The sequence below is a fragment of the Halopseudomonas yangmingensis genome, assembly GCF_900114825.1.
In the GTDB taxonomy this organism is placed as follows: domain Bacteria; phylum Pseudomonadota; class Gammaproteobacteria; order Pseudomonadales; family Pseudomonadaceae; genus Halopseudomonas; species Halopseudomonas yangmingensis.
Genome location: NZ_FOUI01000001.1, coordinates 1 through 112,862, shown reverse-complemented (window position 1 = coordinate 112,862; position 112,862 = coordinate 1). Strand labels below are relative to the sequence as shown.

General features: G+C 62.3%; 111 protein-coding genes, 1 tRNA gene and 1 riboswitch (1 of these 113 running past the window's edge). Of the genes, 29 read left to right on the top strand and 83 right to left on the bottom strand.

From position 1 onward, the window contains the following. From ispH to pmbA, 6 genes are all read right to left on the bottom strand, one after another. Positions 1-945, bottom strand: partial view of a 4-hydroxy-3-methylbut-2-enyl diphosphate reductase gene (gene ispH, locus BMZ23_RS00560; RefSeq protein WP_093471285.1) — the 5' portion only. Its footprint begins 3 nt before the window's first position; 945 of the gene's 948 nt are visible here — the first part of the coding sequence; it begins with the start codon at positions 943-945; its stop codon lies beyond the left edge, outside the window. A gap of 49 nt (positions 946-994) precedes the next feature. Further along, positions 995-1,426, bottom strand: coding sequence for an FKBP-type peptidyl-prolyl cis-trans isomerase (fkpB, locus tag BMZ23_RS00555; RefSeq protein WP_093471282.1), 432 nt, complete (start codon positions 1,424-1,426; stop codon positions 995-997). Further along, positions 1,419-1,916 (bottom strand): signal peptidase II, encoded by a 498-nt coding sequence (gene lspA, locus BMZ23_RS00550; protein WP_093471279.1) that lies wholly within the window; start codon positions 1,914-1,916, stop codon positions 1,419-1,421. The genes fkpB and lspA overlap by 8 nt, the downstream gene beginning before the upstream one ends. Continuing rightward, positions 1,909-4,734 carry an isoleucine--tRNA ligase gene (ileS, locus tag BMZ23_RS00545; RefSeq protein ID WP_093471276.1) on the bottom strand — a complete coding sequence of 942 codons (2,826 nt, stop codon included), beginning with the start codon at positions 4,732-4,734 and terminating at the stop codon, positions 1,909-1,911. The genes lspA and ileS overlap by 8 nt, the downstream gene beginning before the upstream one ends. Next, entirely contained in the window at positions 4,731-5,684 is a 954-nt protein-coding gene (ribF, locus tag BMZ23_RS00540) for a bifunctional riboflavin kinase/FAD synthetase (protein ID WP_093471273.1), read from the bottom strand. The genes ileS and ribF overlap by 4 nt, the downstream gene beginning before the upstream one ends. 87 nt (positions 5,685-5,771) lie before the next feature. Then, positions 5,772-7,127 (bottom strand): metalloprotease PmbA, encoded by a 1,356-nt coding sequence (gene pmbA / locus BMZ23_RS00535; RefSeq protein ID WP_093471270.1) that lies wholly within the window; start codon positions 7,125-7,127, stop codon positions 5,772-5,774. 96 nt (positions 7,128-7,223) lie between these two features. On the opposite strand from pmbA, the gene yjgA reads away from it, so the two are divergent. Next, positions 7,224-7,781, top strand: a complete 558-nt coding sequence (gene yjgA / locus BMZ23_RS00530) for a ribosome biogenesis factor YjgA (RefSeq protein ID WP_093471267.1) — start codon at positions 7,224-7,226, stop codon at positions 7,779-7,781. Between the two features lie 18 nt (positions 7,782-7,799). Here yjgA and BMZ23_RS00525 read toward each other — a convergent pair whose 3' ends face one another. Together BMZ23_RS00525 and tcdA are read right to left on the bottom strand one after the other, a co-directional pair. Further along, positions 7,800-8,921 (bottom strand): glutathione S-transferase family protein, encoded by a 1,122-nt coding sequence (locus tag BMZ23_RS00525; protein WP_093471264.1) that lies wholly within the window; start codon positions 8,919-8,921, stop codon positions 7,800-7,802. A 78-nt stretch (positions 8,922-8,999) separates the two neighbouring features. Beyond that, positions 9,000-9,776, bottom strand: a complete 777-nt coding sequence (tcdA, locus tag BMZ23_RS00520) for a tRNA cyclic N6-threonylcarbamoyladenosine(37) synthase TcdA (protein ID WP_093471261.1) — start codon at positions 9,774-9,776, stop codon at positions 9,000-9,002. A 108-nt stretch (positions 9,777-9,884) separates the two neighbouring features. Between tcdA and dapE the strand changes: the two genes are divergently transcribed. From dapE to trxC, 4 genes are all read left to right on the top strand, one after another. Then, positions 9,885-11,021: a succinyl-diaminopimelate desuccinylase gene (gene dapE / locus BMZ23_RS00515; protein WP_093471258.1), complete on the top strand. Its 1,137-nt coding sequence runs from the start codon at positions 9,885-9,887 to the stop codon at positions 11,019-11,021. Beyond that, positions 11,015-11,818: a putative RNA methyltransferase gene (locus BMZ23_RS00510; protein WP_245748075.1), complete on the top strand. Its 804-nt coding sequence runs from the start codon at positions 11,015-11,017 to the stop codon at positions 11,816-11,818. The genes dapE and BMZ23_RS00510 overlap by 7 nt, the downstream gene beginning before the upstream one ends. Before the next feature lie 12 nt (positions 11,819-11,830). After that, positions 11,831-12,208, top strand: a complete 378-nt coding sequence (locus BMZ23_RS00505; protein ID WP_093471252.1) for a hypothetical protein — start codon at positions 11,831-11,833, stop codon at positions 12,206-12,208. A gap of 82 nt (positions 12,209-12,290) precedes the next feature. Then, a complete protein-coding gene (gene trxC / locus BMZ23_RS00500; RefSeq protein ID WP_093471249.1) occupies positions 12,291-12,728 on the top strand; it encodes a thioredoxin TrxC in 438 nt (145 codons plus the stop codon). Between the two features lie 71 nt (positions 12,729-12,799). On the opposite strand, the gene BMZ23_RS00495 is transcribed toward trxC, so the two are convergent. Genes BMZ23_RS00495 through BMZ23_RS00480 form a run of 4 tightly spaced genes read right to left on the bottom strand, consistent with a single transcriptional unit; the run spans position 12,800 to position 17,322 of the window. Further along, complete coding sequence (locus tag BMZ23_RS00495) at positions 12,800-13,789, bottom strand: DUF4340 domain-containing protein (protein ID WP_093471246.1); 990 nt, start codon at positions 13,787-13,789, stop codon at positions 12,800-12,802. Between the two features lie 13 nt (positions 13,790-13,802). Beyond that, on the bottom strand, positions 13,803-15,644 hold the full coding sequence (locus tag BMZ23_RS00490) for a GldG family protein (protein WP_093471243.1): 1,842 nt from the start codon (positions 15,642-15,644) through the stop codon (positions 13,803-13,805). 17 nt (positions 15,645-15,661) lie between these two features. Continuing rightward, a complete protein-coding gene (locus tag BMZ23_RS00485) occupies positions 15,662-16,396 on the bottom strand; it encodes an ABC transporter permease (RefSeq protein WP_093471240.1) in 735 nt (244 codons plus the stop codon). Beyond that, a complete protein-coding gene (locus tag BMZ23_RS00480; RefSeq protein ID WP_093471237.1) occupies positions 16,393-17,322 on the bottom strand; it encodes an ABC transporter ATP-binding protein in 930 nt (309 codons plus the stop codon). The genes BMZ23_RS00485 and BMZ23_RS00480 overlap by 4 nt, the downstream gene beginning before the upstream one ends. Before the next feature lie 349 nt (positions 17,323-17,671). Here BMZ23_RS00480 and plsB point away from each other — a divergent pair, with 349 nt between their 5' ends. Both plsB and BMZ23_RS00470 read left to right on the top strand, forming a co-directional pair. After that, positions 17,672-20,155: a glycerol-3-phosphate 1-O-acyltransferase PlsB gene (gene plsB / locus BMZ23_RS00475; protein WP_093471234.1), complete on the top strand. Its 2,484-nt coding sequence runs from the start codon at positions 17,672-17,674 to the stop codon at positions 20,153-20,155. Between the two features lie 162 nt (positions 20,156-20,317). Continuing rightward, a complete protein-coding gene (locus BMZ23_RS00470; RefSeq protein ID WP_093471231.1) occupies positions 20,318-23,014 on the top strand; it encodes a cation-translocating P-type ATPase in 2,697 nt (898 codons plus the stop codon). A 2-nt stretch (positions 23,015-23,016) separates the two neighbouring features. On the opposite strand, the gene BMZ23_RS00465 is transcribed toward BMZ23_RS00470, so the two are convergent. The 7 genes from BMZ23_RS00465 to BMZ23_RS00435 all read right to left on the bottom strand — a co-directional run bounded on the left by BMZ23_RS00465 (position 23,017) and on the right by BMZ23_RS00435 (position 28,891). Further along, positions 23,017-23,334, bottom strand: a complete 318-nt coding sequence (locus BMZ23_RS00465; RefSeq protein ID WP_093471228.1) for a DUF2288 family protein — start codon at positions 23,332-23,334, stop codon at positions 23,017-23,019. Next, complete coding sequence (locus BMZ23_RS00460) at positions 23,334-23,891, bottom strand: OmpA family protein (protein ID WP_177197180.1); 558 nt, start codon at positions 23,889-23,891, stop codon at positions 23,334-23,336. The genes BMZ23_RS00465 and BMZ23_RS00460 overlap by 1 nt, the downstream gene beginning before the upstream one ends. A 118-nt stretch (positions 23,892-24,009) precedes the next feature. Next, entirely contained in the window at positions 24,010-24,711 is a 702-nt protein-coding gene (locus tag BMZ23_RS00455) for an ABC transporter ATP-binding protein (protein WP_093471221.1), read from the bottom strand. Positions 24,712-24,721: 10 nt separating this feature from the next. Further along, entirely contained in the window at positions 24,722-25,489 is a 768-nt protein-coding gene (livG, locus tag BMZ23_RS00450; protein ID WP_093471218.1) for a high-affinity branched-chain amino acid ABC transporter ATP-binding protein LivG, read from the bottom strand. Continuing rightward, positions 25,486-26,748, bottom strand: coding sequence for a high-affinity branched-chain amino acid ABC transporter permease LivM (locus BMZ23_RS00445; protein WP_177197179.1), 1,263 nt, complete (start codon positions 26,746-26,748; stop codon positions 25,486-25,488). The genes livG and BMZ23_RS00445 overlap by 4 nt, the downstream gene beginning before the upstream one ends. After that, positions 26,745-27,671, bottom strand: a complete 927-nt coding sequence (gene livH, locus BMZ23_RS00440) for a high-affinity branched-chain amino acid ABC transporter permease LivH (protein ID WP_093471216.1) — start codon at positions 27,669-27,671, stop codon at positions 26,745-26,747. Before livH ends, BMZ23_RS00445 begins: the two co-directional genes overlap by 4 nt. Positions 27,672-27,766: 95 nt before the next feature. Next, on the bottom strand, positions 27,767-28,891 hold the full coding sequence (locus BMZ23_RS00435) for a branched-chain amino acid ABC transporter substrate-binding protein (protein WP_093471213.1): 1,125 nt from the start codon (positions 28,889-28,891) through the stop codon (positions 27,767-27,769). A 243-nt stretch (positions 28,892-29,134) separates the two neighbouring features. On the opposite strand from BMZ23_RS00435, the gene BMZ23_RS00430 reads away from it, so the two are divergent. Next, positions 29,135-30,238 (top strand): S1C family serine protease, encoded by a 1,104-nt coding sequence (locus tag BMZ23_RS00430; RefSeq protein WP_425431646.1) that lies wholly within the window; start codon positions 29,135-29,137, stop codon positions 30,236-30,238. Here BMZ23_RS00430 and BMZ23_RS00425 read toward each other — a convergent pair whose 3' ends face one another. Next, positions 30,239-31,006: a class I SAM-dependent methyltransferase gene (locus tag BMZ23_RS00425; protein ID WP_093471212.1), complete on the bottom strand. Its 768-nt coding sequence runs from the start codon at positions 31,004-31,006 to the stop codon at positions 30,239-30,241. It lies immediately after the preceding gene. Between the two features lie 526 nt (positions 31,007-31,532). Here BMZ23_RS00425 and BMZ23_RS00420 point away from each other — a divergent pair. Next, positions 31,533-32,300, top strand: a complete 768-nt coding sequence (locus BMZ23_RS00420; RefSeq protein WP_093471211.1) for a hypothetical protein — start codon at positions 31,533-31,535, stop codon at positions 32,298-32,300. A gap of 11 nt (positions 32,301-32,311) precedes the next feature. Here the strand turns inward: BMZ23_RS00420 and BMZ23_RS00415 are convergent, their stop codons facing one another. From BMZ23_RS00415 to cysM, 8 genes are all read right to left on the bottom strand, one after another. Beyond that, positions 32,312-32,626, bottom strand: a complete 315-nt coding sequence (locus tag BMZ23_RS00415) for a hypothetical protein (protein ID WP_093471210.1) — start codon at positions 32,624-32,626, stop codon at positions 32,312-32,314. Positions 32,627-32,688: 62 nt separating this feature from the next. Beyond that, positions 32,689-33,363 carry a tRNA (adenosine(37)-N6)-threonylcarbamoyltransferase complex dimerization subunit type 1 TsaB gene (gene tsaB / locus BMZ23_RS00410; RefSeq protein ID WP_093471209.1) on the bottom strand — a complete coding sequence of 225 codons (675 nt, stop codon included), beginning with the start codon at positions 33,361-33,363 and terminating at the stop codon, positions 32,689-32,691. A 95-nt stretch (positions 33,364-33,458) separates the two neighbouring features. Further along, complete coding sequence (gene adk, locus BMZ23_RS00405; protein ID WP_093471208.1) at positions 33,459-34,106, bottom strand: adenylate kinase; 648 nt, start codon at positions 34,104-34,106, stop codon at positions 33,459-33,461. Positions 34,107-34,294: 188 nt separating this feature from the next. Continuing rightward, positions 34,295-36,934 carry a phosphoenolpyruvate carboxylase gene (ppc, locus tag BMZ23_RS00400; RefSeq protein WP_093471207.1) on the bottom strand — a complete coding sequence of 880 codons (2,640 nt, stop codon included), beginning with the start codon at positions 36,932-36,934 and terminating at the stop codon, positions 34,295-34,297. Positions 36,935-37,007: 73 nt separating this feature from the next. After that, the gene (mazG, locus tag BMZ23_RS00395; RefSeq protein ID WP_093471206.1) at positions 37,008-37,823 is read right to left on the bottom strand and encodes a nucleoside triphosphate pyrophosphohydrolase; all 816 of its coding nucleotides are present in this window, start codon (positions 37,821-37,823) and stop codon (positions 37,008-37,010) included. Next, complete coding sequence (gene relA / locus BMZ23_RS00390; RefSeq protein ID WP_093471205.1) at positions 37,823-40,075, bottom strand: GTP diphosphokinase; 2,253 nt, start codon at positions 40,073-40,075, stop codon at positions 37,823-37,825. Before relA ends, mazG begins: the two co-directional genes overlap by 1 nt. After that, on the bottom strand, positions 40,075-41,433 hold the full coding sequence (gene rlmD / locus BMZ23_RS00385; protein ID WP_093471204.1) for a 23S rRNA (uracil(1939)-C(5))-methyltransferase RlmD: 1,359 nt from the start codon (positions 41,431-41,433) through the stop codon (positions 40,075-40,077). The genes relA and rlmD overlap by 1 nt, the downstream gene beginning before the upstream one ends. Next, positions 41,430-42,329, bottom strand: coding sequence for a cysteine synthase CysM (gene cysM, locus BMZ23_RS00380; protein WP_093471203.1), 900 nt, complete (start codon positions 42,327-42,329; stop codon positions 41,430-41,432). Before cysM ends, rlmD begins: the two co-directional genes overlap by 4 nt. A gap of 160 nt (positions 42,330-42,489) precedes the next feature. Between cysM and BMZ23_RS00375 the strand changes: the two genes are divergently transcribed. Then, positions 42,490-45,201, top strand: a complete 2,712-nt coding sequence (locus BMZ23_RS00375; protein WP_245748074.1) for a response regulator — start codon at positions 42,490-42,492, stop codon at positions 45,199-45,201. A 21-nt stretch (positions 45,202-45,222) separates the two neighbouring features. Here BMZ23_RS00375 and acpS read toward each other — a convergent pair whose 3' ends face one another. The 13 genes from acpS to rpoE all read right to left on the bottom strand — a co-directional run bounded on the left by acpS (position 45,223) and on the right by rpoE (position 56,046). After that, on the bottom strand, positions 45,223-45,603 hold the full coding sequence (gene acpS / locus BMZ23_RS00370) for a holo-ACP synthase (RefSeq protein ID WP_093471201.1): 381 nt from the start codon (positions 45,601-45,603) through the stop codon (positions 45,223-45,225). Next, a complete protein-coding gene (gene pdxJ, locus BMZ23_RS00365) occupies positions 45,600-46,337 on the bottom strand; it encodes a pyridoxine 5'-phosphate synthase (protein WP_093471200.1) in 738 nt (245 codons plus the stop codon). The genes acpS and pdxJ overlap by 4 nt, the downstream gene beginning before the upstream one ends. Next, positions 46,330-47,034, bottom strand: a complete 705-nt coding sequence (gene recO / locus BMZ23_RS00360; protein ID WP_093471199.1) for a DNA repair protein RecO — start codon at positions 47,032-47,034, stop codon at positions 46,330-46,332. Before recO ends, pdxJ begins: the two co-directional genes overlap by 8 nt. An 8-nt stretch (positions 47,035-47,042) precedes the next feature. Next, entirely contained in the window at positions 47,043-47,942 is a 900-nt protein-coding gene (gene era, locus BMZ23_RS00355; RefSeq protein WP_093471198.1) for a GTPase Era, read from the bottom strand. Next, positions 47,935-48,624, bottom strand: coding sequence for a ribonuclease III (gene rnc / locus BMZ23_RS00350; RefSeq protein WP_093471197.1), 690 nt, complete (start codon positions 48,622-48,624; stop codon positions 47,935-47,937). Before rnc ends, era begins: the two co-directional genes overlap by 8 nt. Beyond that, positions 48,621-48,998, bottom strand: coding sequence for a DUF4845 domain-containing protein (locus tag BMZ23_RS00345; RefSeq protein WP_093471196.1), 378 nt, complete (start codon positions 48,996-48,998; stop codon positions 48,621-48,623). Before BMZ23_RS00345 ends, rnc begins: the two co-directional genes overlap by 4 nt. An 82-nt stretch (positions 48,999-49,080) precedes the next feature. Beyond that, positions 49,081-49,959, bottom strand: a complete 879-nt coding sequence (gene lepB, locus BMZ23_RS00340; RefSeq protein ID WP_093471195.1) for a signal peptidase I — start codon at positions 49,957-49,959, stop codon at positions 49,081-49,083. A gap of 16 nt (positions 49,960-49,975) precedes the next feature. Then, positions 49,976-51,775 (bottom strand): translation elongation factor 4, encoded by a 1,800-nt coding sequence (lepA, locus tag BMZ23_RS00335; protein WP_093471194.1) that lies wholly within the window; start codon positions 51,773-51,775, stop codon positions 49,976-49,978. Positions 51,776-51,915: 140 nt separating this feature from the next. Beyond that, complete coding sequence (locus BMZ23_RS00330) at positions 51,916-53,340, bottom strand: DegQ family serine endoprotease (protein WP_093471193.1); 1,425 nt, start codon at positions 53,338-53,340, stop codon at positions 51,916-51,918. Between the two features lie 50 nt (positions 53,341-53,390). Continuing rightward, on the bottom strand, positions 53,391-53,879 hold the full coding sequence (locus BMZ23_RS00325) for a SoxR reducing system RseC family protein (protein WP_093471192.1): 489 nt from the start codon (positions 53,877-53,879) through the stop codon (positions 53,391-53,393). After that, positions 53,876-54,820 carry a MucB/RseB C-terminal domain-containing protein gene (locus BMZ23_RS00320; protein WP_093471191.1) on the bottom strand — a complete coding sequence of 315 codons (945 nt, stop codon included), beginning with the start codon at positions 54,818-54,820 and terminating at the stop codon, positions 53,876-53,878. The genes BMZ23_RS00325 and BMZ23_RS00320 overlap by 4 nt, the downstream gene beginning before the upstream one ends. Beyond that, complete coding sequence (locus BMZ23_RS00315; RefSeq protein WP_093471190.1) at positions 54,820-55,416, bottom strand: sigma-E factor negative regulatory protein; 597 nt, start codon at positions 55,414-55,416, stop codon at positions 54,820-54,822. Before BMZ23_RS00315 ends, BMZ23_RS00320 begins: the two co-directional genes overlap by 1 nt. Before the next feature lie 54 nt (positions 55,417-55,470). Then, entirely contained in the window at positions 55,471-56,046 is a 576-nt protein-coding gene (gene rpoE / locus BMZ23_RS00310) for an RNA polymerase sigma factor RpoE (RefSeq protein WP_425431645.1), read from the bottom strand. Between the two features lie 325 nt (positions 56,047-56,371). Between rpoE and nadB the strand changes: the two genes are divergently transcribed. Beyond that, positions 56,372-57,994 (top strand): L-aspartate oxidase, encoded by a 1,623-nt coding sequence (nadB, locus tag BMZ23_RS00305; protein WP_093471188.1) that lies wholly within the window; start codon positions 56,372-56,374, stop codon positions 57,992-57,994. Here nadB and BMZ23_RS00300 read toward each other — a convergent pair. The 3 genes from BMZ23_RS00300 to dinG all read right to left on the bottom strand — a co-directional run bounded on the left by BMZ23_RS00300 (position 57,963) and on the right by dinG (position 60,893). Beyond that, complete coding sequence (locus BMZ23_RS00300) at positions 57,963-58,415, bottom strand: hypothetical protein (RefSeq protein ID WP_093471187.1); 453 nt, start codon at positions 58,413-58,415, stop codon at positions 57,963-57,965. The two genes, nadB and BMZ23_RS00300, sit on opposite strands and share 32 nt — an antisense overlap. Further along, positions 58,399-58,659 carry an FAD assembly factor SdhE gene (locus BMZ23_RS00295; RefSeq protein WP_093471186.1) on the bottom strand — a complete coding sequence of 87 codons (261 nt, stop codon included), beginning with the start codon at positions 58,657-58,659 and terminating at the stop codon, positions 58,399-58,401. The genes BMZ23_RS00300 and BMZ23_RS00295 overlap by 17 nt, the downstream gene beginning before the upstream one ends. A gap of 107 nt (positions 58,660-58,766) precedes the next feature. Next, the gene (gene dinG, locus BMZ23_RS00290) at positions 58,767-60,893 is read right to left on the bottom strand and encodes an ATP-dependent DNA helicase DinG (RefSeq protein ID WP_093471185.1); all 2,127 of its coding nucleotides are present in this window, start codon (positions 60,891-60,893) and stop codon (positions 58,767-58,769) included. A gap of 84 nt (positions 60,894-60,977) precedes the next feature. Here dinG and BMZ23_RS00285 point away from each other — a divergent pair, with 84 nt between their 5' ends. Then, positions 60,978-61,442, top strand: coding sequence for a YchJ family protein (locus BMZ23_RS00285; protein WP_093471184.1), 465 nt, complete (start codon positions 60,978-60,980; stop codon positions 61,440-61,442). Here the strand turns inward: BMZ23_RS00285 and BMZ23_RS00280 are convergent, their stop codons facing one another. The 5 genes from BMZ23_RS00280 to BMZ23_RS00260 all read right to left on the bottom strand — a co-directional run bounded on the left by BMZ23_RS00280 (position 61,443) and on the right by BMZ23_RS00260 (position 65,711). Then, positions 61,443-62,024, bottom strand: a complete 582-nt coding sequence (locus BMZ23_RS00280; RefSeq protein ID WP_093471183.1) for a TMEM165/GDT1 family protein — start codon at positions 62,022-62,024, stop codon at positions 61,443-61,445. A gap of 14 nt (positions 62,025-62,038) precedes the next feature. After that, positions 62,039-62,219, bottom strand: a riboswitch (yybP-ykoY riboswitch). A gap of 26 nt (positions 62,220-62,245) precedes the next feature. Beyond that, a complete protein-coding gene (locus BMZ23_RS00275) occupies positions 62,246-63,259 on the bottom strand; it encodes a methyltransferase (RefSeq protein WP_093471182.1) in 1,014 nt (337 codons plus the stop codon). A 3-nt stretch (positions 63,260-63,262) separates the two neighbouring features. Continuing rightward, positions 63,263-63,904 (bottom strand): pyridoxamine 5'-phosphate oxidase, encoded by a 642-nt coding sequence (gene pdxH, locus BMZ23_RS00270; RefSeq protein ID WP_093471181.1) that lies wholly within the window; start codon positions 63,902-63,904, stop codon positions 63,263-63,265. 29 nt (positions 63,905-63,933) lie between these two features. After that, on the bottom strand, positions 63,934-65,106 hold the full coding sequence (locus tag BMZ23_RS00265) for a serine hydrolase domain-containing protein (RefSeq protein WP_093471180.1): 1,173 nt from the start codon (positions 65,104-65,106) through the stop codon (positions 63,934-63,936). Between the two features lie 53 nt (positions 65,107-65,159). Continuing rightward, on the bottom strand, positions 65,160-65,711 hold the full coding sequence (locus BMZ23_RS00260) for a hypothetical protein (protein ID WP_093471179.1): 552 nt from the start codon (positions 65,709-65,711) through the stop codon (positions 65,160-65,162). A gap of 90 nt (positions 65,712-65,801) precedes the next feature. Between BMZ23_RS00260 and BMZ23_RS00255 the strand changes: the two genes are divergently transcribed. Beyond that, entirely contained in the window at positions 65,802-66,275 is a 474-nt protein-coding gene (locus BMZ23_RS00255) for an LEA/WHy family protein (RefSeq protein WP_093471178.1), read from the top strand. A 3-nt stretch (positions 66,276-66,278) separates the two neighbouring features. Next, positions 66,279-66,719 carry a DUF2489 domain-containing protein gene (locus BMZ23_RS00250; RefSeq protein WP_093471177.1) on the top strand — a complete coding sequence of 147 codons (441 nt, stop codon included), beginning with the start codon at positions 66,279-66,281 and terminating at the stop codon, positions 66,717-66,719. Between the two features lie 26 nt (positions 66,720-66,745). On the opposite strand, the gene BMZ23_RS00245 is transcribed toward BMZ23_RS00250, so the two are convergent. Continuing rightward, on the bottom strand, positions 66,746-67,528 hold the full coding sequence (locus BMZ23_RS00245) for an SDR family oxidoreductase (RefSeq protein ID WP_093471176.1): 783 nt from the start codon (positions 67,526-67,528) through the stop codon (positions 66,746-66,748). Positions 67,529-67,881: 353 nt separating this feature from the next. Here BMZ23_RS00245 and BMZ23_RS00240 point away from each other — a divergent pair, with 353 nt between their 5' ends. After that, positions 67,882-68,319: a hypothetical protein gene (locus BMZ23_RS00240; protein WP_093471175.1), complete on the top strand. Its 438-nt coding sequence runs from the start codon at positions 67,882-67,884 to the stop codon at positions 68,317-68,319. Here the strand turns inward: BMZ23_RS00240 and dinB are convergent. From dinB to BMZ23_RS00225, 3 genes are all read right to left on the bottom strand, one after another. Further along, a complete protein-coding gene (gene dinB / locus BMZ23_RS00235; RefSeq protein ID WP_093471174.1) occupies positions 68,305-69,360 on the bottom strand; it encodes a DNA polymerase IV in 1,056 nt (351 codons plus the stop codon). The genes BMZ23_RS00240 and dinB overlap by 15 nt on opposite strands. Positions 69,361-69,381: 21 nt before the next feature. Next, positions 69,382-70,593 (bottom strand): GGDEF domain-containing protein, encoded by a 1,212-nt coding sequence (locus tag BMZ23_RS00230; RefSeq protein WP_177197177.1) that lies wholly within the window; start codon positions 70,591-70,593, stop codon positions 69,382-69,384. A 105-nt stretch (positions 70,594-70,698) separates the two neighbouring features. Then, entirely contained in the window at positions 70,699-71,919 is a 1,221-nt protein-coding gene (locus tag BMZ23_RS00225) for a GGDEF domain-containing protein (RefSeq protein WP_093471172.1), read from the bottom strand. A 151-nt stretch (positions 71,920-72,070) separates the two neighbouring features. Between BMZ23_RS00225 and BMZ23_RS00220 the strand changes: the two genes are divergently transcribed. Then, positions 72,071-72,147, top strand: a tRNA-Met gene (locus tag BMZ23_RS00220). A gap of 113 nt (positions 72,148-72,260) precedes the next feature. Here BMZ23_RS00220 and hisC read toward each other — a convergent pair. Genes hisC through BMZ23_RS00170 form a run of 10 tightly spaced genes read right to left on the bottom strand, consistent with a single transcriptional unit; the run spans position 72,261 to position 79,937 of the window. Continuing rightward, positions 72,261-73,322, bottom strand: a complete 1,062-nt coding sequence (gene hisC / locus BMZ23_RS00215) for a histidinol-phosphate transaminase (protein ID WP_093471171.1) — start codon at positions 73,320-73,322, stop codon at positions 72,261-72,263. 5 nt (positions 73,323-73,327) lie between these two features. Next, positions 73,328-74,641, bottom strand: a complete 1,314-nt coding sequence (hisD, locus tag BMZ23_RS00210) for a histidinol dehydrogenase (protein WP_425431644.1) — start codon at positions 74,639-74,641, stop codon at positions 73,328-73,330. Between the two features lie 38 nt (positions 74,642-74,679). Further along, on the bottom strand, positions 74,680-75,312 hold the full coding sequence (hisG, locus tag BMZ23_RS00205; RefSeq protein ID WP_093472069.1) for an ATP phosphoribosyltransferase: 633 nt from the start codon (positions 75,310-75,312) through the stop codon (positions 74,680-74,682). Positions 75,313-75,331: 19 nt separating this feature from the next. Then, positions 75,332-76,597, bottom strand: coding sequence for a UDP-N-acetylglucosamine 1-carboxyvinyltransferase (gene murA, locus BMZ23_RS00200; protein ID WP_093471169.1), 1,266 nt, complete (start codon positions 76,595-76,597; stop codon positions 75,332-75,334). A gap of 18 nt (positions 76,598-76,615) precedes the next feature. Continuing rightward, the gene (locus tag BMZ23_RS00195) at positions 76,616-76,855 is read right to left on the bottom strand and encodes a BolA family protein (protein WP_093471168.1); all 240 of its coding nucleotides are present in this window, start codon (positions 76,853-76,855) and stop codon (positions 76,616-76,618) included. Positions 76,856-76,877: 22 nt separating this feature from the next. Beyond that, positions 76,878-77,198 (bottom strand): STAS domain-containing protein, encoded by a 321-nt coding sequence (locus BMZ23_RS00190; protein WP_093471167.1) that lies wholly within the window; start codon positions 77,196-77,198, stop codon positions 76,878-76,880. After that, positions 77,198-77,839: an MlaC/ttg2D family ABC transporter substrate-binding protein gene (locus tag BMZ23_RS00185; RefSeq protein ID WP_425431643.1), complete on the bottom strand. Its 642-nt coding sequence runs from the start codon at positions 77,837-77,839 to the stop codon at positions 77,198-77,200. Before BMZ23_RS00185 ends, BMZ23_RS00190 begins: the two co-directional genes overlap by 1 nt. A 16-nt stretch (positions 77,840-77,855) precedes the next feature. Continuing rightward, positions 77,856-78,320, bottom strand: coding sequence for an outer membrane lipid asymmetry maintenance protein MlaD (gene mlaD / locus BMZ23_RS00180; RefSeq protein ID WP_093471165.1), 465 nt, complete (start codon positions 78,318-78,320; stop codon positions 77,856-77,858). A 19-nt stretch (positions 78,321-78,339) separates the two neighbouring features. Then, positions 78,340-79,122, bottom strand: coding sequence for a lipid asymmetry maintenance ABC transporter permease subunit MlaE (gene mlaE / locus BMZ23_RS00175; RefSeq protein WP_093471164.1), 783 nt, complete (start codon positions 79,120-79,122; stop codon positions 78,340-78,342). Then, the gene (locus BMZ23_RS00170) at positions 79,119-79,937 is read right to left on the bottom strand and encodes an ATP-binding cassette domain-containing protein (RefSeq protein ID WP_093471163.1); all 819 of its coding nucleotides are present in this window, start codon (positions 79,935-79,937) and stop codon (positions 79,119-79,121) included. Before BMZ23_RS00170 ends, mlaE begins: the two co-directional genes overlap by 4 nt. A 276-nt stretch (positions 79,938-80,213) precedes the next feature. Between BMZ23_RS00170 and BMZ23_RS00165 the strand changes: the two genes are divergently transcribed. The 10 genes from BMZ23_RS00165 (at position 80,214) to BMZ23_RS00120 (ending at position 87,190) form a co-directional block, all read left to right on the top strand. Further along, positions 80,214-81,188, top strand: a complete 975-nt coding sequence (locus BMZ23_RS00165) for a KpsF/GutQ family sugar-phosphate isomerase (RefSeq protein ID WP_245748073.1) — start codon at positions 80,214-80,216, stop codon at positions 81,186-81,188. Continuing rightward, positions 81,188-81,721: a KdsC family phosphatase gene (locus BMZ23_RS00160; RefSeq protein ID WP_093471161.1), complete on the top strand. Its 534-nt coding sequence runs from the start codon at positions 81,188-81,190 to the stop codon at positions 81,719-81,721. Before BMZ23_RS00165 ends, BMZ23_RS00160 begins: the two co-directional genes overlap by 1 nt. Next, the gene (gene lptC, locus BMZ23_RS00155) at positions 81,718-82,284 is read left to right on the top strand and encodes an LPS export ABC transporter periplasmic protein LptC (RefSeq protein WP_093471160.1); all 567 of its coding nucleotides are present in this window, start codon (positions 81,718-81,720) and stop codon (positions 82,282-82,284) included. The genes BMZ23_RS00160 and lptC overlap by 4 nt, the downstream gene beginning before the upstream one ends. After that, positions 82,271-82,807: a lipopolysaccharide transport periplasmic protein LptA gene (gene lptA, locus BMZ23_RS00150; RefSeq protein ID WP_093471159.1), complete on the top strand. Its 537-nt coding sequence runs from the start codon at positions 82,271-82,273 to the stop codon at positions 82,805-82,807. The genes lptC and lptA overlap by 14 nt, the downstream gene beginning before the upstream one ends. After that, positions 82,804-83,529: an LPS export ABC transporter ATP-binding protein gene (gene lptB, locus BMZ23_RS00145; protein WP_093471158.1), complete on the top strand. Its 726-nt coding sequence runs from the start codon at positions 82,804-82,806 to the stop codon at positions 83,527-83,529. Before lptA ends, lptB begins: the two co-directional genes overlap by 4 nt. Before the next feature lie 121 nt (positions 83,530-83,650). Next, the gene (locus BMZ23_RS00140; protein WP_093471157.1) at positions 83,651-85,147 is read left to right on the top strand and encodes an RNA polymerase factor sigma-54; all 1,497 of its coding nucleotides are present in this window, start codon (positions 83,651-83,653) and stop codon (positions 85,145-85,147) included. Positions 85,148-85,264: 117 nt separating this feature from the next. Next, complete coding sequence (gene hpf, locus BMZ23_RS00135) at positions 85,265-85,573, top strand: ribosome hibernation promoting factor (protein WP_093471156.1); 309 nt, start codon at positions 85,265-85,267, stop codon at positions 85,571-85,573. A gap of 18 nt (positions 85,574-85,591) precedes the next feature. After that, positions 85,592-86,050 carry a PTS IIA-like nitrogen regulatory protein PtsN gene (gene ptsN, locus BMZ23_RS00130; protein WP_093471155.1) on the top strand — a complete coding sequence of 153 codons (459 nt, stop codon included), beginning with the start codon at positions 85,592-85,594 and terminating at the stop codon, positions 86,048-86,050. Between the two features lie 3 nt (positions 86,051-86,053). Beyond that, positions 86,054-86,914: an RNase adapter RapZ gene (gene rapZ, locus BMZ23_RS00125; protein ID WP_093471154.1), complete on the top strand. Its 861-nt coding sequence runs from the start codon at positions 86,054-86,056 to the stop codon at positions 86,912-86,914. A gap of 3 nt (positions 86,915-86,917) precedes the next feature. Beyond that, the gene (locus BMZ23_RS00120; protein ID WP_093471153.1) at positions 86,918-87,190 is read left to right on the top strand and encodes an HPr family phosphocarrier protein; all 273 of its coding nucleotides are present in this window, start codon (positions 86,918-86,920) and stop codon (positions 87,188-87,190) included. A 3-nt stretch (positions 87,191-87,193) separates the two neighbouring features. On the opposite strand, the gene BMZ23_RS00115 is transcribed toward BMZ23_RS00120, so the two are convergent. From BMZ23_RS00115 to BMZ23_RS00095, 5 genes are all read right to left on the bottom strand, one after another. Further along, entirely contained in the window at positions 87,194-88,738 is a 1,545-nt protein-coding gene (locus tag BMZ23_RS00115; protein WP_093471152.1) for a cryptochrome/photolyase family protein, read from the bottom strand. 493 nt (positions 88,739-89,231) lie between these two features. Continuing rightward, positions 89,232-91,673, bottom strand: coding sequence for a Lon protease family protein (locus BMZ23_RS00110; protein ID WP_093471151.1), 2,442 nt, complete (start codon positions 91,671-91,673; stop codon positions 89,232-89,234). Positions 91,674-91,756: 83 nt separating this feature from the next. Next, positions 91,757-92,593, bottom strand: coding sequence for a uroporphyrinogen-III synthase (locus BMZ23_RS00105; RefSeq protein ID WP_093471150.1), 837 nt, complete (start codon positions 92,591-92,593; stop codon positions 91,757-91,759). Between the two features lie 46 nt (positions 92,594-92,639). Beyond that, positions 92,640-94,094: a DUF3336 domain-containing protein gene (locus BMZ23_RS00100; RefSeq protein ID WP_093471149.1), complete on the bottom strand. Its 1,455-nt coding sequence runs from the start codon at positions 94,092-94,094 to the stop codon at positions 92,640-92,642. 38 nt (positions 94,095-94,132) lie between these two features. Next, positions 94,133-95,752, bottom strand: coding sequence for a wax ester/triacylglycerol synthase family O-acyltransferase (locus tag BMZ23_RS00095; RefSeq protein WP_093471148.1), 1,620 nt, complete (start codon positions 95,750-95,752; stop codon positions 94,133-94,135). 310 nt (positions 95,753-96,062) lie between these two features. On the opposite strand from BMZ23_RS00095, the gene BMZ23_RS00090 reads away from it, so the two are divergent. Next, positions 96,063-97,256 (top strand): CaiB/BaiF CoA transferase family protein, encoded by a 1,194-nt coding sequence (locus tag BMZ23_RS00090; RefSeq protein ID WP_093471147.1) that lies wholly within the window; start codon positions 96,063-96,065, stop codon positions 97,254-97,256. A 7-nt stretch (positions 97,257-97,263) separates the two neighbouring features. On the opposite strand, the gene BMZ23_RS00085 is transcribed toward BMZ23_RS00090, so the two are convergent. The 10 genes from BMZ23_RS00085 to ffh form a co-directional block, all read right to left on the bottom strand. Beyond that, positions 97,264-98,652 (bottom strand): diguanylate cyclase, encoded by a 1,389-nt coding sequence (locus BMZ23_RS00085; protein WP_177197176.1) that lies wholly within the window; start codon positions 98,650-98,652, stop codon positions 97,264-97,266. A gap of 200 nt (positions 98,653-98,852) precedes the next feature. After that, positions 98,853-100,262, bottom strand: coding sequence for a threonine synthase (gene thrC, locus BMZ23_RS00080; RefSeq protein ID WP_093471145.1), 1,410 nt, complete (start codon positions 100,260-100,262; stop codon positions 98,853-98,855). Positions 100,263-100,357: 95 nt separating this feature from the next. Continuing rightward, the gene (locus BMZ23_RS00075; protein ID WP_093471144.1) at positions 100,358-101,662 is read right to left on the bottom strand and encodes a homoserine dehydrogenase; all 1,305 of its coding nucleotides are present in this window, start codon (positions 101,660-101,662) and stop codon (positions 100,358-100,360) included. A gap of 89 nt (positions 101,663-101,751) precedes the next feature. Further along, on the bottom strand, positions 101,752-102,471 hold the full coding sequence (locus BMZ23_RS00070) for a thioredoxin fold domain-containing protein (protein ID WP_093471143.1): 720 nt from the start codon (positions 102,469-102,471) through the stop codon (positions 101,752-101,754). A gap of 47 nt (positions 102,472-102,518) precedes the next feature. Continuing rightward, positions 102,519-103,433: a site-specific tyrosine recombinase XerD gene (gene xerD / locus BMZ23_RS00065; protein ID WP_093472066.1), complete on the bottom strand. Its 915-nt coding sequence runs from the start codon at positions 103,431-103,433 to the stop codon at positions 102,519-102,521. Between the two features lie 102 nt (positions 103,434-103,535). After that, a complete protein-coding gene (gene rplS / locus BMZ23_RS00060; protein ID WP_093471142.1) occupies positions 103,536-103,883 on the bottom strand; it encodes a 50S ribosomal protein L19 in 348 nt (115 codons plus the stop codon). Between the two features lie 32 nt (positions 103,884-103,915). Beyond that, positions 103,916-104,665, bottom strand: a complete 750-nt coding sequence (gene trmD, locus BMZ23_RS00055; protein WP_093471141.1) for a tRNA (guanosine(37)-N1)-methyltransferase TrmD — start codon at positions 104,663-104,665, stop codon at positions 103,916-103,918. Between the two features lie 3 nt (positions 104,666-104,668). Further along, the gene (rimM, locus tag BMZ23_RS00050) at positions 104,669-105,211 is read right to left on the bottom strand and encodes a ribosome maturation factor RimM (RefSeq protein ID WP_093471140.1); all 543 of its coding nucleotides are present in this window, start codon (positions 105,209-105,211) and stop codon (positions 104,669-104,671) included. A gap of 1 nt (position 105,212) precedes the next feature. Beyond that, positions 105,213-105,461 carry a 30S ribosomal protein S16 gene (gene rpsP / locus BMZ23_RS00045; protein WP_093471139.1) on the bottom strand — a complete coding sequence of 83 codons (249 nt, stop codon included), beginning with the start codon at positions 105,459-105,461 and terminating at the stop codon, positions 105,213-105,215. A 142-nt stretch (positions 105,462-105,603) separates the two neighbouring features. Next, complete coding sequence (gene ffh, locus BMZ23_RS00040; RefSeq protein ID WP_093471138.1) at positions 105,604-107,007, bottom strand: signal recognition particle protein; 1,404 nt, start codon at positions 107,005-107,007, stop codon at positions 105,604-105,606. 170 nt (positions 107,008-107,177) lie between these two features. Here ffh and BMZ23_RS00035 point away from each other — a divergent pair, with 170 nt between their 5' ends. Then, entirely contained in the window at positions 107,178-107,978 is an 801-nt protein-coding gene (locus BMZ23_RS00035) for a cytochrome C assembly family protein (protein ID WP_093471137.1), read from the top strand. Positions 107,979-108,008: 30 nt separating this feature from the next. Continuing rightward, positions 108,009-109,301: an HlyC/CorC family transporter gene (locus BMZ23_RS00030; RefSeq protein WP_093471136.1), complete on the top strand. Its 1,293-nt coding sequence runs from the start codon at positions 108,009-108,011 to the stop codon at positions 109,299-109,301. On the opposite strand, the gene BMZ23_RS00025 is transcribed toward BMZ23_RS00030, so the two are convergent. The 5 genes from BMZ23_RS00025 to BMZ23_RS00005 are packed head-to-tail and all read right to left on the bottom strand — an operon-like array spanning position 109,274 to position 112,545. Beyond that, a complete protein-coding gene (locus tag BMZ23_RS00025; protein ID WP_245748072.1) occupies positions 109,274-109,930 on the bottom strand; it encodes an SGNH/GDSL hydrolase family protein in 657 nt (218 codons plus the stop codon). The genes BMZ23_RS00030 and BMZ23_RS00025 overlap by 28 nt on opposite strands. Before the next feature lie 59 nt (positions 109,931-109,989). Continuing rightward, positions 109,990-111,171 (bottom strand): formate-dependent phosphoribosylglycinamide formyltransferase, encoded by a 1,182-nt coding sequence (gene purT / locus BMZ23_RS00020; protein WP_093471134.1) that lies wholly within the window; start codon positions 111,169-111,171, stop codon positions 109,990-109,992. Between the two features lie 17 nt (positions 111,172-111,188). Next, a complete protein-coding gene (locus BMZ23_RS00015; protein ID WP_093471133.1) occupies positions 111,189-111,410 on the bottom strand; it encodes a DUF1289 domain-containing protein in 222 nt (73 codons plus the stop codon). Further along, a complete protein-coding gene (locus BMZ23_RS00010; RefSeq protein ID WP_093471132.1) occupies positions 111,410-111,934 on the bottom strand; it encodes a gamma carbonic anhydrase family protein in 525 nt (174 codons plus the stop codon). Before BMZ23_RS00010 ends, BMZ23_RS00015 begins: the two co-directional genes overlap by 1 nt. Beyond that, positions 111,931-112,545: an NUDIX hydrolase gene (locus BMZ23_RS00005; protein WP_093471131.1), complete on the bottom strand. Its 615-nt coding sequence runs from the start codon at positions 112,543-112,545 to the stop codon at positions 111,931-111,933. The genes BMZ23_RS00010 and BMZ23_RS00005 overlap by 4 nt, the downstream gene beginning before the upstream one ends. Between the last annotated feature and the right edge of the window lie 317 nt (positions 112,546-112,862).

Here is a 112,862-nt window from a genome sequence, read left to right as displayed (position 1 = left end):
ATCGACCTGCGTCACCCGCAGCTCACGCGGCACGCTGAACACGATGTTTTCTTCCTGCCCGGCCAATTCTTCGACGCTGTCGGCACCCCAGGCTTGCAGCTGGCTGATGACTTCCCGCACCAGCACATCGGGGGCTGAGGCACCGGCGGTGACGCCGATACGCTGCACGCCATCCAGCCATTCGCGGCGGATCTCGGCGGCTCCGTCAATCAGGTGCGCCGGGGTGCCCATGCGTTCGGCCAGCTCACGCAGGCGGTTGGAGTTGGAGCTGTTCGGGCTGCCTACCACCAGCAGCAGATCGCACTCGCTGGCCAGTTGCTTGACCGCATCTTGGCGGTTCTGCGTGGCGTAGCAGATGTCGTCCTTGCGTGGCCCGTGGATTGCCGGGAAACGCGCGCGCAGGGCATCGATGACCCGCGCGGTGTCGTCCATCGACAGGGTGGTCTGGGTGACGAAGGCCAGGTTCTGCGGGTCGCGCACCGCCAGCTCGGCGACATCCTGCTCGTCCTCGACCAGATAGATGCTGCCGCCATTGCCGGTATCGTACTGGCCCATGGTGCCCTCCACCTCCGGATGCCCGGCGTGGCCGATCAGGATGCACTCGCGGCCCTCACGGCTGTAGCGCGCCACTTCCAGATGCACCTTGGTGACCAGCGGGCAGGTGGCATCAAACACTTTCAAGCCGCGCTCGGCGGCCTGCTGGCGGACCGCCTGGGATACCCCGTGGGCACTGAAGATGACGATCACGTCATCCGGTACCTGGTCGACTTCCTCGACGAACACCGCACCGCGGCTGCGCAGGTCTTCGACCACGAACTTGTTGTGTACCACCTCATGGCGCACATAGATCGGCGGCCCGAATACCTCAAGCGCGCGGTTGACGATCTCGATGGCGCGGTCGACACCGGCACAGAAACCGCGGGGATTGGCCAGTTTGATCTGCATGACAGCCTCGCAGGAAAAAAGGGAAAAGCGGCTCGCTTGTAGCTTGTAGCTACTGTACCTCGAGTATCTCTACCTCAAAGGTCACTACCTTGCCAGCCAGCGGGTGGTTGAAGTCGATTTCCACGTTGGTGTCACTGACCGACTTGACCACACCCGGCAACTCGCCACCGGCGGCATCCTGGAAGATCACCATCAGACCTGGCTCGGGCTTCATCTCGCTGAAGCTGGAACGCGGCATATGCTGGATGTTCTGCGGGTTGCCCGGACCAAAGCCGCGCTCCGGCTCGATCTCAAAGCTGCGCCGGTCACCGGCCTTGAGGCCGAACAGGCTTTGCTCGAAGCCCGGCAGCAGGCTGCCGTCACCCACACGGAAACTCGCCGGCGGCTTGCCTGCGGTGCTGTCAACCAGCTCGCCACCCGGCAGCTTGAGACTGAAGTGCAGGGTAACCTGGCTGTCCTGACCAATACGCTTATCACTCATCGGACGCCCTCTTCGGCAGGAACATGTCGAGAATCAGCAGCGCCGCACCCACGGTGATGGCGCTGTCGGCAATGTTGAAGGCAGGAAAGAACCAGCTTTGCTGCCAGTGCACCAGTATGAAATCAACCACATGGCCATGCACCACGCGGTCGTACAGATTGCCCAGCGCGCCGCCCAGGATCAGCGCCAGGGCAATCGCCTCAATGCGCTTGTCGCGGCCCAGGCGCGCCAGCCAGACCAGCAGCATGACGCTTACCGCCACCGCAATGGCAATAAAGAACCAGCGCTGCCAGCCGCCGGAGTCGGCCAGAAAGCTGAAGGCCGCGCCGGTGTTATAGGCCAGGGTGAAGCTGAACAGCCCGTCGATCACCGGCACCTGCTGGTACAGCGTCAGGCTGGACTCGGCCAGCCACTTGGTCAGCAGGTCCAGGGCTATCACCAGCACTGACAGCCACAACCAGAACAGGCCGCTGCGGCGCAGCTCAGGCATGCCGGCGTACCTCGCCGCTGCCGGCCACGTTGTCCACGCAGCGGCCACAGACTTCCTCGTGCCCGGCATGGCTGCCGACATCCTCGCGGAAGTGCCAGCAACGCACGCACTTGCCATGCTCGCTCTTCAGCACCCGCAACTTCAGGCCGGCCAGCTCGGTGGCCACGGCATCACTGCCGGCCTGCTCGAGCGGTGCCACGGTGGCGTAGGAGGTAATCAGCACAAAGCGCAGCTCGTCGCCGAGGCGCGCCAGATCGGCGGCCAGCGCGGCATCGGCATACAGGGTCACTTCGGCCTGCAGGTTGCCGCCGATCACCTTGGCATTGCGCTGGTTCTCCAGTTCCTTGTTGACCGCGGTCTTGACCTCGATCACCCGCTGCCAGAAGTCCCGGCCCAGCGCCGCGTCTGCGGGCAATGCCTGCAGCCCGTCGTACCAGGTGTTCAGCATCACCGACTCGTTACGCTCACCCGGCAGGTACTGCCAGATTTCCTCGGCGGTGAATGCCAGGATCGGCGCAATCCAGCGCACCAGCGCCTCGGCGATGTGGTACATGGCGCTCTGGCAGGAACGCCGCGCCACGCTGTCGGCCTGGGTGGTGTACTGGCGGTCCTTGATGATGTCGAGGTAGAAGCCGCCCAGCTCCTGCACACAGAAGTTGTGCACCTTCTGGTAGACGTTCCAGAACTTGTAGCTGTCGTAGGCCTCGATGATTTCCTGCTGCAGTTGCAGGCTGTAATCCACTGCCCAGCGGTCCAGATCAAGCATCTGCTCGGCCGGCAGCAGGTCACGCACCGGGTCAAAGCCGTTCAGGTTGGAGAGCAGGAAGCGCGCGGTATTACGGATGCGCCGGTAGGCATCGGCGCTGCGCTGGAGGATCTGCTTGGATACCGCCATCTCGCCGGAATAGTCGGTGGCCGAGACCCACAGGCGCAGGATGTCGGCGCCCAGGCTGTCGTTGACTTCCTGCGGGGCAATCACGTTGCCCAGCGACTTGGACATCTTGCGGCCGTTCTCGTCGACCACAAAGCCGTGGGTCAGCAGGCCGCGATAGGGCGCATGGCCGTCAATCGCGCTGCCGGTCAGCAGGGATGAATGGAACCAGCCACGGTGCTGGTCCGAACCTTCCAGATAGAGGTCGGCACGCGGACCCTCGGCATGCCCCATCGGGTGCGAGCCGCGCATTACATGCCAGTGGGTGGTGCCGGAGTCGAACCAGACGTCCAGGGTGTCGCTGATCTTCTCGTAGTGCGCGGCTTCGGCACCGAGCAGTTCGCTGGCCTCCAGGTTGAACCAGGCGTCGATGCCGCCCTGCTCGACCCGCTGTGCCACCTGCTCGACCAGCTCGACGGTGCGCGGATGCAGCTCGCCGGTCTCGCGGTGCAGGAAGAACGGGATCGGCACACCCCAGTTGCGCTGGCGCGAGATGCACCAGTCGGGACGGCCGGCAATCATGTTGTGCAGGCGCTGCTGGCCCCAGGCCGGGACGAATTCGGTCTGCTCGATGGCCTTGAGTGCGCGCTGGCGCAGGCTGTCGCCATGGCCGACATCCACATCCATGCCGACAAACCACTGGGCGGTGGCGCGGTAGATCAGCGGCGTCTTGTGCCGCCAGCAGTGCATGTAGCTGTGCTGGATGGATTCATGCTTGAGCAGCGCGCCGACTTCGCGCAGCTTCTCGACGATCGCCGGGTTGGCCTTCCAGATAAACTGGCCGCCGAAGAACGGCAGGTCACTGGCATACACCCCGTTGCTCTGCACCGGGTTGAGAATCTCGTCATTGCTCATGCCGTGGGCCTTGCAGGAGCGGAAGTCGTCCTCGCCGTAGGCCGGTGCCGAGTGCACCACACCGGTACCGGCACCCAGCTCGACGTAGTCGGCCAGGTACACCGGCGACAGCCGCGCATAGAACGGATGACGGAAACGGATCAACTCCAGCGCTGCACCGGCGCAGCGGGCGATGATCTGGCCCTCAAGGCCATAGCGCTGCAGGCAGGCCTCGACCAGTTCCTCGGCCAGCACCAGCAGACGCTCGCCGGTATCCACCAGCGCGTAACTGAACTCCGGGTGCACATTGAGTGCCTGGTTGGCCGGGATGGTCCAGGGCGTGGTGGTCCAGATAACGATGGCCGCCGGCCTGGCCAGTGTTTCCAGGCCAAAGGCCGCGGCCAGCTTGTCGGCGTCCTCGATGGCAAAGGCCACGTCGATGGCGTCGGACTTCTTGTCCTGGTATTCGACTTCGGCTTCGGCCAGTGCCGAGCCACAGTCAAAGCACCAGTTGACCGGCTTCAGGCCCTTGAACACAAAACCCTGCTCGACCATCTTGCCCAGCGCACGGATCTCGCCGGCCTCGTTGGCATAGTTCATGGTCAGGTAGGGGTTGTCCCAGTCGCCCAGCACGCCCAGACGGATAAAGTCGGCCTTCTGCCCCTCGACCTGTTCGGCGGCATAGGCACGGCTCAGCTCGCGGGTCTTGCCCGGCTCCAGGTGCTTGCCGTGGGTTACCTCGATCTTGTGCTCAATCGGCAGGCCGTGGCAGTCCCAACCCGGTACATAGGGGGCGTCGAACCCGGACAGGGTTTTCGAGCGCACGATCATGTCCTTGATGATCTTGTTCACCGCATGGCCGATATGAATGCTGCCGTTGGCGTAGGGCGGGCCGTCATGCAGGATGAACGGCGGGCGGCCCTGACTGATCTGGCGAATGCGCTGGTACAGGCCATCCAGGCGCTTGAGGGTTTCCGGCTCGCGGGTCGGCAGGCCGGCCTTCATCGGGAAATCCGTGGCGGGCAGATTCAGAGTCGCTTTGTAGTCGGTCATCTCGGTCCAGGCTCTTGGTCGGATTGCAGGCCCCACTGGGCCCGGGCGGCGGCAAAATCAGCCTTGATCGCCGCCTGCAGCGCGTCCAGCGATTCGAATCGCTGTTCGTCACGCAGTTTTTCGTGGAATACCACCTTCAGCATGCGGCCATACAGATCGCCACTGAAATCAAACAGATGCACCTCCAGGTGCGGACGGCCATCGCCGGCCACGCTCGGGCGCATGCCGATGTTGGCCACGCCCAACAGACGCTGACCGGCCAGCTCGACACTCACCCGGTAGACCCCGCGCAGCGGCGCACTCAGGCGCTTGAGCTGGATATTGGCGGTCGGCGCACCCAGGGTGCGGCCCAGTTTCTGGCCATGCAACACACGGCCACAAATGCTGAACGGGCGGCCCAGCAGGCGCTCGGCCTGGGCAAAGTCGGCAGCATCCAGGGCTTCGCGGATGCGTGTGCTGCTAATCCGCTCGCCACTGTCGACGATGGTGTTGGCTGCCTCGACGGTAAAACCGTGACGTGCGCCGGCCTGCTTCAGGTAGGCGAAATCGCCGGTGCGGTCGCAGCCGAAGCGGAAATCATCGCCGACTTCCAGATGCCGCACACCGAGGCCGTCGATCAGCACCTGCTGCACGAACTGCTCGGCACTCAGCTCGCGCAGGCGCCGGTTGAAGGCCAGGCACAGCACCCGCTCGACCCCTTCGGCCTCCAGCAGCGCCAGCTTGTCGCGCAGCCGGCTGAGGCGTGGCGGTGCAGCCTGCGGGGCAAAGAACTCGCGCGGCTGCGGCTCGAAAATCACCACACACTCGGGCAGGCCAAGGCGCCGCGAGTGCGCGCGCAGGCGCCCCAGCAGCGTCTGGTGACCGGCATGTACGCCGTCGAAGTTGCCGATAGTCGCCACACAGCCCCGGTGCCGGGGCCGCAGATTATGTAGTCCGCGGACCAGTTCCATGATGCTCTTTGCGTGGAGGGTGAATTGAAACGCCGCAGTATACAGGCACGCGGCAACTGCAAGCTACACGCAGGGCCGCTACCGGCCTCAGCTGCCGCCGACGGTCATGCCATCGATCAGCCAGCTGCCGGTGAGGAAGTTGCCGCGCCGCTCGAGATCACTGCCGACGCAGCGTAACTGGCGGTACATGTCACGCAGGTTGCCGGCAATCGTCACCTCGCTGACCGGGTACTGCAGCTGGCCGTTTTCCACCCAGAAACCACCGGCGCCGCGCGAGTAGTCGCCGGTCACCGGGTTCACCCCCTGCCCCATCAGTTCGGTCACCAGCAGCCCGGTGCCCATCTCCGCCAGCAGCTCGGCGAGGTCACCGGCATTGCTGCTGACATGCAGGTTGTGCACGCCACCGGCATTCGCGGTGCTTGGCAGACCCAGCTTGCGCCCGGAATAGGTCGAGAGAATCCAGCTGCGCAATACGCCATCGGCGACAAAGGCCTGGGCACGGGTGGCCAGACCGTCAGCATCGAAGGTCGCACTGCCCAGCGCGCCCGGCAGGTGCGGGCGCTCGTCAATGGTTACCCAGTCGGGGAAGATCGGCTGGCCCAGCGCATCCAGCAGAAAGCTCGACTGCCGGTATACCGCGCCGCCGGCAATTGCTCCGGTCAGGCTGGCCAGCAGACCGGCGGCCTGATCGGCGGCAAACAGCACCGGCACCCGTGCGGTGCTGATTGGCCGCGCGCCGAGCCGCGCCAGTGCACGCTCACCGGCCTTGCGCCCGAGTGCCGCCGGCGCCGGCAGATTGCCCGGCCGCCGCTCCACTGCATACCAGTAATCCCGCTGCATGCCCTGCTCATCAGTGGCGATCATCACCGCCGACAGACTGTGCCGGGTACCGCTGGAACTGCCGATAAAACCATGGCTGTTGCCATACACCCGGCAGCCCTGCTGGCTGCTCAGTTGCGCGCCATCACTCTGCAGGCGCCCGTCCAGCGCCAGCGCGGCGGCCTCGCACTCCAGCGCCAGATCAACCGCCGTTGCCGGGTCCACCGGCCAGGGGTGAAACAGATCCAGATCCGGCAGTTCCGTGGCCATCAGGCCAGCCTCGGCCAAACCGGCACAGGGGTCCTCGGCGGCATGCCGGGCAATCGCCAGTGCCGCCTCGACCGCGCGCCGGATTGCCTCGTCCGAGGTATCCGAGGTGCTTACCGAGCCCTTGCGCTGCCCCAGGTAGAGGGTGATGCCAAAGCCCCGGTCGTGATTGAACTCGACGGTCTCGACATCGCCCTGACGCACCCCGACGCTCAGCCCGGCACTCTGGCTGACCGCCACCTCGCAGGCACTTGCGCCCTGGCGCGCGGCCTCCTCAAGAATGCAGGCCACCCGCTGCTCGAGCTGGCCACGCAGGGCTTGCGGGTCGTTATCGGGAATGGCGGTCTGTGTATTCATGCTGACTCCTTTGCGGTGCGCCATTCTAACCCAACCGGACAGCGCCACGGCGAGCAGGTATCATGCAGGCTTTCAGGTACAGGCCAAGAGATTGCCATGAGTGACTATTCCGAAGACACCGGCTTCGAGCAGGATGACGAGAAAAGCAAAAGCCAGGTCAAGCGCGAGCTGCATGCCCTGCAGGACCTGGGGAAGCGCCTGACCGAGCTGAAACCGTCACAGCTGGAGCGCCTGCCGCTGACCGACAAGCTGCGTCTGGCGCTGGCCGAAGCCCACCGGCATACCGCCCGTGGCGCCCTGAAGCGGCACATGAGCTACGTCGGCAAGCTGATGCGCGAGCAGGATATCGACGCCATCCAGGCCTATGTCGACCTGCTCGACAGCAGCAGCCAGGCGCATGCCCGGCACTTCCACCAGATGGAACGCTGGCGCGACCGCCTGCTGAGTGGCAATGCTGACGAGCTTGAGGCCTTTCTCGACGCCTATCCGGGTGCTGCCGCCGATCGCCAGACCCTGCGCCAGCTGATCCGCCAGGCCGAGCGCGAAGCTGCCGAAAGCAAGCCGCCGGCCGCCGCACGCAAGCTGTTCAAGCTGATCCGCGTGCATGTCGACGAAGCCGAGTTGCCCGGCGGTTTTGCCAACGACGAGGATTGAGCGTGCCTGCCGGGCCGCTTAACGCGGCTCGGCCCAGACCTCCAGATGGCCGCGACGCTCGACCCGCTGCGGCATGTCCAGTTGCACCGCCCGCGCCAGGCCATAGCCCTGCAATGTCTGCAACAGGGCGGCGCGCTCTGCCTCGGGCAACCCCGCCAGCTGATCCGCCGCACGCTGCAACAGGTATAGCAAATAGGGTTCCACCCCAACGGTTACCGGCACCCCACGGAACAGGGTATCGATCCGGCCGATCTGCCGCTGGTGCGGCTTGGCCGATACCGGCTGGCCATCGGCCGGCTGCTCACGGCTGATCCAGTCGCGCAAAAACGCCAGCTTGTCGTCCAGTTCGGGAAATATCTCGTCAGCCAGTTGCTGCAGCAGGGGCGCCAGCCGTGGCAGCAGTTCGGCGTCAGTCACCCAGCCGCCGGCGTTGGCATACTCGGGCACATCCAGCCCCGGCGCCTGCATGCGCTCGATCCAGCGATGCACCGCCGGCGCCCGGCGCTGCAGGATGCCCAGCGGCACCGGATCACGCCCCAGGTGGGCATGCATGGCGCCGATCAGGCCGTAGTCGGCGATCGATGGCAGGCCACCGAACAGATAGGGCTGCCCGGCAAACAGTTGCTCAAGCCGATCCAGCAGCGCCAGCCAGGAGTCCTCGATCAGCGCAATGCTCTGCGGATTGATGCCCAGCACCGGCAGATAGGACTGCATGCGCGCCATGATCGCCTCGGCCTGCGCCACCGGGCTGCCACTGCCGGCGCCGAAGGCATGCCGCAGGAAATCCTGCTGCTCGGCGAGGAACGACCAGCGGTAGTGCATGGCGTGCTTGAGCATCACCTGACAGCCGTAATACTCGAACAGCACCGCCAGCACGCGCTGCAACGGGGTCTGCGGCCAAGCCGAGGGCGACTGCCCGGCCGCCTCGAAATACTCGATGATATCGACACTGTCCTGGATCAGCTGACCGTCGGCGGTCTGCAGCACCGGAATGATGGCGCGCCGGATCTGCGGCAGTACGCTTTCGGCAAACCCCGGATGCGCCGGGGTGCGCTCGATAAAGTCGATGTTATGGTTGCGCAGATAGCAGCGCACCCGGCTGGTATAGAAGGAGTGCGGAACACCGTAGAGGATATGCATGGCTGGGCTGTCCGGGAAACAAAAGCCGCCAGCCTAGCAGTCCGGGTGTCGGCAGGGAACCCGGGTATGACCCTCCGGTCAGCGCAGCAACCGCTGCACCGCCTGGGCGGCGGCGACCATGCCGAAGGTCGCGGTGACCATGCTTACCGCACCGAAACCGCCGGCACAGTCCAGCCGCACGCCACCCTCGGCAAAGGCCTTCTGCGTGCACACCGAACCGTCCGGCTGCGGGTAGCGCAACTGCTCGGTGGAATACACGCAGGGCACGCCAAAGCTGCGCTTGCTGTCGGCCCTGGGGAAATTGTGCTGACGGCGCAGCTGTGAACGCACCTTGGCCGCCAGCGGATCATTCTGGGTACGCGACAGGTCAGCCACGCGCACCTGGGTCGGGTCGATCTGGCCACCGGCACCGCCGGTGGTTACCAGCGGGATACGCTGGCGCCGGCACCAGGCGATCAGCGCCACCTTGGGTCCGACACTGTCGATGCAGTCGATCACACAGTCGATATCCGCAGTCAGATACTGCTGCAGGTTGTCCGGGGTAAGGAAATCCAGCAGCGGATTGACCACGCAGGCCGGGTTGATCGCGCGCAGCCGCTCGGCCATCACCTCGACCTTGGCCCGGCCGATCTGCCCGTCCATTGCCGGCAACTGGCGATTGACGTTGCTCACACAGACCTCGTCCAGATCCAGCAGGCTGATCCGGCCGATCGCCGTGCGCCCGAGCGCCTCGGCCGCCCAGGAACCAACCCCGCCGATTCCCACCACCAGCACATGACTGGCCTGCAGACGCGCCAGTGCCTCAACACCATACAGGCGTGCCAGTCCGGCAAAACGGGGGGCCACTGTCGACATAGTCACCTCTTGAAGAATGTCGCAGTATAGCGGCAGTGCCGCGCTGCTCGAAGCCCTGATGCCTCTGCTAGAATGGGCGACCGTTCTGCAGCGACCCATGAGAATCCGATGAGCCAACTCTCCCCCACCCTGTCCCTGGCCTGTGACCTGATTGCCCGCGACTCCACCACCCCGGCGGATGCCGGATGCCAGCAGCTGATGGGCGAACGCCTGGCCAGACTGGGATTCCGCCTGGAGCCGATGCGTTTTGGCGAGGTCGACAACCTCTGGGCGCGGCGTGGCAGCGAAGGGCCGGTGCTGTGCTTTGCCGGGCATACCGATGTGGTGCCCAGCGGCCCCCTGGAGCGCTGGGACAATCCACCGTTCGAACCGAAAATCATCGACGGCATGCTGCACGGGCGCGGTGCCGCCGACATGAAGGGCAGCCTGGCGGCGATGCTGGTGGCGGTGGAGCGCTTTGTCGAGGCCAATCCGGATCACCGGGGCTCGATTGCCTTCCTGATCACCAGTGACGAGGAAGGCCCGGCGCTGGATGGCACGGTGCGCGTGGTGGAGACCCTGCGCCAGCGTGGCGAGGGCATCGACTGGTGCATAGTTGGCGAGCCTTCAAGTACCGACCGGCTTGGCGATGTGGTGAAGAATGGCCGGCGCGGCTCGCTCAACGGTCGCCTGCTGGTGCGTGGCAAGCAGGGTCATGTGGCCTACCCGCAGCTGGCACGCAACCCGATCCATCTGGCCGCTCCGGCCCTCGCCGAGCTGGCCGCCGAGCAGTGGGACAATGGCAATGCCTTCTTCCCGCCGACCAGCTTCCAGATTTCCAATATCCACAGCGGCACCGGCGTTACCAATGTGATCCCCGGCGAGCTGGAGGCATTGATCAATTTCCGTTTCTCCACCGAGTCCACCGTCGAGGGGCTGCAGGCGCGGGTACACCAGTTGCTGGATCGCCGCGGCCTCGACTACCAGGTCGACTGGACAGTCTCCGGCCTGCCATTCCTGACCGAGCCCGGCGCCCTGCTGGATGCGGTAGCCGCAGCGATTCTCGAAATTACCGGCGAGCCGACCACCCCCTCGACCAGCGGCGGCACCTCGGACGGGCGCTTTATCGCTACCCTGGGTACCCAGGTAGTGGAGCTCGGCCCGCGCAATGCGACCATCCACCAGGTCAACGAATGCATCAGTGCCAGCGACCTGGATGGATTGACCGACATTTACCAGCGCACCCTGGAAAAGCTGCTGTGCTGAGCCTGGTCTGTCCGCTGTGCCAGCAACCGCTGCAGGCCGAAGACCGCCAGTGGCGCTGCAGCACTGGCCACAACTTCGATCAGGCCCGCCAGGGCTACCTGAACCTGCTGCCGGTGCAGCACAAGCGCAGCCGCCAGCCCGGCGACACCCCGGGCATGCTCGATTGCCGCCAGGCCTTTCTGGATGCCGGGCACTACCTGCCGGTCAGCGAGCGGATCAATCAGTTGCTGCAGCAGGGCCAGCCGCACCAGCTGCTGGATATCGGCTGTGGCGAAGGCTGGTACAGCGCGCGTCTGCAGCAGGCACTGCCAGATACCGAGATGGCCGGGCTGGATATCAGCAAGGAAGCGATTCTGCGCGCCTGCCGGCGCAGCCGGCAGATCCAGTGGCTGGTCGGCTCCAGTGCGCGATTGCCCGTGGCCGATGCCAGCGTCGACGCGCTGCTCTGCGTGTTCAGCCCGTGGTTTGCCGGCGAGTGCCGGCGGGTGCTGCGCCCCGGCGGCCGGCTGCTGCTGGTCGGCCCGCACGAGGATCACCTGTTGAGTCTGCGCCAGCGCCTGTATGACCGTGTCAATCCGACCCCTGACCTGCTCGGTGAACTGCCGGAGGGCTTCGGGATCGTCAGTGATGAGCTACTGCGCTATCCTCTGTCACTGCCGGCGACCGATCTGGCCAATCTGATCGGCATGACCCCGCACAGCTTCCGCAGCCATCCCGAACGCCAGCAGGCACTGATCGAGAGCGGCCTGGCGGATCTGCAAGTCGCCATGCGCCTGTTGCTGTTGCAACGCCACTGAAGAGGACTCACCGTGCGCCAACCGGATATCGAAATCTACCTGCGCGAGGATCACCTGCCGGCCCTGTTTGACTGGCTGGCTTCCCTTGGCCCCCTGACCCAGCCCGAATCGGGACATGGGCGCGGCCTGTGGCAGCTGAACGGCGAAAGCATCGAGCTGCTGGTGGTGCGCAAGGCCGCCGGCAAGTGGGCCAGCATCTGGTTCGACAGCCCGCACACGCCCTGGGCTACCGACCGTGACTGTGCCCTGGCGGTGTTTGCAGCCATCGGCCAGCAGGTACGCTGCTCGGTGGGCGGCTGGCAGGAGGACGACGGCGAAGAGGACGCCGACCGCTGGCTGAAAATCGACGCCGAGGGCGAGCAGGAATTCGTCTGGGCGCTTCGCAACTGAAGCACCCAGCCTTGAAATCAGCCTGAAACACCCCATCCAGTATGCATACCGAACCATCCGGCGCCTGACTGGAGACATCCCGATGCTGCTGACCTGCCCGCACTGCCATCGCAAGAACCGCCTGCCCCCCGCACGCCTCGACCAGCAGCCGCACTGCGGTGCCTGCAAGCAGCTGCTGTTTACCGGCACGCCGCTGGAACTGGATGATCAGAGCTTCGCCAGCCATGCCGGCGCCGACCTGCCGCTGGTGATCGATTTCTGGGCACCCTGGTGCGGCCCCTGCCGCCAGTTCGCCCCGGTTTTCCAGCAGGCGGCTCCGCTGGTCGAACCGCGCGCACGGCTGGTCAAGGTGAATACCGAACAGGCCCAGGGACTGGCAGCACGCTTTGCCATTCGCAGCATCCCCACCCTGCTGATTGTGCAGGGCGGCCGCGAGCTGGCGCGGGTCAGCGGTGCACTGCCGGGCGGCGAGCTGCTGCGCTGGCTGCAGCAGCACCTGCCGCCACTGCCAGCCGAATGACAGGCAAGCGAAAGACGGCGGATGCACAGGCACCGCCGGCTTCGCATTCAATGCAGGTAAATCAGCGCTTTTTACTCGTACTCATCGACAGGCTGCGGTCCGCTCAGCAGCTCGGCACCGCCACGGGCCAGTGCCTCGACCTCGGCAATGCCGATCTGGAACGCCCAGCGCGGATCGGCATTCACCTGCAGCAGGCTGCCATCCACCCGCTCGACCTCCTCGACCAGCACCCAGTAGCGCCCGTCAATCGCCTGCAACGCGGCCTGCAGCCGATCACCGGCGCGGGTCTGCAGCTGCATGCGCAGCATCGGCGTGTCACTCAGTTGCAGCTGCTCGCGCAGTTGCACATCCTGTGCCCGCAGGCCGACCAGCCCGAGCACCACGCCATTGATCCAGCGCTGGTAACCGGGCTCCTGGCTGTCAGCCAGACGCAGGTTGTAGTCACCCTCAGAGGCCTTGTCAAAGCGCACCTGCTCGCCATCGGCGTGCTGCCACAGGGCCTCCTGCACCTCTTCCAGCGGCAGCTGCACCACCTGCAGATCCAGCCAGTCACGCGGACTGACACTGGTCTGCAACGGACGATTGATCAGCCACACCTGGTCCTGGTCGGCAAAACGCATCAGCTGGCCATTGCCAACCCGCTCACCGAACAGCAGTTGCAGGCTACCGGCCTCACCCTCGATGGTCAGCTGCAGGCTGTCCGGTGCCGGCGCACTGGCATCCAGCCCAAGGCGCGCATGGTGCGCCGGGTTGGCAGTTTTCGCCTCGAGGATGCGCGCACCGCGCAGCGCATGCAGCAGGGCTGCCAGCCGTTCACGCTGCAGCGGGAAATGGTGATGATCAGCCACAGTCCATTGCTCACCCTCGCGGGCCAGAGTGGCCGACAGCTCGCCGCGCGCCAGCTGCAACTGGCTGGCGGCAGCCAGCAGTTCCAGCTGCGCAGCGTCCAGCAAGGGACGCGACTCGAGGTCAGCCACCCGCGCATCCTGCTGTGCGCGCAGCGCCAGAATCAGCAGTACGGCGGCGGCCAGGGCAATGATCAGAATCAGACGATTGCGCATGCGGATTCTCCTCTCAACCACGCCGGCGCAAACGGCCGATCAGCCACCAGCCGAGCACGCCCAGGGTCAGCAGCAACGGCACCAGAGCGATATTGATGATTTTCAGCCGGGTACCCAGTTGCTCAATATCGGCATTCAGGCGGAAGCGCACTTCACGCAACTGCTTGCGAATGTCCAGACGTTCGTCGATAAAGCGCTGGATCGCCTGCTCCTGCTGCGGCGACAGCTCGGTCAGCTGACCGGGGTCCTGGCCCTGCTGCAGTTCAGCCAGACGCTGTTCGGTCTCCGCCAGCTGCTGCTGCAGACGCTGCTCGCTGGCGCGGAAACGCTGTTCGGCCTGGCGCTGCAGTTCCTGCACCACCACGAAAGGCCGGCTGAAATCGCCGCGTGAACGGACGCTGATCAGCGCCTCGGAGCCGGACAGGTTGTCCAGCGCATTCACCAGCAGCCCGCCGTTGTCGGCCCAGGGCTGGGAGATACGCTGACCGAAGAAGTCCTGCACCTGCACCCACATGCGGTCACTCAGCAGATCGGTATCGGCAACCAGCAGCACATTGATGTTGTCACTCTGGCGCAGACCCGGTTCGCGACCCTCCAGACCCTCGGGGTAGGCGGTAGCCGCCGGCCCCTGCAGGCGCGCGGCGAAGTGGTACTGCTGCGCATCGGCCTTGAAGCCGTTCAGCAGTTGCTCGGGATCACGCAGTGCCGCCAGTCGGCTGCTGGGCACCAGCATGCTGTCGACGGTACTGCTCAGCAGCGGCAGGAAGCGCGTCTGGCTGCCCTCCCGCGGCTGCAGCGCGCCGGCACTGGCGACCGTCAGCAGCGACAGCGGCGCGGTCACCGTGTCCTCGCGGTCCAGGTGCGCCGGCAACAGTTCCAGCCAGCCGATGTGACGGGCCGGCAACTGGCCCTGACCACGACCCACTGACATGCCCAGACGGGCATCCAGCACCACCTTTTCCGGATCGTAATCGACCCCCCAGGCGGCCAGCAGCGGACCCAGATCGGAGGCCTTGCCATCGGCCATGGCGTCCATCATGGCTTCCTGACTGAAATCCATCTCGGCAAAGGGATCGACAAAGGCCAGCAGCTTGCCGCCACCCAGCACAAACTGGTCGATGGCAAACAGCGCCGCCTCGCTGAGGCCCTTGGGGTGTACCAGCAGCAGCACCTTGACCTGTTCCGGGATGCGGTCGATGTCGTGATCCAGGTTGTCGATCTCGAACAGCTGACGGACCTGCTCCAGCACCACCCAGGGCGCTGTCTGCTGGCCGGTCATCGGGTTCATCCCGCCGCCCAGCGGCAGGCCGCTGATCAGGCCGATACGCGGCTTGTCCGGCTGCGCCAGGCTGTTGACCAGACGACTCAGCTCATACTCCAGCAGGCCTTCCTGTTCCAGCGCGAAGAACGGAATCACCTCGCGCTGGGCCAGGCTGTTGGTGCCGGCCAGGCCGAAATACAGCTTATCGCCGGTCTGGGTCAGCGGTATCGCCTGCAGGCCGTATTCGGCGGCACGGTCCTCTGCCTCGGAGAACGGCTGCGGGTCAATGATCTGCAGCTGCAGCTTGCCACCGGCTACCCGCTGGTACTCGCGCAGCATTTCCTCAACCCGCCGCGCATGGTTGCGCAGCACCACCATGTCCTTGCTGGCACGGTCGGAGAAGAAGAAGTTCAGGGTGATCGGCTCTTCCAGTCCCTCTAGGATCTGCCGGGTACCCGGCGAGATGGTGTAGAGCTTCTGTTCGGTCAGATCCAGACGGGCACCGGGCAGCAGCACGCTGGATGCCATGTTGAAGGCAATGAAGGCCAGCAGCAGTACCAGCAGGCCGGTACCGGAATACATCAATCGTTTCATGGTCGCGCTCCTATGCCTCAGTCGGCCTTTTTCAGGTCGATGACGATTGCGGTGGCCAGCAGCCAGACCGCCATCAGCGAGAAGAAATACAGCAGGTCACGCAGGTCCAGCACGCCCTTGCTGATGGCATCGAAGCGAATCAGGAAACTCAGCGAGGCAATCGCATCCAGCAGCCACTGCGGCGCCCAGCCACTGAACAGGTCGAGCAGCAGCGGGAAACCGCTGACGATAAACACGAAACAGGCCACCACGCTGAGAATGAAGGCAATCACCTGGTTGCGGGTCAGCGCCGACATGCACGAGCCGATCGCCAGGTAGCCGCCGGCCAGCAGCCAGCTGCCCAGATAGCCGGTGAAGATCGCCCCGTTGTCCGGGTTGCCCAGATAATTCACGGTGATCACGATCGGGAAGGTCAGCAGCAGGGCAATGCCGACAAACACCCAGGCCGCGAGGAACTTGCCGAGCACCATGTTGCTGCGCGTGATCGGCAGGGTCATCAGCAGTTCGATGGTCCCCGACTTGCGTTCCTCGGCCCACAGGCGCATGGCCACCGCCGGCACCAGAAACAGGTACAGCCAGGGATGGAAGTTGAAGAAGGCATTCAGGTCGGCCTGGCCGTTTTCGTAGAAGCCACCCAGATAGAAGGTGAACACCGCCGACAGCACCAGAAAGATCACGATAAACACAAAGGCCAGCGGCGTGGCGAAATAGCTGCCCAGCTCGCGGCGGAAAATCACACCCAGATTGCTCATGCGGCCTCCCCGGAAGTCAGACTGCGGAATACGTCATCCAGCCGGCCACGCTCGACCGACAGCTCGCGTACCGGCCAGCCACGGCTCTGGGCCAGCTCGCCAACCGCCGGGAAGATCACTGCGCCGGGCTGTGCCAGCACCGTCAGCTGCCGCCCATCCAGCTGGCTTTCCACCGCCAGCACGCCGGGCAGGCCATTCAGCGCGGCGGCATCCACCGGCTGTTCGAGGGCCACAGTAACCGCCTGGTGATAGCGCGAGCGGGCCTCCAGATCCTGCGGGGTGCCGTCGGCCAGCAGCCGGCCACGGCCGATAATCACCGCCCGCGAGCAGACCGCACTGACTTCCTCGAGAATGTGCGTGGAAATCACCACCATCTTGTTGCTGTCAGCCGCCAGTTGCTGGATCAGCGCGCGCACCTGATGTTTCTGGTTCGGGTCCAGGCCATCGGTGGGTTCGTCAAGGATCAGCACCTGCGGGTCATGCAGAATCGCCTGGGCCAGTCCGACCCGGCGCTTGAAGCCCTTGGACAGGGTGTCGATGCTCTGCTGCAGCACGCCCCTCAGCTCCACCCGCTCGACCGCCTGGTCAATCCGGCGCTGCTTTTCGGCGCCAGAGAAACCACGCACCCGGGCGATAAAATCAAGAAAACCGCGAACCCGCATGTCGCCGTAGCAGGGCGCGCCTTCCGGCAGATAGCCCATCTGCTGCTGCGCCTGCAGGATCTGCGTGCGGATGTCGTAACCACAGATGCTGGCGCTACCGCCGTCCGGCGTCAAAAAGCCGGTGAGCATCTTCATGGTGGTGGACTTGCCGGCCCCGTTGGGGCCGAGGAAGCCGAGCACTTCGCCCGGCTTGACCTCAAAAGACAGGTTGTCGACCGCAACATGCTGGCCGAAACGTTTGGTCAGGCTGTTTATGCTTATCATGGCCCAGTTCGTTCCCCGTATTGTCTGGCTGCGGAACACCCGCCAGCCATCAGCACACGGCCCTTGCTGGCGTGCAGTCACACAGACAGAAAAGATGGCGGGAGGTTCACCACTGGAATCGATTGACAGGATCAGCCAAGGCACAGGGCGCTGCTGATCCGGCAACCTCATCCTGACTGGTACGGCAGCAAGGGTCAGCGCTCAAGGTGGTGACTATAGGGATGCGCTGACGGGCATTCAAGGCCCCCGCTGCAGATGCCCCCTACCGGCAACTTGTAACCGGGCGTTAAACTGCGCAAATTGCGGGCGGCCAATGCCTGTATCCGTCCATTCAGTTCGGGAATTGTCGATGTCTTCCAGCCGTTTCTCCCTGCTCGGTCGCCTGTGGTTTGCCCTGCTGCGCCGCCTGCTGTTCATCTGGGCGCGCGCCGAGGTGATCGGCAACTCGGCCTTCAACCTGCGTCTGAACCAGCGACTGCCGGTGATCTATGTAATGCCCTACCGCTCCTACAGCGATTTGCTGGTGCTCGACCGCGAATGCCAGCGCGCCGGCCTGCCGCGCCCGCTGAAGGCACCGGCGGCGCTAGCGGAGGAGCGCGAGTCGCATATTTTCCTCAGCCGCGAGCAGGTCTGGTTCGGCCGACCCGATCCGCGCAACGAGTCGCCAGCCTTTGCCCGTCTGGTCAGTGCGGTCGAGCAGCAGCGGGTCGAGGATGTGCAGCTGGTCAAGGTCAGCGTGTTCTGGGGGCTGTCGCCGGATGCCGAATCCTCGCCGTTCAAGCTGCTGTTCGCCTACAACTGGGCGCTGGGCGGCTGGCTGCGCAAGTTCCTGGCAATCCTGGTGCATGGGCGCAAGATCCGCATCCAGTTCAGCGGGCCGATGTCGGTACGCGAGGTGTGTGACCAGCAGCTCGGCCACGAGCGCCACGCCCGGCGCATCAAGCGCCTGCTGCGTGTGCATTTCCGCCAGCAGCGCGCCGCAGTGGTCGGCCCCGACCTGTCGCACCGCCCGACCCTGCTGCGCAGCCTGCTCAAGGCGCCGCTGGTGCGCCGCGCCATCGAACAGGAGGCGACCGAGAAAGACATCCCGATCGCCAAAGCAGAACGCCAGGCCGCCCGTTACTTCAACGAGATCGCCTCGGACTTCACCTACTCGATCATCCGCTTTCTCGAGGTGGTGCTGGCCTGGTTCTGGAACAAGCTGTACGACGGCGTACAGGTCAACCATATCGACCGCCTGCAAAAAATCGCCCGCGGCAACGAAATCATCTATGTGCCCTGCCACCGCAGCCATATCGACTACCTGTTGCTGTCCTTCGTGTTGTTTCGCAACAACCTGACACCGCCGCACATCGCCGCCGGCATCAACCTCGACATGCCGGTGGTCGGCAGCATCCTGCGCCGTGGCGGGGCCTTTTTCATGCGCCGCAGTTTCCGCGGCAACCAGCTGTATACCGCGGTATTCAACGAGTACCTGCACGCCCTGTTCAGCCGCGGTTTCCCGGTCGAGTACTTTATCGAGGGCGGCCGCTCGCGCACCGGACGCACGCTGAATCCGAAAACCGGCATGCTGGCGATCACCCTGCGCAGCTACCTGCGCTCCTCGCGCCGGCCTATCGTGTTTGTGCCGGTATACATCGGTTACGAACGGGTACTGGAAGGACGCACCTACCTCGGTGAGTTGCGCGGCCAGGCCAAGAAGAAGGAATCCTTCTTCGACCTGTTCCGCGTGCTGTCGGCCCTGAAGCTGCCGTTTGGCGAGGTGGCGGTGAACTTTGGCGAGCCGCTGGCGCTGTCCGAGTTCCTCGACAGCGAGCAGCCCGGCTGGCGCAGCGCCGAACATGGCGAGGAGTTCCGTCCGGACTGGCTGAACCAGACCACCAACCGTCTGGCGCTGCGCCTGGCACGTTCGATCAATGCCAGTGCCAACGTCAATCCGGTGAATCTGGTGGCGCTGGTGATGCTCTCCACGCGCAAGCTGGCGCTCGACCAGCCGACGCTGATCGCCGCCATGCAACGCATTGCCGCGCTGCTGCGCCGGGTCCCCTACAGCAGCAGCATGACCCTGCCGCAGGCCGATGGTGCCGAGCTGCTGGCGCACGTCGAGGCCATGCAGCTGATCGGCCGGCAAAGCGATGCGCTTGGCGAGATCCTCTATCTGGATGAACCGCAGGCAGTGCTGATGACCTACTACCGCAACAACGCCCTGCACCTGATCGCCCTGCCAGCCCTGATCACCAGCCTGTTCCTGAACAACGCCCGCCTCAGCCGTGGCCAGATCACCCGGCTGGTCAGCGCCATCTACCCCTACCTGCAGGCCGAGCTGTTCCTGCACTGGGATGACGAACAGTTGCCGGGGGTAATCGAGCAATGGCTGGACGGCCTGATCGCCGAGGGCCTGCTGCATGAACAGGAAGACAGCCAGATCAGCCGCCCCGACCCCAGCTCTGCCGAGTTCGTGCAGCTGAGCCTGCTGGCGCGCAACATGCTGCCGACCCTGGAACGCTTCTACATGGTTGCCGCGCTGCTGCTCAGCCACCCGCCCTGCAGCCTGGATGCCGGTGAACTGGAGCAGCTGTGCAGCGTGATGGCCCAGCGCCTGTCGATCCTGCACGGGCTGAACGCCCCGGAATTTTTCGACAAGGCGATGTTCCGCCAATTCATCCAGCGCCTCGGCGAGCTGCAGGTGATCGGCACGGATGCCGACGGCAAGCTGCACTACCTGCCGGAACTCGAAGACATCGCCGAGAACACCGCGAAACGGGTACTCAGCGCAGAAATCCGCCTATCGATCCGCCAGGTCGCACGCACCCCGCTGGACCAACCCGACTGAAGCCACCCGCCCGACCAGTCTCGGGCGGCGCAACACCCTGCAACCGATAGCGCTTGCCTTGCCGGCGCACAGCTGTTTGGCTATTACTTGATCCAAGCCAAGGCGGGCCAAGACGTCTGCCGGCAGGCTGGTAGAGGATAGACTTTCAGGCAGGAGCAGCGTATGCAGGACAACACCGAGGCCCATGGCAACACCTGGCACAGCCTGAGCAGCGAACAGGTGCGCCAGCAGCTGGAGGTACCCGACCAGGGCCTGGAGGACACTGAAGTCGTCCACCGCCGGCAGCGCTGGGGTGCCAACCAACTGCCCGGCGTCAAGCCGCGCCCGCTGTGGCTGCGCCTGCTCAGCCAGTTCAACCATGTACTCATCTATGTCCTGCTGGTGGCGGCCAGCGTCACCGCCCTGCTCGGCCACTGGCTGGACACCTCGGTGATCCTCGCCGTGGTACTTCTGCAGGGGATTGTCGGGTTTATTCAGGAAGGCCGCGCCGAACAGGCACTGGCGGCCATCCGCCACATGCTGGCACCCCAGGCGCTGGTACTGCGCAACGGCGAACGCCAGCGCATCGACGCCGCCGACCTGGTACCCGGCGACATCCTGCTGCTGGAAGCCGGCGACCGGGTCGCCGCCGACATCCGCCTGGAACAGGTGCACGGGCTCAAGGTCGACGAAGCCCTGCTGACCGGCGAATCAGTCCCGGTCGACAAACGCTCCGACGCCCTCGATACGCAAACAGCGCTGGCCGACCGCCTGTGCATGGCCTACTCCGGCACCCTGGTGAATGCCGGTACCGCCCGAGGCATAGTGGTAGCCACCGGTGAATCCAGCGAAATCGGCCGCATCTCCGGCCTGCTGGACAGCGTCACCGTACTGCAGACGCCGCTGCTGGAACAGATGAACCGCTTTGCCAAGTACCTGTCGCTGGTGATAGTGCTGGCCGGCGCCCTGGTCTTCCTGAGTGGCTGGCTGTTCAGCGAACGGCCACCGGTGGAACTGTTCATGGCGGTAGTGGCACTCACAGTATCGGCCATCCCCGAAGGCCTGCCGGCGATCCTGACCATCACCCTGGCGATCGGCGTGCGGCGCATGGCCAGCCGCCACGCGGTGGTTCGACGCATGCCGGTGATCGAAACCCTGGGCGCAGTCTCGGTGATCTGTTCCGACAAGACCGGCACCCTGACCCGCAACGAAATGGTGGTGACCCAACTGGTCATCGGCGACCGCGCCTGGCCGGTCAGCGGCGAAGGCTATCACTCGTCCGGTCGCATCGGCGACAACGGCGAAACCCCGCCAGCGGCCCTGCTGGAACAACTGGCCTTGGCCAGCCTGCTGTGCAACGACGCCGAGCTGCGCCAGCAGGATGGCCAGCTACGGGTGATTGGCGATCCGATGGAGGGTGCCCTGCTGGCCCTGGCGAGCAAGGCCGACGCCGACCCCGCCACCCTCAAGGCCGCCTGGCCGCGCAGCGATGAGATCCCCTTCGATGCCGACCTGCGCTGGATGGCCACCCTCAACCATGACCACCACGGGCATGCCATGCTGCTGCTCAAGGGTGCCCCGGAACGGGTACTGGCACTCTGCAGCAGCGCGCTGGATGCCGAGGCCACTGCGCAACCGCTGGACCAGGACTGGTGGCAGCAACAGATCGAACAACTGGCCAGCCAGGGCCTGCGGGTACTGGCGCTGGCACGCAAACCGCTGGCCGCGGACTGCCGCGAGCTGCATGTCGATGCCGTGGATGGCGAGCTGCAACTGATCGGCATTGTCGGGCTGCTGGATCCGCCACGCCAGGAGGCCCGCGAGGCGATTGCCGAATGTCATCAGGCCGGGATCCGGGTCAAGATGATCACCGGCGACCATGGCCTGACCGCCCGCGCCATCGCCGCCATGCTCGGCCTGCACAACAGTACCGAGGTGGCCACCGGTGCCGATATCGACCAACTCGACGATCAGGCCCTGCGCGAGCTGGCGACTCGCGTCGACGTATTTGCCCGCACCAGCCCCGAACACAAGCTGCGGCTGGTGCAGGCGCTGCAGGCCGAACACGGGGTGGTGGCGATGACCGGCGACGGCGTCAACGACGCCCCGGCACTGAAACGCGCCGATGTCGGCATCGCCATGGGTCGCAAGGGTTCGGCGGCCGCCCGCGAGGCCTCGGATGTGGTGCTGCTGGACGACAACTTCGCCAGCCTGGCCGCCGCCGTGCGCGAGGGGCGCACCGTCTACACCAACCTGAAAAAGGCCGTGAGCTTCCTGTTACCGATCAATGGCGGCGAGGCTGCCAGCCTGGTGGTCGCCCTGCTGATCGGCCTGACACTGCCGATCACTGCCTTGCAGATTCTCTGGATCAACCTGGTCAGTTCGGTGGTGCTGGCGATGGGGCTGGCCTTCGAGCCGACCGAGGCAGGCGCCATGCGCAAGCCGCCACGGCCGCTGAAACAGCCAATGCTCGACAGCTTTCTGGTGTGGCGCATCCTGCTGGTGTCACTGCTGTTCCTCGGCGGTATCTTTGCCAGTTTCCAGTGGGCGCTGGGGGCCGGCTACAGCGAAGCGGAAGCCCGCTCGCTGGCGGTCAATACCCTGGTGGCCATGGAAGTGTTCTATCTGTTTGCCGTGCGCTACCTGGACAGCGCCTCGCTGACCCTGCGTGGCACCCTGGGTACGCCGGCGGTGTGGATAGTGGTGGGGCTGGTCTGCCTGCTGCAGTGGCTGATGACCTACACAGCAGCCATGCAGGCGCTGTTCGACACCGCATCGCTGCCGGCGCTGCTGCTGGTGATACCGGTACTGGCCGGGGTGGGCGTGCTGCTGGTGCTGGAACTGGAGAAGAAGGTGATGGGCCGCGCCAGCGCGGCCTGAGGTCAGTGACGCTGGACGCGTTCCTGCACCAGCACCCAGGGGCGGATCACCACCGCCCACAGGCAATCCGGGTCGCGCTGGTGCCAGTCTGCCGCCTGGCTGTCACTGGCCGCTGCCAGCTGGCCAGCCTGCAGCCAGCCGCTGACGGCGGCGCTGTCATCCAGGGTCAGCGCCTCGGCGACATCGACCAGGTCCAGCAGCGGATCGACTACAAGTAGCTCGCCACGGGCAAAATGCGGGGCCAGGCTGTTCCATTCGATACGCGCGGTGGCACCGAGGATCGCCGCGCGGCGATCCTCGCGGTCAACACTGGCGGGCATCAGTCAGCCAGTGCCAAACGGGTCGGATAGGGCATCAGCACGATTTCCACACGGCGATTCAGCGAACGTCCGGTATCGGTACTGTTGTCGGCACGCGGCTGATTCTCGCCCATGCTGCCCAGCTGCAAACGCTTGCCACTGACACCACCAAGCATCAGCACACTGGCCACGGCCTGGGCGCGTTCCATGCTCAGCTGCTTGTTCAGCGCGTCATCACCGACGCTGTCGCTGTGGCCAACCACCGCCAGCTGGGTGTCATGGTCATCGCGCAGGGTCTGCGCCACCTTGCTCAGCGGCACCAGTCCGGAGGGCAACAGCAGGGTACGCTTGGGGTGGAAGTTGCCATCCACCGGAATGATCAGGCGAATCTGCTCGCCCTCACGCTCCAGCTCGAAACCTTCACGTGCCGCCAGCTCGGCAAAACGCTCCATGCGCTGGTCAGCCCAGGGCGGCGTCACCGGCAGCTCGACGGCGGCAGTTTGCGGCGCTTGTTTGGATGAACAGGCCGCCAGGCCCAGGGCTAAGATGCAGAGTGTCAGTGTTGTTTTGATTTTCATGGCAGTAAGAGTCGGCATTCCATGGTCTTGAAAATTGGGTGCAATGCAGCCGCAACAGGCACTGCGCGGCCTATTCTGCGCCGCTTGCGCGGCTTTGCCAACCGCCAGCCATCGGCCATCACCCGCCCAGATAGGCGCTGCGCACCTGCGGATTGGCCAACAGCGCCGCGCCGCTGTCCTGCATGACGATATGCCCGTGTTCCATAACATAGCCGCGATCTGCCAGTTTGAGTGCCTGGTTGGCATTCTGCTCGACCAGAAACACCGTCACCCCTTCCTCGCGCAGCTGTTCGATGATCTCGAAGATCTGCTGGATGATGATAGGTGCCAGCCCCAGTGACGGCTCGTCGAGCAGCAACAGGCGCGGCCTGCTCATCAGCGCCCGGCCAATCGCCAGCATCTGCTGCTCGCCGCCGGACATGGTGCCGGCACGCTGCTGGAAACGTTCGCGCAGGCGCGGAAAGAGGGCCAGTACATGTTCAAGCTGACCGGCAATCGCCGCACGCTCGGTAAAAAAAGCGCCCATTGCCAGATTTTCTTCAACCGTCAGCCGCGCGAATACCCGGCGCCCCTCGGGCACCACAGCAATGCCCTTGCGCATGATTTCGCTGGTCGGCAGACCGGTCAGTTCCTCATTCTCGAAGCGGATGCTGCCGGCGCTGGCGCGCGGATCGCCACACAGGGTCATCAGCAGACTGGTCTTGCCGGCGCCATTGGCGCCAATCAGGGTGACAATCTCACCCTGTCCCACTTCCAGACTGACCTCGTGCAGGGCCTGGATCTTGCCGTAATGGGTCGATACCCCTTGCAGTTGCAGCATGCCCGGCTCCTCAGGTTTCGCCCAGATAGGCCTTGATCACGTCAGGATTGTTGCGCACCTGGTCCGGCGTGCCCTCGGCCAGCGGACAGCCCTGGTTGATCACCACGATATGGTCGGAAATGCTCATCACCAGCTTCATGTCATGTTCGATCAGCAGTACGGTGATGCCGTGCACATCGCGCAACTCGCTGATCAGCGCCTTGAGGTCGTCGGTTTCCCGCGGATTCAGGCCAGCGGCAGGTTCGTCGAGCATCAGCAGGCTCGGCTGGGTGACCATGCAGCGGGCAATTTCCAGCCGCCGCTGCTGACCATAGGCCAGGCTGCTGGCCGGCCGGTTGGCCAGCGCCAGCAGATCCACCCGCTCCAGCCAGTAGGCAGCGCGCTCCAGTGCCTGCTGCTCACTGCGCCGGTAACCCGGAGTCTTGAACAGGCCGGCCAGCAGGCTGGTATTCAGGTGACGGTGCTGGGCTACCAGCAGATTTTCCAGCAGGGTCATTTCCTTGAACAGGCGCACATGCTGGAAGGTGCGTACCATGCCCTTGCGCGCCACCTTGAAGCCCGGCAATCCCTGGATTTCCTCCCCGCGAAAGACAATCCGCCCAGCGCTCGGCTTGTAGAAACCGGTCAGGCAGTTGAACACCGTGGTCTTGCCAGCACCATTGGGGCCGATCATCGAGACGATCTGCCCCTGATTGACCTGCAGGCCAACACCGTTGACCGCCAGCAGGCCGCCAAAACGCATACTCAGATCGGATACTTCCAGCATTGGCTGACTCATGAGGTACGCAGCTCCATATGCGGGCGCTTCATCGGCAGCAGCCCCTGGGGTCGCCAGATCATCATCAGCACCATCATCAGGCCAAACAGCAGCATGCGGTATTCATTGAACTCACGCGCCAGCTCCGGCAACACGGTCATGGCAATAGCCGCCAGAATCACCCCGAGCTGCGAGCCCATGCCGCCCAGCACCACGATCGCCAGAATGATCGCCGACTCGATAAAGGTGAAAGATTCCGGGCTGATAAAGCCCTGGCGCGCGGCAAAGAAGCAGCCGGCAAAACCGGCGAAGGTCGAGCCGATGGTAAAGGCGCTGAGTTTCACCGAGGTCGGATTAATGCCCAGCGAGCGGCAGGCAATCTCGTCCTCGCGCAGCGCCTCCCAGGCCCGGCCGATCGGCATGCGCAGCAAGCGGTTGATCACAAACAGAGTGACCAGTACCAACAGCAGGGCCAGCAAATACAGAAAGATCACCCGGTGGTTGGCATTGAAGTCGATGCCGAAGAACTCGTGGAAGGTCTGCATACCCTCGCTGGCGCGCCGATTGAACTCCAGGCCGAACAGGGTCGGCTTGGGAATGCCGCCAATGCCGTTCGGGCCATTGGTCAGCCAGGTCATGTTGTTCAGCAGAATGCGGATGATCTCGCCAAAGCCCAGGGTCACGATGGCCAGATAGTCGCCGCGCAGGCGCAACACCGGAAAACCCAGCACGAAACCGAAAAACGCACCGAGCAAACCGGCCACCAGCAGGCCGGCCCAGAAGCCCATGCCAAAATACATGGCCAGCAGCGCATAGCTGTAGGCACCCACCGCATAAAAACCGACGTACCCCAGATCCAGCAAGCCGGCCAGGCCAACCACGATATTCAGGCCCAGCCCGAGCATCACGTAGATCAGCACCAGGGTCGCCAGATCGATATTGCCGCGGTTACTGAAGAACGGAAACACCAGCGCCGCAGCAATCAGAAAACACCAGAACAGCCGCTGCACGGCGCGCTGCTCAGTCAGCGAGGACAGCCGTGCCGGCATCGCCGGCAATCCCGGAATGGCCGCACGCAGGCGCCCGAGCGGGCCGCGAAACAGATTAAAGAGGAAGATAAACAGCACCGCCGCAGCGATCTTCCACAGCACATCCGGCTCGGCACCGGTCACCGTCAGACCGGTGCCGGCCGGGGTCAGGCGCACGCCCAGCAGCAGCCCGGTGAGCACCAGCACCACCGCCGCGGACAGCAATGCCGGCTTGAGATTGTTGGCGATCATACCTTTTCCACCTCCGGCCGACCGAGGATGCCTGTGGGGCGGAACAGCAGCACAAGAATCAGCAGACTGAAGGCCACCACATCCTTGTACTCGGTACTCAGATAGCCGGCAGTCAGTGCTTCAGCCACACCCAGCAACAGACCGCCAAGCACCGCCCCGGGAATGCTGCCGATACCGCCCAGCACCGCTGCGGTAAAGGCCTTGAGACCGGCCATAAAGCCTATATAGGGATTCACCACGCCGTAATGCATGCCCAGCAGCACACCAGCCACCGCCGCCAGGGCGGCGCCGATGACAAAGGTCACGGCAATCACCATGTTGGTATTGATGCCGAGCAGGTTGGTCATTTTCAGATCCTCGGCACAGGCGCGACAGGCACGCCCCATACGCGAGCGGGAAATGAACAGGGTCAGCAGGGTCATGGTGATCAGGGTGACGGCGAAAATGATCATTTGCATATACGACAGCGTCGCGTGAAAGCCCTCGGCCGGGCCGATATCAATGCCGCCGGTGATCAGACTGGGCATGGCGATATCCCGCGAGCCCTGGGCCAGACGTACAAAATTCTGCAAAAAGATCGACATGCCGATGGCCGAAATCAGCGGTATCAGCCGGTTGCTGCCCCGCAACGGACGGTAGGCCACCCGTTCGATACTGTAACCATAGGCGCTGGTTACCAGCATACTGACGATAAAAGCACCAAGGATCATCAGCGGGAGGAACTCTATGCCCATCAGCGCCAGTGCCGCCAGCACCATAAAGGCAATGTAGCTGCCGATCATGTAGACCTCGCCATGGGCGAAGTTGATCATGCCGATGATGCCGTAGACCATGGTGTAGCCGATGGCGATCAGCGCATAGGTACTGCCGACGGTCAGTCCGTTGAGCAGTTGCTGAAACAGGTAGTAGAGGGACTCTGGCATGCTGCTGCACCTGGAGAGCGGAAACGGCGGAGAAACCGGCACACAGCCGCAGACCGCCCGTCATCCGTGGATGGCAGGCAGTCTGCTGGTCAGCTTTACTCGGTCAGTGCGGTCTTGGTGGCGTCGGCGTGCCACTTGTAGACAACGAAGTTGAAGTTCTTCAGGTCGCCCTTGTCGTCGAACTCCAGGGTACCGGTGGGCGTGGCAAAGCTGTTGCTGCGCAGTGCAGCCGCGACCTTGGCGGTGTCGGTGCTGTCAGCCAGCTTGATGCCATCGGCAATCACCTGCACAGCGGCGTAGGCGGGGAATACGAAGGGGCCGGACGGGTCCTGATTCTTCGCCTTGAACGCCTCTACCAGGTGGGCGTTGGCCGGATCCTCGTCAAACGCCTTGGGCAGGGTCACCAGCAGGCCTTCGGAGGCCTGACCGGCAATCGCCGAGATATCGCTGTTGCCAACCCCTTCCGGGCCCATGAAACCGACCCGCAGCCCCTGCTCGGCGGACTGCCGCAGGATCAGACCGAGTTCCGGGTGGTAACCACCGTAGTAGACAAAATCCACACCGGCCTGGCGCAGCTTGGCAATCAACGCCGAAAAGTCCTTGTCACCGGCAGTCACACCCTCGAATACCGGCACCTCGATACCGGCCTCGCGCAGTACATCACGCACGGCGGTGGCGATACCCTCGCCGTACTGCTGTTTGTCATGGATCACTGCTACCTTCGACGGTTTGACCTGCTCGGCAATGTACTTGCCGGCAGTCGGCCCCTGCAGGCTGTCCAGACCGATGGTGCGGAATACCAGTTCATAGCCGCGCGCGGTAATGTCCGGGCTGGTGGAGGCGGCAGTAATCATCAGAATGCCTTCTTCCTCATAGATATCGGAAGCCGGCTGGGTGGAGCTGGAGCACAGATGGCCAACCACGTAGTTGATACCCTGGTTGACGATACGGTTGGCCACCGCCACCGCCTGCTTCGGATCACAGGCATCGTCGAACACCACGCCTTCCAGTTTCGCGCCATTCACGCCACCGGCAGCATTGATCTGCTCGATGGCCATCTGCGCGCCGATGAACTGCATGTCACCGTACTGGGCAACCGGACCGGTAACCGGGCCGGCCAGGGCAATACGGATGGTATCGCTGGCCGAAGCCAGGGAGGAACCGCCAAGGGCAACTGCAGCAATGACACCGGTCAGAAGGCTTTTTTGAATTCTTTTCATGTTGACTGCTCGCTGTTGATTGGACACAGGCCCCGCAGACCACCCACACGAGTGCTGCCGAACTGTACCGGTGCAGTCTAGCAACGAGTTGCGTGACTGGGAATCATGTAATGGTCATTTGCCAGAAGCACTAACGAGCAGCGTATGCAATTGCGCACGACGGCAGCAAAACTGCCTTCTACTGCCCATCTGGCCTATAATCAGGCACACGAAAAAAGCCGACCTTCAGGCATTGCCACTGCCATGCACTTACTGATTTCACTACTGCGCACACTGGGCTGGCCCGTTGCCTGCGGCCTGTTGCTGGCGCTGTTGATCATCCAGCAGCGTCCGGACTGGGTTGGGCTTGACCAGACACCGGAGCTGGCTCTGTCCAATGACAGCCCGCTGACCAGCTCCTTCAGCCAGGCCGTTCAACGGGCGGCCCCCGCAGTCGCCAATATCTACACCAGCAGCAATACCAGCCCGACACTGCGCGACTATGCCGAGCAACCCGGCATGCCGGCGAGGCGGCAGTCCAGCCTGGGCTCGGCGGTCATCCTCAGTGCTGACGGTTACCTGCTGACCAACAATCATGTAGTGGCCGGTGCCGAGCATATTCTGGTGGCGCTGAAGGATGGTCGCGAAGCACTGGCACAACTGATCGGTACCGACCCGGAAACCGATCTGGCGGTACTGAAAATCGACTTGCCGAACCTGCCCAGCGTGACCATTGGCCCGGAGAATGCCCAGCGCACCGGTGATGTGGTGATGGCTATCGGCAACCCCTTCGGCCTCGGTCAGACCGTGACCCTCGGCATTATCAGCGCGACCGGCCGTAACCAGCTGGGGTTGAATACCTACGAGGACTTCATCCAGACCGACGCAGCGATCAACCAGGGCAACTCCGGCGGCGCGCTGATCGATGCGCGTGGCCGACTGATCGGCATCAATACTGCGATCTTTTCCCAGTCCGGCGGCTCACAGGGCATCGGTTTCGCGATTCCGGCACGGCTGGCGGTGGAAGTGATGCAGGCGATCATCGAGCATGGCCGGGTCATTCGTGGCTGGCTCGGGGTCGAGGTGCAACCGCTGACTCGGGAGCTGGCCGAGTCCTTCGGGCTGGAGCGTGCCGAGGGCATTGTGGTGTCCGGGCTGTACCGCGATGGTCCGGCACGACTGGCCGGTCTGCTGCCCGGCGATGTGATCCTGCGCATTGACGGCCAGCCGGCCGGCAATGGTCGTCAGGCGATGAACCAGGTAGCCCGGGCCAAACCCGGTCAGCGCATCACCCTGGATATTCTGCGCAATGGTCAGCCGATGCAATTCGAGGCGGAGGTCAGCATCCGCCCCAGCTTTCAGGGCTGATCAGGCCTCCAGCTTGCGCTTGCCATAGATATCATAGCGACTCGACTGCCCGTCCAGCCTTGCACTGGCTGGCGGCCCTTCAATCGCCGGCGCCTTGCGCGGACGTTTCACCACCACCCGGTGACTGGCCAGCGCCAGCGCCGCCGCCAGCAGTTGTGGCGCATCCGGGTCATCGCCGGCCAACGGCCGGAACAGGCGCATTTCCTTTTTCACCAGCGCCGACTTGTCGCGGTGCGGAAACATCGGATCCAGATGAATCACCTGCGGCACCGGCCCCTGCCAGTCGGCCATCAGGCTGATCGCATCCCCTTCGATCAACTGCATGCGCGCGGCAATCTGCGCCACCTCACCACCCGCCACCAGCGCCCGCTGCAAGCCATCCGCCAGCAGCGCGGCAATCACCGGCTGACGCTCGATCATCAGCACCTCGCAACCCAGTGCGGCCAGCACAAAGGCATCCCGCCCGAGTCCGGCGGTGGCATCCAGCACCCGCGGACGCAGCGCCCCGCGCACGCCAACCGCGCGCGCCACCATCTGCCCGGCGCCGCCGCCATGCACACGCCGATGCGCCAGCGCGCCCTCGACAAAGTCGACCCTGACCGCCCCCGGCGCCCCCGGGCTGCAGTCACGCAGTTGCAAGCCTTGCCCAGTGCACTCCAGCAGCAGACCAGCCGCCGCTTCAGCCTCATCCAGCAGCGCCAGCCCAAGCCGCTCGGCCAACTGCAACGCCTGCTCACGGCTGGCAGGTCCATCCCAGCTGACCCGCATATCCGTCTTGATGCTGTGCACTGTGTTTCAACCTCCAAACCCAACTGTTTTTAAGAATGGGCCATAAACTGCGTAAAAAATTTCAGGACGCGCTACCCGGTTGCCGGTTCTGGACCGTCGATAGCCAGGGATGGCTAGCGGCGAGCCCCCAGGGGTGAGACAAGCGCTTGCGAAGCATTGCTTCGCGCGCAGTCGAACGCCTGACAATCTGTGATTGGAAGGCCGGCCCGCAGGGGGTTCACGGCGTGTCCAGAACTGGCAACCGGGTAGTGCGCTCGCACGGGCGAACCCAGATCAATGGTTTTAGCTTGCCTGTGCATGCTTGATTGCCAATGGCGGGTTCTGGACACGCTGCAAGTACGTCCCTGTAAGCTCGCGCCCAGCCATCCATGGCTGGGCACGGTCCAGAACCCGCCATCGGCAACCAAGCCATATAATTTAGCCAGCATGACTAAAGCCATCACTTTGCCAGCCGATACAGTAGCCATCGACCTGAGCTGCCCTTGGCAGAATGCGAGTGTACCCGATGCTGAATGCCCTGCCCTCCGCCAGTCAGACCATCACGCCCGCGCGTGACGGCGACCTGCGCGATGAAGTCCGGCGGCGCATGGATGAGGACAAGGATTTCCAGATCCTGCGCAATGCCCTGAAAATCGACATCAAGGAGCAGCAGGCCAAGGCCACCGACAGCCCGCCCACCGAGCAGACCGCCGTCAGCCAGGTCCAGCAGGTAGACGCGACCCTGCAGATGATCGAACAGCGCAGCCTGAATCTGGAAGTGCGCGCCAACCCCGAACCCCAGGTCACCGACCCGCTGGTACTGGACCTGAGCGGACGCGGCATCCGCACCTCCGGCATCGACGCCGGCGTACGCTTTGACCTGAACGCCGACGGCAAAGCCGAACAACTCAGCGTTCCGCTCGGCGATGCCGTGCTGCTGGCGCTCGACCGCAATGGCAACGGACGCATTGATGACGGCCGCGAACTGTTTGGCGACCAGCACGGCGCCGCCAACGGCTTCGAGGAACTGGCGCGCTTTGATGACAACCGCGACGGCCGCATCGATGCCAATGATCAGATTTACCAGCAACTGCAGGTACTGCGCTTTGCCAGTGATGGCAGCCAGCAACTACAGGGCCTGAAGGACGCCGGCGTAGCCAGCATCAGCCTCGACTACCGCAACACCCGGATTGCCCTGAATACCTACGACAGCATCGCCCAGACCGGCAGCTTCACCCGCCATGATGGCAGTGAAGGCATGGCGGCTGATCTGCTACTGGCTGGCAGGGCTTAGGAAGGAAGGCTTCAGGCGTACAGATCGAGGCCGAATACGGTGTCGGCGGCCTCATCCAGCGGCAACTGGGCCGTCGCCTGATAACTGGCCAGTGCCTGGGCACCCTTGCCGTAGACCGGCGGTGCGCTGTCACGCCGCGCCGGGATATATTCGGCACTCGGCGCACTGGCACTCAGGGCGCGCGGCGCAAGGTTGCGGGGTGGTTCGGCGGGCGCAGCAGGCGCGGTTTGACCGGCGCGCGTCGGCTCACTGTTGGGCGGCGCGACAACAGCGCGGGGACTGCGATCAGCCAGTCCGTTCCAGGGTGAGAAACCGTCCAGACGCATGTGCGGGTTCCAGTGAGATTCCTGATCAGTCTATGCCAGCTCGCCGATAGCAGCAAGCCAGCTCAGGGACGCGCCTTGGGCGTCGCCACCTTGTCACGCAGATATACCGGCTGCGCATCGGCAGCATCCAGCACCCGACCGGCCTGCCACTCGGGCAGTGCCAGATCCAGCAAATCGCGCGCATCGGGCAGCATCTGCGGCCAGCTCTGACTGGCACTGACCGCCAGTCGCCCGGCATATTGCCAACCGGTGCCGGCACCAGAGCAATCGGCGAAGCCACGCGGCAGCTCGACCTGCTCAGGCGGCAATACCGCCTCCAGCCCGCACAGCTGCATCACCCCGTCCTGCTGCTGGTAACAGCCCCAGTACACCTCGTCCATCCGCGCATCAATCGCCGCCGCCACCCGCTCGGCGCCGTGCACACGCCAGGCCTGCTGCGCCAGTGCCGCCAGATCGGAGACTGCAATCACCGGCCGCTGAATCGAGAAAGCCAACCCCTGCACCAGTCCGGTGGCAATCCGCACCCCGGTAAAGGCCCCGGGACCGCGCCCAAACACCAAACAATCGACCGCCGACAATGGCAAACCGGCCTCGGCCAGCAGCTCCTCGAGCATCGGCAGCAGGCGCTGGGCGTGCATGCGCGGGATCACCTCGAAGCGCTGCAACAGGCGCCCCTCATGCAACAGGGCAGCCGAACAGGCTTCGGTGGCGGTATCCAGGGCAAGCAGCGTGGTCATGGGGAAAATCCGGTGGTCAGATCAGGCGGCGATTGTAGCCAAAACGAAAAACCCGTGCGACCCGAAGGCGGCACGGGTTGTTTCAGGCAAAGCGATCAGGACAGCGCAGCCAGTACCTTGGCAGTGATCTGGTCGACGCTACCGACACCCTCGACACAGGCGTACTTTGGCGTGCCCTTGTCGGCGGACAGCTTCTGGTAGAAATCCACCAGCGGCTTGGTCTGGCTGTGGTAGATGTCCAGACGCTTGCGGACCGTGGCTTCCTGATCATCATCACGCTGGATCAGGTCCTCACCGGTCACATCATCCTTGCCATCCACCTTCGGCGGATTGTGCTGCACGTGGTAGACCCGACCGGAACCCGGGTGTACACGGCGACCGGACATGCGCGAGACAATCTCCTCGTCGTCCACGGCAATTTCCAGTACGCAGTCCAGCTCGACGCCGGCCTCGACCAGTGCCTCGGCCTGCGGAATGGTGCGCGGGAAACCGTCAAACAGGAAGCCCTTGGCGCAGTCATCCTGAGCGATACGGTCCTTGATCAGACCGATGATCAGCCCGTCGGACACCAGTCCGCCGCTGTCCATGACTTCCTTGACCTGCTTGCCCAGTTCGCTGCCGGCCTTGACCGCGGCACGTAGCATGTCACCGGTGGAAATCTGCGGAATACCGAAGCGCTGGCAGATAAACTGGGCCTGGGTGCCCTTGCCTGCGCCGGGGGCGCCCAAAAGAATGACTCGCATGATGGCAACTCCTCGTTAAACGAAACCGTGGCCCATATTGCCCTTGAGGAAACGGGCAAGATGGGCAAGTGCCTGTCCGCGGTCACATGCCGGGATTTTGTGACAGGTCACACAAATTCGGTAATAAAAATGGGCGTTCAAAATACACGCCAAGGTCTTGCAGCACAAGCAAGACCTTGGTCGCAGGCTCAGCCGGTATTGCGCATACCGGCAGCAATGCCGGCCATGGTCACCAACAAGGCCCGTTCCAGAGAGGGATCAGCCGCCTCGCCCTGACTGCGGGTACGCGCCATCAGCTCGGCCTGCAGCAGGTGCAACGGGTCGGTATAAGGGTTACGGATGGCCACCGACTCGCCCAGCGCCGGATTATGCGCCAGCAGACGCTCGCTGTCGCGCAGTTGCAGAATCACCTGCACGGCATTCGCCAGCGCCGTCCGCAGACGCTCACCCAATGGCCACAGGTCAGCATCGGCCAGTCGCTCCTCATAGAAGCGGGCAATCCCGGCATCGGCCTTGGACAACACCATCTCCAGCATCTCGACCCGCGCCAGAAAAAATGGCCAGTCCTGCATCATTTCCCGCAGCCGCTCCACCTCACCGGCCTCGATCAGCTCGGCCAGCGCCTGCCCGGCCCCCAACCAGGCCGGCAGCATCAGCCGCGTCTGGGTCCAGGCAAAAATCCAGGGAATCGCCCGCAAACTCTCGATACCGCCGCCCACCCGGCGTTTCGCCGGACGACTGCCGAGTGGCAGACGGGCCAGCTCCTGCTCTGGGGTGGCCTGGCGGAAATACTCGACAAACTGCGGTTCCTCGCGCACCACGCCGCGATACACCTGAACCGAACGATCCGCCAGCTGCTGCATCAGTTCGCGCCACTCGGGGCGTGGTGCCGGCGGTGGCAACAGGGTCGCCTCCAGCACCGCACTCAGGTACAGCTGCAGGCTCTGCACCGCAATCCACGGCAGGCCGAACTTGAAGCGGATCATCTCGCCCTGCTCGGTTACCCGCAGTTGCCCCTTTACCGAACCCGGTGGCTGCGAGAGGATCGCCATGTGCGCCGGCGCCCCGCCGCGGCCGACGGTGCCCCCACGCCCATGGAACAGCCGCAGGCGCACGCCATGCCGCGCGCACACTGCCACCAGCGCCTCCTGGGCGCGGTACTGGGCCCAGCCGGCCGCCAGCGCACCGGCGTCCTTGGCCGAATCCGAATAGCCGATCATCACCTCCTGCTGGTCACCGGCCAGTTCCCGGTAACCGGGCAGCCCGAGCAGACGATCAACCACCGCTTCGGCACGCTGCAGATCATCCAGTGTCTCGAACAGCGGGGCCACGCGCATCGGCCAGTCAACCCCGGATTCTTTCAGCAGCAGCCGCACCGCCAGCACATCGGAGGCCTGACCGGCCATGGAGATCACGTAACTGCCGAGCAGTTCGGCCGGCTGCGCCGCCACCACCGCGCAGGTTGCCAGCACTTCGGCGGTTTCCGCCGAGGGCTGCCAGCGTGGTGGCAGCAAGGGCCGGCGCCCGGCCAGCTCATTCAGCAGAAAGTCGCAGCGCTGCGACTCGTCCCACAGGTCATAACGGCCCAGTCCGAGGTATTCGGTGAGCTCGCCGAGGGCCGCAGCGTGTCTGGCCGCATCCTGGCGGATATCCAGCCGCACCAGCCCAAGTCCAAAGGCACTGACCCGGCGCAGGGTGTCCAGCAGGGCGGCATTGGCGATCCGCTGCATGCCGCAGGCGAGCAGCGAGGCGTGGCACAGCAACAAGGGCTGACGCAGCTGTTCGAGGTTCTGCAACACCTCGGTTGGCGGCTCCAGCTCGGCATCCAGCGCCGCCTGCGCCCAGTCGCGGGTGGCCAGCAAACGCGCACGCAACTGCTTGAGAATCACCCGGTAAGGTTCAAAGGAAGGACCGCTGAGCGCCAGCAGTTCATCCGTTGCCTGCTGCATCGATAACTGCGAGATCAGTTGTTCGATATCACGCAGGTACAGATCGGCGGCCATCCAGCGTCCCAGCAGCAGTACCTCACGGGTTACCGGCGCGGTGACGTTGGGGTTGCCGTCGCGGTCGCCGCCCATCCAGGAGGCGATGCCTATCGGTGCTGCCTCAAGCGCCAGCGGCGCGGCTCCGACCGCCTGCAGCGACTGATCGAGTCGCTGCAGAAACTGTGGAACCGCCTGCCACAGGGAATTCTCGATAACTGCAAAACCCCATTTCGCCTCGTCCACGGGGGTCGGGCGGCTACGGCGGATTTCATCGGTATGCCAGGCTTCGCTGATCAAACATGCCAGGGCATCGCGCAGCGCCTGACGTTCGCTGGTGCACAGGTCACGGTGATCGGCGCGCGCCAGCTCGGCGGCAATCGCATCATATTTCTGGATCAGTGTGCGGCGACTGACCTCGGTCGGATGGGCAGTCAGCACCAGTTCGATATCCAGCGCAGCCACCTCGGCGGCCAGCCGCTCAGGTGCATGCCCCTCATGCAGTAAACGTTGCAGCAGCAGATCGACACAGACGTCCTCGAACGGCAACGCCTCATCGCAGCCACGCCGACGGATGCGGTGGTGCTGCTCGGCAATATTGGCCAGATTGAGGAACTGGTTGAAGGCCCGGCATACCGGGAGCAACTGGTCATCAGGGATGCCATGCAGCTCGGAGAGTAGTGCCCGTTGGCCGTCGGCGGCATCCCGGCGACTGCGCTTGGCGCCCAGGCGGATACGCTCGATGCGCTGCAGGAAGTCTTCGCCAAGGTGTTCCCGAATCACATTGCCCAGCAACTCGCCGAGCTGGTGAACGTCATCGCGCAGGCGGGCATCTATCTCGGGCATGGCAGGGCTCCGGCAGCATACATGGAAGCCTCAGCATGGCCATGCTCCAGTGATCTTGCAAGTCCCCGGGAGACTACAGGCCTTCTACCTTGGCCTGATTCCACAGGGCATCCAGCTGTGCCGCCGAACTGCCCTCGACGCGGGCGCCGGCTTCCCGCAGACGGGACTCGATATAACGAAAGCGCTGCTCGAAGCGCTGGTTGCAGCCGCGCAGCGCGGCCTCGGCATTCACTTGCAGGTGCCGCGCCAGATTGACCACGCTGAACAGCAGATCACCCAGCTCAGCGGCCATCCGCTCCGGCTGATTGGCTACCAGTGCCTCGCGCAGCTCGGCCAGCTCCTCATCCAGCTTGTCCAGCACCGGGGCCAGTTCGGGCCAGTCAAAACCGGCGCTGGCAGCACGCTTTTGCAGCTTTTGCGCACGGCTCAGGGCGGGCAGCGCCAGCGGTACATCATCCAGCAGCGACAGCTGCTCAGGTGCCTGTGCCTGCCCGGCGCGCTCCTCGGCCTTGATCTGCTCCCAGCGCTCGGCCACCTGGGCAGACTGCAGCCCGGGCCGCGCAGGATTGCCATGCAGCTGGCCATCGGGGAATACATGGGGATGTCGGCGCAGCAGCTTGCCGACTATGCCATCGACCACCGCTGACCAGTCGAAACTGCCCTGCTCGCTGGCCAATTGGGCATAGAACACCACCTGAAACAGCAGATCGCCCAGTTCGCCACGCAGCTGGCCGAGGTCACCCTGTGCTGCGGCATCCGCCACCTCGTAGGCCTCCTCCAGGGTATGCGGCACCAGACTGGCAATGCTCTGTTCCAGATCCCAGGGACAGCCCGTCTGCGGGTCACGCAGGCGACGCATCAATAACAGCAGGTCGTCGATGCCGTGCATCAGCGCCGGCCCTCCTGGCGGTTGCGCCGCGCCTCGATGACATTCGGCAACTGGCCGATCCGGCCGAGCAACCGGCCAAGCAACTGCAGGTCGGGAATCTCCACGGTCAGCAGCATCAGCGCGCTGTTGTCATCCTTGTTGGTACGGGTACTGACCTCAAGCACATTGAGCTTTTCATTGGCCAGCAATTGCGAGACGTCACGCAGCAGCCCCGAGCGATCATAGGCGCGAATGGATATCTCCACCGGGTAGGTACGCACCGGCTCCCGCCCCCAGCTGACCTCTATCAGCCGCTCGGATTCGCGGTCCTGCAGCTGCATGGCGGTGGCACAGTCGGCGCGGTGCACGGTGACACCGCGACCGACGGTGATGTAGCCGATGATCGGATCGCCCGGCACCGGCTGGCAGCAACCGGCCAACTGGGTCAGCAGGTTGCCGACGCCCTGGATATGCACATCGCCACGCCGATCGCTGGGTGGCCGCGAGGAACGTCGCGGCAACAATTCCAGCTGCTCGCTATGGGCTTCAGGCTCGACCAGTTGCTGGGCAACATTCACCACGTGGGCCAGTCGCTGATCACCGGAGCCGACCGCAGCAAACAGGTCCTCCTGGGTGCGGATGCCCAGACGATCGATCAACTGGGCATAGTCGGCACCGTTCAGCGCCAGCCGGGTCAGCTCGCGCTCGAGCATCAGCTTGCCGGCCTGCACATTCTGTTCACGGGCCTGCTGCTTGAACCAGCCCTGCACCTTGGCCCGCGCCCGCGAGGTATTCAGGTAGCCGAGGTTGGGATTCAGCCAGTCGCGGCTTGGTCCGCCCTGCTTGCCGGTAATGATCTCCACCTGCTCGCCGGTCTGCAGCACATAGGTCAGCGGCACTATGCGGCCATTGACCTTGGCGCCCCGGCAGTTGTGGCCGATCTCGGTATGAATGCGGTAGGCAAAGTCCAGCGGCGTGGCGCCCTTGGGTACGTCGAGCACATGGCCGTCCGGGGTGAACAGGTAGATACGATCCGGCTCGAAATCGACCCGCAACTGATCGGCCAGACCGCCGATATCGCCCATCTCCTCGTGCCATTCAAGCACCTGGCGCAGCCAGGCAATCTTGTCTTCGTAGGCATTCGAGGCGGTATCCACATCGGTGCCCTTGTAACGCCAGTGCGCACAGACGCCCAGCTCCGCTTCTTCATGCATATTGCGGGTGCGGATCTGCACTTCCAGCACCTTGCCCTGCGGGCCGACCACCGCGGTATGCAGCGATCGGTAGCCATTTTCCTTGGGATTGGCGACATAGTCGTCGAACTCGTTGGGAATGTGCCGCCACAGGCTGTGCACCACACCGAGCACCGCATAGCAGTGCGGCAACCGTTCGACCAGGATGCGCACCGCGCGCACGTCATACACCTGGTTGAAGTCGATGCCCTTGCGCTTCATCTTGCGCCAGATCGAATAGATATGCTTGGCACGGCCGCTGATATCGGCCTCGATGCCGGCCTCCTCCAGCGAATCGCGCAGTTGCTGCATGACAGTGTCAATGTACTGCTGGCGATCCAGCCGGCGCTCATCAAGCAGCCGGGCAATCTGCATATACTGGTCCGGCTCCAGGTAGCGGAACGACAGGTCTTCCAGTTCCCACTTGATATGACCGATCCCCAGCCGGTGAGCCAGCGGCGCATAGATGTCGAACACCTCGCGGGCGACCCGGTAGCGCTTTTCCTCCGGCGCGTTCTTGACCGCACGGATGGCACAGGTACGCTCGGCCAGCTTGATCAGCGCCACCCGCACGTCGTCGATCATGGTTACCAGCATGCGTCGCAGGTTTTCCACCTGCGCCTGCGGGCTGAAGGCGGTGGCCCGCGCCGGATTTTGCGATACGCTGATCGCCGCCATCCGCTGCACCCCGTCCACCAGCCCAGCCACAACCTCGCCAAAACGGTGTTCAACCTCGGCCAGATCGGTCTGCCGCTCGCGCACCGCGCGGTAGATCACCGCCGCCACCAGCGAATCCTGATCCAGCTTAAGGTCGGCAAGGATCTCGGCCATTTCCAGACCGGTGCGGAAACTGCTGGCACCCTCGGCCCAGAAGTTCTCGGCGGCAATCGCCTGACGCTCGAGGTCGCGCGCCCACTCGCAGGCCTCCAGCAGCACCGCCGGCGAGGTCAGCGGCACGCGCTGCTGGATGCGCTCCAGCCAGACGTGAATATTGATGCTGCCATCGGTATTGACCGGTTGCTGCGCCCTGACCTGAACCATCAGTTACTTCCTCGCTGCTTGATGCCTGCACGGCAAAACAAGGCCATGGCCTCGACATGCGCGGTCTGCGGGAACATGTCCAGCAGACCAATCCGTTGCAATCGATAGCCCTCGGCAACCAGCAGCCCGGCATCACGCGCCAGGGTCGCCGGATTGCAGGATACATAGAGAATGCGCTGTACCTGTGCCTGCGCCAGCTGCTGTACCAGCGCCTCGGCGCCATCACGCGGCGGATCCAGCAATGCCGCAGCGTATTCGCCGGGCAGCAATGCCGGCTGCAGCGGCTTGGACAGGTCGGCGGCGAAAAAGTGCAACCCTTCAAGGCCATTGTCACGCGCATTGTGCTGCGCCTGCTCGACCATGGCCGCACTGCCCTCGATACCGGTAACCCGTGCGCCCCGACGGGCCAGCGCCAGGGCGAAGTTGCCGACCCCGCAGAACAGATCGAGAATAGCCTCGCCCGCCTGCGGCGCCAGCCACTCCAGCGCCTGGGCCACCATTTGCTGATTGACCTGCGGATTGACCTGGATAAAGTCGCCGGGCGCAAAGCCCAGCTGCAACCCCTGACCTGGCAGTGCATAGGCAAGTCGGGCCGCCGGATTGTTCAGGCACTCGGCGGGCTGATCGCCCGCCAGCAGCCAGCAATCAATCGCCTCGCTGGCGGCAAACTCGATCAGCCGCTGCCGGTCGGCCGCCGGTGGCTGACCGATATGCCGCACCAGCAGGGCCTGCGCTGCACCGCCGAGCAATTCGGCATGCCCGAGCCGGGCACGACTGTCGAGGCTGTTGAACAGCGGCGCCAGCCGGGGCAGCAACGCCTCCAGCCGGGGCTCCAGTACCGGGCACTGCCCAACCTCCACCAGCGCATTGCTGCTGCGCTGGCGAAAGCCCACCTGCACCCGCCCGGCTTCCGGCAACAGGGCCACCCGACAGCGCTGCCGGTAGCCGTACTCCGGGCCGCGCAGCGGTTCGGCCCATTGCTCCGGCTGCACCCCGGCGAAGTGCTGCAACTGCTGCTGCAGGGCCTCGCGGCGCAGCGCCAGCTGTTGCCCGGCCGGCATGTGCTGCAGGCTGCAACCGCCACACAGGGCAAAGTGCGCACAGCGCGGTGTCAACCGTTCAGGTATGGCCTGCAGCAGGGTTTCCAGCCGCGCCTCGACCAGCTTGCTGCGCGCGCGCTGCACACGCGCCTGCACCTGCTCACCCGGCAGTGCGCCCTCGACAAAGGTGGTCACCCCGCGCCAGCGGCCAATCCCGCGTCCGTCATGGCTGAGCCGCTCGATCACCAGCTCGATACGTTGACCGACCGCTGCCGGTCCGGCACTCGGCTGACGTGGTCTGCCGCGCTGGCGACTCATGGCTGCTGATAGATACCGGTGGACAGGTAACGATCCCCCCGGTCACAGATGATTGCCACTATCACGGCGTTCTCCACCTCGGCAGAGATGCGCAGCGCGGCGGCCACCGCACCACCGGAGGAAACCCCGCAGAAAATACCCTCTTCCCGAGCCAGACGGCGCATCACCGCCTCCGCCTCCTGCTGCCCCATATCCACCACCTGATCGACCCGGCTGGCGTCGAAAATACTCGGCAGATAGGCCTCCGGCCAGCGCCGGATACCGGGAATCGAGGCACCCTCGATCGGCTGCAGACCAACGATGCGGATCTCCGGATTCATTTCCTTGAGGTAACGCGAAGTGCCCATGATGGTACCGGTGGTACCCATCGAGCTGATGAAATGGGTAATGCGACCATGCGTATCACGCCAGATTTCCGGACCGGTACCGTGGTAATGCGCCAGCGGATTGTCCGGGTTGGCAAACTGGTCAAGCACCTTGCCCTTGCCCTCGGCTTGCATCTGCAGCGCCAGGTCACGGGCTCCCTCCATGCTCGCCTCACGGCTGACCAGAATCAGTTCGGCACCGTAGGCGGTCATCGCTGCCTTGCGTTCCTCGGTGGAGTTGTCCGGCATGATCAGGATCATCCGGTAGCCCTTGATCGCCGCCGCCATTGCCAGGGCGATCCCGGTATTGCCGGAGGTCGCTTCGATCAGGGTGTCGCCGGGCTGTATTTCACCACGCCGCTCAGCCTCGCTGATCATCGATAGCGCCGGCCGGTCCTTCACCGAGCCGGCCGGGTTGTTGCCCTCCAGCTTCACCAGAACGGTATTGCTGGTCTTGCCGGGGAGCCGCTGCAGGCGCACCAGCGGGGTATTGCCGATAAAGTCGGCAATGGTGGGAAATTCATTGTGCATGGCTGTTGTATTCCGTCGCTTGTCCGGCCTGCAGTCGGCTGCAGAGGCGCACACCGCCCGACGCGCTTATCAGCCGGCGGGCAAAAGGCATATGATAGCGGCAAACCCCGGCCAAGGCTGCACAATGACTCAAATCGGCATAAAGGCACGACTGCTGCTGATGACTCTGGTTCCCGCCAGTGTTCTGGCAGTAACTCTGGGTATCTTCTTCAGCTGGCAGCATATCAGTCTGCTGGAACAACAACTGCTCGACCGTGGTCTGATGACTGTTGAGCATCTGCGCACACCGGCCTACAACAGCCTGCGACAAGGTTCGGAAGAAACATCCCGTCAACTGCTCAAGCGCGCGTTGAACCACACCGATGTACGCGCAATCAGCCTCTATGATGCCGAACAGCAACAACTGCAACACAGTGGCCCGGTGATGTATCCCCCAACCCGCACCCTGAGTCTGAATCACCAGACGCTCTACAGTGGCGTTCAGATTCAGGCCAGCGAACACAGCCGGCGCTTTCTGTTACCACTGACCGATACCGACGAACTGCTGCATGGCTGGCTGGAAGTCGAGCTTGATCTGCACCCGACCCGACTGCAGGGCTATCGGGCGCTTCTGGCCATGCTCGCAGCCATCATCACCGGGCTGGGCTTCAGTGCTCTGGTCGTCAGCTTACTGGGACGACACATCACCGACCCGGTGGCACGCCTGAACCAGGCCATCCAGCACATCAGCCGCGGGCAATTCGATATCCGCCTTCGGGATGCCGGCAGCCGCGAACTGAATGACCTGGCCGGCGGTATCAACAGCATGGCAGCCGCCCTGCAAAGCGCCCAGGGCGAAATGCAGCAGAACATCGAGCAGGCTACCGAGGATCTTCGCCAGACCTTGGAAACCATCGAGGTGCAGAACATCGAACTGGATCTGGCACGCAAGGCTGCCCAGGAAGCCAGTCGCACCAAGTCGGAATTCCTCGCCAACATGAGCCACGAACTGCGCACACCGCTGAACGGGATTCTCGGCTTCAGCAATCTGCTGCAGCGTACCGAGCTGAATCCCCGCCAGCAGGAGTATCTGGGCACCATTGAGAAATCTGCCGACAACCTGCTGGTGATCATCAACGAGATTCTCGACTTCTCGAAAATCGAGGCCGGCAAACTGACCCTGGAAAACCTGCCGTTCAATCTGCGCGACCTGGTTCAGGATACGCTGACCATGCTGGCTCCGGCCGCCCATCAGAAAGACCTGGAACTGGCCAGTATCATCTACCGCGATACCCCTCTGGGGGTCAGCGGCGATGCGCAGCGAATCAAGCAGGTACTCGCCAACCTGATCAGCAATGCCATCAAATTTACCCGCCAGGGCTCGGTATGCGTAAGGGTCATGCTGGAAAACGAGGATGCCCACCAGGTATTGCTGCGCATCAGCGTTACTGACACCGGTGTGGGCCTGAGTGCGGAACAGCAAAAATCACTGTTCCGCGCCTTCAGTCAGGTCGACAACTCGCTGACCCGCCAATCCGGGGGTACCGGCCTGGGGCTGGTGATTGCCAAGCGTCTGGTTGAACAGATGCAGGGAGAAATCGGCCTGCACAGCGAACTCGGCCGGGGCACCGACTTCTGGTTCACCCTGCGACTCAACAAATCCCGACAGGTCAGTGACGACCTGCCGGTTCGCCCCTTCGAAGGCATGCGTGCCGCCGTGCTGGAACCTCACCTGCAGTCGCGCCAGTCATTGCAACACGCGCTGGAGGATCTGGGCCTTCAGTTGCGGCTGTTCAGCGACCTGCAACAACTGGATCAAACCCTGCGCCAGCCACCGTCCGGCCAACCACCGATGGATCTGGTGGTGTTGAGCACCCGCCTGGACAATTTCAGCCCGCAGGATGTGATTCAACTGGCTCGAGACTGGGCTGTACGTGATCTCGGCCGCATCATGCTGTTGAGCGACAGCCATGAGCACTATCCCGAACTCGACTCACTCCCGCAGAGTCACTGCCAGTCACTGAGCCGCCCCGTCTGTCACCGCAAACTGTACCGTGCAGCCTCACGGCTGCTGCACCCGGACACCAGCCGCCAGGACAGTCTCGACCAACTGCCACGCGTGGACGGTGTGAGCGTGCTCTGTGTTGATGACAACCCGGCCAACCTGCGGCTGGTCCAAACCTTCCTGCTGGAAATGGGCGCCCGGGTCCTGACTGCCGAGAGCGGCGAGCAGGCGCTCGCACTGCTGGCTGACCAGCCGGTCGACCTGATCTTTATGGATGTACAGATGCCCGGCATGGATGGGCGGCAAACTACCGCCGAACTGCGCCTGCGTGAACAGCAAAGTGGCAGCCCGACCGTCCCCGTGATCGCCCTGACCGCCCACGCGCTGGCTGACGAGCGTCGCCAGTTGCTGCTGTGCGGCATGAATGACTATCTGTGCAAGCCGATCACTCCGGAACAACTGGGCCACTGTATTCGCCAGTGGACCGGCCAGGAGCCCATGCAGGCCAATACCGGCAGAGCGACAGCGGCACCTTCGACACCGAACACCGACAATATCCTTGCCGTTCTCGACCTCAACGAAGGTTTGCAACTGGCCGCTGGCAAGCAGGACCTGGCACAGGACATGCTGGACATGCTGTTGAAAGGACTTGACGAGGAGTACCGCCTGATCGAAGCGCTGGCCACCGGCAACCAGCATGCGGAACTGCTGGAGCAGGTTCACCGGTTACACGGTGCCACCCGCTATTGCGGCGTGCCGCAGTTGCGTGAATGTTGCCGGGTAGCTGAGGAATCGCTGAAACTGGGCAAGGATTACCGGTCCAGCATTGACAACCTGCTGCAGGCCATCCGTCGTCTGCAACAGCAAGCCCGGAATCTGCAGAGCTGACAGGCCTTCGCCGGCAAGGCTTCAGGCCAGTGACCACACCACAAAGGCCATGGCGTGATCACGTTCGTCGGTTAGCGACAACAGCAGGCGTCCGCCACCGCCGGCCTGTAACAGTTCGGCGGCCCGTCCACTGAGTTCCAGCAGCGGCGCACCGCGGGCATCATTCAATACCCGCAACTGTTGCCACGACAGCCCGTCAGCCATGCCGGTGCCCAGCGCCTTGAAAGCCGCCTCCTTGGCGGCAAAACGTTTGGCCAGGTAACGCGCCGGCTGCCGATGGGTAACAAAACGCTGGTACTCGCTATCCTGCAGAATCCGCCGGGCAAAGCGCTCGCCATGGCGCTGCAATGCCTGCTCGATACGCTCGACCAGCACCAGGTCGGTGCCTATACCCCGAATCACCGCGGGCCAGCCGCGCGCTCAATCAGCTCACGCATATCCACCACCGCCTGATGCAGACCACTGAACAGCGCCCGGGCAATGATCGCATGGCCGATATTCAGTTCGTTGATCCCCGGCAGCGCGGCAATCGGCTGTACGTTGTGGTAGTGCAGGCCATGACCGGCATTCACCACCAGCCCCAGACGACGCGCCTCGGCCAGCCCGCTGCGGATCTGCGCCAGCGCCTCGGCCTGTGCTGCACCGGAGGTCTCGGCGTAATGACCGGTGTGCAACTCGATCACTGGTGCTTGCAGCTCACGGGCCATGGCGATCTGGCGTGGATCGGCATCGATAAACAACGACACCTCACAACCCAGCTCACTCAATTGCTCGATAGCCGCCTTTACCCGTGCTCGGTTACCAACCACATCCAGACCACCCTCGGTGGTCAATTCCTCGCGCCGCTCGGGTACCAGGCAGACATGCGCCGGACGGATCTCTGCGGCAAATGCGAGCATTTCATCGGTTACCGCCAGCTCGAGATTCATGCGGGTTTCCAGCACCTCGGCCAGCAGCCGAACATCGCGCTCCTGAATATGCCGGCGATCCTCGCGCAGGTGCACGGTAATGCCGTCAGCACCGGCCTGTTCGGCCACCAGCGCCGCCTGCACCGGGTCAGGATAACGGGTGCCTCGCGCCTGTCGAAGCGTGGCGATATGGTCGATGTTGACACCCAGCAGAACGCGATCAGTCACGGTCGGACTCCTTGAGAGAAAGAAACAGTTGCCGGCTGTGCAGCGGCTTGTCACCAAGCAGCCCGGCCAGCACCAGACGCATCAGCCGCTTGGCCGTGGGCAGTGCCTGTGGATGCTGCCAGTCAGCGGCGGCAAAAGCCAGCAACCCGGCCCCGGAAAACAATTGCGGGGAGGTCTGCCCGGCCACCGGCTGCAAGCCTTCACCAGCCTGCCAGCAATAGCTGCCATCCGACTGCAGGGGCGCTTCCTGGGTGTCATGGCTGAGGCTGAAGGCATAGCCCAGCGCCTCCAGCAACTGCCACTCGAACTGGCGCAACAAGGGTTCAAGTGGCTGTCCGTCAGCCAGCGCCTGCAATACTGACTGGTAGGCGGCAAACAGCAGCGGCTGCGCCTCACCCTGGGGCATCAGCCGCAACAGCAATTCATTCAGATAGAAACCACTGAACAATGCGTTGCCGTGCAGGCGCGGTGCGCTGCCGGCAACCTCGGCCTGGTGCACGGTGGCCAGCTCACCCCGTCCGCCCAAGGCCAGCAACAAGGGGACAAAGGGCTGTGGCTGCGGAGCACGACGGCCACGGGCACCGCGCCAGACTGCACGCAATACACCCTGGTCAAGACAGAATAAATCGACCAGCGCACTGCTATCGCGCCAGGGCCGCACATGCAGCACCCAGGCCGGGCGCAGCTCGGGCTGCATGGCCGGCCTCAGTCGAAGTGGTAGCCAAGCGAGTGCAAGGCCCGCTCGTCATCGGACCAGCCGCGCTTGACCTTGACCCAGAGATTCAGCATGACCTTGCTGCCGAACAGCTTCTGCATGTCCAGACGGGCTTCCTGGCCGATCTTCTTCATCCGCGCACCGCCGTCGCCGATGATGATCTTCTTCTGGCCTTCCCGCTCGACCAGAATCAGCGCATGGATATGCAGCACCGGGCCTTCCTGACTGAACTGTTCGATTTCCACGGTGACCTGATAGGGAATTTCCGCCCCCAGTTGGCGCATGACCTTTTCGCGCACCAGCTCGGCTGCCAGAAAGCGCGAACTGCGGTCGGTCAGCTGGTCTTCCGGGTAGAAGTGCTCGCCCTCGGGCAAGCGCTCGGCAATCAGTTGCTCCAGATGATCAAGATTCTGCCCGTGCAGCGCCGACACCGGCACCACCTCAGCCTCGGGCAACTGCTTGCTCAGCCACTCAAGGTGCGGCAACAACTCTCTCTTGTCTTCCTGACGGTCAACCTTGTTGACCACCACAATCACCGGGCAACGTACGTTCTGCACCCGCTCCAGCACCATCTGGTCCTCGTCGGTCCAGCGCAGCCGGTCAACCAGAAACAATACAAGATCGACATCGCGCAGGGCCTGGGTGGCCGTGCGGTTCATAAAGCGGTTGAGCGCCTTGTCGTTATCCTTGTGGATACCGGGGGTGTCCACATACACCGCCTGTACCGGCCCTTCGGTCTTGATACCCAAGAGGGTGTGGCGGGTGGTTTGCGGCTTGCGCGAGGTAATTGCCAGCTTCTGACCAAGGATATGGTTGAGCAGGGTCGACTTGCCGACATTCGGCCGGCCAACCAGGGCCACATAACCGCAACGGCTGGTGCTATCAGTCATTATGTTTCTCCACGCCAAGGGCGATCAGTGCCTGTTGGGCTGCCTGCTGCTCAGCAAGGCGCCGGCTGTTGCCCTCGCCGAACGTCGGATCGCCCAGCAGGCTGACCCGACAATCCACCCTGAAAACCCGGCAATGGGCCTCGCCACTGCTATCAATCACCTCGTAACGGGGTAACTCGCACTGGCGCGATTGCAAAAACTCCTGCAAGCGGGTCTTGGGGTCCTTGTTGGTATCCACCAGCGTCAGCGCTTCGATATGCTGATCGAGCCAGGCCAGTACCCTCTCACGCGCCGCCTCCATGCCGGCATCCAGATAGATACCGCCAATTAAGGCTTCGGTAGCGTCGGCAAGAATCGATTCGCGGCGAAAACCACCGCTCTTCAGCTCGCCAGATCCCAGCCGCAGATGGTCGCCGAGCTCAAAGCCCTTGGCGAGCTCAGCCAGGGTAACGCCCTTGACCAGACGTGCGCGCAGGCGCGACAACTGTCCTTCACGGGCCTGCGGGAAGCGCTGAAACAACGCCTCGGCCGCAATAAAATTGAGAATGGAATCACCGAGAAACTCCAGGCGCTCATTATTACGCCCGGCAAAGCTGCGGTGGGTAAGGGCCAGCAGCAGCAGCTCCTGGTCCTTGAACTGATAGCCAATCCTGCGTTGCAGTCGGTCTAGCTTGTTGGTCACTTTAAGGGTCTGATTATGTGTGTTTCATCGAAATGCACCAGCAGGTCAAGGCTGCGCAGCAGGGGCGCTCGCACCTCGTACTTGATGGTCACGCTATAGGTATCGGTACCGCTGCTGACAATGGTGACAATTTCCGACCCCTTGAGATCGCGAATGCCATTGACCGTCATGCCCTTGTCGATATGCGTCTGGAAGTCACGGATGGAACGGATGTTGATGCTGGCATCATCATTCACCGAGGTCACTATCTTGCGCAGCGAGAAGTGGTCCATATAAATCGGTAGCAGCTTGGTCGCGACCAGCATGCCGAACACGATCAGGGTAACTACTGCAAGCCAGCCAAAGAACGACATGCCTTTCTGGGTGTGGCGCATTGTGACCTCTCTACATCCGTTGTTGATTATTGTCTTTGTTGATTTTGCAACACATGAAGCCCGCAAGCCGCCGGCCCGCGAATCAATGAATCAGCGAAGCGCGGGAGAAGCTCGGCAGGCTTTTCAGCTTGGGATCCGGCCAATGCATCCATACTGCAAATGCCTTGCCAACAATATAGTTGTCCGGAACCATTCCCCACAACTGTTGCGGCATCTGCGGGTCATTCCAGAAGCGGCTGTCGTTCGAATTGTCGCGGTTGTCGCCCACCATAAAGTAATGCCCTTCCGGCACCAGCCATTCCTGCGGCAATACCGGCTGCGCCAGATTTTTCAGACGAATGCGGTGCTCGTCTTCACCAAGCCATTCGCGCACCACATCGACTCGCGCCATTGCCTGCAGCGGATGGCCAGCGGGCACCTCATCATCCTGCAACTGCTCGACCAGTTCGGTACGCACCTGTTCACCGTTGATAAACAACTGCTTATCAACATAAGCCACCCGGTCACCCGGCAAGCCCACCACGCGCTTGATGTAGTTGATGCGCGGATCATTAGGGTAGCGGAAAACCATGACATCTCCGCGTTCCGGATCACCCACAGGGATAATCTTGGTATCCAGTACCGGCAGACGGATACCGTAGGCAAACTTGTTGACCAGAATGAAATCACCGACCTCCAGGGTCGGCTTCATGGAGCCGGAAGGAATCTGAAAAGGTTCTACCAGAAAGGAGCGCAGCACCAGCACAACTGCCAACACCGGAAAGAACGAGCGTGAATACTCGATCAGTACAGGCTCCTTGCCGAGCTTTTCAAGGGTCAGCGGATTAACCGCATCCACCTGCTGTTGATAGTTGGCCTGGGCACGCCGGCGTCCCGGCGCCAGCCACAGGCGATCCAGCAACACCAGCAGACCGGTGATGGCAGTTGCCAGCACCAGAATCAACGGAAAGTTCAGATGCATGTCGGTTCAATTATCCCTAGTTGTCGACCTTGAGCACGGCAAGGAAGGCTTCCTGCGGAATCTCCACACTGCCTACCTGCTTCATGCGCTTCTTGCCGGCCTTCTGTTTCTCCAGCAGTTTTTTCTTGCGACTGGCGTCACCACCGTAACACTTGGCCAGAACGTTCTTGCGCAACGCCTTGACCGTGGAACGGGCACAGACCTGACCACCAATGGCCGCCTGGATCGCCACATCGAACATCTGCCGAGGGATCAGATCCTTCATCTTCTCGACCAACTGGCGGCCCTTGTAGGCGGCATTGTCACGATGCACGATCAACGCCAGTGCATCGACCTTCTCACCGTTGATCAACACATCCAGACGGACCAGCTTGGCCGGCTGGAAACGATCGAAACTGTAATCCAGCGAGGCGTAACCACGGCTGACCGATTTCAGACGGTCAAAGAAATCCAGTACCACCTCATTCATCGGCAGATCATAGGTGACCTGCACCTGATTACCGAGGAACACCATGTCATGCTGCACGCCACGCTTCTCGATACAGAGGGTGATCACACTGCCCAGATGGTCCTGCGGCACCAGAATGTTGGCGCGCACGATAGGCTCGCGCATCTCCTCGATCATTGACGGATCAGGCAGCTTCGACGGGTTATCAACATAGATGACCTCGCCGTCCTTCTTTACCACTTCGAAGATTACCGTCGGTGCGGTGGTGATCAGATCCAGATCGTATTCACGCTCCAGACGTTCCTGGATGATCTCCATGTGCAGCATGCCGAGGAATCCACAGCGGAAACCAAAGCCCAGCGCCTCGGAGCTTTCCGGCTCGAAATGCAGGGAGGCATCGTTCAGCGTGAGTTTTTGCAACGCCTCACGAAAATCCTCGAAATCATCGGAACTGACCGGAAACAGACCGGCATATACCTGAGGTTTGACCTTCTGGAAGCCCGGCAGCATCTCCACATCGGGCGTGCTCGACAGGGTCAGGGTGTCGCCCACCGGAGCACCGTGGATGTCCTTGATGCCGGCAATGATAAAGCCTACTTCGCCAGCCTTGAGGTCCACGGTTTCGCTGTGTTTCGGCGTGAAAACACCGACACTGTCGACCTGGTGGACCTTGCCGGTGGACTTGACCAGTACCTTGTCACCTTTCTTGATAAGGCCATGTTTGACCCGCACCAGCGACACCACACCCAGATAATTATCGAACCAGGAGTCGATGATAAGTGCCTGCAGGGGCGCGTCGATATTACCTTCAGGGGCAGGAATAGTGGTGATCAGGCGCTCCAGCACATCCTCGACGCCCAGACCGCTTTTGGCGCTGCAGACCACCGCATCGGTGGCATCAATGCCGATCACGCTCTCAATCTCACCCTTGACCCGCTCCGGCTCGGCCTGCGGCAGGTCGATCTTGTTCAGCACCGGCATTACCTCGAGCCCTTGCTCGATCGCCGTGTAGCAGTTGGCTACCGATTGCGCCTCGACGCCCTGCGCCGCATCGACCACCAGCAAGGCACCTTCGCAGGCAGCCAGAGAGCGGCTGACTTCATAGTGGAAGTCGACGTGGCCTGGGGTATCGATAAAATTCAGCTGGTAGGTACGCCCGTCGCCGGCCTTGTAATGCAAGGTCACGCTGTGAGCCTTGATGGTAATCCCGCGCTCACGCTCGAGATCCATCGAATCCAGCACCTGGGCTTCCATTTCGCGCTCGCTGAGACCGCCACAGATCTGGATAAAGCGGTCGGCCAGCGTCGACTTGCCATGGTCGATATGGGCAATGATCGAGAAATTGCGGATATGGCTCAGGTCACTCACAGGCGATTCATCCAGACACGGGTAGGCCAGACAGGGCTTGAACGGTCAGAAAGCCCCATGAAAACAGCCGGCGAGTGTACCTGATTCCGGATTGGCGCGCCATTGGCCCGACCCGGCAAACAGCGGGTCGGGCCAATGTCTTACTCAGGCAGGCGGAAGGTGATGAAGCTGGCACGGCCCTGGCGAACCACGCGCATGGAGACCGAGCGATTGACCGGCAGTGCCTTGACCAGTTGCTGGAAGCGCTGCACCGAGTCGAGCTCCTGATTGTCCAGGTTGGTAATGACGTCACCTACCCGTAACCCCATCAAGGCACCGACACCCTGGCGTACCTCGCGAATGACCACACCACTGCGAATATCCAGGTTCTTTTTCTGCTCGTCGGTAAGTTCGACAACACTGATACCCAGACGGTTGTCGCTGACGGCCGGCGCCTGGCCTGCTGCTATTGCCTGGTCACCCTCTTCCGGCAGGGCACCAATTTCCATTTTCAGATTGCGCCGCTTGCCCTCGCGCATCACCTGCAGTGTCGCCTGGCTACCGGGGCGAACACGACCTACCGCATGCGGCAGGTCCGAGGACATCACGATATCCACCTCGTTGAAGCGCAGGATCACATCACCCACACGCAGACCACCCTTGTCCGCCGGACCTTCCGGCTGGATCTGGGCCACCAGCGCACCGGCCGGACGAGACAAGCCGAAGGACTCTGCCAGATCCTTGTTCACCTCCTGGATCACCACGCCGAGCCAGCCACGACGCACCGCGCCATCCTGCTTGAGCTGCTCGACCACATCCATGGCAACATCCATAGGGATCGCGAAGGACAGACCCATAAAACCGCCCGAGCGGGTGAATATCTGCGAATTGATGCCCACCACTTCGCCCTTCAGATTGAACAGCGGCCCACCGGAATTGCCCGGGTTGATCGCTACATCGGTCTGGATAAAGGGCACATAGTTATCGTTCGGCAGACTGCGGCCCAGCGCACTGACGATGCCGGCTGTGACTGAATAGTCGAAACCGAACGGCGAGCCGATAGCCAGCACCCACTCGCCGGGACGCAGGCTTTCCGAACGGCCAATACGCACCACCGGCAGACCCTTGCCCGCCTCGATCTTCAGCAGCGCCAGGTCGGAGCGCGGATCGGCACCCACCAGCTCAGCCTGTAACTCACGGCGATCCGATAGCCTGACAAAAATCTCATCAGCCCCCTCGATCACATGGTTATTCGTCAGCACGTACCCGTCAGTCGAGATAATGAAACCGGAACCCAGCGACTGGGGTGTCTGACGGTCACGCGGTGCCGGTGACTGCGGAAACGGGAAACTGCGCTCGAAAAACTCGCGAAAAATCGGTGGCAAGCCTTCCAGATCGGGCATGCCGGGTGTAGCCGAGCCAGTCCGAACGGAAAGATTATGCCGGGTACTGATATTGACCACGGCCGGCGAAGCCTCTTCGACCAGGCTTGCAAAATCGGGCAGATCACGCGCCTGCGCGTTCGGCAATAGCAGCAGCCATACGGCCAGCACAGAGAAAAACCAGCGGTGCACAGACAACATCATGCTTAATCTCCTCGCGCAAATATTCTTGCAGAATTTCACAACAGGCAACGTCAGAGCTCCGCCTGGCCAGCCACTTCGATGGCGCAGGAAGGCGACGGAGTCGCCGCAGGCAGTCGCCTGAGCAAGCGTGGTTGCAGTTCAGGACTACCAGCAGCCCGGTGTGCAAGCAAGCGGACCAGCAACAGACCACCCAGCAGGCCGCCCAGCGCCAGCAGAACCAACAGCGGCTCAGAGAGTCCGATTGCCTGGCCAGTCAGTGCCAGGGCAAACAGACCACCCAGTGGCAACAGATAGACCAGCAGGGAGCTGCGCAGCAAGGCCTGTTCGGGAACACCAATGAGCACTTGCTCACCAATAGTGAGGGGCTCTTCGCTCAGCACCCGGATATGTCCATGACGACTGCCAACACCGGCACGTTGCAGCAATGCCTGACCACACCCATGGCGTGCACTGCAACTGCCACAGGTGCTTTGTCGCAGGGTTTCCACCCACACCGCACCGGGCTCCCGGGCAATAACCCGTCCCTGTTCCTCGATCACGGCGCTGTCACCGGCAACAGCTCGACACCTGCCAGTATGCGTTCGGCCGCCGCTGTCGGTATTTCACCAATCAGGGTGACCAGCAGCGGCTGCTTCTGGCCTCGCTCAAGCACACGGCTTAGCGCCAGCGTCGGCCCCAGTTGAGCCTGAAGTCCCGAAGCCAGCTGCTGATCAACAGGCTCGACAAACAGGCTGAAACGCGCCAGTCCGTCGCCATAAACCACCACCTCGACCCAGTCCTCGCCAACCTTGCGCTGATGCGCGCCGATCTGGCGAAAACCGCCAGGCAGCCAGCCGGCATGCCAGCCAGGCGAAAGCGCCTGCAACTCTGCCGACGGTCCCGGCTGCCCAAGGCAGGCACTGCTGCCTTGCAACGCGATCAACGACGGCGCCTGATCGGACAATTCAACAAACTGGAAACGCTCAAGCAGGTGATTGCGCTCATTGATCATCAACGCCTTCAACAGCAGGCCTGTGTGACTGTCCAGATACAATTCATGGGCATAACGGAAGGCATCACGCGGCTTCAGACCGATAACGGTAACCGTACGACTGGCCACCCGTGTGCTGCCAAGCACCTGCACCGCATACCAGTCGGTCAGGCCGCGCACATCCTGCACATCGGCCAGCACAGGTAAGGCAAGATCACTGGTGTGCAAGCTGCTGGAGCACAGCAAACGACCATCTGCCCGCACCTGCTCAAGGGGTGCGCCATCAGTCTGCAGCAGGCGCTCAAGCAGTTGCCCGCGCGCATCGACCTGACGCCATACGTTGTGGGTGGAAAAACTGCCGGCACGCTCATAGACAAAGCTGCCCTGCAACGGCTGGGAGGCCGCAAGGTGCATTCGCTGCAACCAATCCAGGGCCTCTTCAGCGGCCATCAACGGCGATGCGCAGGCAAACAACAGCAGGGCCGCAAGGCCTCTGGATATCGATCGCATCAATTATCGCCCAGACTGGCCGCCCGCGCGTAGGGAACCAACTGCACTGCCGGCATTCGCTGACTTTGTTCCGCATGTTCACGCAGATACAGTTCAAGCCGCTGCTCCTGCCAGGCGGAAGGCTGCAAGGCACGCACCGGCTCCTCGCCAATCTGCGCGCTGACCGTCTGCAGACCAGCAGGCAGAGGTGCCGTGGCCAACGACCCCTGCCAGGCGGCCGGGGCTTCACGCTCGGCCACCATCGCCGGCTGGGGCGCATCAGCCGTATTGAACATGCGTACACCCACCAGCACGGCCAGCGTCACGCTGGCCGCCACACCGAGTCGCATCAGCCCGGCAGCATGACGTTGCAACAATGGCTGCTGCACGGCAGGCACCGGCTCATCAGCCAGTGCTGCAGCAATACCAGCACTCAAATCGATCCCCGGCTGCCAGGGCTCCCTGTGCAGCACAGCCCGGGCAGCCTGATAGCGCGCCCAGGTCGCCCGAACCTCAGGATCAGTCTCGCTGCGCTGCAATACCCGCCGCAACTCCAGCTCGTCTGCCTGGTCATCCATCAGGGCGGAGATTGACTCCTGCAAGGATTGATTGCTCATTGCCGTACCTCTGCTGTGGCCATATGGCCTCACTGCATTTGCCCCATAACCGGCTCAATCCTCGAGCAGCGGCTTTAGGGCCCTGTCTATCGCCTCACGGGCCCGGAAGATACGCGAACGTACCGTCCCGACCGGACAACCCATGGCTTCGGCGATATCCTCGTAACTCAGTCCCTCGAACTCACGCAGGGTAAGCGCGGTTCGCAAGTCATCCGGCAGCTGTTCCAGCGTCCGCTTGACCACCTGTTCAATCTCGTCACGGAGCAGTTCACGCTCCGGCGACTGGATGTCCTTGAGGGCGCTGTCACCCTCATGAAACTCGGCATCCTCGGCCGCGATATCCGAATCCGGCGGTCGCCGTCCACGGGCAACCAGATAGTTCTTCGCGGTATTGATCGCGATGCGGTACAGCCAAGTGTAAAAGGCACTGTCACCGCGAAAGTTCGCCAGCGCCCGATAGGCCTTGATGAACGCCTCCTGGGCGACATCCTGGGCTTCGTGGCTGTCGTGTACAAAGCGTGTGACCAACGCCAGAATCCGGTGCTGGTATTTGAGTACCAGCAAATCAAAGGCACGCTTGTCACCGCGCTGGACACGCTCGACCAGCTGCTGATCGGTCAGTTCACCCATCACCGGCCTCCGCCGAGCTGGCCGATGTCACTGCCGTCACTGTTGAAGTAGACCCGCGACCCGATCAAAAGTTCTCCCCTCTGTACGCTCCCGACTGGAAACGCCTGTCATTTGGCTATCAGGCCCAATATTTGATAGCCGCCTGATATAAACCAGCGTTTGCATAGAACAGGAAAGTCGGGAAAAGTTCCCGCCAACCAGCCCGCAGCGCTGCCCTTGTTATGCCACCCTGCGCTATTGTGCCGACAGGCGCTTCTATATACTAGCGCCGACATTCCTGCCCGGACCGATCCGGGCCTAAACAGCAGCAGGCAAGCAGCCCGGCATGAGCAGCGACTACAACCAGCACAAGTACGACGTCCTGATTATCGGTAGCGGTGCCGCCGGTCTTACCCTGGCACTCAATCTGCCGTCACAACTGCGGGTCGCTGTATTGAGCAAGGGAGGCCTGTCCGAGGGCTCCACCTACTGGGCCCAGGGTGGCGTGGCTGCGGTACTGGATGACCATGACACGGTCGACAGCCACGTCGAGGACACCCTGATTGCCGGGGCCGGCCTGTGCCATGAACCGGCAGTGCGGCATATCGTCAGCGACAGTCGCGCCTCGATCGGCTGGCTGATCGAGCTTGGCGTGCCCTTTACCCGCGAACGCCAGCAGGACGGCAGCGAGGGCGAGGATTTCCACCTGACCCGCGAGGGCGGCCACAGCCACCGGCGCATCATCCATGCTGCCGATGCCACCGGTGCGGCGATCTTCAATACCCTGCTGGCACGCACCCGCGAGCGCAGCAATATCGAGCTGCTGGACAACTACGTGGCGGTCGACCTGATCACCAGCCACAAGCTCGGCCGCGGCGGCAACCGTTGTCTTGGCGCCTATGTGCTGAACCGCGACACTGGCCATGTGGAAACCATGGCGGCGCGCTTCAGCGTGCTGGCCACCGGTGGCGCCAGCAAGGTCTACCTGTATACCAGCAATCCCGACAGTGCCAGCGGTGACGGCATTGCCATGGCCTGGCGCGCCGGCTGCCGGGTCGCCAACATGGAGTTCACCCAGTTTCACCCGACCTGTCTGTACCATCCGCAGGCCAAGAGCTTTCTGGTAACCGAGGCGCTGCGCGGTGAAGGCGCCCTGCTCAAGTTGCCAAACGGCAAGCGTTTTATGGACCGGCACGACCCGCGTGGCGAGCTGGCCCCGCGCGACATAGTAGCCCGTGCGATCGACCATGAAATGAAGCGCCTGGGTCTGGACTGCGTGTATCTGGATATCAGCCACAAGCCGGCAGAGTTTATCCGCGAGCACTTCCCGACCGTCTACGAGCGCTGCCTGTCCTACGGCATCGACATCACCCACCAGCCGATTCCGGTGGTACCGGCGGCCCACTACACCTGTGGCGGAGTGATGGTTGACCAGCACGGGCGCAGTGACGTCGACGGCCTGTATGTGATCGGCGAGAGCAGTTTTACCGGGCTGCACGGCGCCAACCGGATGGCCAGCAACTCGCTGCTCGAATGCATCGTCTACGGCCGCAGTGCGAGTGCCGACATCAGCGCCCGACTGGATGACTATCTACTGCCCACGGCCCTGCCACAATGGGATGAAAGCCAGGTTACCGACTCTGACGAGGACGTGATCATCTCGCACAACTGGGACGAATTGCGGCGCTTCATGTGGGACTATGTGGGTATTGTGCGCACTACCAAACGCCTGACCCGGGCCAAGCACCGGGTTGATCTGCTGCTGGCGGAAATCCACGAGTTCTACAGCAACTACCGGGTCAGCCGCGACCTGCTGGAGCTGCGCAACCTGGCGGTGGTGGCGGATCTGATTATCCGCTCGGCGATGCAGCGCCACGAGAGCCGTGGCCTGCACTACACACTGGACTATCCGCAAACGCTGGCAGAGGCCCGCGATACTATTCTGCAGCCGCCCAGCGCTGACGACTGAAACGCAGGCGCAGACGCAACCGGCGCAGCGCATCGGCGGCAGCGGCATCCGGCAGCAGAATCACCGACAGTGACCACCAGCGACCCGTCTCACGCAGCCGCACCACGGTCAGCAGTGCGCTGACCCAGGTATCGGGCAGCAGCGTGGCGGCGGTTTCCGATCCGTCGCGGCGCAGCACATGCCAGCCCGCCACATCGTAACGCAGTGCAGTTACCGCACGGGCATGGCGCAGACTGACATGCCGCGGCCACAGCCAGCCCAGTTGCAACAACAGCAGCCCGCCAAGACACAATAGCAGCGGCAGTGACAGGCGCGTCAGACTCAGCGCCAGCAACGCCAGCAGGACACACAGCAACAGGCCGCCACCCAACAGGGGTGACGGGCGACGCTGCAGCAACAGGCCTTCAGCTGGGCTGAACACGGTCAACGATCATCCGTACGATGCGACGCAGATCAGGGTCTTGCGGCTCCTCACGCTGCATAAACCAGCCAAACATGTCCTGATCCTCACACTCCAGCAATTGCCGGTAACGCGCCTTGTCGGCCTCATCCAGTCCCGGATAGGCCTCTTGCAGAAAGGGCACCAGCAGCACATCCAGCTCCAGCATGCCGCGTCGGCTATGCCAGTACAGGCGCTTCATTTCAATCTCGTCATGTGCCGTCATCGGTGTCTCCACAGCTGTCTTTCAACCCTTGTGCGCACTGTCCCGACCAGTCGGTTCAGGCTCGAATGCCGTCAAGTATACGCCCTCCGCAGTGCCCGGGCACCCGCTCACTCACGGCGAAATGGCGGCAGCGCGGCGAGAATTGCCTTGCCATAGCGCTGGGTCAGCAGGCGCCGATCAAGAATGCTGATCACCCCGGCATCCGTCTCTGTGCGCAACAGCCGCCCGCAGGCCTGCACCAGCCGCAGGCAGGCATCCGGCACGGCGATTTCCATAAAGGGATTACCGCCATTGCGCTCGATCCATTCACTCAGTGCCGCCTCCACCGGATCATCCGGTACGGCAAAGGGAATCCGCGCAATCACCACGTGTTCACAATAGGCGCCGGGCAGATCCACGCCCTCGGCAAAGCTGGCCAGCCCGAAGATCACACTGGGCTGACCGGCATCGACCCGCGCCCGGTGCTGGCGGATCAGCTCCTGCTTGGACAGGTCGCCCTGCACCAGCACCCGCTCACGGAACTCCGCCGGTAGGCCGGCATACACCTCCAGCATCTGCCGCCGTGCGGAAAACAGCACCAGTGCACCCGGCGCCTGATCCAGCATCACGGGCAACTCGCGGATCATCGCCAGGCTGTGCGCCGTGGCATCACGCGGATCGGCGCCAATATCGGGGATGCGCAGCACCCCACACTCGGCATAGCGGAACGGACTGGGCGCCACACAGAAGGCGGTGTTGCGTGGCAACCCGGCACGCAGACTAAAACGGTCAAAGCGTCCCAGCGCGGTAATGGTGGCCGAGGTCACCAGGGCGGCAAAAGCCGGATTCCACAGCGACTGACGCAGGGTATCGGCAGCCAGAATCGGACTGACATGCACTTCAATATCGTTCTGCTCGGTGAGTGTCAGCCAGCGCGCCGCCGGCGGTCGTTCCGGCTCGTCCTGCAGGGCAAAGCGGGTCCACAGCCCCCAGTTGCCCTCGGCACGGGCGAGCAAGGCACCGAACAACGGATACCAGTCCTGCGCCTGATGCTCGGCGACCCCGGTGGCCTCACCATCCAGTGCGCCCTTGAGCAGGTCAACCAGACGCTGCAGCAAATCGTTGAGACGCCCGAAGCCGGCTTTCAGCTCCAGCGCCATGTCACGCAGATGCTCGGGAATCACGCCGTCGACAAAGCGGTGCTGGGGCCGGATATAGCCGCTGTTGTCCTCGCTGCTGGCGAATTCGGCGACCTCGCCAAGGGCCTGCTGCATGAACTGCTGGTGCGGCCGCAGGCCGCGCGCCTGCTCCGGCACCTGCTCCAGCAGGCGGCCGAACTCGCCGGGCAACGGATTCTGCGCCAGCAGCTTGGTCAGGCTCTTGTCCAGCTGATCCAGCCAGTCGGCGGTGGCAGCCATCCGCGTATGTTCGGCAAAGTGGCTGATCGCCTTGTCCGGCAGGTGATGGCCTTCGTCGAAGATATACAGGCAGTCACGCGGGTCGGGCAGGATGGCGCCACCGCCGAGGGCAAGGTCGGCCAGTACCAGATCATGATTGGTGACAATCACATCGATCTTCTGCACACCCTCACGGGCCTTGTAGAACACACACTGGTTGAAGTGCGGGCAACGCCGGTTGCTGCACTGGATATGGTCGGTGGTCAGCCGCGACCAGTCCTGATCCTCCAGTGCCTCCGGCCAGGAATCCCGTTCACCGTCCCAGCGACCGGCACCCAGCGCCTCGACCATGCTGGTGTACAGGCGCAGCCCGGCCTCGTCGACATCCAGCCGAAAACCTTCCTCGGCAAACCCCTGCTGCTGGCTGGCCAGCGACTGGTTGCTCTGCAACAGCTGATCCAGACGCGACAGGCAGACATAGCGCCCACGGCCCTTGGCCAGCGCAAAGCGAAATTCCAGCCCGGCATTGCGCTGGATGTCCGGCAGGTCCTTGAGCACTATCTGTTCCTGCAGGGCCACGGTGGCGGTGGAAATCACCAGCGGCTTGCCCAGCGCCCGGGCAATCGGAATGGCCGCCAGACAATAGGCCACGGTCTTGCCGGTGCCGGTGCCGGCCTCGACCACTGCCACCGCTGGCTCGCCGCTGCGCCGACCCTCGGCATCCAGCTCGACACCACCGAACAGCCGCGCCACTTCGGCGATCATCAGTCGCTGGCCATAGCGTGGCTTGAGGGATTTGCTCTCCAGAAACTGCCGGTAGGCGTTCTGGATCTGCGCTTTGAGATCCTGATTCAGCATGCGGGCTCCATTGTGCAGCGCGCATGATAGCCGGAAAATACCCGCCTGACCGAGCCACAACGCAGCGACTTTCAGGAATCCGCCATGCACCCGCAATCGCCCTGCCCCTGCGGCAGCCCCCACAGCTACGCCGCCTGCTGCCAGCCACTGCACCAGGGCCAGCCGGCAACCAGCGCCGAGGCGCTGATGCGCTCACGCTACAGCGCCTATACGCTGGGCCTGGTCGATTACCTGATCGCCACCACCCTGCCGGCCCAACAATCCGGCCTGGACAGTGCGGCGATTGCCGAGTGGAGCCGCAGCAGCCAGTGGCTGGGACTTGAGGTGGCGCAGGCGGTTGAACAGGGCGATCAGGCCGAGGTGCAGTTCGTCGCCCGCTGGGCCGACGCCAGCGGCGTGGCACAGGCGCACCGCGAACACTCGGCCTTCGTGCGCAAACAGCAGCGCTGGTACTTTATCGACCCCGGCGTGGCACTCAACCATGGTCGCAACGAGCCTTGCCCGTGCGGCTCGGGACGCAAGTTCAAACAGTGCTGCAAGCCCCGCTGATCAGCCGCCCGCCCAGCTCAACCAGGCCAGCCAGCCGGCATACAGGCCCAGCAGCAGGAACGCCAGTGCGGTGATCTGGCGAATCAGTCGCAGTGGCAAATGGGCGGCAGCGGCATGCCCGAGGAACACCACCGGCACGTTGGCCAGCAGCATGCCCAGCGTGGTGCCCACCACCACCCACAACCAGGCATCGAATCGCGCCGCCAGCATCACGGTGGCGACCTGGGTCTTGTCGCCCATTTCGGCCAGGAAAAACGCCACCAGACTGACCATGAATACCCCGTGCAGGCTGACTCTGGGCAGTTCGTCCTCCTCCAGCCGGTCCGGGACCAGCGCCCACAGGGCTACCGCGACAAAACTCAGTGCCAGCAGCAGCTGCCCCCAGAAACCGTCCAGCAGATTGCCCAGCCAGTGGCCAACCGCAGCCGCCAGCGCATGGTTGGCCAGGGTCGCCAGCAGAATGCCGGCAATGATCGGCCAGGGTCGACGGAAACGTGCGGCGAGCAACAGGGCGAGCAACTGGGTCTTGTCACCCAGCTCGGCCAGGGTGACCAGCGCAGTAGAGATCAGCAAAGCTTCCATGGAAAGTCCGCAGGGGGCGGGATACGAATACCAATGACACGGGCGCAGACCCGCCCCCAGGCAGCCGCAACCGTGTCACAGGTCTCGTCAGACCGGGCTGGGAACCCGGTTGCACACGCCACGGCCTGCTGGCCGATTATGTTGACGTGCACGTCCGCATGGCTTGCGGACAGACTACTCCCCCACGACGGCGGCGACTTTAGCAGCCCCTCGCGGGCAGTTCAACCGGCCAGCGCCGAATACACGCGAAACCGGCTGCTCTCCAGCAATACCCGACAAGGTCCGACATGCGCCTCGATCAGCGGCGGATAGCGCAAAAAACCGTTGGCTACCAGACGCAACTCGCCGCCACTCAGCAGGTGCTTGCCGATCCCCTCGAAAAAGCGCTCGGCAATCCCGGTATCCATGCGCAGCCCAGTGTGAAACGGTGGATTGCTGACCACCGCCGCATACATGCCGTGCACCGCCTGCAGGCCATCCGAGGCCAGCACCCGGGCGTTGACTCCGTTACGCTCCAGCGTCTGCTGCGCCGACCACAGGGCCAACGCATCGACATCCAGCAATTCGAAATGGCACTGCGGGTTGCGCCGCGCCAGCGCCACACTGAGCACCCCGGCACCACAGCCGAAATCCAGCACCCGACCGGTCGGCAGGGTCGCCGGCACCTGCAGCAACAGGGCACTGCCCTCATCCAGCCGGCCATGGCTGAACACCCCGGGCAGGCTGATCAGATCGATATGCTGGTCGGCCAGCTCGATCAGGTTGCACTGCTGCCACTGATCCAGCTGGAAAGTTGCCGGCGACTCGACCTGCACCTGCCAGAGCTGGCAGTGGCGTGCCGCATCCAGCTTCACCGGCGTCTGGCCATGGGCCTGCAACAGGCTGGCGGCACGCTTGATGCCGCCCTTGTTCTCGCCGATCAGATACAGCGGCTTGCCACTGCCCAGCAGCGGCGCCAGCTGCGCCAGCGCGTAGGCGGCGCGCTCCATGGCCTTGGGCATCAGCAGGATGGCCGCATCCAGCGCCTCAAGCGCCGGCACCAGATGGGAAAAACACACCGCCGACTCGCCGAGACTGCGGGTAAAGGCCTGGCAATCAGCATAATCCCAGCCCCACAGCTGCCAGTCCGCCGGCGCCGCAGACAGCACCGCGGTGTCGGCAAAACCGGCAAGCAACACCCGGCGCCCGGCAAACAGATCAGCATTGCGCTCAATCAGCGCACTGGTGTTATCCATGCCTCAGGGTGCCAGCCGTTCGCGAAGCCAGCGACCCTCGACCAGCCGATAGTTGAGACGGTCATGCAGGCGACTGGGACGTCCCTGCCAGAACTCCACCAGTTCCGGCAGCAGGCGATAGCCACCCCAGTGCGGCGGCCGCGGCGGCTCGCTGTCGGCGTACTGGCGCTCAACCTCCTGCAGGCGCTGCTCGATCACGCTGCGCCCAGCAATTACCTGGCTTTGCGGTGAAGCCCAGGCACCCAGCCGGCTGCCCAGCGGGCGGCTGAAGTAGTAGGCATCCGACTCCTCGGCACTGACCCGCTCAACCCGCCCTTCGATACGCACCTGGCGTTCCAGGTCATGCCACCAGAAATTCATCGCCGCGCGCGGGTTACCTGCCAGCTGCCGCCCCTTGGCGCTGTCGTAGTTACTGAAAAACACCAGACCACGCTCATCAAAGCCCTTCAGCAGCAGGGTCCGCAGGTGCGGCTGGCCATCGGCATCCACAGTGGCCAGCATCATCGCGTTCGGCTCGGTAGTCTCGGTTTCCACCGCTTGTTCAAACCAGCGAGCAAACAGGCTCATCGGTTGTTCAGGCGTCTGGTCTTCCAGCAGTCCGTCACGGGTATAGTCACGGCGCAGATCGGCAATCGTCGGTTTCATCAGAATTACTCGCAGTAAGGGAATCAGGGTCAGTCAATTGCTTGCAGGCAGCGCTCTACCTCACGGCTGAGTGCCCGTGCCCGCGGGTCCATCAACACATAGGGACCCATGGTATTGGTCACGTAGCCAAAGCCCAGTCGTCGGTCCGGATCGCAGAAACCCAGCGCGCCACCGGCACCCGGATGCCCCCAGGCATTCGCTCCCATACCGAAACCGCCACCCTCCCAGGCCTGGTCGAGCATCACCCCCAGACCAAAGCGGGTCGGCGCCAGCAGGGTGCGATCCATGCCGACACTGTGCTCGCAGCGCATCTGCTGCACCAGTTGTGCATCCAGCAGCTTCAGCTCACCCAGCGCGCCGTCATGTGCCATAACCTGCCAGAAACGCGCCAGCGATCGGGCGTTGCCGGTGCCGTTGGCGGACAGGATATCGGCCTGCTGCCAGTCCCGGGTGTTGGTGCTGGTCATCATGCTCACCGGATTGCCAAAGGCCTTGCCGGCCAGGCTCTGCGGATCGATCATCGCGGCAAACAGCGCTCGGGCATACTGGTCGCCATACTGGTTACGCAAGCGCGAGACCAGGGCAATCCGCGACAGCTCGCTGTCCGGCACCCCGACAAAGAAATCCATGCCCAGTGGCGTGCAGATGCTATCGGCAATCGCCTGCCCTGGCCGTTTGCCGGTCAGCCGGCGTAGCGGCTCACCCAGCAGCCAGGCATAGGTTACCGGTGCGTAACCATGATCCGTGTCCGGCTCCCACCAGGGTTGCTGGGCGGCCAATGCGCCAGCCATCGCCGGCCAGTCAAACAGCGCCTCGGGCGGCAACGGCTGACTGATCGCCGACAGTCCGGAGCGGTGCGCCAGCACCTGACGCAAGGTAATCTGCTGCTTGCCGGCGGTAGCAAACGCCGGCCAGACCTCAGCCAGCGGCTGATCCAGCCCCAGCTTGCCGGCCTCGACCTGCTGCAACAGCGCCACGGCACCCAGCGGCTTGGTGCAGGAGAACACGTTGACCAGGGTGTCACGCTGCCAGGGCTGGCTATTGTCCTTGTCGGTTACACCCTGCCAGAGATCAATCACCACCTGATCGCCGACGGTCACACACAAGGCCGCGCCTCGCGCCTGATCATCAGACTGCTGCCGGGCAAACAGCGCCCGTACCGAGTCAAAACGTGGCTCAATACTGCCGTGAACCTCAGTCATCACATCTCCGGACAATTAAATGGAAAACCGGCAACCTCGCCTGAACTGAATAATCAGTGCGAGTCATCCAGTGACAGGTGGTCAGTGGAAGGCACCTGATCAGCCTGTGGGCGTGGCAACTCACCCATATCAGCGCCAACCGGGGCCACGCTGAAAGCCGACAGATCCAACGGCAGGGGTACAGGTTCAACGTACTCATCCTGCATGTCAGCGCCAACCGGGGCCACATCCAGCGCCGGCGCATCGACATGGGCAAAGGCCGCCATATACTCGTCACGCGGTATCACCTGCAGCCGTTCACCACTGAGGGCGGGGGTCGTCGCTGCACTGGCCTCCGGTGCTGCAGGAATTGCAGGCACTGGAGCTTCCAGCTGCGACTCGAGTGGCTCGATCAGGCAACGGGCACCGGCCCGCTCGATGGCCTGCCGGTACTTCTCGGCAGCCTCGGCATCCAGCCCCTGCTTGATCACCATACGCCGCCCGGAAAACAGCTGGTCCAGCCGTTCACCATCAACACGGAACAGCTGACCGATGCGCGCACGCACTTCGACCAAGGACTGCCCCGGCAACAATTCGCCGGAAAAAATCACCTGTAATCCAGACATGGCACACTCCCTCTGTTGCAATTGCAGGTAGTATGGACATCCGGCGGTTGCCAGACAACAACAGCAGGCACCCCGACAGGGAGGAACAGCATGTTTCGAATAACTCCGGCACTTGGCACCCTGATGCTCTGCCTGTGGCTCACCGGTTGCGCCAGTATTGGCGGTCACTGGGACAAGCCGGATGTGCGTCTGGCTGACGTACAGATGCTCAAGGGCAATCTGTGGGAGCAGCAGTTCCGGGTTCGCCTGCGGGTAGACAATCCCAACCCGCGAGCACTGCCGATTCGAGGCATGCAGTACCAGATCCACCTGAACGATGCCCGACTGGCCACCGGCGTATCCGACCGGCACTTCAACGTCCCGGCTTACGGATCGGAGTATTTCGATATAGAGGTGCGCTCCAACCTGTGGCGTCACATTGGCGACCTGATACGCCTTGTGGACCAGCAGCAACCCATCGAATACCGCGTTGACGGACACATACGTACCGGACTGTGGATGGCTCCGCGACTCAATCTGGAGCAACGCGGCACGCTGAACCCTGACAACCTGAGGCTGCGCTGACACATGAGTAGTACATTTTGGCTGCTGCTGGCTGGCGGACTGATTATTGGTGGGCTGGGCCTGTACGCCTGGCAACTCTGGCGTCAGGTATGGCGCCGCGAAGCACACAACCGCGAACAACTTCAAGCGCGCAACCACAGACTGCAGGAAGACCTGCGGATTCTGGCCGGTAGCCTGCTGGATGAGCAGCTGCCACTGATTGAAGGCTGCATCCGCATCAAGGTGCTGCTGGACAACTATCAAGGCAAGCAACGCAGCAGCCTGCCCGACGGCATCTTCAGCCTGATCTACGATGCCACCGCACACATCCCTACTCACCAGGCCTGGAAGGATCTGCCCCGTGAGCAGCGGCTGGCATTCGAACAGCTGATGATGCAGCTGGAGGAAACCCACCGTACGGCCATCGAGCAGGCCGCCCGCGAACTGCTGGAAAAACTGCGCTGAGGGATTACCCCGGCGCAGTCTGTCGATCACACCACCGAGTTGCCGCCATCCACCGCCAGCGCCTGACCGGTGACGTGCCGGGAAGCCTCGGAGGCGAAGAATACCGCCGCGCCCTTGATATCATCATCGCCACCCACCCGGCCCAGCGGGGTGCCCTGCTTGATCATATCCGCCACATGATCCAGCCCCTTGGCCAGCTTGGTCGGGAAATAGCCCGGACAGATAGCATTCACATTGATGTTATAGGCACCCCACTCACCCGCCAGCACGCGGGTCAGATTGATCGCCGCCGCCTTGCTGGTGTTATAGGCCGCTGTGTGTACACCGGTATTCGGTCGGTTGCCCTTGAGACCGGCAATCGAGGCGATATTGATGATCTTGCCGCTGCGCCGCGGAATCATGAAGCGCCGCGCCACTTCCTGAGCCACCAGGAAACACACATCGACGTTAAGCGTCATGACTTTCTGCCAGCCGGCATAGCTGTGCGTCTCCGCCGGCTCGCCCCAGGTGGTGCCGGCATTGTTGACCAGAATGTCGACGGTGCCAAAGGCCTGCTCCACCGCATCTACCAGGGCCTGCACCGGGTTGCTGTCCAGCTTGCCCAGATCACAGGCAATACCGGCTGCCTCGATATCCGAAGCTTTCAGGCGCGCCACCACTTGCTGCACCTCCTCGGCATTGCGGGCACTGATAAATACCTTGGCCCCCATCTCGCCAAAAGCCTCGGCCATCTGCAGGCCCAGCCCCTTGGTGCCGCCGGTGATCAGGGCCACCTTGCCGGTCAGATCAAACAGATTCATCACGCCCATGTCTTTTCTCCGTTGTTGTCGTCAAGTCATTGCTGCCCGACCAGGAAACGCTGATCAATTGCACTACCTTTAGGAACGCGGTAGCCGCTGACCTGTTGCGGACCGTCGATGCCCTGGACGGGCATCGCCGAGCTTACAGGGACGTATTTACAGCGTGTCCGGAACAGGTCATCGGGTGCTGCGTTGGCACAGCAGCTATTTGATCAGCGTTTCCCTGAGGGGATAACTCCACATGATAGGCGACTGACAGGTCAGAAATGCAGCACCAACACCGAGACTGATGGCGCATCCCGGCTCTGCCTTATCCGCACATGCAGTATCATGCCAGCCTTCCCCCTTGCAGGAGCCCATCCATGGCCCGTCACGACTTTCGCCGCAGCAGCCTGACTGCCGCCCATACCCTGGTCGAATGCCGCACCCTGGCGCCCGGTCGCTACCAGCTGACCGGCCACGGTGGCGCGCCACAAAAGGGCGATCAGGTGATCTGTACCCTGCGCGGCAGTCAGAACCTCGACATGCTGCTGAGCGTCGAAAGCGTGCGCCAGCTGATCAACCCGCCCGGCCAATGGAGCGCACAGGCCAGCGGCCCGGATCTGAGCAACTCGGTAATTCTTGGCTGGTCGGTGAACTGTGACCAGTGTGCTGCCAGTCAGGCCTTCGAGTTCCTCGCCGAGGACAGCGATGACCTGCCAACCCGCCAGCAAAAGGCCCGCGTGCGGATTGCCGAGCTGGGTTGGCGTCAGCGCGAGCAGCAGCACCTGTGCCCGGCCTGCAGTTCAGTCGAACAGTGACAGCTGCTCACCGAGCGGCGTGAGGTTGCTGTCCAGCCGCACCCCGACGCCGATCAGTCGCACCGGTCGCGCGCCGCGCGGCCAGGCCTGGCGGCACAGCTCGGCATAGCCCTGCGGGGTCATCGCCGCACCGGCCTGTTCCAGGGTGGTCTGGGTAAAATCGTCGAATTTCAGCTTGATAAAGGGTTTGCACGCCCGGTAATGCTCGGGCAGCCGACCCAGTCGTTGCGCCAACTGCTCCAGCAGGGGCGGCAAGGCCTGCAGGCAAGCGGCCAGATCCGGCAGATCGCGCTCGAAGGTATGCTCGACACTCACCGACTGGCGCCGGCGCTCGACCTGCATCGGCCGCTCATCAATACCCCGCGCCAGCTCCCACAGCCGCTCACCGAATCGACCGAACTCGCGCAGCAGCTGCTCACGCTGCCAGACCCGCAGCTCGCCACAGCTATCCACCCCCAGCGCATGCAGACGCGCCGCCGTGACCTTGCCCACCCCGTGCAGCCGATCCACCGGCAGCGCCGCGACAAAGGCATCCACCTGCTCGGGCAGAATCACCTTGATGCCGTCCGGCTTGTTCCAGTCGCTGGCAATCTTGGCCAGAAAACGGTTCGGCGCCACCCCGGCTGACACGGTAATACCCAGGGTCTCGCGCACCCGGCGACGGATTTCCTCGGCGATCAGGGTGGCACTGCCGCGGCAGGCACGGCTGTCGGTGACGTCCAGATAGGCTTCATCCAGCGATACCGGCTCGAGCAGCTCGCTGTATTCCAGCATGATGGCGTGGATCACCAGAGATACTTCGCGGTACACCGCCATACGCGGCGGCACTATCAATAACCCCGGACACAGCTTGCGCGCATGTGCCGAGGCCATTGCCGAACGCACCCCATAGGCCCGCGCCTCGTAGTTGCAGGTGGCAACCACCCCGCGCTTGCCGGGGTCACCACCGACCGCCAGCGGACGCCCGCGCAGGCGCGGGTCGTCGCGCATTTCCAGCGCGGCAAAGAAACAATCGCAGTCTATGTGGATAATCTTGCGCATGCGCGCATCATAGCAACCGGCTCAGCCCACCAACATCTGCATGCTGCCATCGGCCTGCACCAGCACGACCCGGTCACGCCCCGCCGCCTTGCCGGCATACAGCGCCTGGTCAGCACGCTGCAACAGACTATCCAGCTGCCGTTCATCAGGCTGCAATTGGGTCAGGCCCAGCGTCGCCGTAACCTGCAATACCGCCTCTCCAACCTCTATCGGCGTTACTCGCAACTGCTCCAACACCCGTTGCGCCACCTCACCCGCCTGAGCCAATGAGGTATCCGGCAACAGCACGACAAACTCCTCGCCACCCAGCCGTCCGACAATATCCACTGCACGGAAATTATCCCGGCACAGCCGGGCCACCCGGCGAAGCACTTCATCGCCCGCCGCATGGCCATGGGTGTCGTTCACCCGTTTGAAATGATCCAGATCGAGAATCGCCAGACTCAGCGGCCGCTGTTCACGCAGGCTGCGCGCCAGCTCATGGGCGAACAGGCGCTCGTACTCATGTCGGTTATACAGCCCGGTCAGCGCATCGGTACTGGCCTGGCGCTGCAACTGCTGTTGCAGCAGCCGTCGCTGCTCTACCTCGTCCTGCAACTGGCGATTACTGCGCAGGGTTAACGTCATCAAGGCATATTGCTGGCGCTGCAGCACCTGTACCCGCCAGGCACTGATCCAGCCTGTAGCAACCGGAAACAACAACATCAAAAACAGAGCCAGCAGTTCCAACAGCTCTCGCGGACGCACCAGATGCATCGCCACCAGAGTTATTATTGCCCCAAAAAGAGCCACCGCCAGCGCCATACCCAGGCGGTTGGGAATGGCGACAAACAAGGTGAACAGCATCAGCAAAACAACCACAAAAGTCCAACCGACGATCTCTGGCCTTAGAAAGAACACCAGCATAAAACCGGCCAGACCTATCAGTTCGACCAGGGTTGTCAGCACGCCATTGACCGCATGCATGGGTGTGCGCCGCACCTGCAAGTACAACAGGCCAATACAGCCCACCACAGCAAGACGCATGACCAGCAACAGAACAAAGTCGGTAGACCATCCCAGAGCGGAATAATCCGGCAGAGCAAAAACCAGCAGCAACAATGCCCAAACAGCCAATCCCCAGCGCAACTGCAACGCCGTGATGCTGCTCACATGCTGACGGTAGGCCGTCTCAGTGCGCGGGTCGAGAAACTCTCCGCGCCAGAGTGATATTCGCCATTCGGGTCCCTTCAAGGAAGCCTGATCACCAGCATTCGAACATAATTGTGAAACCAGCGTTTCCGCAGCCGGCCGCATTGCAAGCCCTCAGCAGTTCACTGTCTGGTTTCTGGCATACGATCAGGACAGCACCAACTGATCGCGCCCGGCAGCCTTGCCCTGATACAAAGCAACATCCACCCGCTTTAAAGTATCCGACAAATTACCGTCAGTGTCCTTGACCTCGGTCAGCGCCACCGTAGCGGTAATCCGCACACCACCTTCAACCCCTGACAACGGATAGCTGCGCAGGGTCTGCATGACCCGCTCCACGACCACCCTGGCCTGCTCAAGCGGTGTATCGGGCAGCATCAGAATAAACTCCTCACCACCAAAGCGACCCACCACATCAGAGCAACGCAAGCCGGCGCGCAGTATCTCTGCCGTATGCACCAGCGCCTGGTCCCCCACCTCATGCCCGTGGGTATCATTGACTGACTTGAAGTGATCCAGATCCAGCATGGCTATCGACAAGCCAGTCCCCTGACGCCTGCAACGATTCAGCTCACGCTCGTACAACGCTTCATAGTGCCGGCGATTACAGAGCCCGGTCAGTGGATCTGTTGTGGCCTGACGCTCCAGTTCGGCCTCAAGCGCCTTGCGCCGCTCGATTTCGGCTCGCAATTCAGCATTACTGCTCATCACCTGCTGTCTCAGGCTATATTCACCCCTTAACATGCGCTCCAATCGCAATGCCGTGTAGTACCCCACCACGGCCGGCAAGGCCAGCACAAAGGCAACACCAACCAGCTTGGCAGGGCCCATCCCCAGGGCTGCAAGAGTGGCCAGCGATCCGGCCCAGCCAAACAGGGCTACCCACAGCGAAAGCCCAACCCGCCCGGGCAGATAGAGAAACACGGATATCTGCAACACCATGATCACGCCAAGAATCCAGGCGGTTACGTCCGGCCGCAGCACGAAATACAGGAAAAAGAACGGATGTCCCAGCAATGCCAGCCACATGGCCAGACGGCCATCGGTAGCCAGAACCGGATATTTGTTGAGCAGCAAGACCCCGCCCAGCAGACAGGCAACAAATACCAGCCGATAGGTTGCCAGCCAGAAAAACGCCTGCGAAGCACCCAGCGCCAGCCAGTCCGGCAACATGAACAGCAAAAACAGCAAAGCCCACAACAGCAGGGTATAGCGTAACTGCCGCACCATGAGCGGCTCGCGCTGCTTGCGATAGACCAGTTCAACCGCAGGGTCAGCAAATTCGGCATTCCAGCGCTGCAAGTAACGGCCAGCGGAAAACCGGTGCGCATCAGGCTGACTATCGGTATTGGAATTATTATGTGCCATAAGGTCAGACCAACCAGGGGCAAGGCATTAATGCCAACGATAGCACATAGTCAGCACTTTCCGACTCAGCCTGACGGGTGAGGCTAAATAGATGGAAATCAAAATAAATCCTTGACGGCAGCCTGAAAATCCATAGAATGGCCACCTCTGACGCGGGGTGGAGCAGTCTGGTAGCTCGTCGGGCTCATAACCCGAAGGTCGTAGGTTCAAATCCTGCCCCCGCAACCACATTAAAGAAAGGCGATTCAGCCGCAGCTGAATCGCCTTTTTTGTTGCCTGCATTTCACCATAATACAGCCACACAGCCTGCGCTCATGGCAGACTGATGCAAGCCTCTCGCCTCAGTCCGCCAACAACTCCCGCAGCGCCGCCAGCAAGGCCTTGTTCTGTGCCTCGTTGCCAATGGTAATGCGCAGGAACTGCTCGATACGCGCCGCACGGAAGTGCCGCACTATGACCTTATGCTCGCGCAGCCCCTGGGCCAGGGTGGCGGCGTCATGCTGCGGGTGTCGGGCAAAGATGAAGTTGGCTGCCGACGGCAACACGTCAAAGCCAAGCTCAGCCAATTCGGCAGTAAGACGCTGGCGGCTGGCGATCACCGCCTGACGGGTCTGCTCGAACCAGTCGTGATCCTCAAAGGCCGCTACCGCCCCGACAATCGCCAGACGATCCAGCGGGTAGGAATTGAAGCTGTTCTTGATCCGCTCCAGCGCCTCAATCAGGTCCGCATGCCCGACCGCCAGACCGACGCGCAGGCCGGCCAGCGAGCGTGACTTGGACAGCGTCTGGGTCACCAGCAGGTTGTCGTAGCGGCCAACCAGACTGATGGCCGTCTCGCCACCGAAGTCGATATAGGCCTCGTCTACCACCACTACCGACTCCGGATTGGCCGCAACAATCGCCTCAACCTGCTCCAGCCCGAGCAGCACACCGGTCGGTGCATTCGGGTTGGGGAAGATGATGCCGCCATTTGGCTGGCGATAATCCTCAACCCGCAGGGTGAAGTCCTCGGCCAGCGGCACCGGCTGGCCCTGAATGCCATACAGGCCGCAATACACCGGATAGAAGCTGTAGGTGATATCCGGAAACAGCAAGGGTCGGCCATGCTGGAACAGGCCATGGAACACATGGGCCAGCACCTCGTCGGAGCCGTTGCCAACAAACACCTGGCTCGGCTCGACACCATAATGGTCAGCAATCGCCGCCTTCAGAGTATCGGCATTCGGCGCCGGATACAGGCGCAGGCTGTCGTTCAGCTCGGCACGGATCGCCTCGATCACCCGGGGCGAGGGGCCGTAGGGATTCTCGTTGGTATTCAGCTTGACCAGGTTCTCGACCCTGGGCTGTTCGCCCGGCACATAGGGCACCAGATCCTTGACGAAGGGACTCCAGAAACGGCTCATGCAGATTACCCCTTGATCCGGTATTCGGCGCTGCGGGCGTGGGCGGTCAGGCTTTCACCGCGCGCCAGTACCGAGGCAGTCTTGCCAAGCTCCGAAGCGCCATCGGGCGAACAGAAGATGATCGACGAGCGCTTCTGGAAGTCATACACCCCGAGTGGCGAGGAAAAGCGCGCGGTTCCCGAGGTTGGCAGTACGTGATTGGGCCCGGCACAGTAGTCGCCGAGTGCTTCCGGGGTGTGGCGACCCATGAAGATGGCGCCGGCATGCCGGATTTTCGGCAGCAGCGCCTCGGGATCGGCGACCGACAGTTCAAGGTGTTCGGCGGCAATCCGGTTGGCGATGGCACAGGCCTGATCCAGATCATCCACCCTGATCAGCGCCCCTCGATTCTCCAGTGACACACGCACCATATCCGCCCGCTCCAGACTGCCAAGCAAGCGGTTCAGGCTGGCTTCCACGGCATCCAGGAAGGCTGCATCGGGCGACAGCAGGATCGACTGGGCATCCTCGTCGTGCTCGGCCTGGGAGAACAGGTCCATGGCGATCCAGTCCGGATCGGTCTGACCGTCACAGACCACCAGAATCTCCGAGGGGCCGGCGATCATGTCGATGCCGACCTGACCGAATACCGCGCGCTTGGCGGTGGCCACATAGATGTTGCCGGGTCCGACGATCTTGTCCACCTGCGGCACGCTTTCGGTGCCATAGGCCAGCGCCGCCACGGCCTGCGCGCCGCCAATGCTGAATACCCGGTCAACCCCGGCCAGACAGGCGGCAGCCAGCACCAGTTCGTTGATTTCACCACGCGGGGTTGGCACCACCATGACCACTTCCGGCACGCCGGCCACCTTGGCCGGAATCGCGTTCATCAGCACCGAGGACGGATAGGAGGCTTTGCCACCCGGCACATACAGACCAACCCGATCCAGCGGGGTGATCTGCTGGCCAAGCACGGTGCCGTCGGCCTCGGTGTAGCGCCAGGAGTCCTGACGCTGGTGTTCGTGGTAGCTGCGTACGCGCTCGGCGGCCACTTCCAGGGCTTCGCGCTGCTCCGGGGAAATACGCTCAAGCGCCAGTTCCAGCCGCGCGCGATCGAGCGTCAACGCGGCCATGTCCAGCACTTCCAGCGCATCGAAACGCGCAGTGTATTCGACCACCGCGGCATCGCCACGGCTGCGTACGGCGGCGATAATTTCCTCGACGCGCTCGTTCACCGCCTTGTCCGACACGCCCTCCCAGGCCAGCAGCGCATCCAGATGCTGGCTGAAATCGGCCTGATTGGCATTCAGTCGGGCAATCTTCAGGGCTGCACTGCTCATGGTCATTTACCTTTTGCGGGGGATAAGGCGGCTTTCATTCAGTTGTTGCGCTGCTCTACCGCGGCAGCCAGACGATCAATCAGGGCGCGCAGACGCGCATGCTTCATCTTCATCGAAGCCTTGTTGACGATCAAGCGTGAACTGATGGTGGCAATCAGCTCCTGCGGCTCCAGACCGTTGGCCTTGAGCGTGTTACCGGTATCCACCACGTCGATGATCTTGTCCGCCAGACCAACCAGCGGCGCCAGCTCCATCGAGCCATACAGCTTGATAACCTCGACCTGGCGGCCCTGCTCAGCGTAGTAACGGCGTGCGACATTGACGAATTTGGTGGCCACACGCAGGCGTCCCTGGGGTTCCGCCCCCCCAACCGGGCCTGCGGTCATCAGCTTGCACTTGGCAATTTTCAGGTCCAGCGGCTCGTACAGGCCCTGGCTGCCGAACTCCATGAGTACATCCTTGCCGGCCACACCAAGGTCGGCAGCGCCCTGCTCGACATAGGTCGGCACGTCGGTGGCACGCACGATCAGGATGCGCACATCCGGATCGCTGGTGGTGAAGATCAGCTTGCGGCTCTTTTCCGGATCGTCCAGCATCTCGATCCCGGCGGCTGCCAGCAGCGGCAGGGTATCTTCCAGAATCCGGCCCTTGGACAGGGCGATGGTCAGCATCTGGCTCATCGGGGCTCCTTCAGGACGGCACGCGGCGGATGCCGGCGCCCAGTTGCTGGAGTTTCTCTTCGATACACTCGTAACCACGGTCGATATGGTAGATGCGATCGACCAGGGTATCGCCATCGGCGACCAGACCGGCGATGACCAGACTGGCCGAGGCGCGCAGATCGGTGGCCATCACCGGCGCGCCCTTGAGGCGCTCGACGCCGGTGATCACAGAGGTGTTGCCCTCAACCAAAATGCGCGCGCCCATGCGATTCATTTCCTGGCAGTGCATGAAACGGTTCTCGAATACCGTCTCGATCACCGTACCAGTGCCCTCGGCGATGGTGTTCATCGCCACGAACTGTGCCTGCATGTCGGTGGGGAATGCCGGATAGGGCGCGGTACGCAGGTTGATCGCCTTCGGCCGGTTGCCCTTCATATCCAGACTGATCCAGTTGCGCCCTGTTTCAAGATGCGCGCCGGCCTCCTCCAGCTTCAGCAGCACCGCATCCAGAATGCCCGGCTCGGTGTCCTTGAGCAGCACCTTGCCACGGGTGGCAGCAGCCGCCACCAGATAAGTGCCGGTTTCAATACGGTCCGGCATCACGTTGTAGCGTGCCGGTGACAGGTGCTTGACGCCCTCCACCACGATGGTGTCGGTGCCATGCCCCTTGATATTGGCGCCCATGGCGATCAGGCATTCGGCCAGATCCACCACTTCCGGCTCACGTGCGGCGTTCTCGATCACCGTCCGCCCGTTTGCCAGGGTCGCCGCCATCAGGATGTTCTCGGTGCCGGTCACGGTGACCACGTCAAAGAAGATATGTCCGCCACGCAAGCCGCCCTCGGGGGCGCGCGCCTTGATATAGCCGCCTTCCACCTCGATTTCCGCGCCCATTGCCTCCAGACCGCGCAGGTGCAGGTCGACCGGACGCGTACCAATAGCACAGCCGCCCGGCAGGGCTACTTCGGCATAACCGAAATGCGCCACCATCGGACCCAGCACCAAAATCGAGGCGCGCATGGTCTTGACCAGCTCGTAGGGCGCTACCAGGCTGGATATGGTCGTCGGGTCAACCTCGACATTCAGGCGCTCATCCACCACCGGCTGAATGCCCATGCGACCAAACAGCTCGATCATGGTAGTGATGTCGTGCAGGTGCGGCAGATTGCCGACCGTCACCGGACCATCCGCCAGCAGGGTGGCGGCGAGGATCGGCAGGGCCGAGTTCTTGGCACCGGAAATGCGGATTTCGCCGCTTAGCGGCTTGCCTCCGGTGATGATGAGTTTGTCCATTGGGGCTCTCGGGTCGGCTCAGGCCTGACTGTTGTTCCAGGCGTCGCGGGTGAAGAATTTCATATTGACTGCATGCAGGGCGCCACTGGTGATCAGATGACCTACCTGGGCATACACCTGCTGTTGGCGCTTGACCGGCGACAGCGTTGCCAGCTCGTCGCTGATGATGTTCAGGCACAGGTCGCAGCCATCGCCGCCAATCTGCACCTCGACACCGGGCATGCCTTCTTCGATCAGTTGTTTCAGATTCTTGCTCATCGACTCATCACTCCAATTGCATTCAGGGTTGCCGGGCACTACCGGCAAGGCCGCTCAGCCAGTCATCCAGACCACAGACGCCGGCCATGCTGTGCAGACCCTCGGGCAGCGAGGCCACACTCAACTGGCGTCCGAGCGTTGCCAGCTCACGCGCCGCCAGCAGAATCAGTGACAGGCCCACGCTGTTACTGTGCTGGACACCGGACAGATCCAGTTCTACATTGCCGGACCCGCGACGCAGTGCGTCCAGAAGCTGGTCGTGCAAGGCTGCCGCTGTGCTGAAATCCAGCACGCCTTCCAGGCAGATACGACCGTCGGAGGAATCAACCAGACGCGCCTCCATTAGCGCGACTCTCCGTTCTCGACCACTTCACGCGACTTCGCCACCACATTGCCCCAATTGTCGATAACGGCATTCAGGTCGTTGCGATTGGCCTGCATTGCCTGGGCAAACTGGTCACGGAACAACAGGCCGATATTGATACCTTCAACAATCACGTTACGCACCTTCCACTGCTCGTCCAGCTTGACCATGGTGTAGCTGACCGGATGCGCCATACCGCGCCCGGTAATAACCTCCATGTTGACGCTGGTGCGGTCGGGGTGCTGCTGTTCGCGCGGGTTCGGCGGCAACACACGGATATCACCGCCATCGAACTCAAGCAGCGCGCTGCCGTAAAATTGCACCATGCTGCGCTTGAAGGTGTCGATAAAACGCTCGATCTGTTCGGGCGAGGCGCTGCGGCTATAACGCACGGTCATTACGCTGCGCGCGATGCCGTCGTAATCGACAACCGGATCCAACACCTCGCTCAGCCCTTCAAGGAAGGCATTGCTGTCATTGCGATAGGTTTCGCGGTTGGCATCCAGCACCTCCAGCACGCGGCGCGACGTATCTTCCACCACCTGGTGCGGAGTGGCCGCAGCGGCCTGTCCGAACAGGGAGAAGATCAGGGCCAGCAGACTGGCAATGGCAATACGCATGGTCATAGTCTCCGGTTCAATCGTCTTTGCTTACAGTACTGAGCAGGAAGCGGCCGATCAGTTCCTCAAGCACCAGCGCGGACTGTGTGTCAAAGATCTCGTCACCTTCGGCCAGCATCAGATCATCACCACCAACACTGATGCCGATATATTTCTCGCCCAACAGGCCGGCCGTGAGAATTGAGGCGGTGCTGTCCGCCGGCAGGGTATCGACATCACCACGAATGGCCATTTCGACCCGACCGGTGTAGCGGTTGGTGTCAAAGCGGATAGAAGTCACCTGACCAACGGTAACGCCGGCAACAGTCACCCGCGCGCGCGGCGACAGACCCGATACATTATCGAAGTGGGCATAAACCTTGTAGGTATCACCCGGCGTGCTAAGCGTCAGGCCGCTGACCCGCAGGGCCAACACCAGCAGTGCCAGCACGCCAGCAATAATGAACAGACCCACGGTCAGTTCCAGAGTACGGTTGCGCATGTTCAATATCCTTGGCTGATCAGAACATCAGAGCGGTAAGAATGAAGTCGAGGCCGAGCACGGCCAGCGAGGCATAGACCACGGTCCGGGTGGTAGCACGACTGATACCCTCGGAGGTCGGATCACAGTCATAGCCCTGGAAAACCGCAATCCAGGTCACCACAAAAGCGAAGACAACCGCCTTGATCAGGCCGTTAATCACGTCATGGCCGAATTCTACCGAATTCTGCATGTTGACCCAGTAGGAGCCGGAGTACACGCCTAGCCAATCCACCGCCACCATGGCGCCACCCCAGATACCGACTACCGAGAAAATCATTGCCAGCAGCGGCATGGAAATGAATCCGGCCCAGAGCCGCGGTGCGATCACGTACTTGAGCGGGTCCACTCCGATCATTTCCAGACTGGAAAGCTGTTCGGTGGCTTTCATCAGGCCAATTTCAGCGGTCAGTGCCGAGCCGGCCCGCCCGGCAAACAGCAGTGCAGTGACCACCGGCCCCAGTTCGCGCAGCAGGGTCAGCGCGACCATCTGGCCCACGGCCTGCTCCGACCCGTAGTCGATCAGGATGTTGTAGCCCTGCAACGCCAGCACCATGCCGATAAAAAAACCCGACACAATGATAATCGGCAGCGACAGTACGCCAACCGAATACAACTGGCGCACCAGCAACTGAAAACCATGACCGAAGCGCGAGCGCCCGGTGAGCACATTGAACAGAAAAACACCGGCACGCCCCAGCGCCACCAGCACATCAAAACCGCTGCGACCGAGATTGGCCAGCCGATCAAGAAGCTGTTTCATCGGCGTCGTTCTCCTGCCAGCAGATCATCCAGATAATCCGATCCCGGGAAATGGAAAGGTACCGGTCCGTCCGGCTCACCCTGCATAAACTGCCGGATGCGCGGGTTGTCGGAATTCATCAGCTCGTCCGGCGTACCCTGCCCCAGCACCTGTCCGTCACCGACCACATACAGATAATCGGCAATACTGGCGGTCTCGGCCAGGTCATGCGATACCACGATACTGGTCAGCCCCAACGCGTCGTTAAGCAGACGGATCAGCCGCACCAGCACGCCCATGGAAATCGGGTCCTGACCAACGAAGGGCTCGTCGTACATCATCAACTCAGGATCCAGCGCAATCGCGCGCGCCAGCGCCACACGCCGTTTCATGCCACCGGACAACTCATCCGGCATCAACCGGATGGCGCCGCGCAAGCCAACCGCCTGCAACTTCAGCAACACTATGTCGCGAATCATGTCTTCCGGCAGGTTAGTGTGCACGCGCAGCGGGAAGGCGACATTTTCAAACACATCCAGATGGGTAAAAAGTGCCCCGCTCTGGAACAGCAGCCCCATGTGCCGGCGCATTTCAAACAGTGGCTCACGCGCAAGATCAGGAATATTCTGGCCGTTGACCAGAATCTGGCCGCCGTCCGGACGCAACTGCGCGCCAATCAGCCGCAACAGCGTGGTCTTGCCACAACCGGAAGGCCCCATGATGCCGGTAACCTTGCCGCGCGGAATGCGGATATCGACCTGATCGAAAATGGTTCGCTCTCCCCGCCTGAAGGACACCTGGCGCAGATCGACGATGTAGTCCGGATTTTCCGACATAAATGACTCTTGATGGATGCCTGTGGCGGCAACAAAAGGCCTGCCAGGGCTGGTCGGCCGTCGCTCGGCCGGCACCCTGTACATCACGGCACGGCAGCGCAGCCTGATCGAACGCGCTAATATACCAGCATGACGGCCACAGCCCAAGCAGCCGCAGGTGTAACCGCCTGTGACAGCGCATGCAGGGTGAGCGGCGACCGAGTTGGCGTTATACTGCGCCCCTTGGATTTTCCAGCTTGCTTGCGGCATCACATTCTTCCGGGAGCCCCAGTCACAGTGACAGCCAATTTCGATTACCTGGCCTCCGCGCAGCGCAGCATCCGCCTTGAGCGCGATGCCATCCACAGCCTGCTTGAGCGCCTGGACCAGAGCTTTGTGCGCGCCTGCGACACCTTGCTCGATTGCCGCGGCCGCATCGTGGTATCCGGCATGGGCAAGTCCGGCCACATCGGTCGTAAGATCGCCGCCACGCTGGCCAGTACCGGCTCACCGGCATTCTTCGTGCATCCCGGCGAAGCCAGCCATGGCGACATGGGCATGATCACTGCCGGCGATGTGGTGATTGCCCTGTCGAACTCCGGCAACACCGCCGAAGTCGTTACCCTGCTGCCGCTGATCAAGCGCCTTGGCGTGCCACTGATCAGCATCACCGGCAATCCCGATTCGACCCTGGCACTGGCCGCTGTGGCCAACCTGAACACCGGCGTTGAACAGGAAGCCTGCCCGCTGAACCTGGCCCCCACCTCCAGCACCACCACCGCACTGGTAATGGGCGATGCGCTGGCCATTGCCCTGCTCGAGGCGCGCGGCTTCAGCGCCGAGGATTTTGCCTTCTCGCACCCCGGCGGCAGTCTGGGCCGGCGCCTGCTATTGCTGGTTGACGACATCATGCATGCCGGTGAACGCATGCCACTGGTCAGCCCGGACACGCCATTGCGCGACGCGCTGCTGGAAATGACCCGCAAAGGCCTCGGCCTGACCGGCGTAATCGACACCGAGGGCCGCCTGGCCGGCATTTTTACCGACGGCGACCTGCGCCGCACGCTGGACCAGCAGATCGACCTGCACAGCGCGCGGATCCACGACGTCATGACCGCCAACTGCAAGCGTGTACGTCAGGGCATCCTGGCAGCGGAAGCCTTGAAGGTGATGGAAGACGGCAAGATCAGCGGCCTGTTCGTGGTGGATGCCGACGACCGCCCGGTTGGCGCCCTAAACATGCATGACCTGCTGCGTGCGGGGGTGGTTTGATGGCCCTAAGTCACGCCCAGCTGCTGGAACGCGCCCGCCGTATCCGTCTGGCCATCTTTGACGTGGATGGCGTGCTCACTGATGGCCGTCTGTATTTCATGCCGGACGGCACCGAGTTCAAATCGTTCAATACCCTGGATGGTCACGGCATCAAGCTGCTGATTGCCTCCGGTGTGGAGGTGGCAATCATCAGCGGTCGCCAGTCGCCACTGGTGGAGCGTCGCGCAGCCAACCTTGGCATACGCCACCTGATCCAGGGGCGTGAGGACAAACTCAATGCGCTGGCCGAACTGCGCCAGCGCATCGAGGTAGAGATGGAGGAAATCGCCTTCCTCGGCGACGACCTGCCGGACCTGCCGGTGATGCGCCGGGTTGGCCTGGGCATGGCGGTAGCCAGCGCCGACAGCTTTGTCCGCGAACAGGCCCATGGCGTTACCCGCGCCCATGGCGGGCAAGGTGCAGCACGCGAGTTCTGCGAATTCATCCTGCAGGCACAGGGCAATCTTGACGCCGCCCGCGCGGAGTACCTGTGAAACTGCCGCGTCAGCTGGTTCCGGTCCTGCTGCTCGGCGTTGCCGCGCTGGCTGCGCTGGCGGTCGGCTACTGGAATATCCGCCCTGCTTCCTTTATGGCACCGCCTCTGGTGGATGACCCCGGCCAGCCCGATTTCTTCATGCAGAATGCCCATATCATCACGCTGGACGAGCAGGGCCAGGTCAAGCATGAACTGACCACCCCGCATACCCGGCATTATCAGGCACAGGACAGCACCCACCTTGAGCAACCGCTGCTGGTATTTGCCCAAAACCGTGAAACGCCCCCATGGACACTAGAGGCCCGGCGCGGTCTGGTGACTGAGGAAGGTGACCGCATCGATCTGTTTGAAGAGGTACAGCTGGAGCAGCCGGCCACCGCACGACGCTTGCAGACCAGCCTGCTGACCATATTCCCGGCACGTGACTATGCCGAAACCGATCAGAGTGTCAGACTTGAAGCGCCCCGGCAGTTGACCACCGCCGACGGCATGCAGCTCCATTATCAGGAAGGACGGCTGGAACTGCTGTCCAACGTACGAGGTGAACATGAACCGCGTTAAGCTCTCCGCCCTGTTTCTTGGCGCCCTGCTGCTGGCGTCTCCGCTGGCCCAGGCCCTGCCCGAGGACAGCCAGCAGCCGATCCGCGTCCAGGCCGACAGTGCCACGCTGGACGAGCGGCGCAATACTGCCATTTATACCGGCAACGTGATCATCACCCAGGGCAGCATGACGCTCACCGGCAACAAGGTCACCCTGTTCACCAACGCCGACGGCGAGCTGGAACGCCTTATCTCCCAGGGTCAGCCTGCCACCTACCGGCAAACACCGCGCGCCGGCGAAGCGCCGGTGAATGCCCGCGCCCTGAACATTGAATACCGGGCTGCCGAGGAACGCATCATCCTTACCGAAAAGGCCCACCTTGAGCAGCAGGGCAACACCTTTGACGGTGAATACATCCGTTACGACATACCGCAGCAACTGGTCAGCGCCGGCCGCGGCGCCGGCGAAGGCGCCTCGCCAACCCAGCGTATCGAAATGACCATTCAGCCGCGCCGTCGCACCGACACTCAGGAGCAGCCATGAGCACCCTGGCTGCCCGCCATCTGGCCAAGGCCTACAAGTCACGCAAGGTGGTACGCGATGTCTCGCTGTCTATCGACAGCGGCCAGGTGGTCGGCCTGCTCGGACCCAACGGCGCCGGCAAGACCACCTGTTTCTACATGATTGTCGGCCTGGTCAAGGCTGACGCAGGCAACGTTGTGGTTGATCAACAGGATGTGACCCATCTGCCCATGCACGGACGGGCGCGCGCCGGTATCGGCTATTTGCCGCAGGAAGCCTCGATCTTCCGCAAGCTGACCGTGGCGGAAAACATCATGGCCATCCTGCAAACGCGCAAGGACCTGAACCGCCAGGGCCGCGAAGGCAAGCTGGATTCATTGCTGCGCGAGTTCCATATTCACCATCTGGCCGATAGCCTCGGCATGAGCCTGTCCGGTGGCGAACGCCGGCGTGCAGAAATCGCCCGGGCGCTGGCTACGGAACCCGGCTTCATACTGCTCGACGAACCCTTTGCCGGCGTCGACCCCATTTCGGTCAACGACATCAAACAGATCATCACCCACCTCAAGGACAAGGGCATCGGTGTCCTGATCACCGACCACAATGTGCGTGAAACCCTCGACATCTGCGACAAGGCCTATATTGTCAATGACGGGCACATTATTGCCGAAGGTGATGCGCAAACCGTACTGGCCAACCAGCAGGTTCGCGACGTATACCTGGGTCACGGTTTCCGTCTGTGAAAGCGCCCGCATTTAAGGCATGCTTGACGCATAGCGGGGCTCTATCCGATCGGATACATTGAATCCGTTGCCCGAACTGCCGGATCACCGGCCTGACTGACACAAGGTAAAGCGTCACCCGATGAAGCAATCGCTTGTCCTCAAGATGGGCCAGCAGCTGACCATGACCCCGCAGCTGCAGCAGGCCATCCGGCTGCTACAGCTGTCGACACTGGATCTGCAACAGGAGATCCAGCAGGCACTGGAAAGCAATCCCATGCTGGAACTGGCAGAGGATGCCGACGACGATTTCGGCGGCAGCGACAATACCAGCGAAGGCGCAGACGAGAGCAACGCGCTGAACCTGCCCGAACCTGTCACCCTGGAATCATTGCAGCCCGAACTGGAAATCGAGGATGGCCGCTGGAACGAGCAGATACCCAACGAGCTGCCGGTAGACACCCAGTGGGAAGACGTTTACCAGACGTCTGCCAGCTCGCTGCCCAGCCAGAACGATGAGGACTGGGACTACACCGCCCGCACCAGCAGTGCCGAGAGCCTGCAGGATCACCTGCACTGGCAGCTGAACCTGTCGCCGATGTCGGATGTCGACCGGATGATTGCCACGGCACTGATCGACGCCATCGGGCCGGATGGTTATCTGGACGAGACGCTGGAACAGATTCTCGAATCCCTCGACCCGGAACTGGAGATCGAGGCCGATGAAGTGGAAATGGTCCTGCATCGCATCCAGCAGTTCGAGCCCGCCGGCATAGGGGCGCGCAACCTCAGCGAATGCCTGTTGCTACAATTACGCCAACTACCTGCAAAGACTCCATTGCTGGAGCAGACCAGCGCTCTGGTCAGCGAGCACCTGGAGCTGCTGGGCAGCCGCGACTTCAACCAGCTAATGCGCAAGACCCGCCTCAACGAAGATCAGCTACGCCAATGCATCACCCTGATCCAGCAACTGAATCCACGTCCCGGCAGTGATATTGGCGGCGAGCCGCCGGAATACATCATCCCCGATATACTGGTACGTCGGGAGAAAGACTGCTGGCTGGTTGAGCTAAACCCTGAAGCCATGCCCAGGGTCAAGGTCAACAACCAGTATGCCGCCATGGTTCGTCGTGCCGACGCCAGCGACGACAATACCTATCTGCGTAACAACCTGCAGGAAGCCCGCTGGTTCATCAAAAGCCTGCAAAGCCGCAACGAAACCTTGATGAAAGTGGCCACCCAGATCGTCGAGCACCAGCGCGAGTTTCTCGAATACGGCGAAGAAGCGATGAAGCCTCTGGTGCTGCATGACGTTGCCGAAGCTGTCGGCATGCACGAGTCAACCATCTCGCGGGTGACTACGCAGAAATACATGCATACCCCGCGCGGCATCTTCGAGCTCAAGTATTTTTTCTCAAGCCATGTTGGCACCACCGAGGGTGGAGAATTTTCATCCACCGCCATCCGCGCACTGATCAAGAAACTGGTAGCAACGGAAAACCCGCGCAAGCCATTGAGTGACAGCAAGATCGCTGGTTTACTGGAAGAACAGGGCATACAGGTGGCACGTCGCACCATTGCCAAATATCGCGAATCACTGAACATCGCACCGTCGAGCGAGCGCAAACGACTGGTATAGAACGAACAACCCGGGCAAAACACCGATCGCATAACCCAGATCAAGGTTTTGCCCTTCTGCAAGTGGCAGCATGGGACTCAAAGGTCCCGAACCGGAAAGCCGAACAGGAGAGTGCATATGCAACTGAACATCAGCGGACACCAGCTGGAAATCACCGACGCACTGCGCGATTACGTCACCGAGAAAATGGGGCGACTGGAGCGCCATTTCGACAAGATCACCAATGTTCAGGTTACCCTTGAAGTCGAAAAACTACGGCAAAAGGCTGAAGCCACCCTGCACATCGCTGGCGGCGAAGTAGTGGCAAATGCCGAGCACGCCGACATGTACGCCGCCATTGACCTGCTGACCGACAAGCTCGATCGCCAACTGATCAAGCACAAGGAAAAGCAGATTGATCGCCTGCAGGGCGCCAACGACCGCTGAGGCAGCCTGACTGCAGCCATGCAAATCAATCATATCCTGACCCCCGAGCGCACCTTCACCGGCGTGCAAGGGGGCTCCAAAAAACGCGTACTGGAACTGATCAGCAAGCTGATCGCCCAGCACAGCAACCTGGATGCCGATGCCATCTACGAAAGCCTGCTGGCCCGGGAACGGCTCGGTTCAACCGGCTTCGGACATGGCATTGCCATTCCCCACTGCCGTCTGGAAGGCTGCAACCATGCGATTGGTGCACTCCTGCAGCTGGACAGCAAGATCGACTACGACGCCCTTGATGGAGAGCCGGTCGACCTGATTTTCGTACTGGTGGTACCGCAACAGGCAACTGAACAGCACCTGCAGTTGCTCAAGCTGCTGGCCGAAAAACTTGATCAGGAAGATCTGCGTCAGGCAATGCGCAAGGCCGCGGATGCCCGCAGCCTGTTCAACCTGATCACCGCCACTCCCCAGGGCAGCTGAACAATGCGTCTGGTAGTGGTCAGCGGTCGTTCCGGATCAGGCAAAAGTACCGCGCTGCACCTGCTGGAAGACAACGGCTACTACTGCATTGACAACCTGCCTGCCGGACTGCTGCCAGAGCTGGCACGCCAGGCCAGCCAGAGTGCCTTGCACAGCCTGCCCAAGGTTGCCATCAGCATTGACGCACGCAACCTGCCAAGCGATCTGGAACGTTTTCCGGAACTATTGCGCGAGGTCCGTAGCGCCGGCGTGCAGTGCGACGTGCTGTTTCTGGCAGCCACCGACGAAGTGCTGATCAAGCGCTTCTCGGAAACCCGACGACGGCACCCCCTGACCGACGGCAACCTGTCTCTGGCCGAAGCAATAGCTGCCGAACTGGAGCTGCTGGCTCCCATCATCGATCTGGCCAGCCTGAAGATAGACACCAGCCACCTGACACTCTACCAGCTACGCGATTTGCTCAAGCAACGCCTGCTGTCGCACGACGGACGTGGTCCTGCGGTAATGATCCAGTCCTTCGGCTTCAAACGCGGTGTACCTGTGGATGCCGATCTGGTATTCGATGTGCGCTGCCTGCCCAACCCCTACTGGAAGCCCGACCTGCGCGCCTTCAGTGGACTGGAACAACCGGTTCAGCAATACCTGCAAGCCCAGCCGGACGTACAGGAAATGTACGACGACATACTGGCCTTCCTGCGCCGCTGGGTGCCGCGTTATGCCGCCGGCGAGCGCAGTTACCTGAGCATTGCCATCGGCTGCACCGGCGGGCATCATCGCTCGGTATACCTCAGCGAACGCCTTGGCGAGGCCTTGCGCCAGCAACTGCCCGGCCTGCTGATCCGCCATCGCGACCTGCCGAACTGACACATGCCGACACGCCAGATCACCCTCACCAACAAACTCGGCCTGCATGCACGCGCTGCAGCCAAGTTTGTCGGTATTGCCAATCGCCATGGCTGCACCGTTCACATCGGACGCAGTACCGAAGCACTGGTCGACGGCAAGAACATCATGCAAGTGATGATGCTGGCGGCCAGTTGCGGCACCGAGGTCTGTGTCAGCTGTGAAGGCGAGCAGGCCGAGCAGGCCATGCATGAGTTGATCGGTCTGATCGAAGACCGCTTCGGCGAAGGCGAATAGTAACTACAGCATTTCCCCGGCATCCAGGCGTGCCAGTAACTCCTCGCCCCAGTCCCACAAGGCATTACGCCGACTGTCGTCCATGCGCTGCAGGTTACGGTAGGTCAGCGCCATGCGCGGATTGCCCTGCAAGGCTTCGCGGTGGCGCATCAGGAAGTGCCAGTACAGTGCATTGAACGGGCAGGCACGCGGGCCGGTCTGCTCGCTGACCTTGTAACTGCAGCCGCTGCAGTAGTCCGACATGCGCTTGATGTACTGGCCGCTGGCGCAATAGGGCTTGGAGCCCAAATAACCGCCATCGGCATGCATAACCATGCCCAGGGTGTTAGGCAGCTCGACCCAGTCGAAGGCATCCATATACACCGCCAGATACCAGTCGCAGATCTGTTTTGGCTCGATCCCCGCCAACAGGGCAAAGTTGCCGGTCACCATCAGCCGCTGGATATGGTGGGCGTAGGCATGCTCCAGGGTCTGGCCGATGGCCTGCTGCATGCAGCGCATGCGGGTTTTCCCGGTCCAGTAGAAGGCCGGCAATGCCCGCCGGTTGCCCAGCGCGTTGCGTTCGGCATACTCAGGCATCAGCAACCAGTAAATGCCGCGTACATACTCGCGCCAGCCAAGAATCTGCCGGATAAAACCCTCGGCAGCATTCAGCGGCACCGCGCCCGACTGCCAGGCAGCCTGCACATCCAGGCACAGGCGCTGCGGATCCAGCAGCCCAATATTCAGCGCCGCAGCAATACGCGCATGGAACAACCAGGGCTCGCCGACCGCCATGGCATCCTGATAGTCACCAAAGCGCGGCAAGCCCTGCTCAAGGAAAGACTGCCAGAGCTGTTCGGCCTGTGTCCGGGTTACCGGGTAGTCAAAGCCCTGCAGGCTGCCGTAATGATCACTGAAACGCTGCGCCACCAGATCGCGGACTTCAAGACTGATGACATCCATGGCAAAGTGTGGCTGCTGCGGCAGTGGCGTGCCGCCCGGCAGCGGTTTGCGATTGTCCGCATCGAAGTTCCATGCACCGCCTTCGGACTGGCCGTCGGCGCCCATCAGCAGGCCGCTGTGACGTCGCATCTCGCGGTAGAAAAACTCCATGCGCAGCTGCTTGCGACCAGCCGCCCAGCGGCGAAAGCGCTCGGCGCTGCAGAAAAAACGCTGATCTTCCAGCAGTTGAAACTCCGGCCAGTCCGCCTGGCGCTGGCGGAATCGCTCGAGCAGGCGCCATTCCCCAGGCTCGGTGAGACGAATCGCCTGCGGCTGCCAGCGCTGGCGGGCACGCGCCAGTTCGCCATCGAGGCTACCGCTGTTGTCTGCCTCATCCAGTCGGCGGTAATCCACAACAAAGCCCTGCTGGCGCAGCTCCTCGGCAAAGTGACGCATCGCCGAGAGGATGAACAGGATCTTCTGCGGGTGGTGTGGTACATAGCGCCCCTCCTCCTCGGCCTCGACCATCAGGATACGGTCGCGTGCCGGATCGGCACCCTGCAGGCTGCTGATCTGCAGGTCCAGCTGGTCGCCGAGGATCAGTATCAGCTGATGTACGCTCACAGGGGCAGCCCCTGAAGACGCTCGGCGTGGGCATGCTCGATAAGCTGTTCGAGTGTCATGGCAGCTCCCTGAGTATCTGGAGAAAATAACTATACAGGAATGCTACGATAACTTGATAAAACAATCATCAATGTATAGCTATTTCAGATCCAGACAGTCAATCAACAGCTTCTGTGGATAACTATGTGGGAAGTCTCTGTATGACTGCTTACAGGCCAGATGGCATGGCCCCGTCAGCAATCTGGTGAAATTATCACCAGCCGCAAGGCTCGCCCTGCAGACGGCGTAATGCCTGCCCTGCAACTTGATCAAGGTCAAGCAGAATATTTATCTGATGCGGGATTGACAGCCTCGAAGACCGCAGTCGTGCCGGACAACTGCCCACAAAAGCTGTGGACAACTCTGTGCAAGAAACGGGGAAAGCCAGCACCGCTGCAGTATTTTCAGGCACTGCGGGGCGCTGGTGAAAAGCCGAGCAGAATTGACCCGACGGTCAGGCCTTTGCATCATCCTCAGCGGATTCGCCAGCGGGCTCCTCGCTGCCCTGCTCCTGCTCGCGGCGTTGCTCGGCCATCAGTCGCAGGCGTTCGACCACCCGCGCATTCAGGCTGCCTTCGGGAAACTGGCCGTCCTCGTCCTCGACCCCGGCGGTCTGACCGGACAACAGCTCCAGAGCCTGATCCACCCGGCTTACCGCGTAGACCGCGAACTGGCCGGCGCGCACCGCCTCCAGCACCGGCTGATCGAGCATCAGGTTAGGCACGTTGGCGGCAGGAATGATCACCGCCTGCTGACCGGTCAGGCCGCGTGCCTGACACAGACGGAAGAAGCCCTCGATCTTCTCGTTGACGCCACCAACTGCCTGCACTTCGCCAAACTGGTTGATCGAGCCGGTAATCGCAAAACATTGCTTGAGCGGGGTCCAGGCCAGCGCGGAAATCAACGCACAGACCTCGCCGAGCGAGGCGCTGTCGCCATCCACATAACCATAGGACTGCTCCAGCGCAATACTGGCGGAGATTTCCAGCGGGTAATGCTGGGCGTAACGACTGCCCATATAGCCGGTGAGGATCATCACCCCCTTGGAGTGGATCGACTGGCCAAGACTGACCTCGCGCTCGATATCGACAATACCGCTGCTGCCGGGATACACAGTGGCGCTGATACGCGCCGGCACGCCGAACACGGAATCGCCCACCTCCAGCACGGTCAAGCCATTGCACTTGCCGTATTCGGCACCATCGGTATCGATCAGGATCACCCCGGACAGCATGTCCTCAAGGATACGTGCGCTGACCCGGCCAGTGCGCCGCTCCTTGGCCTGCAGGGCACGCTCGATATGCAATACATCGGTATGCGCATCGCCGGCCAGCTCGCGCACAAAATCCGCCTCGGCGACCAGCTGGAAGATATCGCTGATGCGCGCCGACAGGCGCTGCTGATGCTCGGCCAGTCGCGCACTGTAGGTCAGCACCCGCGCCACCGCCGCCGCAGTAAGCGGCGCCATGCCTTCCTCCATGGTGCGGGTACGCAGTAGCTGGGCCATACCTTCGATGCTGTCGGGATTGCGTGGCAGGTCTTCGTCGAAGTCGACCAGCACGCGAAACATTTCCTGAAAGTCCGGATCCAGCTCCTGCAGGCTGTAATAAAGATGCCGGGAGCCGATGATCACCACCTTCACCGACAGCGGAATCACCTGCGGATTCAGGGTCACCGTGGTCAACCGGCCGAGTTCCGCCCAGGGCGACTCAACCTTCAGCTGGCGGGCATGTAGGGCGCGCTTCAGCGCTTCCCAGACAAAGGGTTCGGTCAGCAGCTTTTCCGCTTCCAGCACCAGATAACCACCATTCGCCCGGTGCAGCGCACCGGCGCGGATATGCCGGTAGCTGGTGACCAGCGCGCCCTGCTCCGAGCTGTACTCGATACGACCAAACAGATTGTCGTAGGACGGGTGCGGCTCATGCACTACCGGGGCACCAGCGCCATCCGGATGGCCGACCACCGGGCTCGGGCAATACTGCTCGGTGAGCAGCATCTTTTTGTAGGCATCCGGCTTGGGTTCCATGCCGCGCTCATCGACCAGCATGTCGATCACGGTTTTCTGCAGGTTCTGCCCCAGCGCCTGCAGGTAGCCACAAACCTCGGGGTTCTCACAGTAACGCTCATGCAGTGGTTGCAGCAGCGGGCGAATCGCTTCCTCGATGGTCTGCTCGTTCAGTTCACGCAGCTGATTGCTCGACTCGCGCTTCCATTGCGGCAGGCTCGACAGCTTGTCGTTGAGCACCTCTTCCAGATCCGCCACATCGGCGTGGTATTGCTCGCGCTCGGGCTCAGGCAGCTGGGCAAATTCCGCCTCATCCAGCGCCTTGCCCTCGCGCATCGGGGTGAAGGCTATATTCTGCGCATCGCGGTACAGGGCAATGTTGCGCTCCAGTGCGAGGCGCTCGACAAAGTCGATGGCCTTGTCGTAGCGCTGGTTGAAGGCGCGGTCGATGGCGCTTTTCTTCTGCTGGTAGCTGGGATGCTCAAATACCGCCGGGAAGGTCGCCAGCAGGTTGTCGTTGAGCTGCTCGATGGTGGCGATCAGTTCTGCGCCGGTACCGGCGGGCAACGCCAGCGCTAACGGCTCACGCGGCTCGTCGAAATTGTTGACGTAGACATAATCCAGCGGTGCCGGCTGGCGCTTGGCCTCGGCGCGCAGGTAACGCATGACGTAGGAGAAACGTCCGGTGCCTGGCTCGCCCATAACAAACAAATTGTAGCCATTGCGCTGCATGGCCACGCCAAACTGCATGGCCTCAACCGCCCGCTCCTGGCCAAGGATACCGCGAAACGGCTCCAGATCCTCGGTGGTGGTAAACCCCATACTGTCGAGGTCGATGGGAACGGTTAGTTGCTCGGGGGGCAGGCGGCGGGCGCCGGCTTCTTTGCTCATTGGCTACTCGTTATGCATGGAAACAGCCCAGCATTGTTGCCGTTGTGGCCCTCGGCGGCAAGCGCCGGGGCGGCTTTGCCATATCAGGCCGGCAATTCACGCCCCAGCTCGCGTACCAACTCCCGCACCAGCGGCTTCATGAAATAGCTGCCCTGTGGCATCAGATCAACCTGGATGCCGCGCTGCTGCAATTCATCCGCCACCACCGGGCCAACCGCCGCCACACACAACCCCTGCAGGGCCTGCAACAGCTCAGCCTCACACTGCAGGCGCCGCGCTATCTGCAACAACCGGCGCACCTGGGTGGCACTGGTAAAGGCAATAGCATCCAGTTGCCCGGCCAGCAAGGCCTGTACCAGCGCTTCGACCCGGGTATCCTCGGCATCATCGGCATACACATAGGGTGCCACCGTGCTGACCTCGGCAGCCACGCCCTGCAGATAACCCACCAGCGGCAGATTGGGCTCACTGCCATACAGCTGCACGGCCACCCGGCGACCCTGCAGTGGCAACCCCTTCAGGGTGGCAATCACCCCTTCACTGGTTGGCTGCTCGGCCAGCAGGTCAGGCTTCAGGCCGGCTTGCCGCAGGGCTGCACCCGGCTTGGGGCCACGGGTAATCCGCCGGGGTATGGCCAGCGCCTCGATAAAGCGCTCGCGCAGGCCGGAGCGCTCGGCAGCGGTCAATAAGCGACGCAAGCCTTCACCGGTCAGCAGCACCAGATCATCCGGCGGATTGTCACAAAATGCCTGTAACCAGGCCTGTACCGCTGGTTGGTCGGGGCTGTCGTGTATGGATACCAACGGGCAGCGCAACACCTCCGCGCCACGCCGCTGCAGCATCTCGGCAAACAGATCCAGCTCGCGGCTTTCAGGCACGGCAATGCGCACGCCACCCAATACGCTGTTTTCTTCGATCATGGCTAACTCCCTGACAGATGAGTCAGCATTGTAGCGCGGGTCAGCGTCACTTCTCCCAGTCGTGACTATGCAAAATTGAATCCAGAGTGCGGCTGACTGCGGTGCAGTTGCGCACCATCTCGACCCGCTCCCAGGTCGAGCGCTGGCCCTCGTGGATCAGCCGGTGCATGGCCTCGCGTGACGGCGGTGCCAGCAGGCGCAGGGGGTGATCCCAGCGATTACGCAGGAAAATATTGATATCGGCAGTGTAATCCTGGGCCAGCACACCATAGGTCAAATGCTGCATCAGGCTGAGTACCGGCGACTTGATGCGGATGTGATCGCGGCTGAAACGCAGGGTTTCGGCGGTTCCCATCTTCAGCAGGCGGGCCTGGAAGTTGAACAAGCTACGCGCCATGTTACGGGGCTTGTCCGGGTCCGGAGTGATCGCCAGCGCAGCCGGGTTGGTCATGCTCGAAATGAAGTGGTTGACCCCATACAGACGGGCCAACCGCTTGGCAGGCAGGTCATCGGCAAAGGAGCCGTCGATCCACTTCAGGTCCGGCAAATAAGGAACAGCCTCACCCGAAGCGTTGCGGCACATCAGGGTGACTGGCGGGTAGATGCCATAGATGGCGCAGGAAGCCATCACCGCCGAGCGGATCAGCACATTGGGCGCGGTGATAGCATTCAGCAGGCGTGGTGCCTGGCGCGGCGACAGACCAGTCACCGTAATATTGAGCTTGCGGCCTGTCAGCTCGAAAGCTTCATGAAAGGTCAGGTCGGGAATGATCTTGCCCAGGTAGTCACGCAGATTGTCGGCATCCATGTTCGGCCGCGAGTTGCCCAGCAACGACAGCGCCGGACGAATGGCATCGGTCTCGTCAACCTCGTGGTGCAGGTTGTCCAGACTCAGACGCTGGTGCAGCTCGTCGTCGGTATGGGTACAGGCGGTAGCGGCCAGAATCGAGCCGGCGCTGGAGCCGGAAATGATGTCCGGCAACAATCCCTGTTCAAACAGTGCGCGCAGCACGCCAGCATGGAAGAAGCCAAGCACCGCGCCCCCACTGAGCATCAGTGCCGAGCGGCCATTGCAATGGCTGGCGCGCAGGAAGAAATCCTTGCGCACCTCAGGGCTGATAATGCTGTCATCGACCTGGTCGATATCCTCAAGCGCACCGCACAGCTCGTCGATATAACGCACGATCAGGTTCTTGGTGCCCAGCTTGGCCTTACTGTACAGCGATGGCTTGCCGATACCACCGAGATTGCCATGAATACCTTCATTGAGCACGAACAGCAACTGCTGGTAATCCCGCCGGAAACGCAGGTCACGGATCACATCCAGCCGTTGCCGGATGGAGCGATAGTCATAGCTTTCGCAGGCATCGTCCTGCTTCCAGTCGTCCAGACCATTTTCATGGTCATACTGACCGGCGAGCTCCGTCCACTGTTCGTAACTCTGCGCCTGCTCCATCTCACGCAGCAACTGGCGACTTCGATTACCCTGTAAGAGTTTCATGCATTACTCCTGTCGCCACCCTGCGGGCGGCGGCTTGATCATTCGGTTTTGGCTGCTGCAGGGCTTGCATCGGCACCGGCAGAAAGGGGTTCCTTGATGTCTGTGCTTGCCACATCAACCACCTTGACCTTGGCGCGACCGTTGCCACGCTTACCGGAAGCCGCCTTGCGAACCGATGCCGGTAAAGTCGCAGCCGGCTCACCGATAACCGCAGTCTCTTCCATCATGCGACTGGCCCGCTCAAGCAGCCGTGCGCGTTGCAGGTACTCATCGGTAGCGTCTTGCAGACACTGGATATAGATATCCATATCCGGCATCACGCCACGATCGGCCAGCACGCCTACAGCCAACTTGTCATAGATGCCGGTGATGCCATGGGTGATCGCCATGCCGTCGGCAATCGGCACCATGGGTGTCACCTTGCGAATAAGCGCACCGGCAAAATATTGTGGGGTCATACCGGGAATGCCCGGCACATTGGTGATCAGCATATTGGTTACCGGCACCTTGCTGCCCAGGCGTGCCTTGTTCTGCATCCAGGCGGTCATGGAGCGCATATAGGGCGGAATCATCTCGCCTGCTGCGAAACTCAGCTCGTTGAGCACCTCGCGTGCCAACGGAATACCCTTGGCAGTTCGACGGTTAACTGCACGCAAGCGCTCGACCGGGTCATCAATATCAGTACCAACACCGATATACATTGCAGAAACCAGATTACCGCCGTCCTTCTTTGCCTCATCTGGGCGTACCGAGACCGGACACATGGACACCAGCGACAGATCCGGCAACTGGTTACGCTGCATCAGGTAACGGCGCATGCCACCGCCGATAATGGCAATGATCACATCATTCAAACTGGCGCCCGGGCACAAGGCACGCAACGACTTGAGGTCCTTGATGCTCCACTCGAGCGCGCCATAACTGCGGTGCGGGCTGACATCGGTATTGAAAATACTGCGCGGTACGCGCTTCTGCTCGGGCATGGCATCAGTGCGCAGCCGCTTGAACAACTCTATGCTCTTGCGACTGAAGGTAACACCGGCCTTCATGCTACGTAATGACTGCCCAAGCATGCGGGGCGTGGTACGCGCCCACATCTCCAGGCGACTCGGGGCACGCTCGGCAACCACCACCTGGTCCTGCCGACCATATTCGTGATTGGCCGTGGTTTCCATCAGCGCCTCGCTCAATTCGAGGCTGGCCTTGCCGTCCACATAGGCATGATGGAAACGGATCAGCACGGCAAAGCTGCCTGGCGGCACACCCTCGACATTGTTCAGCCCCTCGATGATGTACACCTCCCAAGGCGCGCGGCGCATGTCGACGCTGCGTGACATGGTACGTGCCGTGAAAATACACAGCTGTCGCCAGTCGCCGGGCTGTGGCAAGCCCACATGGCGCACGTGGTACTCCAGATCAAAGTTCGGATCATCCAGCCAATAGGGATCGTCCAGCCCGAACGGAGCCTGCTCCAGCCGCCGGCGGAAATACGAGGTGCGGTTAAGACGATCCTCGATGTACTGCAGGATTTCCTTATGCCTGACCATGCCGCCCGGCGCCGTACTCTGGTCACACAACCAGAGACTGCCGATCATCATCGGCTGATCGGGCGTTTCGAAATAATAGAAATGCGAATCCATCGGGCTCAGTTGTTTCATGGCGCAGCATCCTCACCGGCTATGTTTTTCAAAGGTTTCAAAGCGAGACATGCACTGATCATTTACCATTTTCAATACAAACGTATTTGTTGCGATCAAGGCATCAATAAAAGATGTTAGGCCATAAAAGAACATATTTATGACCTACAGACTTTACGAGACATTATTGTTGAATGTAATTATAGCCATCATCCTGCCGCGTGACCAATCAGACCGACGAATGACCAGCCAGTTACGACCATACGGGGATGGATGACAAGCCAACCCGTGCTGGGTACCCTGCCTGAAACACTGTCACGGAGCCGCCCGCATGACTGGCAAACCCCTGCATGGCCTGCGCGTTATCGAACTTGGCAGCCTGATTGCCGGCCCCTTTGCCGCGCGTATCTGCGCCGAGTTCGGTGCCGAGGTAATCAAGGTCGAATCCCCGGATGGCGGCGATCCGCTGCGCAAATGGCGCAAGCTGTACCAGGGCACCTCGCTGTGGTGGTTCGTCCAAGCGCGCAACAAGCGCTGCATCACCCTGAATCTCAAACACCCCGAGGGTCGCGAGGTGCTGCGCCGGCTGCTGGCTGACGCCGATCTGCTGATCGAAAACTTTCGCCCCGGCGTGCTGGAAAAACTCGGTTTTGACTGGGACAGCCTGCATGCGCTGAATCCGAAACTGGTGATGCTGCGCCTGTCCGGCTTTGGCCAGAGTGGACCGCTAAAGGACCAGCCAGGATTTGGTGCGGTCGGCGAATCGATGGGCGGCCTGCGCTACATCACCGGCTTTGAAGATCGCCCGCCGGTGCGTACCGGCATTTCCATTGGCGACTCGATTGCCGCCCTCTGGGGAGTGATTGGCGCCCTGATGGCGCTGCGCGAGCGCGAAGTGCGCGGGGGCACTGGCCAGGTGGTCGATGTGGCGCTCTACGAGGCCGTGTTCGCCATGATGGAATCGATGGTGCCAGAGTTCGATGTGATGGGCTTTGTGCGCGAGCGCAGCGGCAATATCATGCCCGGCATCACGCCCTCCTCCATCCACACCTGCGCCGATGGCCGGCATATCCAGATCGGCGCCAATGGTGATGCGATCTTCCAGCGTTTCATGCAGGCGATTGGCCGGGATGATCTGGCAGCAGATCCCTCACTGGCTGACAATGCCGGGCGTGATGCCCGACGTGACGAACTCTACGGAGCGATCGACCGCTGGGCGGCCAGCCTCCCGCTGGATCAGGCAGAAGCGCTGCTGCAGGCCGCCGAGGTGCCGGCCAGCCGGATATTCTCGGTGGCTGACATGTTTCGCGACCCGCAGTTTCTCGCTCGAGACATGTTCCTCAAGGGTAACCTGCCGGACGGCCAGGCCTTTCAGATGCCCGGCATTGTGCCCAAGCTGCAGGGCACACCGGGGTCAGTCGAATGGACCGGACCGGCACTGGGCGAACATAATGACCAGGTGCTGACTGAACTGGGCTACAGCCCACAGCAGATAAACAGCCTGCGCGAGCAGGGCTGCATCTGAAAGGCTCTCAGCAGCACGACTCGACCCGGTCACGGCCAGCATGTTTGGCCCGGTACAGCGCTTGATCAGCTCGCTGGAACAAATCCTGACCACCATCTGGCGCGCCCCCCTGTGTCTGCAGACAAGCCACGCCAGCACTCACCGTCAGGCGTCCGCCCGGTTCGAAATGCTTGCTGCGCACCTGTTCCAGCAAGCGCTGGGCCAGACTCAGGGCCGCTTCGCGTGGTGTTTCACTGCAGATCACCAGAAACTCTTCGCCACCCCAGCGGAACAGCTTGTCGGTTTCACGCAAATTGGCCTGCAGCAACAAGGCCATCGCCCTGAGCACCTGATCACCGACCAAGTGTCCCTGTGAATCATTGATGGCCTTGAAGTGGTCGATGTCGAGAATAATCACCGACAAAGGGCGCTCGAAACGCCGCGCCCGCAGCAACTCATGCTGGAACCACTCATCCAGTGCATTGCGGTTGCCGACGCCGGTAAGCGCATCTGTTCTGGCCATTCCGGCGAGCCGCCTGTTCAGCCGGCGCAAGCGCAGATGCCAGAACAGGCTGGTGATCACCACTGCCAGCAACAAGGCCATCAGCATGCTGACCAAGCGCCAATCCGTGACCTTTTGCGCGACCACCTGCATACCCGTGTGCCGGGCAACAATCTGCATGCGCTCGGTATCAGTAATGCTGGCAACCCCCTTGTTCAGGATGTCACGCAGCGTGGTTTCCGACTTCAGCACCCCCATGCGCAACTGGTTGTGATAACCGGGAACCTCACCGGAAATCTTCAGGTTGAACCAGCCCTCGCTGCGAATGGTATGTGCCGCGACTACCAGTGAGCGCAACGACATATCGGCCTTGCGGTCGACTACCAATTGCAGTGCTTCCTGCTCTGACGCGGTGCCAATAATGCGGATATGCGGGAAATCCCTTGCGAAGCGTTCAGCCATGGCGGTGCCACGCGGCAACGCGATACCGACATTCTGCAGCTGTGCCACATCACTGATAAAGGGCGTGTCCTCGCGGGTGATCAGCACATTCGGATCTTCCAGCAGCGGCTCGGTGAAGATCAGCCAGCGCTCCCGCTCCGGCGTGCTGTTGAGGAAACTCAGGGCCATGCACTCACCCGCCTGGGAAGCCGCCAGACTGGCCTCCCAATCAACCGTCGGAAACAGCTGGATATTCAGGCCAGTGCGCTCTGCCACCAGCGCAATCAGGTCAGCGGCAATACCTTCATGCTGCCCGTTACGACTGATCTGTTCGAATGGCCACCAGTCAGGATCGACACACAGACTGACCTGTGAATGAGCGCGAAGATAGGCTTGCTCGGACTCGTTCAGCGCCAGAGCAGCAGCATACAAGGGCGTGCAAAACCCGAACAGACACAAGAAGGATACTGGCAATAGATATTGCCGGACGGCACGCCACTGGAATAACACACGAGACCCTCCCCACAGCCCCTTACAGGGTAGTCGGGACGAGAGCAGATTGCCATGAAGGGCGGCCGGAACAGGCACGCCCGAATGGCTTCAACCCTGACATCGGGTTCCTGAGCAACAGTGCGAGGAGCGCAGCGACGCTGCAATCCATGCGGAGTGGCGGATTACAGCGGCTTGCCGCGGTTGCCGTGATCGGCTACGAACTGCTGAACCACCTTGAGTTCATTGGCCAGTACCGTGCAACGCTCAGGCCGCTGGAACAGATCGTCCAGATGCGCAGGCAGCGCCGGCTCGTCACCCACCGCAGCCTGACGCACCGCGTCCGGAAACTTCACCGGATGGGCGGTACCCAGGGTGATCATCGGGATCGACTGGCTGCGCCGGCACTCACGCGCCGCACGCACGCCAATCGCGGTATGCGGGTCAAGCAGTTCACCGGTGTCGCGATAGACCTCGGCGATGGTCGAGCAAGTGCCCTCATCATCCACCGCCAGCGAGTCGAACAGCTTGCGCGCTTCGGTCCAGCGGTCATCCTCGACCGACAGCTTGCCGCTCTGACGGAAGCTGTCCATCAGTTCAGCCACCAGCGCCCCGTTGCGACCATGCAGGTCAAACAGCAGACGCTCGAAGTTCGACGACACCATGATGTCCATCGACGGCGACAGTGACGGATGCAAGGTGTCCTTGTCGTAGGTGTTACCGCTCATAAAGCGGTGCAGGATGTCATTGCGGTTGGTAGCGACGATCAGCTGGCTGATCGGCAGGCCCATGTTACGCGCCAGGTAGCCGGCAAAGATGTCACCGAAGTTGCCGGTGGGCACCGAGAACGCCATCGAGCGCGCCGGCCCACCCAGCTGCAGCGCCGCATGGAAGTAGTAGACGATCTGCGCCATGATGCGCGCCCAGTTGATCGAGTTGACCGCCACCAGCCGGGTGCCCTTGAGGAAGCCCTGATCGGCGAAGCTGGCCTTGACCATCTCCTGACAGTCATCGAAGTTGCCTTCGATGGCGATGTTATGGATGTTGTCGCCAAGGATGGTGGTCATCTGCCGGCGCTGCACTTCGGACACCCGGTTGTGCGGGTGCAGGATGAAGATGTCGACATTCTCGCAACGCCGGCAACCCTCGATGGCCGCCGAGCCGGTGTCACCCGAGGTCGCGCCCATGATCACCACACGCTCACCGCGCTTGACCAGGAAGTGGTCAAGCAGGCGACCCAGCAGTTGCAGGGCAAAGTCCTTGAACGCCAGAGTCGGGCCGTGGAACAGCTCAAGCACCCACTCGTTGCTATCGAGCTGGCGCAGCGGCGCCACCGCGCTGTGCGCAAATACGCCGTAGGTATCCTTGAGGATGGCCTTGAAGTCGGCGTCGCTGATCGAGCCGGTTACAAACGGACGCATCACCTTGAACGCCAGCTCGTGGTACGGCAGACCTGCCCAGGAGGCGATTTCTTCCTGGGTGAAGTGCGGCAGGTTTTCCGGCACATACAGACCACCGTCACTGGCCAGACCGGCCAGCAGCACATCTTCAAAATTCAAAGCCGGCGCCTGGCCGCGAGTACTGATATAACGCATTTCCCAAACCTTCGGTTTGAGCTACAAGTTCCGAGCGGCAAGCTACAAGAGGGCTGGCCCGGCTTGCAGCTTGAAGCTTGTGGCTTACAGCTGTGTTAGTTAAGTTGTTCCACCCGGATCCGGATGACCGGGCCGGCGATATCTTCCAGCGCCTCGATGGCGGCGATGGCATCGTTCATCTGCTGCTCTATCACCTCATGGGTGAGCAGGATCATCGGTACCAGACCATCCTGTTCCTCGGCCTCCATCTGCACGATAGACTCGATGTTGATGCCGCGTTCCGACAGAATGGTCGCCACCTTGGCCAGTACACCCGGGCGATCCTGGGCATGCAGACGCAAATAATAGGCGGTCTCGATCTGTTCCACCGGCAGCACCGGCAGATCCGACAGGCTGTTGGCCTGGAAGGCCAGATGCGGCACCCGGTTGTTCGGGTCGGTAGTCAGCGTACGCACCACATCGATAATGTCGGCTACCACCGCCGAGGCGGTAGGCTCTGCCCCCGCACCAGCACCGTAGTAAAGAGTCGGGCCGACCGCATCACCATGCACCATCACCGCATTCATCACGCCATTCACGTTGGCGATCAGGCGATCTTCGGGGATCAGGGTCGGATGCACGCGCAGCTCCACACCCGTTTCGGTGCGGCGAGCCACACCCAGATGCTTGATGCGATAACCCAGCGCCTCGGCGTAGTTCACATCATCCGTGGTCAGCCTGGTGATGCCTTCAGTGTAGGCCTTGTCGAACTGCAGCGGTATACCAAAAGCAATCGAGGCCAAAATGGTCAGCTTGTGCGCCGCGTCAATGCCTTCCACATCAAAGGCCGGATCGGCTTCGGCATAGCCGAGCGCCTGGGCTTCAGCCAGCACGTCCTCGAAGGCACGACCCTTGTCGCGCATTTCGGTGAGGATGAAGTTGCCGGTACCGTTGATAATACCGGCTACCCAGTTGATGCGGTTGGCTGCCAAACCTTCGCGCAGCGCCTTGATGATCGGGATGCCACCGGCTACCGAGGCCTCGAAGGCCACCATCACACCTTTCTCGCTGGCTGCCTTGAAAATTTCATTGCCGTGCACGGCAATCAGCGCCTTGTTGGCAGTGACCACATGCTTGCCATTGGCGATTGCACGCATCACCACATCACGTGCCACCCCGTAGCCACCGATCAGCTCGACGATGATGTCGATCTCGGGATTGTCGACCAGCGCAAACACATCCTCGGTGACCGGGGTGTCGCCCAGTTCGCAGGCCGGATTCAGATGCCGCGCGGCAATCTGCTCCACCTCGATGTCGCGTCCGGCGCGCCGGGCAATCTCGGCGGCATTGCGCTTGAGGACATTGAAGGTGCCACCGCCGACGGTGCCCAATCCACATATTCCAACTTTGACCGGTCTCAAACTAGGGTCTCCGCGTATCAGATCATGTTGTCATTCGTTGAGTGACCGCCCGGACGGGCAGCCACCAGAGTTTATTAGGCCTGCAGCCCTTATTGATTTGCCAGCGCATCGCGGGCCAGCAAACCGGCCGGCTTGTAACCGGGTATCAAGGTGCCGTTCGCTGTAAAGATCGCCGGCGTACCCTGCACGCCGATCTGCGAGCCCAGTTCAAGCTGACGCTCCAGCGGATTGTCACAGGTACGCTTGGGTATGCGCTTACCCTGCTTGGCACGCGTCATGGCGTCCTTGCGGTCTTCGGCGCACCAGATCGACTGCATCACCTCGGCCGTTGGCGAGCCCAGGCCCGCCCGTACAAAGCTGGCATAACGCACCTCGATACCGAGGCTCATCAGCTCGTCAATTTCCTCGTGCAGCTTGCGGCAATAACCGCAGTCCACATCGGTAAACACCGTAATATGTGTTTTTGGCTGATCGGGGGAGAACACTACCAGCTCATCGGTCGGCAGCGCAGTCAGCACGCCGGCGACCGCCTTGGCCTCAACCTCGGCAGTAAGGTTACGCGGACGCTCACCGGAGAGATCAAACAACGTCCCCTGAATCAGAAACTGGCCGTCCGCACTGGCATACAGCAAACGCCCGTTATCCATCTGCACCTGGTACAGCCCAGGCATCGGCGACTCGCTGATCGCCTGGATGGCGAATGGCAAATCAAGCCCGGCCAGACCCTCACGGATCTGCTGCTCGGGACCAGCCTGCAGCAGGCTGGAAAACAGGCCGATCAGAGCACCGGCAAGCAATTTAAGACGCATGCAATTCTCCTGTTCAAGACCGGCAAGCTTACCACGATTGCCGCGCGTCACCCACGGGGATGATGCTGGGCGTGCAGCTCGCGCAGCCGCTGACGTGCCACGTGGGTATATATCTGGGTAGTCGACAGGTCGCTGTGTCCAAGCAGGAGCTGAACCACCCGCAGGTCAGCCCCGTGATTCAGCAGATGGGTGGCAAAGGCATGGCGCAACCCGTGGGGCGACAGCGAGGCGTCTATTCCGGCAACCCCGGCATGCAGCTTGATACGATGCCAGAAGGTCTGGCGGGTCATCTGTCGCGCCTGACGGCTGGGGAACAACACATCCGAGGGCTGACCGGCCAGCAGCGGCGCACGTCCCTGCTGCAGGTACTGCTCCAGCCAGTGCATGGCCTCTTCGCCCAGCGGCACCAGCCGTTCCTTCCCGCCCTTACCGGTAATGCGCACCACGCCCTGGCGCAGGTTCAGCTGATCCAGGCGCAGTCCAACCAGTTCGCTGACCCGCAAACCGGTGGCATACAGCACCTCGAGCATGCAGCGATCACGCAGCCCAAGCAGCTCATCCAGCACCGGCGCGGCCAGCAGCGCCTCGACATCCGCCTCGCTCAGCGCCTTGGGCAACGGCCGCCCGACCTTGGGCATGGCGATGTGCAGGGTCGGATCCTCGCTGATGCGGCCGTCACGCAATGCCTGCCGGTAAAAACCGCGCAGGCAGGACAACAGCCGGGCGCTGGATCGCGCCTTGTAGCCCTGCTCAATGCGCCAGCCAAGATAGCCAAGCAACTGATCGGCACGCGCCTTGAGCAATTCGCCGCCCTGCGCCGCCAGCCAGCGTGCCAGCAACTGCAAGTCACTGCGATAGGCTTCCAGGCTGTGAGGCGACAACCCACGCTCCAGCCACAACGCATCGATATGTGCATCAATAAGCCGGGCGGCGGTGTCGGGAAGTGCGGGCAGCTCAGTCATGGCAGGCAGTGTGCAGCGCCGGGACAATACTCGCAAGCCGGCAAACAGGCGCAAAAAAGCAGCCCGGAGGCTGCTTTTTCGATACCGCGTAACCGGTCAGGCTCAGCCGAGCTTTTCCTTGATACGGGCGGCCTTGCCGGACAGTTCGCGCAGGTAGTACAGCTTGGCCTTGCGCACGTCACCACGACGCTTGACGGTGATGCTGTCAACCAGCGGCGAGTAGGTCTGGAAGGTACGCTCAACGCCAACACCGCTGGAGATCTTGCGTACGGTGAAGGCCGAGTTCAGGCCACGGTTGCGCTTGCCGATAACCACACCTTCGAAGGCCTGCAGGCGCTGACGATCACCTTCCTTTACCTTTACCTGAACAATCACGGTGTCACCCGGGGCAAACGGGGGGACTTCCTTGGTCATCTGTTCTGCTTCAATCTGGGCAATAATCTTGGACATTTTATGCTCCTGCGCAAGCCGCCGGACTTGCATTACGGGTTATCGGTTGCCTGCTCGCGGATAAATTCCGCCAACAGCTTCTGCTGTTCTTCGCTCAAGTCACGTCGGTCGAGCAACTCTGGCCGGCGATGCCAGGTTCTGCCCAGTGACTGCTTGAGTCGCCAGCGCCGGATCAGTTCATGATTGCCACTGAGCAGCACCTCCGGTACGCGCCGCTCGGCAAATTCTTCAGGACGGGTGTAATGCGGGCAATCCAGCAGCCCATCCGTGAATGAATCCTCTACCGCTGAATCCGCATGCCCGAGCACGCCGGGGATCAGACGGGTTACTGCATCCAGGAGCACCATGGCTCCCAGCTCACCACCGGACAACACATAGTCACCGATGGAAATTTCTTCATCGACACACATCTCGATGATGCGCTCGTCGATGCCTTCATAGCGCCCGCAGATCAACAGCAGACTGTCGAGCTGCGCCAGCTCCTGCACCCGCTGCTGATCCAGCGGCCGCCCCTGGGGCGACAGGTAGATCACCCGTGGCCGGGCCGGCGCCTGCTGCTGCAGGCTGTCAATCGCGGCCAGCAACGGCTCGACCTTCATCAGCATGCCGGGGCCGCCACCGAAGGGGCGATCATCCACCGTGCGATGGCGGTCGTGGGCATGCTCACGCGGACTGCTGAACGCCAGCTGTAGCTGACCACGCTTGACCGCCCGACCGGTGACACCGTGCTCACTGAGAGCAGCAAACATCTCCGGGAACAGACTGACCACGCCAGCCCACACCGATCAGAACTCCGGATCCCAGTCGACCTGCATGACACCCTGCTGCAAATCTATGTCCAGCACATACTGGCCGGGCAGATACGGCAGCAGACGCTCGCGCTGGTCAATGCTCCCCTCGCAGGGCTTGACCACCATCACGTCGTTAGAACCAGTCTCCAGCAAATGATCGATCACACCGAGTAGCTGCCCCTCTCGGGTCACCACGCGCAGACCTTCCAGCTGATGCCAGTAGAACTCGCCATCCTGCAAATCCGGCAGCTGCTCGCGTGGCAGACAGATTTCCCAGCCAACCAGCTCGAGGGCCTGATTGCGATCGGCAACCCCCTTGAGACTGGCGACCAGTACCCTGCCCTGCAGCCGCCCGCCGGTTACCCGCAGCGTCTGCTGCTGACCATCGCGGCGTAGTGTCCACTGCGGATAGTCGAGCAGATTGTCCAGCGGGTCGGTGTGCGAATACACCTTGACCGCGCCGCGGATCCCATGGGCCGAGACTATCTTGCCCAGCACCAGCAGATCACTGGCCGGCGCCACGGGCTCGAGACTCATCTCAGGCGGAAGCCTGATTTTCCTTCAGCAGAGCGGCGACGCGCTCGGAGGGCTGGGCGCCCTGGCTCAGCCAGTAGCTGACACGCTCCTGGTTCACCGACAGACGAATTTCAGCACCGGTGGCAACCGGGTTGAAAAAGCCAACGCGCTCGACGAAACGGCCGTCACGGGCGTTGCGGCTGTTGGCAACGGTCAGGTGATAGAAGGGGCGCTTCTTGGAGCCGCCGCGAGCGAGACGAATAGTTACCATGTGGACTTCGTTCCTGTATTGAGTAACGCATGTTGCTGCATTGGTTGGGTCACCACATGCGCACGCATGCCGGGTACCCGAAAGGTCGCGTATTCTACGGAATTGCGCGACCGTTGAAAACTGTTTTTTCCGCCAGCGCCATTCAGAACTTCGGCATGCCGCCCGGCGGCAGCATGCCACCGCCGCCCATGCCACCGCCCATGCCACCCATGCCGCGCATCAGCTTGGACAAACCGCCCTTTCCAGCGACCTTTTTCATCATCTTCTGCATCTGCTTGTGCTGCTTGATCAGACGACCGATGTCCTGAATCTGGGTACCGGAACCGGCGGCGATGCGGCGCTTGCGCGAACCACTGATAATGTCCGGATTGCGCCGCTCACCAGGGGTCATCGAGTTGATGATCGCCTCCATCTGGCGGAACTGCTTCTCGGCCTGGGTCTGCGCGGTTTCCATCTGCGAGGGGCTGATCTTGCCGCCCATCATTGGCAGCTTGTCCATCATCGAACCCAGACCGCCCATGCTGCGCATCTGCTGCAACTGGTCGCGGAAATCTTCCAGATCGAAGCCCTTGCCCTTCTTCAGCTTCTGCGCCAGCTTGTCGGCCTTGGCCTTGTCGAGCTTCTGCTCGGCCTGCTCGATCAGACTGAGCACGTCACCCATGCCGAGGATGCGCGAGGCAACCCGGTCAGGATGGAAGGGTTCGAGGGCGTCGGTCTTCTCGCCAACCCCGAGGAACTTGATCGGTTTGCCGGTGATATGGCGTACCGACAGCGCTGCACCACCGCGCGCATCACCGTCGACCTTGGTCAGGATCACCCCGGTCAGCGGCAGCGCTTCGTTGAAAGCCTGGGCGGTATTAGCCGCATCCTGACCGGTCATGGCGTCGACCACAAACAGGGTTTCCGCCGGACGCGCCGCCGCATGCACCCGCTTGATCTCGTCCATCATGTCGGCATCGACATGCAGACGACCGGCGGTATCGACGATCAGCACATCCATAAAGGTGTTCTTCGCCTCGCGCATCGCCGCCTCGACGATGGCGACCGGCTGCTGCCCGGCATCCGATGGGAAGAAGGTCACCCCGACCTCGGCGGCCAGGGTCTCGAGCTGTTTGATCGCCGCCGGACGGTAGACGTCGGCACTCACCACCATGACCTTTTTCTTCTGCCGCTCGCGCAGGGTCTTGGCCAACTTGGCGACGCTGGTGGTCTTGCCCGCGCCCTGCAGACCGGCCATCAGGATCACTGCCGGCGGGGTCACCGCCAGATTCAGCGGTACCGCCTCACCCATGACCGCTTCCAGCTCGGCCTTGATGATCTTGACGAACACTTGCCCCGGCGACAGGCTGCGCGAGACTTCCTGACCCACCGCACGATCACGCACCTGATCAACAAAGGTCTTGACCACCGGCAGCGCCACGTCCGCCTCAAGCAACGCCATACGCACTTCGCGTAGCGTGTCCTTGATGTTGTCCTCGGTCAGCTTGGCCCGGCCAGTAAGGCCGCGCAGGCTGTGCGATAGGCGGTCCGTGAGGTTTTCGAACATCGGTGCATCTCCAGGTCAGGGTGCGCTGTTTCAAGCGGCGCAGTATACCCTGCCGCGTCAAGGCGTGCAGCAGTCACGCCGCAGCCGGCTGCCCAACGCGCCGAAACGCTTTATCGGCACCGTCGCTTGTGCGACACTGCGGTTCTGTCGTCATTTATAGCCAAGGACACATGACCGCCCTGATTTCCAGCCTGCTGGCAGCCGCCCTTTACCTCGCCGGCACCCTATATCAGGCGCGCAGCCTGCAACTGCGCACAACCATCAACCCGCACCTGCTACGTGGTATCGGTGCTGCGGCGCTGGTCGTCCACGCCATCAGCATGGCAGCACTGATCTTCAACAACGGCTCGCTGGCCCTCGGTTTCTTTAACGTATCATCACTGATCGCCTGGCTGGTGGTTGCAGTAGTACTGGTCTCCAGTCTGCAAGCACCGGTCACCAGTCTGTTCCTCGGGCTCTTCCCGCTGGCCTTTGTCACCACGCTCCTTTCGCTATTCCTGCCCGATCACCGTTCACTGGTAATTGCCGGCAATGGCGGCTTGCTCGCACATATACTGTTATCCATCCTTGCCTACGGCATCATTACCATTGCGGTTTTCCAGGCCGTTCTTTTGGCAGTACAGGACTATCAGCTACGGCATCGACACCCGACTCGCTTTATGGGTACCTTCCCCCCGTTACAGACGATGGAGCACCTGCTGTTTCAGTACCTGTTATGCGGTGAGACCCTGCTGACCCTGGCGCTGCTGTCCGGCTTCCTGTTCGTCGGCGACATGCTGGCTGACGAGGTGATGCACAAGACGCTGCTATCACTACTGGCCTGGATCACCTTTGGCATTCTGTTGTGGGGGCGCTTTATGCGCGGCTGGCGTGGCAGTCTGGCAATCCGCTGGACCCTCGGCGGCTTTCTACTACTGGCACTGGCCTACTTCGGCAGCAAGCTGGTGCGCGAATTCATTCTGCCGCTGTGAACCGTCTACCCGACACTCCAAGGTAAAACCGTGAACGAATCCCATACCGGGGCGCTGCTGATTCTGCTGGTCATCCTGATCATGCTCTCGGCGTTTTTCTCCAGCTCCGAAACCAGCATGATGAGCCTCAATCGCTATCGCCTGAAGCACTTGACCAAGCAAGGTCACAAGGGTGCCGGGCGCGCTTCGCGCCTGCTGGAGCGACCAGACCGCCTGCTCGGCACCATTCTGGTTGGCAACAATATCGTCAACATTCTGGCCGCCTCGATCGCCACCGTTCTGGCTGTGCATTTCTGGGGCGAGGCCGGCATCGCCATCGCCACCTTCGGACTGACCATCATCATTCTGATCTTCGGTGAAATTACCCCGAAAACCCTGGCAGCTCTGCGTCCGGAGCGTATTGCCTATCCTGTGAGCATAGTGCTGCTGGTGTTGCAGAAGTTACTGTATCCGGTGGTCTGGGCCTGTGGCGCGATCAGCAACATGCTTCTTCGCCTGCTCGGGGTCAATCCCGGCGACCACAGCGGCGACCAGCTGTCCACCGAGGAACTGCGTACCGTGGTGCGCGAAGCGGGTCTGGGCATTACCCGCAACCGCCAGAACATGCTGCTGGGCATCCTTGACCTGGAGAAGATGACAGTTAACGACATCATGGTGCCGCGCAACGAAACTATCGGCATCGATCTGGATGACGACATCGCCAGCATCAGCACCCTGCTGCGCAACTGCCGGCATACCCGCCTGCCGGTTTTTCGCGGCGATATCAATCAGGTCAGCGGCATTGTGCACATGCGCGCCATTGCGCGCCTGCTGAGCCGTGGCGAGCTGACCCACGAAGCACTGATCGAAGCCTGCAAGGAACCCTATTTCATTCCGGAAAGTACACCGCTGCATACTCAGCTGATTAACTTCCAGAAGCAGAAACGCCGAATTGCCATGGTGGTCGATGAATATGGCGACGTGATTGGCCTGGTGACGCTGGAAGACATCCTCGAGGAGATCGTTGGCGAGTTCACCACTGATCTGTTGCTGACCAATCAGGATATTCACCCACAGGATGATGGCAGCCATGTCATCGATGGTAGCGCGGCGATCCGTGACATTAACCGACACCTGCTATGGAAACTGCCGGCCGATGGCCCGAAAACCCTCAACGGGCTGATTACCGAGCAACTGGAAAGCATCCCGGACACCAGCGTGTGCCTGAGCATCGGCAACTACCGCATGGAAATTTTGCAGATCAAGGACAATATGGTGAAAAGCGTGCGCGTCTGGCCACGTAAACTGTCGCCAGCTCAAAACGAGCCATCTGCCAGCAACTGATCGGCCAACAGGCCAGCCCACTGCCGGTAGCCCAGGGCCGAGGGGTGATAGCCGTCAGCGGCCAGCAACTCCGGCTGCAATCCGGCCACGACTGGCACATGCAAGCAGTTTTTGCGCCGCGCCAGATCGCGCAGATCGCCATCCAGCAAGCTGGCGCGCAAACCGAACCAGCCGCGCAGCGGCTGTGGCAAGGCAGCAAACTCACCGACCGGCGGCACGCCACAGAGCAGTAACCGTTGACTGCGTGCCTGCAAACTCTCCAGCAATTGCCCAATTTCCCGGCGCCAGCGCCAGCGCGTCGTCAGGTGTGTGGTGTCATTCACACCCAGGACCAGCACTGCCAGATCCCAGTCACCCTGCACCTTAGGTATCAGCGCCGACAGGCAATCGCGTGCCCGCGCCCCGTTGCTGCCTATTGCTTGCCACTCGACGCTGCGCCCCAGCCGTTGCGCCAACTGCGCCGCCAACTGGCCGGCCAGTGCCTGCTGCTGGCTGGCCACACCCACACCAGCCACGGTGGACTCGCCAAGCAGCAACAGCCGCAACGGCCGTGCCTGGCAGCCGGCAATCCGGTATTGGTCCTGCTGTGGACCGCCAGCTTCCGGCAAACGCAGGGCAGTCCGCTTCACCCACAATGCCTGCGGCAGCAATAGCGGCAATGCCGGTGCCAGCAGGTACCAGGCGCGGCTCAGAGCTGCACCTCAATTCGTGAAATCACCCGCAACGCCTTATCCACGGCCGCCTCAACCGATTCCGCGCGCGCCAGGGCCACCCCCATACGCCGCTGCCCGCGCACCTCCGGCTTGCCAAACAGGCGCAACTGGGTATCCGGCTCAGCCAGTGCCTGCTGCAGATTGCCGAAGCGCGGCTGGCTGGACTCGCCCTCCACCAGTAGCACGGCCGAAGCGGACGGGCCAAGCTGGCGAATCGCCGGGATCGGCAAACCGAGAATAGCCCGCACATGCAGTGCAAACTCGGACAGGTCCTGGGAAATCAGGGTCACCATGCCGGTATCGTGCGGACGCGGCGACACCTCGCTGAACCAGACCTGATCGCCACGCACAAACAGCTCGACACCAAACAGGCCATAGCCGCCCAAGGCCTCGACCACCTTCCGCGCCACCTCGCGGGCACGCTGCAGCGCCAGCGCCGACATCGCCTGCGGCTGCCAGGACTCGCGGTAATCACCGGCCTCCTGGCGATGGCCGATCGGCTCGCAAAAGTCGATACCGCCCACATGGCTTACGGTCAGCAGGGTGATTTCGTAATCGAAATCGACAAAGCCCTCAATGATCACCCGCCCCTTGCCGGCGCGCCCGCCAGCCTGGGCGTAGTCCCAGACAGCCTGCAATTGCGCGGCCTCGCGCAACACACTCTGGCCCTTGCCGGAAGAACTCATCACCGGCTTGACCACGCAGGGCATGCCGATGGCCTCGACCGCTGCAACATATTCCTCAAAAGTATCGGCAAATCGATAGGGCGAGGTCGGCAGCCCCAGTTGCTCGGCGGCCAGCCGGCGGATGCCCTCACGATCCATGGTCAGCCAGGCGGCGCGCGCGGTGGGAATCACCCGCCAGCCCTGCTGTTCCAGCTCCAGCAAGGCTGGTGTAGCGATGGCCTCGATCTCCGGCACGATCAGATCCGGCCGTTCGGCCTCGATCAGCGCGCGCAGAACTTCGGCATCCAGCATGTCGATCACCCGCCAGTGCTGTGCCACCTGCATCGCCGGCGCATTGGCGTAGCGGTCCACGGCGATCACTTCGCAGCCGAGACGCAACAGCTCGATCGCCACCTCCTTGCCCAGCTCACCCGAACCCAGCAGCATCACCCGGGTTGCGCCCGCGCTGCCCGGTGTTCCAATCACACTCATATTGACTCCCCCGACTGTCAGCGACCGATGCGCGGCGGCGCCGAAGACATCAGCAAGCCCTGCTCTGCCGCCCGCTGGCGACTGCGTTTGAGTACTTCCATCTGCTCCTCGGTGCTCATCTGGCCCCAGCGGCTGATTTCGCTGCCGCTGCGCTGGCAGCCGATGCAGATGTCGTTGTCATCCAGCGCGCAGATGCCCACACAGGGCGAGCGTACCTGGAGCTGCGGCGGACGCGCCATCAGTCCTCCTGCACCTTGAGATCGCGGCGGTAGCGCGCGGCGTTGTGCACATAGTGGGCGGCGCTGGCTTCGAGCATTTTTTTCTGCGCATCGCTCAGGCTGCGCACCACCTTGCCCGGCGAACCCACTACCAGCGAACCGTCTGGAATCTCCTTGCCTTCAGGGATCAGCGTGTTGGCGCCGATGATGCAGTACTTGCCGATCTTCGCCCCATTGAGAATCACCGCATTGATGCCGACCAGACTGTAGTCACCCACAGTGCAGCCATGCAGCATGGCGTTGTGACCAACCGTAACCCCTTTACCGAGGGTCAACGGATAGCCCATATCGGTATGCATCACCGCGCCATCCTGCACATTGCTGTGCTCGCCAATCAGGATCAGTTCGTTGTCGCCACGCAACACCGCAGAAAACCAGACATTGGCGCCGGCCTCCAGCCGCACCTTGCCAATCACCGCCGCGCTGTCGGCAATCCAGGCATCATCGGCCATCTCCACCCGCGACTCACCCAGGCTGTACTTCATCGTTTATCCTCCTGGCGCCCAGCGCCACTGTCCTGCGGGGCATGCAAGGCAATTCCCGCGTCAAAGGCTACATTCATCAGCTCAGCCAGCATCAGGGCGGTCAGCCCCCAGATCTTGTGGCCGGCAAAGCGGTAGCTGGGCACGTACCAGCTGCGCCCCTGATAATCGATGCGATGGGTCATTTCCCGGCGGTCATCCAGAAAGAACTCCACCGGCACCCGGAATACCTCTTCAATCTCACCACTGTTCGGTGCCAGATCGAACACCTCCGGCACTATGCCGACCCAGGGCGTGACCTTGATACCGTAGCGCGACACCAGACTGTCCATCGGGCCGACCACCTCGACCAGCTCCGGCAGCAAACCAATTTCCTCGTGCGCCTCACGCAGCGCGGTATGACAGAGGTCGATATCCCCCGGATCACGCCGTCCACCGGGGAAGGCCACCTCGCCGGAATGGGTCGACAGCCGCTGCGAGCGCACGGTGAGTATCACCTCGGGATTCGCCGAACCGGTCAGCGGAATCAATACGCCGGCCTCCGGCAGACCGGATGCGTCGATCTCCCGGGGCTGGTGTAGCGGAACCCGCTGGCGCAGCAGCTCGACAAGCATTCAACTCACCTCACAAAACCGATTCCGGATCATGGCACGGACAGGCACGTCCGACCACACCCCTGCTGGCGGGTGAATAATACGATATATGTGGCAGGCGGTGCGGTGTTCCGGGCTATGGGCACGAGCCGCTGGATGGGGGGAACCGGGGTCAGATGAAAAGGTCTGCAGGGCCAGAGCAGCAGGCATTAATTGTCATCGGCATTAATTGTCATCTGACCCGAATGGCACTAAGTTAAGCTGCTTTTGCACGATAGCGGTAGCGATGAGGGGCCTCGGTCATTTCATGTCTGTGCGTCGTCAATAAGCCATATGGC

Bases quoted from the DNA above. Each gene is read 5' to 3' on its own strand.
- BMZ23_RS00460 (WP_177197180.1), bottom strand. From the start codon at position 23,891: ATGAAAATCAAAACAACACTGACACTCTGCATCTTAGCCCTGGGCCTG.
- BMZ23_RS00160 (WP_093471161.1), top strand. From the start codon at position 81,188: ATGGCCCTAAGTCACGCCCAGCTGCTGGAACGCGCCCGCCGTATCCGT.
- BMZ23_RS00095 (WP_093471148.1), bottom strand. From the start codon at position 95,752: ATGAAACAACTGAGCCCGATGGATTCGCATTTCTATTATTTCGAAACG.
- ribF (WP_093471273.1), bottom strand. From the start codon at position 5,684: ATGGAACTGGTCCGCGGACTACATAATCTGCGGCCCCGGCACCGGGGC.
- BMZ23_RS00315 (WP_093471190.1), bottom strand. From the start codon at position 55,416: ATGAGCAATCAATCCTTGCAGGAGTCAATCTCCGCCCTGATGGATGAC.
- BMZ23_RS00435 (WP_093471213.1), bottom strand. From the start codon at position 28,891: ATGAAAAGAATTCAAAAAAGCCTTCTGACCGGTGTCATTGCTGCAGTT.
- mlaE (WP_093471164.1), bottom strand. From the start codon at position 79,122: ATGAAACAGCTTCTTGATCGGCTGGCCAATCTCGGTCGCAGCGGTTTT.
- BMZ23_RS00430 (WP_425431646.1), top strand. From the start codon at position 29,135: ATGCACTTACTGATTTCACTACTGCGCACACTGGGCTGGCCCGTTGCC.
- mazG (WP_093471206.1), bottom strand. From the start codon at position 37,823: ATGCACGGCATCGACGACCTGCTGTTATTGATGCGTCGCCTGCGTGAC.
- ptsN (WP_093471155.1), top strand. From the start codon at position 85,592: ATGCAAATCAATCATATCCTGACCCCCGAGCGCACCTTCACCGGCGTG.
- recO (WP_093471199.1), bottom strand. From the start codon at position 47,034: ATGCAGCCCGAGCTGCGCCCGGCCTGGGTGCTGCATGTGCGGCCCTGG.
- ffh (WP_093471138.1), bottom strand. From the start codon at position 107,007: ATGTTCGAAAACCTCACGGACCGCCTATCGCACAGCCTGCGCGGCCTT.
- BMZ23_RS00195 (WP_093471168.1), bottom strand. From the start codon at position 76,855: ATGAGCAAGAATCTGAAACAACTGATCGAAGAAGGCATGCCCGGTGTC.
- trxC (WP_093471249.1), top strand. From the start codon at position 12,291: ATGCTGCTGACCTGCCCGCACTGCCATCGCAAGAACCGCCTGCCCCCC.
- BMZ23_RS00070 (WP_093471143.1), bottom strand. From the start codon at position 102,471: ATGCGTCTTAAATTGCTTGCCGGTGCTCTGATCGGCCTGTTTTCCAGC.
- lepB (WP_093471195.1), bottom strand. From the start codon at position 49,959: ATGCATCTGAACTTTCCGTTGATTCTGGTGCTGGCAACTGCCATCACC.
- era (WP_093471198.1), bottom strand. From the start codon at position 47,942: ATGACTGATAGCACCAGCCGTTGCGGTTATGTGGCCCTGGTTGGCCGG.
- tsaB (WP_093471209.1), bottom strand. From the start codon at position 33,363: ATGACCACGCTGCTTGCCCTGGATACCGCCACCGAAGCCTGTTCGGCT.
- rplS (WP_093471142.1), bottom strand. From the start codon at position 103,883: ATGTCCAAGATTATTGCCCAGATTGAAGCAGAACAGATGACCAAGGAA.
- BMZ23_RS00415 (WP_093471210.1), bottom strand. From the start codon at position 32,626: ATGCGTCTGGACGGTTTCTCACCCTGGAACGGACTGGCTGATCGCAGT.
- rapZ (WP_093471154.1), top strand. From the start codon at position 86,054: ATGCGTCTGGTAGTGGTCAGCGGTCGTTCCGGATCAGGCAAAAGTACC.
- BMZ23_RS00260 (WP_093471179.1), bottom strand. From the start codon at position 65,711: ATGTCTGGATTACAGGTGATTTTTTCCGGCGAATTGTTGCCGGGGCAG.
- adk (WP_093471208.1), bottom strand. From the start codon at position 34,106: ATGCGAGTCATTCTTTTGGGCGCCCCCGGCGCAGGCAAGGGCACCCAG.
- BMZ23_RS00240 (WP_093471175.1), top strand. From the start codon at position 67,882: ATGGCCCGTCACGACTTTCGCCGCAGCAGCCTGACTGCCGCCCATACC.
- pdxH (WP_093471181.1), bottom strand. From the start codon at position 63,904: ATGAAACCGACGATTGCCGATCTGCGCCGTGACTATACCCGTGACGGA.
- BMZ23_RS00490 (WP_093471243.1), bottom strand. From the start codon at position 15,644: ATGAAACGATTGATGTATTCCGGTACCGGCCTGCTGGTACTGCTGCTG.
- BMZ23_RS00375 (WP_245748074.1), top strand. From the start codon at position 42,490: ATGACTCTGGTTCCCGCCAGTGTTCTGGCAGTAACTCTGGGTATCTTC.
- lptB (WP_093471158.1), top strand. From the start codon at position 82,804: ATGAGCACCCTGGCTGCCCGCCATCTGGCCAAGGCCTACAAGTCACGC.
- BMZ23_RS00010 (WP_093471132.1), bottom strand. From the start codon at position 111,934: ATGAAGTACAGCCTGGGTGAGTCGCGGGTGGAGATGGCCGATGATGCC.
- fkpB (WP_093471282.1), bottom strand. From the start codon at position 1,426: ATGAGTGATAAGCGTATTGGTCAGGACAGCCAGGTTACCCTGCACTTC.
- BMZ23_RS00225 (WP_093471172.1), bottom strand. From the start codon at position 71,919: ATGGCACATAATAATTCCAATACCGATAGTCAGCCTGATGCGCACCGG.
- BMZ23_RS00285 (WP_093471184.1), top strand. From the start codon at position 60,978: ATGCACCCGCAATCGCCCTGCCCCTGCGGCAGCCCCCACAGCTACGCC.
- lspA (WP_093471279.1), bottom strand. From the start codon at position 1,916: ATGCCTGAGCTGCGCCGCAGCGGCCTGTTCTGGTTGTGGCTGTCAGTG.
- rlmD (WP_093471204.1), bottom strand. From the start codon at position 41,433: ATGAGTCGCCAGCGCGGCAGACCACGTCAGCCGAGTGCCGGACCGGCA.
- BMZ23_RS00280 (WP_093471183.1), bottom strand. From the start codon at position 62,024: ATGGAAGCTTTGCTGATCTCTACTGCGCTGGTCACCCTGGCCGAGCTG.
- murA (WP_093471169.1), bottom strand. From the start codon at position 76,597: ATGGACAAACTCATCATCACCGGAGGCAAGCCGCTAAGCGGCGAAATC.
- BMZ23_RS00465 (WP_093471228.1), bottom strand. From the start codon at position 23,334: ATGCCCGCCAGTGTTGACCGCGAGGATCGCCGCGCGGCGATCCTCGGT.
- BMZ23_RS00495 (WP_093471246.1), bottom strand. From the start codon at position 13,789: ATGCGCAATCGTCTGATTCTGATCATTGCCCTGGCCGCCGCCGTACTG.
- mlaD (WP_093471165.1), bottom strand. From the start codon at position 78,320: ATGCGCAACCGTACTCTGGAACTGACCGTGGGTCTGTTCATTATTGCT.
- cysM (WP_093471203.1), bottom strand. From the start codon at position 42,329: ATGCACAATGAATTTCCCACCATTGCCGACTTTATCGGCAATACCCCG.
- BMZ23_RS00190 (WP_093471167.1), bottom strand. From the start codon at position 77,198: ATGGAGGCGCGTCTGGTTGATTCCTCCGACGGTCGTATCTGCCTGGAA.
- BMZ23_RS00170 (WP_093471163.1), bottom strand. From the start codon at position 79,937: ATGTCGGAAAATCCGGACTACATCGTCGATCTGCGCCAGGTGTCCTTC.
- BMZ23_RS00090 (WP_093471147.1), top strand. From the start codon at position 96,063: ATGACTGGCAAACCCCTGCATGGCCTGCGCGTTATCGAACTTGGCAGC.
- BMZ23_RS00185 (WP_425431643.1), bottom strand. From the start codon at position 77,839: ATGCGTATTGCCATTGCCAGTCTGCTGGCCCTGATCTTCTCCCTGTTC.
- BMZ23_RS00015 (WP_093471133.1), bottom strand. From the start codon at position 111,410: ATGGCGCGTCCGCCGCAGCTCCAGGTACGCTCGCCCTGTGTGGGCATC.
- BMZ23_RS00255 (WP_093471178.1), top strand. From the start codon at position 65,802: ATGTTTCGAATAACTCCGGCACTTGGCACCCTGATGCTCTGCCTGTGG.
- BMZ23_RS00525 (WP_093471264.1), bottom strand. From the start codon at position 8,921: ATGCATATCCTCTACGGTGTTCCGCACTCCTTCTATACCAGCCGGGTG.
- BMZ23_RS00245 (WP_093471176.1), bottom strand. From the start codon at position 67,528: ATGGGCGTGATGAATCTGTTTGATCTGACCGGCAAGGTGGCCCTGATC.
- BMZ23_RS00120 (WP_093471153.1), top strand. From the start codon at position 86,918: ATGCCGACACGCCAGATCACCCTCACCAACAAACTCGGCCTGCATGCA.
- BMZ23_RS00330 (WP_093471193.1), bottom strand. From the start codon at position 53,340: ATGATGTTGTCTGTGCACCGCTGGTTTTTCTCTGTGCTGGCCGTATGG.
- hisD (WP_425431644.1), bottom strand. From the start codon at position 74,641: ATGAGCAGTGCAGCCCTGAAGATTGCCCGACTGAATGCCAATCAGGCC.
- BMZ23_RS00425 (WP_093471212.1), bottom strand. From the start codon at position 31,006: ATGCGGGTCAGCTGGGATGGACCTGCCAGCCGTGAGCAGGCGTTGCAG.
- purT (WP_093471134.1), bottom strand. From the start codon at position 111,171: ATGAGTGTGATTGGAACACCGGGCAGCGCGGGCGCAACCCGGGTGATG.
- BMZ23_RS00250 (WP_093471177.1), top strand. From the start codon at position 66,279: ATGAGTAGTACATTTTGGCTGCTGCTGGCTGGCGGACTGATTATTGGT.
- yjgA (WP_093471267.1), top strand. From the start codon at position 7,224: ATGAGTGACTATTCCGAAGACACCGGCTTCGAGCAGGATGACGAGAAA.
- hisC (WP_093471171.1), bottom strand. From the start codon at position 73,322: ATGAGCCGTTTCTGGAGTCCCTTCGTCAAGGATCTGGTGCCCTATGTG.
- pmbA (WP_093471270.1), bottom strand. From the start codon at position 7,127: ATGAATACACAGACCGCCATTCCCGATAACGACCCGCAAGCCCTGCGT.
- BMZ23_RS00445 (WP_177197179.1), bottom strand. From the start codon at position 26,748: ATGATCGCCAACAATCTCAAGCCGGCATTGCTGTCCGCGGCGGTGGTG.
- BMZ23_RS00100 (WP_093471149.1), bottom strand. From the start codon at position 94,094: ATGAAACTCTTACAGGGTAATCGAAGTCGCCAGTTGCTGCGTGAGATG.
- BMZ23_RS00480 (WP_093471237.1), bottom strand. From the start codon at position 17,322: ATGATAAGCATAAACAGCCTGACCAAACGTTTCGGCCAGCATGTTGCG.
- BMZ23_RS00470 (WP_093471231.1), top strand. From the start codon at position 20,318: ATGCAGGACAACACCGAGGCCCATGGCAACACCTGGCACAGCCTGAGC.
- BMZ23_RS00110 (WP_093471151.1), bottom strand. From the start codon at position 91,673: ATGAGCAAAGAAGCCGGCGCCCGCCGCCTGCCCCCCGAGCAACTAACC.
- ileS (WP_093471276.1), bottom strand. From the start codon at position 4,734: ATGACCGACTACAAAGCGACTCTGAATCTGCCCGCCACGGATTTCCCG.
- relA (WP_093471205.1), bottom strand. From the start codon at position 40,075: ATGGTTCAGGTCAGGGCGCAGCAACCGGTCAATACCGATGGCAGCATC.
- xerD (WP_093472066.1), bottom strand. From the start codon at position 103,433: ATGACTGAGCTGCCCGCACTTCCCGACACCGCCGCCCGGCTTATTGAT.
- BMZ23_RS00455 (WP_093471221.1), bottom strand. From the start codon at position 24,711: ATGCTGCAACTGCAAGGGGTATCGACCCATTACGGCAAGATCCAGGCC.
- BMZ23_RS00105 (WP_093471150.1), bottom strand. From the start codon at position 92,593: ATGATCGAAGAAAACAGCGTATTGGGTGGCGTGCGCATTGCCGTGCCT.
- ppc (WP_093471207.1), bottom strand. From the start codon at position 36,934: ATGCCCGAGATAGATGCCCGCCTGCGCGATGACGTTCACCAGCTCGGC.
- nadB (WP_093471188.1), top strand. From the start codon at position 56,372: ATGAGCAGCGACTACAACCAGCACAAGTACGACGTCCTGATTATCGGT.
- BMZ23_RS00140 (WP_093471157.1), top strand. From the start codon at position 83,651: ATGAAGCAATCGCTTGTCCTCAAGATGGGCCAGCAGCTGACCATGACC.
- BMZ23_RS00345 (WP_093471196.1), bottom strand. From the start codon at position 48,998: ATGCGCCACACCCAGAAAGGCATGTCGTTCTTTGGCTGGCTTGCAGTA.
- thrC (WP_093471145.1), bottom strand. From the start codon at position 100,262: ATGCGTTATATCAGTACTCGCGGCCAGGCGCCGGCTTTGAATTTTGAA.
- BMZ23_RS00275 (WP_093471182.1), bottom strand. From the start codon at position 63,259: ATGGATAACACCAGTGCGCTGATTGAGCGCAATGCTGATCTGTTTGCC.
- BMZ23_RS00265 (WP_093471180.1), bottom strand. From the start codon at position 65,106: ATGACTGAGGTTCACGGCAGTATTGAGCCACGTTTTGACTCGGTACGG.
- rpsP (WP_093471139.1), bottom strand. From the start codon at position 105,461: ATGGTAACTATTCGTCTCGCTCGCGGCGGCTCCAAGAAGCGCCCCTTC.
- BMZ23_RS00420 (WP_093471211.1), top strand. From the start codon at position 31,533: ATGCTGAATGCCCTGCCCTCCGCCAGTCAGACCATCACGCCCGCGCGT.
- hpf (WP_093471156.1), top strand. From the start codon at position 85,265: ATGCAACTGAACATCAGCGGACACCAGCTGGAAATCACCGACGCACTG.
- BMZ23_RS00295 (WP_093471186.1), bottom strand. From the start codon at position 58,659: ATGACGGCACATGACGAGATTGAAATGAAGCGCCTGTACTGGCATAGC.
- hisG (WP_093472069.1), bottom strand. From the start codon at position 75,312: ATGCTGACCATCGCCCTGTCCAAGGGCCGGATTCTGGAAGATACCCTG.
- BMZ23_RS00320 (WP_093471191.1), bottom strand. From the start codon at position 54,820: ATGCGATCGATATCCAGAGGCCTTGCGGCCCTGCTGTTGTTTGCCTGC.
- livG (WP_093471218.1), bottom strand. From the start codon at position 25,489: ATGAGTCAGCCAATGCTGGAAGTATCCGATCTGAGTATGCGTTTTGGC.
- rpoE (WP_425431645.1), bottom strand. From the start codon at position 56,046: ATGGGTGAACTGACCGATCAGCAGCTGGTCGAGCGTGTCCAGCGCGGT.
- livH (WP_093471216.1), bottom strand. From the start codon at position 27,671: ATGCCAGAGTCCCTCTACTACCTGTTTCAGCAACTGCTCAACGGACTG.
- BMZ23_RS00485 (WP_093471240.1), bottom strand. From the start codon at position 16,396: ATGAGCAATCTGGGTGTGATTTTCCGCCGCGAGCTGGGCAGCTATTTC.
- tcdA (WP_093471261.1), bottom strand. From the start codon at position 9,776: ATGTCGACAGTGGCCCCCCGTTTTGCCGGACTGGCACGCCTGTATGGT.
- BMZ23_RS00035 (WP_093471137.1), top strand. From the start codon at position 107,178: ATGACCGCCCTGATTTCCAGCCTGCTGGCAGCCGCCCTTTACCTCGCC.
- plsB (WP_093471234.1), top strand. From the start codon at position 17,672: ATGTCTTCCAGCCGTTTCTCCCTGCTCGGTCGCCTGTGGTTTGCCCTG.
- BMZ23_RS00005 (WP_093471131.1), bottom strand. From the start codon at position 112,545: ATGCTTGTCGAGCTGCTGCGCCAGCGGGTTCCGCTACACCAGCCCCGG.
- dapE (WP_093471258.1), top strand. From the start codon at position 9,885: ATGAGCCAACTCTCCCCCACCCTGTCCCTGGCCTGTGACCTGATTGCC.
- dinB (WP_093471174.1), bottom strand. From the start codon at position 69,360: ATGCGCAAGATTATCCACATAGACTGCGATTGTTTCTTTGCCGCGCTG.
- lptA (WP_093471159.1), top strand. From the start codon at position 82,271: ATGAACCGCGTTAAGCTCTCCGCCCTGTTTCTTGGCGCCCTGCTGCTG.
- dinG (WP_093471185.1), bottom strand. From the start codon at position 60,893: ATGCTGAATCAGGATCTCAAAGCGCAGATCCAGAACGCCTACCGGCAG.
- rimM (WP_093471140.1), bottom strand. From the start codon at position 105,211: ATGAGTCTCGAGCCCGTGGCGCCGGCCAGTGATCTGCTGGTGCTGGGC.